General features: G+C 62.5%; 106 protein-coding genes and 5 pseudogenes (1 of these 111 only partly in view). 68 read left to right on the forward strand and 43 right to left on the reverse strand.

The genetic code is table 11. The annotated features are described in order from the left end of the window. From QO034_RS05455 to QO034_RS05470, 4 genes and pseudogenes are all read right to left on the reverse strand, one after another. Nucleotides 1–196: pseudogene (locus QO034_RS05455) on the reverse strand (IS630-like element ISSpo6 family transposase); the annotation flags it as partial. Continuing rightward, complete coding sequence (locus tag QO034_RS05460) at nt 196–552, reverse strand: winged helix-turn-helix domain-containing protein (RefSeq protein WP_284484499.1); 357 nt, start codon at nt 550–552, stop codon at nt 196–198. The pseudogene QO034_RS05455 and the gene QO034_RS05460, both read right to left, overlap by 1 nt. A 142-nt stretch (nt 553–694) precedes the next feature. Next, nucleotides 695–1,147, reverse strand: coding sequence for a hypothetical protein (locus QO034_RS05465; protein WP_284484500.1), 453 nt, complete (start codon nt 1,145–1,147; stop codon nt 695–697). A gap of 174 nt (nt 1,148–1,321) precedes the next feature. Next, nucleotides 1,322–2,005, reverse strand: coding sequence for an LssY C-terminal domain-containing protein (locus tag QO034_RS05470; protein ID WP_284484501.1), 684 nt, complete (start codon nt 2,003–2,005; stop codon nt 1,322–1,324). Nucleotides 2,006–2,223: 218 nt separating this feature from the next. Here QO034_RS05470 and QO034_RS05475 point away from each other — a divergent pair. The 5 genes and pseudogenes from QO034_RS05475 to QO034_RS23330 all read left to right on the forward strand — a co-directional run bounded on the left by QO034_RS05475 (nt 2,224) and on the right by QO034_RS23330 (nt 5,161). Beyond that, nucleotides 2,224–2,869, forward strand: a pseudogene (locus tag QO034_RS05475) (IS6 family transposase). A gap of 208 nt (nt 2,870–3,077) precedes the next feature. Next, entirely contained in the window at nt 3,078–3,674 is a 597-nt protein-coding gene (locus tag QO034_RS05480; RefSeq protein ID WP_284484502.1) for a DUF1326 domain-containing protein, read from the forward strand. Between the two features lie 22 nt (nt 3,675–3,696). Next, nucleotides 3,697–4,434 (forward strand): DUF2182 domain-containing protein, encoded by a 738-nt coding sequence (locus QO034_RS05485; protein ID WP_284484717.1) that lies wholly within the window; start codon nt 3,697–3,699, stop codon nt 4,432–4,434. 68 nt (nt 4,435–4,502) lie between these two features. Continuing rightward, nucleotides 4,503–4,893 (forward strand): annotated as a pseudogene (locus tag QO034_RS05490) (transposase); the annotation flags it as partial. Between the two features lie 25 nt (nt 4,894–4,918). After that, complete coding sequence (locus QO034_RS23330; protein WP_407696726.1) at nt 4,919–5,161, forward strand: formylglycine-generating enzyme family protein; 243 nt, start codon at nt 4,919–4,921, stop codon at nt 5,159–5,161. 197 nt (nt 5,162–5,358) lie between these two features. Here QO034_RS23330 and QO034_RS05495 read toward each other — a convergent pair whose 3' ends face one another. From QO034_RS05495 to QO034_RS05505, 3 genes are all read right to left on the reverse strand, one after another. Continuing rightward, a complete protein-coding gene (locus QO034_RS05495) occupies nt 5,359–5,523 on the reverse strand; it encodes a hypothetical protein (RefSeq protein WP_284484503.1) in 165 nt (54 codons plus the stop codon). A gap of 447 nt (nt 5,524–5,970) precedes the next feature. Beyond that, the gene (locus tag QO034_RS05500; protein WP_284484504.1) at nt 5,971–7,020 is read right to left on the reverse strand and encodes an adenylate/guanylate cyclase domain-containing protein; all 1,050 of its coding nucleotides are present in this window, start codon (nt 7,018–7,020) and stop codon (nt 5,971–5,973) included. Then, the gene (locus QO034_RS05505; protein ID WP_284484505.1) at nt 7,017–7,409 is read right to left on the reverse strand and encodes a group I truncated hemoglobin; all 393 of its coding nucleotides are present in this window, start codon (nt 7,407–7,409) and stop codon (nt 7,017–7,019) included. The genes QO034_RS05500 and QO034_RS05505 overlap by 4 nt, the downstream gene beginning before the upstream one ends. Before the next feature lie 291 nt (nt 7,410–7,700). Here QO034_RS05505 and QO034_RS05510 point away from each other — a divergent pair. From QO034_RS05510 to QO034_RS05580, 15 genes and pseudogenes are all read left to right on the forward strand, one after another. After that, nucleotides 7,701–7,936, forward strand: a pseudogene (locus tag QO034_RS05510) (transposase); the annotation flags it as partial. A gap of 141 nt (nt 7,937–8,077) precedes the next feature. Next, nucleotides 8,078–8,516, forward strand: a pseudogene (locus QO034_RS05515) (hypothetical protein). 208 nt (nt 8,517–8,724) lie between these two features. Further along, a complete protein-coding gene (locus QO034_RS05520; RefSeq protein ID WP_284484506.1) occupies nt 8,725–10,026 on the forward strand; it encodes a helix-turn-helix transcriptional regulator in 1,302 nt (433 codons plus the stop codon). Between the two features lie 125 nt (nt 10,027–10,151). Continuing rightward, the gene (locus QO034_RS05525; RefSeq protein WP_284484507.1) at nt 10,152–11,036 is read left to right on the forward strand and encodes a hypothetical protein; all 885 of its coding nucleotides are present in this window, start codon (nt 10,152–10,154) and stop codon (nt 11,034–11,036) included. A 460-nt stretch (nt 11,037–11,496) separates the two neighbouring features. Then, nucleotides 11,497–11,670, forward strand: coding sequence for a Flp family type IVb pilin (locus QO034_RS05530; protein WP_284484508.1), 174 nt, complete (start codon nt 11,497–11,499; stop codon nt 11,668–11,670). Between the two features lie 134 nt (nt 11,671–11,804). Next, nucleotides 11,805–12,614, forward strand: coding sequence for a Flp pilus assembly protein CpaB (gene cpaB, locus QO034_RS05535; protein WP_284484509.1), 810 nt, complete (start codon nt 11,805–11,807; stop codon nt 12,612–12,614). A 23-nt stretch (nt 12,615–12,637) separates the two neighbouring features. Continuing rightward, nucleotides 12,638–14,278, forward strand: a complete 1,641-nt coding sequence (locus QO034_RS05540; protein ID WP_284484510.1) for a pilus assembly protein TadG-related protein — start codon at nt 12,638–12,640, stop codon at nt 14,276–14,278. A 4-nt stretch (nt 14,279–14,282) separates the two neighbouring features. Further along, a complete protein-coding gene (locus QO034_RS05545) occupies nt 14,283–14,789 on the forward strand; it encodes a TadE/TadG family type IV pilus assembly protein (RefSeq protein ID WP_284484511.1) in 507 nt (168 codons plus the stop codon). After that, the gene (locus tag QO034_RS05550; RefSeq protein ID WP_284484512.1) at nt 14,786–15,481 is read left to right on the forward strand and encodes a TadE/TadG family type IV pilus assembly protein; all 696 of its coding nucleotides are present in this window, start codon (nt 14,786–14,788) and stop codon (nt 15,479–15,481) included. The genes QO034_RS05545 and QO034_RS05550 overlap by 4 nt, the downstream gene beginning before the upstream one ends. 25 nt (nt 15,482–15,506) lie before the next feature. Next, the gene (locus QO034_RS05555) at nt 15,507–16,721 is read left to right on the forward strand and encodes an AAA family ATPase (RefSeq protein ID WP_284484513.1); all 1,215 of its coding nucleotides are present in this window, start codon (nt 15,507–15,509) and stop codon (nt 16,719–16,721) included. A 13-nt stretch (nt 16,722–16,734) separates the two neighbouring features. Beyond that, nucleotides 16,735–18,120 (forward strand): CpaF family protein, encoded by a 1,386-nt coding sequence (locus tag QO034_RS05560; RefSeq protein WP_284484514.1) that lies wholly within the window; start codon nt 16,735–16,737, stop codon nt 18,118–18,120. Nucleotides 18,121–18,123: 3 nt separating this feature from the next. Beyond that, a complete protein-coding gene (locus QO034_RS05565) occupies nt 18,124–19,095 on the forward strand; it encodes a type II secretion system F family protein (protein WP_284484515.1) in 972 nt (323 codons plus the stop codon). A gap of 10 nt (nt 19,096–19,105) precedes the next feature. Further along, nucleotides 19,106–20,107, forward strand: a complete 1,002-nt coding sequence (locus QO034_RS05570; protein ID WP_284484516.1) for a type II secretion system F family protein — start codon at nt 19,106–19,108, stop codon at nt 20,105–20,107. Nucleotides 20,108–20,319: 212 nt separating this feature from the next. Further along, nucleotides 20,320–21,174 (forward strand): helix-turn-helix transcriptional regulator, encoded by an 855-nt coding sequence (locus QO034_RS05575; protein WP_284484517.1) that lies wholly within the window; start codon nt 20,320–20,322, stop codon nt 21,172–21,174. Then, complete coding sequence (locus QO034_RS05580; RefSeq protein ID WP_284484518.1) at nt 21,164–21,652, forward strand: A24 family peptidase; 489 nt, start codon at nt 21,164–21,166, stop codon at nt 21,650–21,652. Before QO034_RS05575 ends, QO034_RS05580 begins: the two co-directional genes overlap by 11 nt. A 207-nt stretch (nt 21,653–21,859) precedes the next feature. Here the strand turns inward: QO034_RS05580 and QO034_RS05585 are convergent, their stop codons facing one another. The 5 genes from QO034_RS05585 to QO034_RS05605 form a co-directional block, all read right to left on the reverse strand. Further along, complete coding sequence (locus QO034_RS05585) at nt 21,860–22,936, reverse strand: 4-oxalomesaconate tautomerase (protein WP_284484519.1); 1,077 nt, start codon at nt 22,934–22,936, stop codon at nt 21,860–21,862. After that, entirely contained in the window at nt 22,933–23,100 is a 168-nt protein-coding gene (locus tag QO034_RS05590) for a hypothetical protein (protein WP_284484520.1), read from the reverse strand. The genes QO034_RS05585 and QO034_RS05590 overlap by 4 nt, the downstream gene beginning before the upstream one ends. After that, nucleotides 23,093–23,764, reverse strand: coding sequence for a 4-carboxy-4-hydroxy-2-oxoadipate aldolase/oxaloacetate decarboxylase (locus QO034_RS05595; RefSeq protein ID WP_284484521.1), 672 nt, complete (start codon nt 23,762–23,764; stop codon nt 23,093–23,095). The genes QO034_RS05590 and QO034_RS05595 overlap by 8 nt, the downstream gene beginning before the upstream one ends. 256 nt (nt 23,765–24,020) lie before the next feature. Further along, nucleotides 24,021–25,001, reverse strand: coding sequence for a VOC family protein (locus QO034_RS05600; RefSeq protein ID WP_284484522.1), 981 nt, complete (start codon nt 24,999–25,001; stop codon nt 24,021–24,023). A 53-nt stretch (nt 25,002–25,054) separates the two neighbouring features. After that, on the reverse strand, nt 25,055–25,786 hold the full coding sequence (locus QO034_RS05605) for a PIG-L deacetylase family protein (RefSeq protein ID WP_284484523.1): 732 nt from the start codon (nt 25,784–25,786) through the stop codon (nt 25,055–25,057). A 276-nt stretch (nt 25,787–26,062) separates the two neighbouring features. Between QO034_RS05605 and QO034_RS05610 the strand changes: the two genes are divergently transcribed. Beyond that, on the forward strand, nt 26,063–27,247 hold the full coding sequence (locus QO034_RS05610; protein WP_284484524.1) for a LysR family transcriptional regulator: 1,185 nt from the start codon (nt 26,063–26,065) through the stop codon (nt 27,245–27,247). 120 nt (nt 27,248–27,367) lie between these two features. Further along, the gene (locus QO034_RS05615; RefSeq protein WP_284484525.1) at nt 27,368–27,535 is read left to right on the forward strand and encodes a hypothetical protein; all 168 of its coding nucleotides are present in this window, start codon (nt 27,368–27,370) and stop codon (nt 27,533–27,535) included. Nucleotides 27,536–27,621: 86 nt separating this feature from the next. Here the strand turns inward: QO034_RS05615 and QO034_RS05620 are convergent, their stop codons facing one another. The 3 genes from QO034_RS05620 to QO034_RS05630 are packed head-to-tail and all read right to left on the reverse strand — an operon-like array spanning nt 27,622 to nt 30,722. Further along, on the reverse strand, nt 27,622–28,689 hold the full coding sequence (locus tag QO034_RS05620) for a TRAP transporter substrate-binding protein (RefSeq protein WP_284484526.1): 1,068 nt from the start codon (nt 28,687–28,689) through the stop codon (nt 27,622–27,624). Between the two features lie 21 nt (nt 28,690–28,710). Further along, nucleotides 28,711–30,231: a TRAP transporter large permease gene (locus tag QO034_RS05625; RefSeq protein ID WP_284484527.1), complete on the reverse strand. Its 1,521-nt coding sequence runs from the start codon at nt 30,229–30,231 to the stop codon at nt 28,711–28,713. Beyond that, nucleotides 30,228–30,722 carry a TRAP transporter small permease subunit gene (locus tag QO034_RS05630; protein WP_284484528.1) on the reverse strand — a complete coding sequence of 165 codons (495 nt, stop codon included), beginning with the start codon at nt 30,720–30,722 and terminating at the stop codon, nt 30,228–30,230. The genes QO034_RS05625 and QO034_RS05630 overlap by 4 nt, the downstream gene beginning before the upstream one ends. Nucleotides 30,723–31,212: 490 nt before the next feature. On the opposite strand from QO034_RS05630, the gene QO034_RS05635 reads away from it, so the two are divergent. The 7 genes from QO034_RS05635 to QO034_RS05665 all read left to right on the forward strand — a co-directional run bounded on the left by QO034_RS05635 (nt 31,213) and on the right by QO034_RS05665 (nt 41,770). Next, nucleotides 31,213–31,941, forward strand: coding sequence for a CPBP family glutamic-type intramembrane protease (locus QO034_RS05635; protein WP_284484529.1), 729 nt, complete (start codon nt 31,213–31,215; stop codon nt 31,939–31,941). Then, on the forward strand, nt 31,934–33,424 hold the full coding sequence (locus tag QO034_RS05640; RefSeq protein WP_284484530.1) for a radical SAM/SPASM domain-containing protein: 1,491 nt from the start codon (nt 31,934–31,936) through the stop codon (nt 33,422–33,424). The genes QO034_RS05635 and QO034_RS05640 overlap by 8 nt, the downstream gene beginning before the upstream one ends. Nucleotides 33,425–33,520: 96 nt before the next feature. After that, entirely contained in the window at nt 33,521–36,325 is a 2,805-nt protein-coding gene (locus tag QO034_RS05645) for a hypothetical protein (protein ID WP_284484531.1), read from the forward strand. 281 nt (nt 36,326–36,606) lie between these two features. Next, the gene (locus QO034_RS05650) at nt 36,607–37,083 is read left to right on the forward strand and encodes a hypothetical protein (protein ID WP_284484532.1); all 477 of its coding nucleotides are present in this window, start codon (nt 36,607–36,609) and stop codon (nt 37,081–37,083) included. 61 nt (nt 37,084–37,144) lie between these two features. Further along, the gene (locus QO034_RS05655) at nt 37,145–38,752 is read left to right on the forward strand and encodes a hypothetical protein (RefSeq protein WP_284484533.1); all 1,608 of its coding nucleotides are present in this window, start codon (nt 37,145–37,147) and stop codon (nt 38,750–38,752) included. A 31-nt stretch (nt 38,753–38,783) separates the two neighbouring features. Then, nucleotides 38,784–40,535, forward strand: a complete 1,752-nt coding sequence (locus tag QO034_RS05660; protein WP_284484534.1) for a cysteine peptidase family C39 domain-containing protein — start codon at nt 38,784–38,786, stop codon at nt 40,533–40,535. Nucleotides 40,536–40,537: 2 nt separating this feature from the next. After that, nucleotides 40,538–41,770 carry a hypothetical protein gene (locus QO034_RS05665; protein ID WP_284484535.1) on the forward strand — a complete coding sequence of 411 codons (1,233 nt, stop codon included), beginning with the start codon at nt 40,538–40,540 and terminating at the stop codon, nt 41,768–41,770. Between the two features lie 54 nt (nt 41,771–41,824). Here the strand turns inward: QO034_RS05665 and QO034_RS05670 are convergent, their stop codons facing one another. Continuing rightward, entirely contained in the window at nt 41,825–42,502 is a 678-nt protein-coding gene (locus QO034_RS05670; protein ID WP_284484536.1) for a TIGR02466 family protein, read from the reverse strand. Nucleotides 42,503–42,597: 95 nt separating this feature from the next. Beyond that, nucleotides 42,598–43,434 (reverse strand): hypothetical protein, encoded by an 837-nt coding sequence (locus QO034_RS05675; RefSeq protein ID WP_284484537.1) that lies wholly within the window; start codon nt 43,432–43,434, stop codon nt 42,598–42,600. Between the two features lie 289 nt (nt 43,435–43,723). Between QO034_RS05675 and QO034_RS05680 the strand changes: the two genes are divergently transcribed. Next, complete coding sequence (locus QO034_RS05680; RefSeq protein WP_284484538.1) at nt 43,724–44,851, forward strand: CaiB/BaiF CoA transferase family protein; 1,128 nt, start codon at nt 43,724–43,726, stop codon at nt 44,849–44,851. A gap of 7 nt (nt 44,852–44,858) precedes the next feature. Here the strand turns inward: QO034_RS05680 and QO034_RS05685 are convergent, their stop codons facing one another. The 8 genes from QO034_RS05685 to QO034_RS05720 form a co-directional block, all read right to left on the reverse strand. Then, the gene (locus tag QO034_RS05685) at nt 44,859–45,683 is read right to left on the reverse strand and encodes a hypothetical protein (protein ID WP_284484539.1); all 825 of its coding nucleotides are present in this window, start codon (nt 45,681–45,683) and stop codon (nt 44,859–44,861) included. A gap of 295 nt (nt 45,684–45,978) precedes the next feature. Then, on the reverse strand, nt 45,979–47,031 hold the full coding sequence (locus tag QO034_RS05690) for a lipocalin-like domain-containing protein (protein ID WP_407696727.1): 1,053 nt from the start codon (nt 47,029–47,031) through the stop codon (nt 45,979–45,981). Then, entirely contained in the window at nt 47,021–49,432 is a 2,412-nt protein-coding gene (locus QO034_RS05695) for an FtsX-like permease family protein (protein ID WP_284484541.1), read from the reverse strand. Before QO034_RS05695 ends, QO034_RS05690 begins: the two co-directional genes overlap by 11 nt. Then, nucleotides 49,429–50,085 carry an ABC transporter ATP-binding protein gene (locus tag QO034_RS05700; RefSeq protein ID WP_284484542.1) on the reverse strand — a complete coding sequence of 219 codons (657 nt, stop codon included), beginning with the start codon at nt 50,083–50,085 and terminating at the stop codon, nt 49,429–49,431. Before QO034_RS05700 ends, QO034_RS05695 begins: the two co-directional genes overlap by 4 nt. 156 nt (nt 50,086–50,241) lie before the next feature. Continuing rightward, the gene (cls, locus tag QO034_RS05705; RefSeq protein WP_284484543.1) at nt 50,242–51,654 is read right to left on the reverse strand and encodes a cardiolipin synthase; all 1,413 of its coding nucleotides are present in this window, start codon (nt 51,652–51,654) and stop codon (nt 50,242–50,244) included. Between the two features lie 78 nt (nt 51,655–51,732). Then, nucleotides 51,733–52,845 carry an acetoin utilization protein AcuC gene (locus QO034_RS05710; RefSeq protein ID WP_284484544.1) on the reverse strand — a complete coding sequence of 371 codons (1,113 nt, stop codon included), beginning with the start codon at nt 52,843–52,845 and terminating at the stop codon, nt 51,733–51,735. A 70-nt stretch (nt 52,846–52,915) separates the two neighbouring features. Beyond that, nucleotides 52,916–53,377, reverse strand: a complete 462-nt coding sequence (locus tag QO034_RS05715; protein WP_284484545.1) for a phage holin family protein — start codon at nt 53,375–53,377, stop codon at nt 52,916–52,918. Between the two features lie 16 nt (nt 53,378–53,393). Continuing rightward, a complete protein-coding gene (locus QO034_RS05720) occupies nt 53,394–53,669 on the reverse strand; it encodes a hypothetical protein (protein ID WP_284484546.1) in 276 nt (91 codons plus the stop codon). Between the two features lie 300 nt (nt 53,670–53,969). Between QO034_RS05720 and QO034_RS05725 the strand changes: the two genes are divergently transcribed. After that, the gene (locus tag QO034_RS05725) at nt 53,970–54,797 is read left to right on the forward strand and encodes a YihY/virulence factor BrkB family protein (protein WP_284484547.1); all 828 of its coding nucleotides are present in this window, start codon (nt 53,970–53,972) and stop codon (nt 54,795–54,797) included. 5 nt (nt 54,798–54,802) lie between these two features. Here QO034_RS05725 and QO034_RS05730 read toward each other — a convergent pair whose 3' ends face one another. Continuing rightward, on the reverse strand, nt 54,803–55,519 hold the full coding sequence (locus tag QO034_RS05730; protein WP_284484548.1) for an RlmE family RNA methyltransferase: 717 nt from the start codon (nt 55,517–55,519) through the stop codon (nt 54,803–54,805). Nucleotides 55,520–55,604: 85 nt separating this feature from the next. Next, entirely contained in the window at nt 55,605–56,717 is a 1,113-nt protein-coding gene (locus tag QO034_RS05735; RefSeq protein ID WP_284484549.1) for a Ppx/GppA phosphatase family protein, read from the reverse strand. 246 nt (nt 56,718–56,963) lie between these two features. Between QO034_RS05735 and QO034_RS05740 the strand changes: the two genes are divergently transcribed. The 13 genes from QO034_RS05740 (at nt 56,964) to QO034_RS05800 (ending at nt 71,040) form a co-directional block, all read left to right on the forward strand. Continuing rightward, nucleotides 56,964–57,266, forward strand: coding sequence for a virulence factor (locus QO034_RS05740; protein WP_284484550.1), 303 nt, complete (start codon nt 56,964–56,966; stop codon nt 57,264–57,266). Between the two features lie 20 nt (nt 57,267–57,286). Further along, nucleotides 57,287–58,216 (forward strand): methylenetetrahydrofolate reductase, encoded by a 930-nt coding sequence (locus QO034_RS05745; RefSeq protein ID WP_284484551.1) that lies wholly within the window; start codon nt 57,287–57,289, stop codon nt 58,214–58,216. Between the two features lie 10 nt (nt 58,217–58,226). After that, nucleotides 58,227–59,288: a methyltetrahydrofolate cobalamin methyltransferase gene (locus tag QO034_RS05750; protein WP_284484552.1), complete on the forward strand. Its 1,062-nt coding sequence runs from the start codon at nt 58,227–58,229 to the stop codon at nt 59,286–59,288. Between the two features lie 125 nt (nt 59,289–59,413). Beyond that, on the forward strand, nt 59,414–60,460 hold the full coding sequence (locus tag QO034_RS05755; protein WP_284484553.1) for a pyridoxal-phosphate dependent enzyme: 1,047 nt from the start codon (nt 59,414–59,416) through the stop codon (nt 60,458–60,460). Then, nucleotides 60,457–61,623, forward strand: coding sequence for a M24 family metallopeptidase (locus QO034_RS05760; RefSeq protein ID WP_284484554.1), 1,167 nt, complete (start codon nt 60,457–60,459; stop codon nt 61,621–61,623). Before QO034_RS05755 ends, QO034_RS05760 begins: the two co-directional genes overlap by 4 nt. A 5-nt stretch (nt 61,624–61,628) precedes the next feature. Beyond that, nucleotides 61,629–62,378, forward strand: a complete 750-nt coding sequence (locus QO034_RS05765; protein ID WP_284484555.1) for a maleate cis-trans isomerase family protein — start codon at nt 61,629–61,631, stop codon at nt 62,376–62,378. A gap of 158 nt (nt 62,379–62,536) precedes the next feature. Next, nucleotides 62,537–62,746 carry a hypothetical protein gene (locus tag QO034_RS05770; protein WP_284484556.1) on the forward strand — a complete coding sequence of 70 codons (210 nt, stop codon included), beginning with the start codon at nt 62,537–62,539 and terminating at the stop codon, nt 62,744–62,746. An 87-nt stretch (nt 62,747–62,833) separates the two neighbouring features. Further along, complete coding sequence (locus tag QO034_RS05775; protein WP_284484557.1) at nt 62,834–63,586, forward strand: SDR family NAD(P)-dependent oxidoreductase; 753 nt, start codon at nt 62,834–62,836, stop codon at nt 63,584–63,586. Between the two features lie 34 nt (nt 63,587–63,620). After that, nucleotides 63,621–64,790 carry a pyridoxal phosphate-dependent aminotransferase gene (locus QO034_RS05780; protein WP_284484558.1) on the forward strand — a complete coding sequence of 390 codons (1,170 nt, stop codon included), beginning with the start codon at nt 63,621–63,623 and terminating at the stop codon, nt 64,788–64,790. A gap of 3 nt (nt 64,791–64,793) precedes the next feature. Then, nucleotides 64,794–65,825, forward strand: a complete 1,032-nt coding sequence (locus QO034_RS05785; RefSeq protein ID WP_284484559.1) for a zinc transporter ZntB — start codon at nt 64,794–64,796, stop codon at nt 65,823–65,825. 329 nt (nt 65,826–66,154) lie between these two features. Continuing rightward, a complete protein-coding gene (locus tag QO034_RS05790; protein ID WP_284484560.1) occupies nt 66,155–67,243 on the forward strand; it encodes a TRAP transporter substrate-binding protein in 1,089 nt (362 codons plus the stop codon). 131 nt (nt 67,244–67,374) lie between these two features. After that, on the forward strand, nt 67,375–68,370 hold the full coding sequence (locus tag QO034_RS05795) for a TRAP transporter small permease subunit (protein WP_284484561.1): 996 nt from the start codon (nt 67,375–67,377) through the stop codon (nt 68,368–68,370). Between the two features lie 9 nt (nt 68,371–68,379). Beyond that, nucleotides 68,380–71,040 carry a TRAP transporter large permease gene (locus tag QO034_RS05800; RefSeq protein ID WP_284484562.1) on the forward strand — a complete coding sequence of 887 codons (2,661 nt, stop codon included), beginning with the start codon at nt 68,380–68,382 and terminating at the stop codon, nt 71,038–71,040. 170 nt (nt 71,041–71,210) lie between these two features. Here QO034_RS05800 and QO034_RS05805 read toward each other — a convergent pair whose 3' ends face one another. After that, nucleotides 71,211–71,780 carry a YcbK family protein gene (locus QO034_RS05805; protein ID WP_284484718.1) on the reverse strand — a complete coding sequence of 190 codons (570 nt, stop codon included), beginning with the start codon at nt 71,778–71,780 and terminating at the stop codon, nt 71,211–71,213. A 337-nt stretch (nt 71,781–72,117) separates the two neighbouring features. Here QO034_RS05805 and QO034_RS05810 point away from each other — a divergent pair, with 337 nt between their 5' ends. The 4 genes from QO034_RS05810 to QO034_RS05825 are packed head-to-tail and all read left to right on the forward strand — an operon-like array spanning nt 72,118 to nt 76,378. Next, nucleotides 72,118–73,734, forward strand: a complete 1,617-nt coding sequence (locus QO034_RS05810; protein ID WP_407696728.1) for a L,D-transpeptidase family protein — start codon at nt 72,118–72,120, stop codon at nt 73,732–73,734. Between the two features lie 32 nt (nt 73,735–73,766). Next, a complete protein-coding gene (locus QO034_RS05815) occupies nt 73,767–74,858 on the forward strand; it encodes a UDP-3-O-(3-hydroxymyristoyl)glucosamine N-acyltransferase (RefSeq protein WP_284484563.1) in 1,092 nt (363 codons plus the stop codon). A 34-nt stretch (nt 74,859–74,892) separates the two neighbouring features. Further along, complete coding sequence (locus QO034_RS05820) at nt 74,893–75,150, forward strand: acyl carrier protein (RefSeq protein WP_284484564.1); 258 nt, start codon at nt 74,893–74,895, stop codon at nt 75,148–75,150. Nucleotides 75,151–75,169: 19 nt separating this feature from the next. Next, complete coding sequence (locus tag QO034_RS05825; RefSeq protein WP_284484565.1) at nt 75,170–76,378, forward strand: beta-ketoacyl-[acyl-carrier-protein] synthase family protein; 1,209 nt, start codon at nt 75,170–75,172, stop codon at nt 76,376–76,378. A gap of 54 nt (nt 76,379–76,432) precedes the next feature. Here the strand turns inward: QO034_RS05825 and QO034_RS05830 are convergent, their stop codons facing one another. Next, nucleotides 76,433–77,086 carry an invasion associated locus B family protein gene (locus tag QO034_RS05830; protein ID WP_284484566.1) on the reverse strand — a complete coding sequence of 218 codons (654 nt, stop codon included), beginning with the start codon at nt 77,084–77,086 and terminating at the stop codon, nt 76,433–76,435. Between the two features lie 478 nt (nt 77,087–77,564). On the opposite strand from QO034_RS05830, the gene QO034_RS05835 reads away from it, so the two are divergent. Further along, nucleotides 77,565–79,106, forward strand: coding sequence for a helicase HerA-like domain-containing protein (locus QO034_RS05835; protein WP_284484567.1), 1,542 nt, complete (start codon nt 77,565–77,567; stop codon nt 79,104–79,106). 101 nt (nt 79,107–79,207) lie between these two features. On the opposite strand, the gene QO034_RS05840 is transcribed toward QO034_RS05835, so the two are convergent. From QO034_RS05840 to QO034_RS05865, 6 genes are all read right to left on the reverse strand, one after another. After that, complete coding sequence (locus QO034_RS05840) at nt 79,208–80,509, reverse strand: branched-chain amino acid ABC transporter permease (protein WP_284484568.1); 1,302 nt, start codon at nt 80,507–80,509, stop codon at nt 79,208–79,210. Then, complete coding sequence (locus QO034_RS05845) at nt 80,506–81,516, reverse strand: branched-chain amino acid ABC transporter permease (RefSeq protein ID WP_284484569.1); 1,011 nt, start codon at nt 81,514–81,516, stop codon at nt 80,506–80,508. The genes QO034_RS05840 and QO034_RS05845 overlap by 4 nt, the downstream gene beginning before the upstream one ends. A gap of 4 nt (nt 81,517–81,520) precedes the next feature. Beyond that, complete coding sequence (locus QO034_RS05850; protein WP_284484570.1) at nt 81,521–82,348, reverse strand: ABC transporter ATP-binding protein; 828 nt, start codon at nt 82,346–82,348, stop codon at nt 81,521–81,523. A gap of 82 nt (nt 82,349–82,430) precedes the next feature. Then, a complete protein-coding gene (locus QO034_RS05855) occupies nt 82,431–83,207 on the reverse strand; it encodes an ABC transporter ATP-binding protein (protein WP_284484571.1) in 777 nt (258 codons plus the stop codon). A 121-nt stretch (nt 83,208–83,328) separates the two neighbouring features. After that, nucleotides 83,329–84,513, reverse strand: coding sequence for an ABC transporter substrate-binding protein (locus QO034_RS05860; RefSeq protein ID WP_284484572.1), 1,185 nt, complete (start codon nt 84,511–84,513; stop codon nt 83,329–83,331). Between the two features lie 149 nt (nt 84,514–84,662). Continuing rightward, on the reverse strand, nt 84,663–85,667 hold the full coding sequence (locus QO034_RS05865; protein WP_284484573.1) for a GlxA family transcriptional regulator: 1,005 nt from the start codon (nt 85,665–85,667) through the stop codon (nt 84,663–84,665). Nucleotides 85,668–85,834: 167 nt separating this feature from the next. Between QO034_RS05865 and QO034_RS05870 the strand changes: the two genes are divergently transcribed. Beyond that, nucleotides 85,835–87,205 (forward strand): class II 3-deoxy-7-phosphoheptulonate synthase, encoded by a 1,371-nt coding sequence (locus QO034_RS05870; RefSeq protein WP_284484574.1) that lies wholly within the window; start codon nt 85,835–85,837, stop codon nt 87,203–87,205. 49 nt (nt 87,206–87,254) lie between these two features. Here QO034_RS05870 and QO034_RS05875 read toward each other — a convergent pair whose 3' ends face one another. Continuing rightward, the gene (locus QO034_RS05875; protein ID WP_321169987.1) at nt 87,255–87,875 is read right to left on the reverse strand and encodes a PAS domain-containing protein; all 621 of its coding nucleotides are present in this window, start codon (nt 87,873–87,875) and stop codon (nt 87,255–87,257) included. 314 nt (nt 87,876–88,189) lie between these two features. Here QO034_RS05875 and QO034_RS05880 point away from each other — a divergent pair, with 314 nt between their 5' ends. The 11 genes from QO034_RS05880 (at nt 88,190) to phoB (ending at nt 98,873) form a co-directional block, all read left to right on the forward strand. Then, on the forward strand, nt 88,190–89,080 hold the full coding sequence (locus tag QO034_RS05880; protein WP_284484576.1) for a YicC/YloC family endoribonuclease: 891 nt from the start codon (nt 88,190–88,192) through the stop codon (nt 89,078–89,080). 19 nt (nt 89,081–89,099) lie between these two features. Next, the gene (gene gmk, locus QO034_RS05885; RefSeq protein WP_284484577.1) at nt 89,100–89,741 is read left to right on the forward strand and encodes a guanylate kinase; all 642 of its coding nucleotides are present in this window, start codon (nt 89,100–89,102) and stop codon (nt 89,739–89,741) included. Next, entirely contained in the window at nt 89,738–90,262 is a 525-nt protein-coding gene (locus QO034_RS05890; protein WP_284484578.1) for a gamma carbonic anhydrase family protein, read from the forward strand. Before gmk ends, QO034_RS05890 begins: the two co-directional genes overlap by 4 nt. Further along, nucleotides 90,262–91,446, forward strand: a complete 1,185-nt coding sequence (locus QO034_RS05895; protein ID WP_284484579.1) for a trans-sulfuration enzyme family protein — start codon at nt 90,262–90,264, stop codon at nt 91,444–91,446. The genes QO034_RS05890 and QO034_RS05895 overlap by 1 nt, the downstream gene beginning before the upstream one ends. A gap of 6 nt (nt 91,447–91,452) precedes the next feature. Then, entirely contained in the window at nt 91,453–92,499 is a 1,047-nt protein-coding gene (locus tag QO034_RS05900) for a sensor histidine kinase (protein WP_284484580.1), read from the forward strand. A gap of 183 nt (nt 92,500–92,682) precedes the next feature. Further along, the gene (locus tag QO034_RS05905) at nt 92,683–93,738 is read left to right on the forward strand and encodes a substrate-binding domain-containing protein (RefSeq protein ID WP_284484581.1); all 1,056 of its coding nucleotides are present in this window, start codon (nt 92,683–92,685) and stop codon (nt 93,736–93,738) included. A 79-nt stretch (nt 93,739–93,817) separates the two neighbouring features. After that, nucleotides 93,818–95,296 (forward strand): phosphate ABC transporter permease subunit PstC, encoded by a 1,479-nt coding sequence (pstC, locus tag QO034_RS05910; protein ID WP_284484582.1) that lies wholly within the window; start codon nt 93,818–93,820, stop codon nt 95,294–95,296. Next, nucleotides 95,293–96,645 carry a phosphate ABC transporter permease PstA gene (pstA, locus tag QO034_RS05915; RefSeq protein WP_284484583.1) on the forward strand — a complete coding sequence of 451 codons (1,353 nt, stop codon included), beginning with the start codon at nt 95,293–95,295 and terminating at the stop codon, nt 96,643–96,645. Before pstC ends, pstA begins: the two co-directional genes overlap by 4 nt. Nucleotides 96,646–96,667: 22 nt before the next feature. Beyond that, a complete protein-coding gene (pstB, locus tag QO034_RS05920) occupies nt 96,668–97,459 on the forward strand; it encodes a phosphate ABC transporter ATP-binding protein PstB (protein WP_407696730.1) in 792 nt (263 codons plus the stop codon). Between the two features lie 9 nt (nt 97,460–97,468). Then, nucleotides 97,469–98,170, forward strand: a complete 702-nt coding sequence (gene phoU / locus QO034_RS05925; RefSeq protein WP_284484585.1) for a phosphate signaling complex protein PhoU — start codon at nt 97,469–97,471, stop codon at nt 98,168–98,170. A 13-nt stretch (nt 98,171–98,183) separates the two neighbouring features. Then, nucleotides 98,184–98,873, forward strand: coding sequence for a phosphate regulon transcriptional regulator PhoB (phoB, locus tag QO034_RS05930; RefSeq protein ID WP_284484720.1), 690 nt, complete (start codon nt 98,184–98,186; stop codon nt 98,871–98,873). A 120-nt stretch (nt 98,874–98,993) separates the two neighbouring features. On the opposite strand, the gene QO034_RS05935 is transcribed toward phoB, so the two are convergent. Continuing rightward, nucleotides 98,994–99,905, reverse strand: a complete 912-nt coding sequence (locus QO034_RS05935; RefSeq protein WP_284484586.1) for a LysR family transcriptional regulator — start codon at nt 99,903–99,905, stop codon at nt 98,994–98,996. A gap of 98 nt (nt 99,906–100,003) precedes the next feature. On the opposite strand from QO034_RS05935, the gene QO034_RS05940 reads away from it, so the two are divergent. The 7 genes from QO034_RS05940 (at nt 100,004) to QO034_RS05970 (ending at nt 108,557) form a co-directional block, all read left to right on the forward strand. Continuing rightward, nucleotides 100,004–101,230 carry an acyl-CoA dehydrogenase gene (locus tag QO034_RS05940; RefSeq protein WP_284484587.1) on the forward strand — a complete coding sequence of 409 codons (1,227 nt, stop codon included), beginning with the start codon at nt 100,004–100,006 and terminating at the stop codon, nt 101,228–101,230. Between the two features lie 193 nt (nt 101,231–101,423). Then, on the forward strand, nt 101,424–101,765 hold the full coding sequence (locus tag QO034_RS05945; RefSeq protein ID WP_284484588.1) for a beta-lactamase hydrolase domain-containing protein: 342 nt from the start codon (nt 101,424–101,426) through the stop codon (nt 101,763–101,765). Between the two features lie 32 nt (nt 101,766–101,797). Continuing rightward, on the forward strand, nt 101,798–103,534 hold the full coding sequence (locus QO034_RS05950; protein WP_284484589.1) for a SulP family inorganic anion transporter: 1,737 nt from the start codon (nt 101,798–101,800) through the stop codon (nt 103,532–103,534). A 265-nt stretch (nt 103,535–103,799) separates the two neighbouring features. Continuing rightward, nucleotides 103,800–105,533: a class I adenylate-forming enzyme family protein gene (locus QO034_RS05955; protein ID WP_284484590.1), complete on the forward strand. Its 1,734-nt coding sequence runs from the start codon at nt 103,800–103,802 to the stop codon at nt 105,531–105,533. A gap of 183 nt (nt 105,534–105,716) precedes the next feature. After that, a complete protein-coding gene (locus tag QO034_RS05960) occupies nt 105,717–107,000 on the forward strand; it encodes an acyl-CoA dehydrogenase family protein (RefSeq protein WP_284484721.1) in 1,284 nt (427 codons plus the stop codon). A 2-nt stretch (nt 107,001–107,002) separates the two neighbouring features. Then, nucleotides 107,003–107,776, forward strand: coding sequence for an SDR family NAD(P)-dependent oxidoreductase (locus QO034_RS05965; RefSeq protein ID WP_284484591.1), 774 nt, complete (start codon nt 107,003–107,005; stop codon nt 107,774–107,776). A 10-nt stretch (nt 107,777–107,786) separates the two neighbouring features. Next, nucleotides 107,787–108,557, forward strand: a complete 771-nt coding sequence (locus tag QO034_RS05970; RefSeq protein ID WP_284484592.1) for an SDR family oxidoreductase — start codon at nt 107,787–107,789, stop codon at nt 108,555–108,557. 54 nt (nt 108,558–108,611) lie between these two features. Here QO034_RS05970 and QO034_RS05975 read toward each other — a convergent pair whose 3' ends face one another. The 6 genes in view from QO034_RS05975 to QO034_RS06000 are tightly spaced (at most 2 nt apart) and all read right to left on the reverse strand, a layout consistent with a single transcriptional unit that may run on beyond the window. Beyond that, on the reverse strand, nt 108,612–109,637 hold the full coding sequence (locus QO034_RS05975; RefSeq protein WP_284484593.1) for an amidohydrolase family protein: 1,026 nt from the start codon (nt 109,635–109,637) through the stop codon (nt 108,612–108,614). Beyond that, nucleotides 109,634–110,506, reverse strand: a complete 873-nt coding sequence (locus tag QO034_RS05980) for an acyl-CoA thioesterase (protein WP_284484594.1) — start codon at nt 110,504–110,506, stop codon at nt 109,634–109,636. The genes QO034_RS05975 and QO034_RS05980 overlap by 4 nt, the downstream gene beginning before the upstream one ends. Continuing rightward, nucleotides 110,499–112,481 carry an acetoacetate--CoA ligase gene (locus QO034_RS05985; protein WP_284484595.1) on the reverse strand — a complete coding sequence of 661 codons (1,983 nt, stop codon included), beginning with the start codon at nt 112,479–112,481 and terminating at the stop codon, nt 110,499–110,501. Before QO034_RS05985 ends, QO034_RS05980 begins: the two co-directional genes overlap by 8 nt. Further along, nucleotides 112,478–113,716, reverse strand: a complete 1,239-nt coding sequence (locus QO034_RS05990) for a serine hydrolase domain-containing protein (protein ID WP_407696731.1) — start codon at nt 113,714–113,716, stop codon at nt 112,478–112,480. The genes QO034_RS05985 and QO034_RS05990 overlap by 4 nt, the downstream gene beginning before the upstream one ends. 2 nt (nt 113,717–113,718) lie before the next feature. Then, complete coding sequence (locus QO034_RS05995; protein WP_284484597.1) at nt 113,719–114,525, reverse strand: enoyl-CoA hydratase; 807 nt, start codon at nt 114,523–114,525, stop codon at nt 113,719–113,721. Further along, on the reverse strand, nt 114,522–114,843 hold the end of the coding sequence (locus tag QO034_RS06000; RefSeq protein ID WP_284484598.1) for an enoyl-CoA hydratase/isomerase family protein. 431 nt of this gene lie beyond the right edge of the window; the window shows 322 of its 753 coding nt (coding positions 432–753); its start codon lies beyond the right edge, outside the window; the stop codon is at nt 114,522–114,524. Before QO034_RS06000 ends, QO034_RS05995 begins: the two co-directional genes overlap by 4 nt.

The raw sequence follows: 114,843 nt of genomic DNA on the forward strand, positions 1-114,843 counted from the left end.
AACTGCCAAACGGGGCGTCCATTTCCAGACGTTCGCCGCGCGGGGCGCGACCGCGCAGCCGGGTCAGGTTGGTTTTGACGGATGTTTCGTCAAGGAACACAACGCGTTCGGGCTTCGCCTGCATCGCCGGGATGCGATGTGCAAACCAGTCCTTGCGCTGCTGCCTTACGTGTGCCCGGCGGCGCTCGGTGGCCATCAGCGACTTTTTTTATACGTGTAGCCCAGCTTCGACAGCAGGTCGGAGATCGAGGAATGGTGCACGGTGACGCCTTCAGCTTCGGCCAGCGCGTCGCGCAGCTCATGGAGCGTGATGTCGGGGTCCTGCGCGACCAGTTCCTCGAAGAAGTCGGCGAACGGCTCCAGCTTGCCGCCGCCTTTCGGGCGGCCCTGTGCCCCGGGATCGGCGTGCCCCTTGGTGCGCACCGACCGCGCCCATCGCGTGCCGGTTGAGGCCGACAGCTTGAGCCGCAACGCCGCCGCGCGCCCGCTTAACCCTTCCTCAATCAACTTCTGAAACCGCGTCCGAAGCGCGCCTGGCAGTGGTGCTGACATGAAACATCCTCCTGAAAAGGATGAATCACAATCGACCCCTCAAGGGAATCCCCAGCGACTCAGGGTTTCCCCGAAATGCTTTAGGGCTATGCCTACAAGCTCATATTCCTTCTTGTGAATGAACGGGGATCGCTTATCCGGGTCACGTTTCTCTTCGCAGTCTGATTTGGAGTTCGAAGGGCGCCACCGCATGCATGTGTTGGATTGGGTGTGGAGAGCCCTGTTTCCCGGCGCGCTTCAAGTTGCGCAGCAAACATTTTCGTCTTCTTCCACAGACCTCGTCCGGATTGGACGATCCCGTCAGGTTTGGTGTTTGGCTATTCAGGCCATGCCGTTTCTCCCACCGTTTCCTGAAGGAATTCCGTGCCACCGATCCACAACCGATGTAGAAGGGCGGCAAGTTTGTGAGCGACAGCAACGACGGCTCGGCGAAGAGAGAGTCATCGGCGTGCTGAAAGAGTATTAAGCCGGGGTAAAGGTCGGCGGCACCTGCCGTCGGCAGGGCGTCAGAACGGTGGCCTTCAACCGGGGGCGGAAGAAGTGCGGCGGCCTGGAAGTCAGCGAACCGCTGCCACCAGAACCGTTTGCGCTTCAAGTGTTTTCTTCCTTAGTACATTCAAACTAGAAAATTCCAGTTCGCGACGGCCCGGTTCTCGGGGAGAAGCTCAAAAGGTTTCCGTGTTTCTCGGCCGATTGGCCCGGCGCTATTCTGATCATCGACAGTAAAATCGGCATCCGGCCCTCGCCGGGTCCTTGATGGCCGCGTGTCCTAGTCTTGGGCTATGATACCGACCCGGAGCGCGCCATCGGTGTACCACGGGTCGCCACCGCCATTGCGCCCCCTCAGAATCGTTTGAAAGCCCGGCACCTCGTAGCTTTCAGAGAGTTCACTGGTCGCCTTGAGGTCCTCGAAGAGACGGTCGCGCTCCTTGTCCACATCCGGGGCGATGTGATGGGTCACCTGGCCGGTGGTATGGCTCAACCCGACCCGTTCGTCGTAAGAGGCAGCCCCGATCCAGATCGTGCGCCCCGAAGATGACGGTTTTTCTGCCTTCCAGAACCGCACATGGTTTCGCTGGCGCGGATTTCCATCGACAGGTTGTTCGAAGGCAAGGTCTTCCGGTCGCCCGAACAGGTAAAGCTTACTGACCGGAGCATCGGGGTCGGGGCGCTTCAGGATGGTTCCCACGGCGATTTTCAGGTCGCTTTTCAGCCCTAGGGCTTCGGCGTCATACCATTTGGCTGCCGCGAAAATCTCTCGGACCTGTTCCTCGCTGCCGATCAGGGCGACGTTCAACGGACCGCCGGGGTGTCCATCTCCCGTTTCGGTCAGGCGAGGGTTGTCCTTCAAAGACGGATGATGGTCCGAAAAGCGGTCCCACAGGAGCGGAGCCATCAGGTAGGCAATGAAAACATAGACTGCCAGAAGGCCCGCGAGACCGACTGCAAGCATCCGCAAGGCGCCTTGGCGACTGCGGGGGGGACCCCCAGATGCAAGATCGTTTGCGTGACGTTTCATTGCGCAGGACCGCCTGACACGAATGCGTGAAAACCTGGACGCGCCTTCCGCTGCCATTCTGACACCAAATGGCGCGTTGTAAAGTTCATCCAATTGGCGATGTCAGAAGAACCTGGCTTGTGACGGGGCAGGGGGTCAAGTAACGCTGGCCGATGACGAAACGCAGCCCGTTCAGATACTTCAAAACGAGCGAAGAGGTCATCCGCCTAACGATCATAATGTACGCTCGCTTCCCGCGTTCGCTCCGGAACGTCATGGGTCTGCTCTACGAGCGGGGCGTCGATATCGGCCATGAAACCGTCCGCTACTGGTGGCACCGGTTCGGGCCGTTGTTGCGGCCGAGATACGAAAGCGTCGCGTGGAGGGGATGCGGTCGAGCCACTGGCGTTGGAATCTCGGCGAGGTGTTCGTGAAGATCAACGGTGAGCGCCACTATCTTTGGCACGCGGGCGATCACGAGGGAGAGGGTCTGGAAAGCTATGTGACGAAGAAGCGCATGCGCTCGTGACCGATTGTCTGCGCTCCTGCGGTGCTGCGATGAAGGAGATCGGAATGGCAGACCGCCAGGAAACTGGCCGCTGGATGAACAATCGGGCTGCGAATTCACACCTGCCGTTTCGACGGCGAGAGCGGGCGATGCAGCGGTTCCGGCGAATGCGACGTCTGCGGATGTTCGCGTCCGTCCATGCCTCGGCCTTCAACCATTTCAATGTGGAGCGCAGCCTTACCTCCAGAGCCAAGTTCAAGAAGAACCGCGCCGCCGCTCTGGCCGAGTGGCGCGGTCTCTGCGCGGCCTAAGAGGCAGTCGTGCTGCCCTTGCGGAGACTGGTTCCAGTTGGTCTGGTAGCACCCCGACGAAGGCCCCCATCGCGCATGTCCCACGTTCCGGGAGTCTCGCGGAGGACAGCTCATATGGAAAACACCTTGCCAGAAGCCCGTCCGGGCAGCATCATTCCTTGACGCTGCATTCGCTTGGGAAAGTTCTGTTCAAAAGGAGGATTTGAAAATGGCTTGGCACGTCAACGGAACCTATATGGAGGCCTGCAATTGCGATACAGTCTGCCCCTGCGTCTTCTTTTCGCCACCGACCGAGGGCGATTGCACCGTGGTGCTGGGGTGGCATATCGACAAGGGCGAGTTTGGCGATACCACGCTGGACGGCCTTAACGTCGCGATGTTGGCCCATTCGCCCGGCAACATGAAGGACGGCAACTGGAAAGTTGCGTTGTATCTGGACGATACTGCGGACGAAGCGCAGTCGCAGGCGCTGGCAGGCATCTTCTCGGGACAGGCGGGCGGCCACCTGGCCAACCTTGGCCCGCTGATCGGCGAGGTTCTGGGAGCACGCCCGGCCACGATACGGTTTGACAGCAAGAGCGCGGACATGAAACTCGCGGTCGAGGGTCTGGGTCAGGCGGAGATCGCAGCCATCGAGGGACAGGGCGGCGGCATCGTCCAGCTTACGGGCCACCCGCTGGCGATTAGCCCCGGCGAGGCTGCCACTGTTGCACGCAGCAAGTCGACCAAGATCAGCGACTATGGCCTGGAATGCAATGTTTCCGGCAAAGCAGGCTTGTTCGCGCCCTACGCCTACAGCGGCTGATCGGGCCACCCAGTTGCTCAAGATGCTCAACCGCGCCGAGCTGGTTGTTGGCTTGGGCTTGGCCATGGCTGCCAGCTGGGCTTTTGTGGCCTGGATGACGACAGACATGTCGCATCCGTTCATCCGGCTGATGATGCCCTTCAGTTCCAGTTGGTCGCTTGCCACGGTGGGCGCGGTGTTCCTGATGTGGTCGGCCATGATGGTGGCGATGATGCTTCCGTCGGCTGCACCGATGATTCTGACTTTCGACGCCGCCGAACGGCGCCGTGCCGGTCTGGATGGCCTCACGGGGCGAACGCTGGTCTTTCTGGCAGCCTACCTGACGATCTGGGTGGTCTTCTCGGCGCTTGCCACCGCGGCCCAATGGGGCCTGCAGACAGCGAACCTTTTGACCCCGATGATTGTCAGCAAATCCGATTGGCTCACGGCCGGTTTGCTTGTTCTGGCAGGACTCTATCAGTGGTCGCCGCTGAAGCAGGCGTGCCTGCGCAGTTGCCGCACGCCAATGGGCTTCATGATGACCGAATGGCGAGAGGGGCTGGGCGGCGCCTGGCGCATGGGCCTCAAGCATGGGCTCTATTGCACGGGTTGCTGCTGGGCGCTGATGCTGCTGTTGTTCGTCGCGGGCGCCATGAATCCCGGGTGGATCGTGTTTCTGACGGTGTTGGTCGCTTTGGAAAAATGGCCGCGCGTTCCTTTATGGTCCAGCTATGCTCTCGGTTCCGTCTTGATTGTCGGGGGACTGGTTCAGGCCCTGTAGACCCGGGAGAAGCCCAGAAGCCCGCCGCCGGCTGAACGGCGCGGGCTGGTCTGGAAACGACGGCGGCCTTGAGCGATCTTTTCTGGCTGACCGACGCGCAGATGGCCCGTCTGGAACCGTTCTTTCCGAAGTCGCACGGGAAGCCCCGGGTTGGCGACAAGCGGGTACTGAGCGGAATGATCTTCATCAACCACAATGGCTTGCGATGGCGTGACGCTCCCGCCGCCTGTGGCCCGCACAAGACGCTCTGCAGCCGGTGGAAGCGCTGGAGCGAGAAAGGCATCTTCGCGCGGATGATGGCTGGGCTCGCTGCGAAACACGGCAAGCGGCATGGCCGCGAAAAAAGGGGGGGGCTTCCTGATCGGTCGCACCAAGGGCGGCATGAACAGCAAGCTGCATGCCATCTGCGACGGCCAAGGGCGCCCCTTGAACCTGTTCGTCACCGCCGGGCAGGTATCCTGCGAATGCATTCGACCTACAGGACATGATCGGCAATGTCTGGGAATGGTGCGAGGATGTCTATGAATCCGACTGTTCGAAGTTGCCGGACGACGGCAGAGTGAAACCTTCCCTGCCGATTCCCAAGGGAGCCCGTCGGGTGAACCGTGGCGGTTCCGGGCTCAACTCCCCCGAGAGCCTCCGACCGATCGACCGCGACGGGGACCAGCCCAGGTTCCGGAGCTACAGGCTCGGGTTTCGCCCCGCGAGGACGCTCTTTACCCGTTGAGGCAGTCTCAGAGGGAGTCTGGTTGAGCCGGGCAGGGTGGTCGCGTGGCGTCTCGCCATGACGAAAGCCCCAGCCGCGAGCTTGATGAATGCTGCGTAGATGTAAAACCCAGTACGTCCATTGAAACAGGTCTCCGAGGATATTGCCCTATGAACTGTCCTGCCGTCAGTTAGATTCCGACGGGAAATTTGTCGCATTCACGGTATCAGTTTGCCTTGCAAGCAGAAATTTGGCAACGTTTCGCCGTTGTTTCCGGAGGCTTTGAAACCGTCCACCGGGTGGGCGGCCTGACCTGACGAAGAGAGCGCGTCATGCAGCATTTCAGGCGCATGCGAAGTTTGCAGATGCTCGCCTTTGTCCATCCCCCTGTCTAAAACCACTCACGTGGGGACAGGTTGGTCAAGAGAGTTCGTCTTATACATTCAAATGGCATGGTCCTCCAATTACGGGATCCAGGTTTCAGCCATGTTTGGCGATGCGGGTCTTCGCTGACCCGGTCAAACTCACGTCCGGTCGCCGGTCGTGCCGGCTGCACCACCGATACCACGAGAGCCTGGGGAACCTGACGCTCGCCGATGTCTACCATGAAAGGGGCGCAACAATCCTGAAGATTGGAGAGAAGATCAGGAAACAGACAATCCGGCAACGCCGTTTTCAGCACAATCCGCTGCCGCCGGAACTGAAACCGAAATCGAACCAGAGCCTCCACTGCGAAACGGCCCGCGCATTCCGGATAACCCCGACGACGGACAGGATTCCGCAGGGCGCGCCACAACGCCTGAGAGGTGGGCCAGCCGGCCCCGCGCGGGTCAGTTCGCGAGGGTCAGGTTGCCCTCGACATTGACCAGTTCGACCTGGCCCAGGCCCTTGATGTCGTAGCTGCCGATCTCGGTGACGCGGAACGCGTCGATGAGGTCGAATTTCATATCCACCGGCGCCACGATCTTCATCGGCTGGGCAAAGACCTGCAGCCGCGCCGCCATGTTCACCGCGGGACCGAACACGTCATAGACGTATTTCTGCACGCCTACCACCGACCCCACGGCCGTCCCCGTGGCGAGCCCGATCCGCGCCTGCCATTTGTGCTGATGGCTCTGATTGCGCCGCTCGAGATACCGGATAAAGCGCACCGCGCAGTTCGCGACGGCGCTGGCATGATCCGGCGCCGGTTCGGGCATCCCGGAAACTGCCAGATAGGCGTCGCCGATCGTCTTGATCCTTTCGCAACCGAACTGTTCGCTGATCCGGTCGAAGGCGGTGAACATGTCGTTGAGCTCTCCCAGCGTCACGGTCGGATCGGTATTTTCTGCGAAACTGGTGAAGCCCACGAAATCCAGCATCAGGACCGAGACGTTGCGGTAGAGCTGTGGGGTAACCACGCCGAAGGTCTTGAATTCCTCGTAGACCGAACGCGGCATGAGATTGAGCAGCAGTTTCTCCACACGCTCCTTCTCGCGCTCCAGCTCACGCGTGTTGCGCTCCACCATGTTGGAGTAGCTTTCGATCATCTGCTCGAGCTCGCGCATCCGCGTGATGTTCTGGCATTCCACGACGACGACGCTTTCGCCCTCGAACTCCGCGAGGTTGGCCGTCAGGGCGATGACCAGCGTCCGGCGTTTGGGCTTGACCTGCACCTCGGTGGTGAAGCGGCCGGTATCCTGCAGCGCGGTACGCGCATCCTCGCGCAGCCTGTCGACAATTTCGGTCACCACGTCGCTCGAGGCCGGATCGCCGAACCACTCGGCAAAGGCCTTGTTGTGGTAATAGAAGTGCAGGTCGGAAAACCGCACGATCGCGATGCCGACCCCGATCGACTTCAGTAGCTGCTCATTGATCGTGGAGAGCGTCGTGATGCTCATGCGACGGCACGCTTGACGATGAGCGACCGCTTGGCGTCGATGGCCCGGGCCAGAGCGTCGATGTCGTCCGCGTCCATCCGATGCTCTTCGAGCGCCATACCCAGCAAGCTGACGATCTCGTCGAACTCCGCATCGGTGATGTCGAAATGCGCATGGACGGCGCGAAGCCGTTCGTCCGATATCGAAGCCGGCCCGCCCATGAGCGATGAGATGAACTTCGTCTGGTGGTCGATGAGGCGTGGCATGTCGACATGGTCGAAGTGATGGCCGACGATGTCGCTGTCCAGCACCATCTCATAGAAGGTCATGACGACCTTGCTGACGATCCCGAAGCCGCCATATTTCTCGAAGGTCGTGCCAGCCATACCGTCATACCCGAGATGTGCCATGAGATGTTATGTCCGCGCGTCGCTCAAATCAAGAACTTAGCCGGCGGATCCTGCAATTCCCGCAAGGTTTCCGAACTTGGCAACAAGGAAATCGGTTCTGGGTGACCTCGCCATTCAAGAGACCAAAGCTCACGAAGCAACGCGCTTTTTGGCAAGACAGAGCTGGCTGAGGAAAACGGAACAGGTGGGATAAGTGGATTCTCCGCGCCACTGCGGCATTTTTCCGCAAGCGAGGAGAAGCCTATGGGGAGACGACCGCGCCGGAATTACAGCCCGGCATTTTAGGCAAAAGTGGCAGTTGCTGCGATCAAGGGCGGAAATATTCTGATCGAGCTGGCGCAGGATTTCGACGTTCACCCGAACCAGATCAAGCAGTGGCGCGATCAGCTTCTTGAGGGCGCGACGAGGGTGTTCGGGGAAACCCCGAGGGCCGAGCCGGAGCCGACCATCGATGTGAAAACCCTGAATGCGAAGATCGGAGGGCCGACGCTGGAGAACGATTTTTTGTCCGGCGCGCTCGGCAAGGCGGATCTGTTGTCCCGCTGCCCGGCAGGCGATTTGGCATTGCCAAATCTGCCGAGAGGGAGCGCAAAAAAATGATCGATCCAACGGGCCTTGTCAGAACGATTCCTGCTGAGGCGGGGCAGGGCAGCCTCGTCGCATCGGCCATGACCGAAGGTGATCTTTTCAAGGGCTTTCAGAGCAGTCCCGAAATTATCCGCCCGGCGGTGATGCTCTGCGTTCGGTTCCCCTGTCGCTCTGCAACGTGGAGGATCTGCTGCACGGGCGGGGGATCGAGATCAGCCATGAAACCGTCCGGTTCCGGTGGCAGCGTTTTGGCCCGATGTTCGCCTCGGAGATCCGGAAACGCCGGATCGAAAGGCTGCAATCCAGCCGATGGAGGCGGCACCTCGACGAGATGTTCGTCAAGATCAATGGCGGGCGATGCGGCGGTTCCGGGGCATGCGAAGTCTGCAGAAATTCGTCTCCGTCCATGCCTTGGTCCACTACCATTTCAACCAGGAACGCCACCTCTGCTCACGCCGGAACTTCAAGCTCAACCGCGCCGCCGCTCTCGCCGGTTGGCGCGACCTTGGCGCGGCATAAAGGGCAGGGCTACTGTCCGGCCTGAGACCGGTTCGATTCCGCCTGACACCTCCCGGTCGGAATTGTGGGCATGCGCGGTGAAATAAGTTCCCCAGTCGGAAGCGGCCTCGACGGCAGCACGGATCTTGTCCGCGGCGTGATCCGCTCGGCCAGGTCTTGCCCACGCATCCGGAAGCCGGCCGCGGGGCGCAGCTGAATTGGCACCATTTTGGCACCGGAGGCCCGGGCCATCGACATATCGGCCGACGTCACCGCTATCTCTTCGCAGGAGATGGATGCGACAGGAACGCATCGCAAAAAAAGTCGTTGTGGCGGGCAATCTGCCGTGATCTCCTTCTGCCGAAGGAAAATTGCTTTGGTCGAAGAACTGCGAAAAACGATTCTCGATATCTACGACGCGGCCTCGGACCCGAGCTTGTGGCCCGAAGCCCTTCAAGCTCTGGCGGATAGCGTCGATGCGGTCGGCTGCATTGTATTCGAATGGCGCCAACACGATCCGGGGCAAAAGATCGTCGCGCAGCTGGCTTCTTCCTACTATGATCCGGCGGTTATCGAAGGCTATATCCATCGCTGCCATGCGTCCGAAGCCGAAGACCAGGCGATCTTCGAAGCGCATTCGATGCGATCCGACGGCATCGACCTGATTGAAGACGATGTCATCGCGCCATCGATCGACGCGTTGACGGCGCGTTCAAACGTAGTGGCGTTGCAGCGTTTCGGAATCCTGCATCGCGCGGCAGGGCTGTTGGACAAGGACAACGTCACTCAGGCGCGTTTCTCACTCCAGCTTGGCGCCGGTCGTGGCCGTCTCACCGTGCCGGAGCGTGACAGGCTGGCCGAACTGCTGCCGCATGTCGCCAAGGCAATGAATCTGGGGCGCGCCGCGCGCGAACTGAGCCGTGTATTCGGCGGCGTCTTGTCTGCAATAGACCGTCTTGGGATCGGAATCTGTCTGCTCGATCGGGAGGGTCGCGTCGTCCATGTCAACGAGGAGTTCTTACGGCAGATCGACCGGTTCCGGCTCTTTTCCAGGACACCCACCGGCCATCTTCGCTTTGCCCGGCCCGAGGATCAGCGACAATTCTCCGCTCTGCTGGACGATGCGCTGAATCACGGCCGGTTCGGCGCGCGCCCCCGCAAGGAAGCCATTGCCGTGCATCGGGACAGCTTTCTTTGTATTGAGGTTGTGCCGCTGCATACCTCGGCCGAGATCGGCACACGCCCCTTTGACGGGGTTGTCCTTTACAGCACAGATACGAGCCGGCCATGGTCTTGCGACGTTGAACCGATGGCCGCGGTTTACGGATTGACCGAAGCGGAGGCCGAAATCCTGTCCTTCGTGGCAGCCGGGTTGACGAACGCGCAGATCAGTGAAGCGCGGGGGCGGTCGATCGCTACGATCAACACGCAGGTAAAGTCGGTCCTGTCCAAGACCGGCTGTCAGACACGGACGCAACTGGTCCGGTTGATGTTGAATTTCGGGACAACCTATCTCTCCCCTCCGACCTGAAACCGTTGTCGATTTCGTGGCTCTCACCCTTTCGGGCGATGACACACCGCCGCACCTTGCAGAGACTGGATGCACCAGGGCGGCATCGCCGGCCCTTTCGGTTCATTCAAGAAGGGAAGTGCAACATGACGTGTTCAAACTCTCCAGTACTCGGCATTTCTTTGACCTTCGCCGTCCTGTTCGCAGTGCCGGTCAGCGCGGCGACGGTCAATCTCTCTACCGATGCCTATACGCAGCGTGCGGGGCAGAGCGGTGCCGAGGCCGATCTCTACTACCGAAGCACCAGAAACACCGAACTCGATACGCGTGACTTTGCCTTTGATTCACTTCTGTCCAATTCGAACCAGTCGACCAGTCTCGACCCGCTGAGTTCCAGGGCCTTCGCCTACGCCAACGGAGATATCGGAGCGCTGCGTATCCGGACCGGAACGGAATCGACCGACGAAGGCTACGCTTCCGCCTCGGCGTCCGCAACCATCACCGAGACCTTCCGGCTCACCGGTGCCGGCCGATTGACGGCCTTGCTGAAACTGGACGGCTGGTGGGACCTGCAGGCTGCTGGCGGAGCGGGATACAGCATTCAGTCCTCAGTGTGCATCGCCTGTTTTTCCGGGAACCCGATCCGTGACAGTTTCAGTGCCTCGCCGGCGATCAACGGTTACAGCGAGACCATAGAAGAACAAATTCTCCGGGTCAGCGTATGGTTTGACGCGGGGCAGACGCCGATAGAAACTTCGGTTCGATGGACATTGTCGGCTCTCCAGAATACACCCGGAGGCATCAACTTCTCAAATACCGGGCGGCTTCTCGTGACAGTCGAGGATGGCCTTGTCGCCACACCGCTCGACCCCGGTTTCCTGTCCGCGCCGATCTATTCCGACACCGCCGACCCGTCTGCGGTGCCCTTGCCCGCGTCGTGGATGATGTCGCTGGTTTCGGTTTCTGTCTTCCTGGCTCTTGCAAGGCGGTGTCGGTCCGCCCCGACCGGGTATCCGGGCACGGCAACCTGACGAACTGCGCAGCACCGGAATGCGTCGCCACTCTCGCCGGGTGGCGCCGCATTGGCGTGGGACAGATGCCGGCTGTCCCGTCACCTCCGGGACGCGTTGAAAACCATCCGGCACCCCCTGACGGCACGATCTCGACGCAGCGCGAGGGGCGGAGCGGAGGTTCTGGCGCAGGCCGGTGCAATCGCTCTGACATCAGGGCCACATGCCGCTGAGAAGCCGGCCTTCCGATCCGGTCGCGTCGGGATTTCTCTTTTGTCTGAAAGGGCTATACCGGATGCCCGGTTCGGGTCGACAAACCGTCCGATTGTGAAGTCTTTCAACCCCGGCGGGAAATTTCAACAGGTTTGGACGATGCGCCGCCGTCTTTGGCGGGCGTAGTCTGATTGCAAGCTCTCATGACGAGGGGGCTTGCTTTGCTGCGGATTGACTGCGGCTGGACCCACTGAACAGGAGTATCGAAATGTGGAAATTCGTTGAAATCATGAACCGTCTGCGCCGTGACGAGCGTGGTGCCACCATCGTGGAATATGGCGTGGCGCTGACGATTGTTGCCGCTCTTGGCACGGGGGTGCTGACTACGTTGGGCGCTGACGTGCTCGGCCAATTCAACACTGCCGAAGGCCTGATTCCCTAACAGGTGGCAGCTCGCCAATTTCCGAGAGCAGATCCGGGGTGCGGCGGTTCCAGCCGCCGCGCCCTATCTCGGAGGTTTGGCGGCTACACCGCCTTTGAACCGACACCGTCGCAAGACAGCGAAAGGAGACCGACATGAGATTTTCCGCCTTGATCACCGCACTTACGGGGCTCGCCGTGGCCGGGGGGTCGGTCTATGTGGCGCGCGATTATATCCGGATCGACAAGGGTCCGGCGCAGGCCACGGCCGAAAGCGAGACCGTCGGCGTCATCGTCGCCTCCCGCGATATCGTCTTTGGCGAAGCCATCGAGCCGAACATGCTGACCACGATCGACTGGCCGCGCGCATCGCTGCCGGCCGGCGTCTACACCGGCTACAAGACCCTGCTGGGCGATGGCAACCAGCCGCCCCGCCGTGCCCGCCGGGCGATTTCGCAAGGCGAACTGATCCTGCACGCCAAGGTCTCTGACTTTGGCGAAAAAGTCACCATCGTGCAGACCATTGGCGCGAAAAACCGCGCGATGGCCATCGAAGTGGATGCCGAAACCGCCGTGGGCGGCTTCGTGACGCCCGGCGACCGGGTCGACATCGTTCTGACCCAGGGCAGGAGCGAGGGTTTGAGCGCCATCACCATCCTTCAGAACATCCGCGTGATCGGCGTCGATCAGGAAGCCGACGAACAGACCGACCAGCCCAGCGTGGCCCGCACCGTGACCGTGGAGGTCACGCCGGACGAAGGTCAGCGCCTGGCGCTGGCGCAGCGGGCAGGGCGGCTCAGTCTGACGCTGCGGTCCATCGAGGACACCGAGAACCGGAGCCTCGAGATGACCCGGCTCAACGACCTGCTGCGCGAACCCGAACCGGAGGTCGCGGAGGAAGCGCCGCGCAAGTCGGTGATCCGCGTCCGCCGCGGCACCGACCTGACCGAAACCGTGATCAACTGAACCGGGAAGAGGAGGGACCGCCGTTGAAACCCGCTTGTGCCATAGGCCGATTTGGCCGGTCCGAGGACGGCGCGATCCTGGTTTTCGTCGCGGTCAGCCTGGCGGCGATGCTTGGAATGGCCGCGCTGGCGTTCGATTTCGGGCGCGTCACCGTCACGCAAAGCGAATTGCAAAGCTATGCCGACAACGTGGCGCTGGCCGCTGCCGGAGAGCTCGACGGTCACGCGGATGCGATCACCCGCGCCACCGGCGCCGCGGCGAACATGATCAGCGACCGGCAGACATTCGGGATCCGCAACAAGGACCAGATGCTGTCGGGAAACACCGACTACCAGCTGTTCTTCTATGCGGCGCCGGCCAATCCCGATATCGAACCGGCCCAGGCGGGTCAGTTGCTCGACCCGTCCGATCCGGCCAGCGCGTTGCAGGCGGCCTTTGTGCGGGTGGTGGTGGCGACCCACGAAATCGATACGCCGCTGGCGGCGGCGGTGGCATCGCTGATCGGCGATTCCTACCGCTTTACCTCGGTCGATGCGGAGGCGGTGGCCGGGTTCACCCTGACCGCCTGCGACATCACCCCGATGTTCTTCTGCCTTCCGCAGCCGGGTCTGAACGTGACCGAGGGCCAGATGATCAAGATGGTCAGCCAAGGCGGCGGCAGCCAGCAATGGGGCGCCGGGAATTTCGGTTTTCTTCAGGCCAATGACGTGTTGGGGATCGACGAGGGCGGCGCCTGCGCTTCCGCCCCCGCGGGGCAGGAAGATTCCTGCGCCCTGGCGGCTTCCCGATCGGTGTCGCAGTGTTTCAGCCAGAGGGGCGTCGAGACGAAACCGGGGCTGAGCGTCGGCAACATGATCGCCGGGTTCAACACCCGCTTTGACCAGTATGATGCGACATCCAAGCAGTTCCGGAACGCGGCAAAGTATGACGTGGACAATTTCGCCGCCGCACCGAACGTTCTGGACGGCTGGATCACGCAGGCCAACGGGAACAATTGCACCGTGACCGAGGCCCCGCCTTACGAGGTCGCAGGCGTCATCAACCCCGCCGCGACCATCGGGCTGCCGCTGGACGATTGCTTTGCCGGCGGGGGCGCTTGCCCGGTCTATCAGACGGATGGCCAGGGGGCGATCCTGACCGACGCGGACGGAAACCCGGTGGCGGCTGTCGACGGCAATGGCGACCCGGTCACCACGCGGATCGGCGACGGCGATTTCAGCACCGGCCTGCAAGACTACCTGACGGTGAATTACGGCGGCGCCGCTCCCGCGTGGTTCCCGGCCAGCGGCACCCGCTATGACATCTACAAGGCCGAGGTGGCGAACCAGTCCGCACTCCAGTCCCTGCTGGCCGCCGCAGGCAAGGCCGAGAGCAACCTGCCGGGGTGCCAGCCCGCCTCGTCGTCTGCGGCCGCGAACCCCTACCGCCGGGTGGTCGTTGCCGCCGGGATCGACTGCAATACCTATCAGGGCGAACTCAATGGCGGCTCCGGCACCATTCCGGTGTCGAAATTTGTCGAGATTTTCCTGATCCGCCCGTCCGAGTCGGACGGCACCGGCGCCAGGGCCGTGATCTACGGAGAGGTCATCCGGACCATCGAAAGCGGCGTGGGCGGCGGCAGCGCCGGCGGCATCCTCCACGATGTCGTGCAACTGTACAGGTAGGGCGATGATCCGTTTCCTTCACAATAGAACCGACAGGTTTCGCCGCTTTCTGGGCGCCGAAGACGGGGCCGCTCTGGTCGAATTCGCGCTGTTGCTACCGCTGATGCTGGTGCTTTTCGCCCTGATTGCCGAAGGCGGGCGGCTGTTCTGGTCCTATCAGAACGCGATCACCGGGGTGCGCGACACGGCGCGCCACCTGGGCCGTATGGCCCCGGCGGACATGTGCGCCGCCACGCCGAGCGCCGCGATCGGCGACTACACCGGGTTCGTGACCAGCACGCTCACGAACCTGTCCAGCGGCACGATCGAAGTCGGGCTTGACCGGCTTGGCCTGGAATGCGTCGGCGCGGCGGGCGACTACCGAGTGTCACCGGCGCCGGTGGCGGTGGTCACGGCGACCCTCACGATCACCGATCTTCCCTTTGCGCCGCTCTTTCAACTGGTCGGCGGAGCGTCTGCGACGCGGATCGAGACCACCATCACCGATCGCAGCCGGGTGTTCGGACCATGACGCAACGCATCCGAATGACCCGCCGCGACCTGAACCGGCTTGCACGCAACGAAGATGGCGCGACCCTGGTCGAGATCGCCTTCGTGCTGCCGCTGTTCCTGCTGATCTTCCTCGGCCTCATCGACTTCGGCCGGCTCGCCTTTCACTTCGCGGCGGCCGAAAAGGCGGTGCAGGTGGCCGCCCGCATCGCCGCCGTGCAGCCTGCGGTATGCAGCGGATTGCCGGCCACCAATGGGCGCGGCAGCTATTCGGACGCGACCGGGCCGCGCTATGGCACCAACTGCGCCCATGCCCAGGGTGTCTGCCTCGATCCACAGATCGCTCCCTGTTCGGCAAGCGCCACCGCCGGCGCCGACGCCCAGGGCACCGCCGACCGGATCTGGACCATGCTGCAATTCGCGGTCCCGAACGACCCGACGGCCGATTTCGACCGGAGCAACATCACCTTCGACTATGAATTCGAACCCGCGATGAACTTTCTCGGGGGGCCGTTCGTCCCGATGGTCACGGTCACGATCGAGGAATTGCCGTTTCGCTTCGTTTCGCCGCTGGGGGCACTCGCCGCCCTGGCGATCGGGGGCGCAACGTCTGAAACCGACGCACTGACCGCCGTGACCACCAGTTTCAAGATCTTCTCGGATTTCAGCGCCAGCATGCCCGGTGAGGATCTGTCCCGAGGAACCAGTGGCTGAGCGAAAAGGAACAAGGAGTACACCCATGACCGATCCGATATCCATAATCCTGCTGTCCGACAGCGATGCGATGAACGAAGCCGTCGGCACGGCGGTCGCGCAGCTTGACGGTCACACGCTGAAGCTCTGCGACGGAAACCTTGCGTCGGTCAACGGTTCGGCGGTCCAGTTCCTCAACGCGCATGATCTGCTGATCTTCCGGGTGTCCGATACGCAGGACGCCGAAGTGGTGCGCAAGCTGCGCGGGCAGGTCGGCGGTTCGGGCATGCTGATGGCGCTCTGCGACCAGGACATCCCGCTGTCCGAGGCGCGCGCCTTGAAGCAGGCCGGTGTCGATGAAATCCTGCCCTTTCCGGTCGCGCGCGACGAACTTGCCGAGCAGATCCAGCGCCTGGCCACACCCAGATCCATGCTGCCCACGATCTACACGCGGCCGGCCGGGCAACCGCTGGGCCAGATCATCGGCATCTGCCCGGTGCGCGGCGGAATCGGCGCCTCGACCCTGGCCGTCAATCTCGCCGACCAGTTGCAGGATCGCACCGGATTCTTCCGCAAGCGCACCCGCAACCGCGTCGCGGTCGTCGATCTGGACCTGCAATTCGGCAGCATCGCCACCGAACTGGATCTGCCCCCCTCCGCGGGCCTCTACAAGATGGGCCGGGACAAGGTGAAGCCGGACCGCACCTTTCTGGAACAATGCCTCATCCGCCATGACTCGGGGCTCGAGGTTTTGACCGCGCCGGACGAATTCATGCCGCTCGATGTGTTCAGCGGCAATCAGATGACCGCGCTGATCGACACCCTGCGTCAGGAATTCGATTTCGTGGTTGTCGATCTGCCGCGCAGCCTGGTGGATTGGCTCGACGCGATCGTGTCGGCCTGCGACCGGATGCTGCTGGTAACCGACAGCACGGTGCCATCGATCCGCCAGGCTTATCGGCTGATCGACTTCTTCGCGCAGACGCGGCTCGAACCGCCGGTGGAGATCGTCGTCGGCCACGAGAAGAAACCGTTGTTCAAGGCCGGACATCACGGCGAGGCGGAAAAGGTCCTGGGACGCGCACTGCGCTATTGGTTGCCCCATGACCCCCGTCATGCCCGGATCGCGCTCGACCGCGGCCAGCTGCTTTCTCAGGCCGCGAGTGGCTGTGCGCTGTCCAAGGCAATTCGCGCCATGAGCCGGGAAATCCTGCACGAAACGCAAGCCCACACCGACGAACGCACCCGCGACGCCGCCTAACCGGAGATACCAGATGTTCAAGAATTTCAAGCGCACCGGCACCGATGACGACGCCAATGTCATTCGTCTTGCCGACGCCAAGGCCACTGTCACAAACACCGATCCCCGGCCCGAGATCGAGGATCCGGTTTTAGCCGAATGGCTCGACCTGAAAAGCACTCTGCACGAGGCGCTGCTGGACCGGCTGAACCTTTCGGTGATCGAAAAGGTCGAACGCGAGGCGTTGCGCCGCGAGGTGGCGGGGGTTGTCAGCCAATCCCTGGCGGATGCGGGAAAACCGCTGAACGGCGAGGATTTCAACCGGATCGTGGACGAGTTGCTGCACGAGATCCTGGGCTACGGGCCTCTTGAGCCGCTGCTTGCGGATCCGACCGTCAACGACATCCTCGTCAACGGCTACCGGACCGTTTACGTCGAACGTTTCGGCAAGCTGGAACGCGCCCGCGTCCGCTTCCGCGACGAGAAACACCTGCTTCGCGTCATCGACAAGATCGTCAGCAAGATCGGCCGCCGCATCGATGAAAGCCAACCCTGGGTCGATGCGCGGCTGGAGGACGGAAGCCGGGTCAACGCCATCATCCGGCCCTGCGCAATCGACGGCCCATCGGTGTCGATCCGGAAATTTTCGGCCTCGCCCCTGACGATGCAGACGCTGGTGGACAACGGCGCCCTCAGCGGCGCCGCAGCGGAATTCCTGCGCGCGCTGGTGTCGGCGCGGCTCAATATCCTGATCGCGGGGGGCACCGGATCGGGAAAGACCACCATGCTGAACGCCATGTCGTCCTTCATCGACCATCGCGAACGCGTCGTCACCATCGAGGATGCCGCCGAACTGCAACTCCAGCAGGAACATGTGGTGCGTCTTGAAACCCGCCCGCCATCGCCTTCGGGTACCGGCGCGGTGGTGCAATGCGATCTGGTCCGGAACGCGCTGCGGATGCGGCCGGACCGGATCATCGTCGGCGAGGTGCGCGGCGCCGAAACCTTCGACATGCTGCAGGCCATGAACACCGGGCACGACGGGTCGATGACCACCGTCCACGCCAATTCGGCGCGCGACGCGCTCGGGCGCATCGAACAAATGGTCACGATGACCGGTATCGATTTCCCGATCTCGGCAATCCGCGCCCAGATCGGTTCGGGGTTGCATTTCGTCGTTCATCTCTCGCGGCTGGCGGACGGAACGCGCCGCGTGACGAGCATTTCCGAGATCACCGGAATGGAGGGGCAGGTCATCACCATGCAGGACATCTTCGTCTTCCAGAAGCAGGGCCGCTCGGAAGACGGGACCGTGCTGGGGCGGTTTACGCCAACCGGCATCCGTCCGAAATGCGCCGCCCTGCTGACTGCGGCAGGGATCGATCTCGACCCGGCCACCTTCCGGCCGGCGGAGAACTGAGCCATGGACAACCTGCTTTCCGCCGAGTTCCTGAACTATGCCATGCTCGCCGGCATGTTCGTCGGGATCCTGCTGCTGATCACGGGTCTTGGCCAGCTGTTTCAGCGCGGCGAGGGCCGCAAGGAAGCGCGCAACCGCCGGCTTCGGATGATCCGGGCGGGGGTCTCGAACGAAGAGATCCTGGCGCTGCTGCGGCCCGACACCCGCCGTGGCTTTCTTGGCCGGCTGCCGCTGATCGGCGACCTGCCCAAGATGCTGTCCCAGGCCGGCATGACCATCGCGCCGCGCAGCTTCCTGATGTTTTCCGCGCTCGGTGTCGTCGGGATCGCCGGTGGGGCTTCATTGCTGGTGCCGCTCTGGCAGGCGTTGCCGATTGCCCTTTCGCTGGGTCTGCTGGTTCCGGTCCTGATCGTACGGTTGCGGCGGGACAAGCGCCGCAAGGAGTTGACCGCGCAATTGCCCGATGCCCTGGAACTGATGGCACGTAGCCTCAAGGTCGGACATCCGCTGAACGCGGCGATCGGCGCCGTGGCCGACGAGATGCAGGACCCGATCGGAACCGAGTTCGGCCTGATCTTCGACCAGATCAGCTTCGGTGACGAACTGCCCGACGCGGTGCAGGATTTCGCCGACAGATCGGGAGTGGAGGACGCGCAGTATCTGGCGGCGAGCATTGCGATCCAGCACGGCACCGGCGGCGATCTTGGTCGGATCGTGCTGGTTCTGGCCAAGGTCATTCGCAACCGGATCTCGCTGCGCAACCGGATCCGGGCGATCTCGTCCGAAGGTCGGCTTTCCGGCCTGCTTCTGTCTATCATCCCGCTGGTCATCATCGGCATGATGTCGTTCAACGCGCCCGGCTACTACATGGACGTCAGCGACGATCCGGCCTTCATCAAGATGGCGGCTCTGGTCGTTGTCCTGATGGTCACGAACGTCGTCGTGCTTCACAGAATTGTCAACTTTCGAGTCTGAGGCTGAATTCATGGAACGTAATCTGGAAATTGTCGCCGACCGCTTCGGCATTCCGGTCGAAACGCTGCTCCTGACCGGGCTGGGTCTTGGCGTCGTGCTGCTTTTCGTATCGGTCGCATCGGCCTTGTCGCAGCGCAACCCGGCCGCGGCGCGGATTGCCGGATTGCGCGCCCGGCAGCCGGAATCCCGCCAAGACCGCGGATTGCTGCTCAAGACCGTCCGGACACCGACCGGGCTGTTCAAGGCGGCGCTGCCAAGCAAGGATTCGGAACGGCTGAAGATCGAGGAAAAGCTGCTCCAGGCGGGGCTGACAGGACGGAACGCCCTGCGCAATTACACGCTGACACGTGTCTGGTTCGGCCTCTTCCTGCCGATCGCGGTGGCTGCGCTGATCCTCGGATCAAAGGTTCCGGGCACGCCTGTTCCCGACGTCCTGGCCGATGTCTTCGCGCCGATGAACCAGTCCAACGCGGTGCAACTGGTCGGTGTCCTGGCGGGTCTGGGCTATCTGCTTCCGGCTGCCTGGCTGAACCACCGTCAGCGGACCCGCCAGCGCAAGCTCGCCGAGGCCTTTCCCAACGCGCTCGACCTTCTTCAGGTCTCGGTCGAGGCCGGGCTCGGTTTCGATGCCGCCATGACCCGCGTCGGCAACGAATTGGCGCATGTGTCGCCCGACATCGCCTTCGAGTTTCTCAGCACCCAGCACCAGATACAGGCCGGGCGGCCGCGCGAACAGGCGCTGTCGGATATGGCGCGGCGCACCGGGTTGGGCATGGTCCAGTCGTTCGCTTCGGTCGTGCAGCAATCGATGCGGTTCGGCACCAGCATGTCGGACGCGCTTACCACCTACGCCTCGGAAATGCGTGAGTATCGCGAGACCAAGGCGCAGGAGATGGCGAACAAACTGCCGGTGAAGATGTCGGCGGTGCTTGCCGCGCTGATGCTGCCGACGCTGATGATCGTGACGGCCGGTCCTTCGATCCTGCGCTATTTCCGGGGGTTCGGCGGCTGACAGCCGGTTGCGGCCCCGTCGTCCGGACGGGGTTTCCCATGCCACATGCATCGGCGGCGCCCGGCGATGTGCATTCACCCAAGTTAACTAAAACTTTCTTCTTTCTTTGACCGTGGTCGCCGGAGCCGATAGAAGCTTAACAAAGGTTTAACGCGATGGGTGGGGGCACCTGTCCGAGGACTCTGATCCGCCAGGGATCAGTGATTGTGTTCATGAGTGCTGCCAACCCGAGCCCCAATTCCTACCGTGCCGCCCCGAAATCGGTTTCCGGTCTTTTTGAGATCGTCGCCATCATGTGTCAGCTCTCCCAGGGCAACATCGCCCCGGCCGAGGCGTTGCGGCGCATGACCGGCCTGCTCGGGACCGAGGCGACCGCCATCTGCCGTGTCGATCTCAGGAGCGCGCGCGATGCGACCACCGTGATCAGCCACGAAGCAAGGCGCTATCATTCCGAGGATGTCGGCCGGCTCGATATGTCGTTCGCGCGGGGCATCTGCAAGGACAATATCGGAACGGCAATCACTGGCTCGGTCTGGAGCGGGACGGCGGAGGATTTCGGAGACCGGGACCCATTGGCCCTTGTCTTCCGGCATCGCCGGCTGGCGGAAACGGTCGTGATCCCGCTTGCCCGCCAGGGAAGCAGCGGCGACTTTCTCGAACTGCATTTCGGGGACCCGGTTTCAGCCGGGCTTCTGTCGCACCTGGAATTCCTCGGGCCGGTTCTGGCCGATTGCTGGAAAGCCCGTACACTTGGCCTGTTTTCGGACATGCTGCTCTCCCGGCGCCGGGTCCGGTCACATCCCACGGCAAGGGCGGCGATCCTGGCAATGGAAAACCCCTGTCGGCTCAGCCGGGCGGAATATCGCGTCTGCCTGCTGCTGAGCCGCGGGCTGAACAATCAGTCAGTCCTGTCCGCGCTGTCCATTACGATGGCCACCCTGCGCACCCACCTTCGCAACATCTACGCCAAGACCGGCACCGCGTCGCAGCCCGAATTGATCCACCTGCTGCTGAACCCGGCGCCGCGGCGCGGGACAAGAGACGAGGACGATGCCGATGTCGCCTGAGATTGGGGAATTCATTCCGCTTGTCCTGTCTGCGCCGCTCCTGGCGGCCATGGCCATTGGTGACCTGCGGCGGCTCCGGATCTCCAACCGGCTGGTCCTTGCCATGCTCGCGATCTTCGTGCTGTCGGCGCCCTTTCTGTTGCCGCCCTCCGAGATCGGAGCGCGCGTCATCGTTGCTCTGTCGGTCTTCGTTCTGGGAACCGCGGGCTTCGCGCTCGGACTCTGGGGCGGCGGCGACGTCAAGGCCTTAGCGGCGCTGATGCTGTTCCTGCCGAGCGCGGCGTTGCCGATCTACGCCTACATCTTCGCGTTTTCGATGCTCGCTGGGATCGCCCTGGTCCTGACCTTCCGGGCGGCTTTCGGAACTCCGGAAACCGCGTGGCACGCGTTCCGGCCACAGACCGAGTTTCCGATGGGCCTGTCCATCGCGCTGTCCGGAATGCTCCTGCCGCTTGTCCTGTTGGTTCCGGCGCTCTGACCCTCGCGCGATCTGGTCAACGCCAACAGGAAAGCGGTAGCGACCGTCAACAATCACCGTGGCATCGCCCGGAGGCATTGCAGGGCCATACCCTGGATCTGCGAACGCGTTGGATGGGCACCGGAGAACAGCGGCCGCGGCGGCTGTCGGTTCCTGACCAAGACAATGACACGCAGGTTCCGCTACGACGAAATTCCGTGACGGGTCTCACTCAGTCCCGGCCAGTCGCGGAAACACCCGCCCGTCGAACAGTTTGCGCGCGGTGCGAAGGGTTCCGGCACGAAGGACGCGGCCCGCTTCGTCGCGTTCGACCAACACTTCGGTGGCGCCGGACGGATGTTCGATCACGAATATCCGGTCGTCGGGCAGGGCGGCGGTCTCGGCGGCGGGGCCGGATTCCAGAACGCAAGCCGTCGCGACGCTGACCGCGGCGAAGACTCCGATCGTGGCGTGGCATCGATGCGGGATGAAGGACCGGGTGGCGATGACGCCCCCGGCATTCGGCGGGGCGACGAGCGTCATCTTCGGCACGCTCTTTTCGGTCACGTCGCCGAGGTTCATCAAAGGTCCCGCTTTCAGCCGGATCTTCTCAAGCCTCGCCTTCAAGCCATCGTCGGCGTCGAGCGTTTCGCGATCCTCCCGGCCGGTGACGCCGAGATCGGTGGCGCGCAGGATCACGCAGGGCATGCCGTTGTCGATCAGCGTGCAGGCGACTCCATCGATGACATCGACCGGATTTCCGGTGGGCAGCAGCGCACCGCACATGGAACCGGCGAGGTTTTCGAACATCAGGGGTATCGGGGCATGGGTCCCCGGAACCCCGTCGATCCGCGCGGAACCGTCGTAACGCACCCGCCCGTCCGGCGTCGAGATGCGCGCGGATGCCACTTCGCCCGTGTTGCGCATGTGGATGCGCACCACCGTTTCCCGGTCGGTGACGCAAACGAGGCCCCGTTCGATCGCTGCCGGTCCGACACCTGCGAGAATGTTGCCGCAACCCTGCGCATCCGATACGCGCGCCTGTTCGACGAAGACCTGAAGGAACAGGTAGTCCACGTCGGCATCGTCTCGACTGGGGGGCGACAGGATCGCCACTTTCGAGGTCAGAGGGTCCGCTCCGCCGATACCGTCGATCTGGCGCGGATCCGGAGAACCCATGACGCGCAGGAGAAGGTCATCGATGGCCGCGCGCTCCGGCGGCAGATCGGAGGCAAGGAAATACGCCCCCTTGGAGGTTCCGCCCCGCATCCACAGGCAGGGAATGCCGTCAGTGTCATGGGTCATTCGATCGATATCCCGATGGTCGTCGGAACGCCGGGGCTGGCCGGTCGGCCGGTTCCGGCGGGCGTGTCAAAGCGGCCCCGCGCGCCGAACCCGGCGCGATCCGGGGCGTCCGCTTTCGGAGCGTTTCCGGCCAACCGGACTCCTCCGGAAAGGAGGTCAGACATATTTCAATCCCTTCTCCGCGAGGCGTGGCCGCATATCGTAGATATCGAGGCCCAGTTCACCGGCGGCGAACCGTTCACGCTTGGCGTCTTCTGCCGCCATCCGCGCCTTCGCCGCCGCAAGAACGGTCTCCGCCGCATCGCGTCGCACGACGCAGACCCCGTCGTCGTCGGCCACGATCACGTCGCCGGCATCGATGGCCTGACCGGCGCAAACGATCGGGACGTTGACCGACCCGATGGATTCCTTGACGGTGCCCTGTGCACTGATCGCCCTTGTCCAGACCGGAAATCCCATTGCGGTCAGGTCCCGCACGTCCCGCACACCGGCATCGGTCACCAGTCCCTTGCAGCCCCGCGCCACGGCAGATGTGGCCAGCAGATCCCCGAAGTAACCGTTGTCACAGGGCGAGGTCGGGGACAGAACCAGAATGTCGCCGTCCTGAAGCTGTTCGATCGCGACGTGCAGCATCCAGTTGTCGCCCGGTGGCGCGCTGATCGTGACGGCTGAACCCGCGATCTGCGCGCCGGACCAGATCGGACGGATGCAGGAGGCGAGACATCCCTTGCGGCCCTGCGCTTCGTGCACGGCTGCGACACCGGCGCGAGCCAGACCCTCGATGATCCCGGGAGCGGCTCTGGTGATATTCTGTCGGACGATTCCCATGTCGGTTTCCTTTCGGTTTTCAGTGCGCCGGAAGGACCGGCGCCGGCAAGTCCCTCAGGACGGTGTTGGTGACGTCTCCGAGCGGGTTTTCGCGGAACGTGGAATGCTCGCAGGCAGATCCGGTTCGCGTTCGCGGCACCCGGCAAAGACCGTCTTCGCGACGCAGACCCCACGGGGCTCCCGCAGGATCGCCCCGCTATCCATTCCTTGCCGGGACAGATCCTGCCGCAGCCTTTCGATCGTCATCCTTTCCGCCTCAGGCCGTGCCGTCGGTCTGCGCCGCCCTGACTGGCGGCGTTCCGTGGGTGTGAAAGCTTTCGATGGTCTTGAGACCCCAGGCCTGGCCTTTCTTGCGGTCGGTCTCGGTCCATTTCACCGGTTCCCAATCCGGGGCCAGGATCAGCCGCGCCCCGGCATTGGCCAGTTCCACGCGGTTCCCCGCCGGTTCCCAGACATAGAGGAAGAATGTGCCCTGGATCGCATGCTTGTGCGGGCCGGTTTCGATATGGACGCCGTTCTGAAGGAAGATATCGGCGGCGCGCAGGATATCCTCGCGCTGGTCGGTGGCATAGGTGACGTGATGCAGGCGGCCGTTGCCGCCGCCGTGTTCTTCGGTGCAGGCCAGATCGTAGCTCTTATTGTTCACGGTGAACCAGCACCCGCCGATCCGTCCGTTGTCGAGTTCGATAAATTCGGTCACGCGGCTGCCAAGGCAGGTTTCCATGAAACGGCCGAATTCGCTCACATTCTCACTGAGCAGGTTAAGATGATCGATCCGGCGCGGCGCGGCTCCGGTAAAGGCGGAGGCGGTGTTTTTCAGCGCCGCTACGTCGCTGCCTTCTGCCTTGTACCGGTTCGTGTCATAGTAGATCTCGAAAACATGTCCGAACGGGTCTTCGAACCGGAAGGCGCGGCCATGGCCCAGGTCGCCTTCGGTCCAGCCGTGGGTCTTGTAACCCGACGCCTCGATCGCCATCACACGACGTTCCAGCGCCTCGGGCGAAGCCGCGCGGTATCCGATATGGCCGACGCCGGTGGTGTCCGCGCGGGTGAGTTTCAGTGAATGGAATTCATAGTCGTCCCAGGCGCGCAGATAGGCGCTGGTCGCGTCGCGGCCCGACAGCGAGAGTCCGTAGACTCGCGTGAAGAAGTCCAGGCTTTCATCGAATTTGTCGGTCAGCATTTCGACATGCCCGAGATGCGCCAGATCGAAGCTGGGGTTTGTGGGCTGGGTCATCGGGTCTCCTCCGTGTTTGGTTGCGCGAGGACCGGCCGTGTCCGGTGCCAGGGTCAGAGTTCATCGACCGTGCGCGGAAAGATCGACTGGAATCCTTCGGCAAATTTGCAGTCGCGCCCGCCGGACTGGCCACCGGAATTGCGCTTGAAATGGTTGGCGCGCTGCTGGGCAACGCGGGTATAGTAATCCCAGAGATGGACCTGGCCGTTCATGTGCTCCATCGCCGCCCGCTTCCTGTCCCAGACCGGCGTGATGTCGAGGAAGGTGTCGGGCTTCCAGCCCATCTGTTCGGTCTGGTGCGGCTCGAAGAGATAGAGCTGCGGCGCACCGAGAACCTTTTCGCCGGGGTTGTGGCCCCAGGCCTGCGCCACCATGCGGCATTCCAGCGCCACCTGCGTCATGTACATATGGTCGGTGTTGTAGGGGTCCCATTGCGAGTGGCTCATCATGAAGGCCGGCTGCACCTTTCGGATGAGATCCACAAGGCGGAACTTGTCCTCCCGGTCCAGGTGCAGGGGATAGTCGCCGAGATCGAAGCATTCCAGATGATGGACGCCGAGCGCTTGCGCTGCCGCCTCCGCCTCTTCGCGGCGGATCGTCTTGACCTCGTCGAGCGACTTGCCTTCCTTCCAGAGCCGGGCGCTTTCGCCGCGTTCGCCGAAGGACAGGCAGGCGACCGTCACCTGGTATCCCTTTTCCGCATGCAGCGCGATCGCGCCGCCGCAGCGCCAGACAAAGTCGGCGGCGTGCGCGGAAATGACAAGAGCGGTCTTTCGTGTGGACATGGGCCGAGCCTCCGGGCCTTCGTGTTGCTCCATGTGTGTCACGCCGCTGGCGGTTCAGACAATTCGGAAGAACGTGCAGCAGGATAAGAATTTGCTATGATGGGCCGGCGGCCGATCCGCGTTTCGCGGTCCGGTCCGGGATGGATTTCGGATGAAAGGACCGGGAATGCGGAGGGCAGGGCGATGCACCGTCGCCGGTTGCCGAACGGCGGCGGCGGATCCCAGGCGGCGCGGCCGCGGCCATGCCGGCTGCCCCGACCGGGCGATTGCCTCGCCATGATCACGCGCAACCTCCGGCACTTTCGCGTTTTTCTGGCGGTTGCCGAACTGGGCACACCGACGGCGGCCGCCCGTCGTTGCCGGGTCTCGCAACCGGCCGTCACGCAGGCGCTGTCGAAACTGGAACGCGAGGCCGGTGGCAGTCTGTTCGACCGCACGCGCCGGGGATTCTTCCTGACGGAGCGCGGCGCGGCGCTCGATGCGCGGCTGAGGCGCGCGATGCACCGGCTCGACTCGGCGCTTGCCGATGTCGCGCCGCGTCTGACGGTCACTGCGACAACCCCGCAGCTACAGGCTTTGATCGCCGTGGCGGAGGCGCAGAATGTCACGTTGGCGGCCCGCAACCTCGGGCTTGCCCAGCCGACCGTGCACCGGGCGATAGCCCGAATGGAACAGGAGGCGGCGGAGGCGTTGTTCGAGCGGACCTCCTTCGGCATGGTCGCCACGCGCGCTTGCCGGCAGATTGCCCAGGCGGCGCGGCTGGCTTTTTCGGAGTTCGAGCAGGCCGAAGCCGATCTTGCCGAATTCGATGGGCGTGAGGTCGGCCGGATCGTGGTCGGATCGCTGCCGCTGTCCCGCTCGGTGGTGCTGCCGGAGGCGCTGGCGCGGTTCCGCATGGAACGGCCGACGCAACGGGTCGTCGTGCTGGACGGTCCCTATGACGACCTTTTGCGCGGGCTCCGGCGCGGCGACATCGACGTCATGTTCGGTGCATTGCGCGATCCATTGCCAATCGATGACGTGGTGCAAGAGCCGTTGTTTCAGGATCGTCTGGCGGTATTGGCGCGACCGGGGCATCCTCTGGCCGGAGCGGGCTTGCTGTCGGTCGAATTGCTGTACCGCCAGTCATGGGTCGTGCCCAGGGTTGGCACGCAGGCCCGCGCACAGTTCGATGCGCTCTTCAAGAAACACGGCTTGCCGCCCCCCGAGAGCATCATCGAATGCGGTTCGATCCTGTTGATGCGCGAGATTCTCGCGCGCACAGATCTGCTTGGATGCATTTCGGGTATGCAGGCCGATGCAGTGATCGAAAATGCCCGGCTCGTTCGTTTGAACACCGGTATCGACTGGCCCGGCCGGCCCATCGGGCTGACGCTTCGGGCCGGCTGGCTGCCGACGCGCGGGCAGGACCTATTGTTGCGAAAGATACGGGACGCAGCGCGGTCGGCAGCTGGCCTGTAGCGCAATCTTATCCGTTTTCGGCGGCGTCGGGTCGGCGCCACTCTGCCGCGATCTGCGACAGATCGCCCGGTCCTTTCGTCGCGAACGCACTCACAAACCCCATTCAAGGGAGGAGACGCCTTGCGTCTGACCAGCTCGATCGCCGCCGCCGCCATCGGCCCGTCCGCCGCCTGGGCCATCGCGGAAGACCTCAGCTTTGCCAATTTCATGCCTCCGGGCCGCCTCCATGTCGAAGACGCGTTCCATCCCTTCGCCGACAAGGTTGCCGAGAAGACCGGGGCGAAGTGACCGTGCGCCTCTGCAACGGCAGCGAACCGGGACCGTTTCCGCTTGGCGGGCCGCCGCGAGACGGCCCGCCAGGGTGTTGCCTGCGATCAGCCCCGTCCGGACAGCATCGGCAGGGTCATGGCCATTGCATAGGACCGGGCGGAGGCCAGGGAGGCGTCATAGCTTTCGCGCACGCGGGCCACGTCGGCGTTCGCCGCTGTCAGTTCGTCCTGAACCGCGCCCCAGGCCGTGCGCGCAGCCGCGGTCACGTCATCCGGGAAGGCCTTGAACTGCACGCCGTCTGCGGCCAGGGAAACCATCGCCTGCGCGTTGAAATAGTCGAACTGGGCATGGTTCTCCAGCGCGCAGGCATAGGCGGCGTTTTCGCAGATCGCCTGAAGATCGGCCGGCAATTCGTCCCAGGCATCCTTGTTGAACACGATGGCCAGCCCGGCGCCGGGTTCGGTCATCGCCGGCATGTAGCATAGCTTGGTGATCTTTTGCAGTCCGAACGCCTGGTCGAGCATCGGGCCGACCCATTCCGCCGCGTCGATCGCGCCCGATTGCAGCGCCTGGAAGATTTCCGGCGGCGGCATCAGGACCGCATTGACGCCGAGTTTGCGGAAGACTTCGCCGCCAAGACCGGCGATGCGCATGTTCAGGCCCTGGAGATCGGCGACGCTGTTGATTTCGGTCTTGAACCAGCCTGCGGACTGGGTGCCGGAGTTGCCGGAATAAAACGGCTTCAGGCCGCGTTGCGCATAGATGTCATCCCAGATTTCCTGACCGCCGCCCCATTTCAGCCAGGCGAACTGTTCGCCTGCCGTCATGCCGAAGGGCACCGCGGTGAACCAGTGCAGGGCAGGGTTCTTGCCTGCGGCATAGTAGGTCGGCCCGTGCCCGACAGGGGCATTCCCGGCCTGCACCGCGTCTTCAACGGCAAAGGGCGGAACCAGTTCGCCGCCGCCGTAGACCGTGAACGACAGGCGGCCGTCGGACATGGCCGCGACCTTATCGGCAAAGGCGGTCACGTTGGTGCCGACGCCCGGCGCGTTCTTGGGAAAGGCCGTGGGCAGGTTCCACTGGATATTTCCCTGCGCGATGGCCGGACTCGCCAGAGGCGCCGCCGCGGCGGTCAGACCGGCGGCGCCGGCGATGAAGGTTCTGCGTTTCATGGGGTCGAATCTCCCTTTGGTTCAACGAAAAATCAGATGGGGCAGCCATGTGGCCAGTCCGGGCACCGCAATCAGGATGCCAAGCGCCGCGAGTTGCAGGATAACGAAGGGAACCACCCCGAGATAGATGTCGGTCGTGGATATATCGCGCGGGGCCGCCGAGCGGAAGTAGAACAGGGCGAAGCCGAAAGGCGGCGTCAGGAAAGAGGTCTGAAGGTTCATGGCAAGAAGCACGCCAAACCAGACCGGAGACAGTTCGGTGCCAAGGATCGGCGGACCCAGCAGCGGAACGACGATGTAGATGATCTCCACCGCTTCGAGCATGAACCCCAGAAGGAAAACCAGCCCCATGACCAGCGCCAGCGCGCCCCAAGTGCCCCCCGGCATCCCGGACATCATCTCCGCGACGATATGATCTCCGCCGAACCCCCGGAACACCAGCGCCAGCAGGGACGCCGCGATGATGATGCCGAACACCATGCCGGAAATGCGAAGGGTTTCCGCCGTGGCCGGACGCAGCACATTGGCCGACCAGAGATGCCAGCCGGCGGTGACGGTGCCCAGTCCGATCAGCACGGCGGCGACGAGCGAGGCCAACCAGACTCCTGCTCCGCCGATCATCGACAGGATAACCAGCGCAAGCGCTGCCGCTCCCCCCGCCAGTATGACGTGATGGGTCCAGCCGCCGCTGTTGCGGTACCCGGCCAGCAGCAAGGCTCCGACCGCGCCCAGGCCGGCGGCTTCGGTGGTTGTCGCAATCCCGGCCAGAATGGAACCGAGCACCGCCAGGATCAGCAGGAGGGGCGGCAGAAAACTGGCGATCACTTCCTTCGCCGTGACATCGGATGGTGTCCGGGGCGGGCGAATGGCAGGCGGTCGCAGGGCGATCAGGATGAACAGCGCGTAGAGCGACACGAGCAGCAGGCCCGGCAGAAGGGCTCCGGCGAAAAGGTCGCCCACGGACACCGGGTCGGGTGCGAAATTCCCGGCCTTTTGCTGGGCTTCGAGATAGGCGTTGCCGATCTGGTCGCCCAGCAGCACCAGCAGGATTGACGGCGGTATGATCTGACCGAGGGTTCCCGATGCGCAGATGATCCCGCTGGCCAGGCGTTTTGACACGCCGGCCGCCCGCATCGCGGGCAGGCTGATCAGGACTAGCATGACCACGGTCGCCCCGATGATGCCGGTCGAGGCGGCGATGATCGTGGAAAACGCCAGGACCGACAGGGCCATGCCGCGCGGCGACCCGCCGAGCATGCGGGCCAGCACCGTCAGCATGTCCTCGGCCAGTCGGGATTTTTCCAGCAGGACGCCCATGAATACGAAAAGCGGCACCGCCATCAGAAGCGGGTTCGACATGACGCCGAACACCCGCGCGGAGAAAAACTTGAGAAAGCCAAGGTCGAAGGCGCCAACCAGGCTGCCGATGACCGCGACGACCAGCGGAACCCCGGCAATGGCCAGCATGGCGGGAATCCCGCTGAGGATGCCCATGAACAGGCTGACGAGCATCAGGAAAAGAAACAGTTCCTGAACGATCATGACTCCAGGGTCCGATCGCGCAGCGCCGCCGCGATGCCTTGCAGGGTCGTCAGGACCGCCGCGACGGGCAGCATGGTCTTGACCAGGTAGACCCCGCCGAGTCCGCCGGTTTCGACAGCGCCTTCGCGGATCGACCAGCTATAGGCGAGATCGGGAAGAAAGGCCCAGGCCAGCAAGCCGAATACCGGGATCAGGAAAAGCAGCAGCGCAACCAGGTCCGCGCGATGCCGGTAACCGGGAGAAAGCCGTTCGGACAGGACTTCGACCCGCACATGCCCGTCGCGGGCGAGCGTATAGGGCACCGCCATGACAAGCAGGACGGCAAAGGCATAGCCGGCCAGATTCTGCAATTCGATCCGCCCGGCATCGAACCCGAGGCGCGCGACGACGGTGCCCAGAACGGACAGGATCAGAATTCCGCAAGCCAGGCCGCAGACGAACGCTGTCAGGCGATCCAGCCGCGCGCAAAAGCCGAGATAGAGGGTCCTCATCCAAAGTCCTTTCCCTGGAAGCCGGACAATGCCAAATCCCCATGTCCACCGCCAGAGGAACCGCCATACCGCGCCCGCGTCAAGTCGTCCCCTGCGAGGATTTCCCCGATGCGCTGGTCTGCCGGTTCGGACTCGGTGCGCCAGCCCGATCATCGGGAGGGAACCTTCGCGTCCTCGCGGGATCCCCGGCGATTGGCCAGGAAAACCGGAGTCAAAGCGCCGGGACAACCCGCTGAACCGGAAGGGTTAACAAAAATGTGGCCGGGTCGCTCCGGCGGGCCTGCAGTGCGGGGGGCATTCCGCTGTATCCGGGATAATCGCATGTTGTCAGCGCCCTAGCGAGCTTCGCCACGGCAGCGAGAAGCTGGGATAGGGGCGGCGGCAACAGGCCGGCGCTGACGCTAGGTCAATTAATCCTTTACGAATCATGACCCCGGACGGCATCTTTTATCTATATTTTTTCAAGTATCCTGTTTTTTAGGGGAATATTTTGCAGGTCGCGCTCGCCATAACGTTCTTTGCGCTGGTCGCATTTTCCGAGACGTTGAGGCACGGAGTATTCGGGCTTTCTCCTTCCGACATGTCCAGAGCGATCTATGGCGCCCTCGGGCTGGGCGCGGTTCTGATTTTGCGCGGCGACCTCGTTTCCTGTCTTTTTCGGTCCGGCTCCGCGCTCTACGGCCGGGAACAATACAGCTGGTCATGGTCGCGGACGGCCCTGGGTCTTTTTCTCAGCCCGCTACTGTGGGTGATACCCGTCGTCTACGGGTTCGCCTGGACGCAGATCAATGTCGATAGCGGGCTGACGATGTCGGTTCTGGAGGCGGCGTTGATCCAGACGCTGCTGGTCGGGCTCGCCGAGGGGCTGTTCTTTCGCGAGGCGGTCATCAAGGCCTTCGGTGAAAGCCGTGGCCAGGTCTATGTGATCTCGGCATTGTCGGTGTTCGTTTTTTCGCTGCCGGCTGGCGTGCCCTTTGCCATGATGGCGACCGGTGCGGCGCTGTATTTCCTGACGTTGCGCCTGATCGGTACCAATATCGCAGTCGTCGCGATCATTCACGGGGCGACGATCGTCATGTTCTCCCGGATCCTGTCGCTGGCGCTGACGGATGGCGAGATCTGGTCATATGCGGCTTATTTCCTGGCGGCATCCGCAGCGCTGTCCGGGCTGATCCATTACCTGTTCGCAACCCGACGGAGGGAACCGGCCTATGCCTGACGGACGATTTCAGAACGAATATTTTCAGGGGTCGACGACCTGGATCAAGCCGTCACGCTACACGATCCTGATTCCGCTGAACGGGAACCGCCATCTGGCCTACAACACCATGTCGCAGTCTTTTTCGATCTGGGACGCAGAGGATTTCGCCCTGTGGCAAGACCTCGGCGCGGCCGGGTCGATGCCGTTCGCGGCCCGGTATCGGGGCTTCGTGCAGGGCGGATACGTTCTGAACGCGGATGCCGATGAACTGGATGTTCTGCGCAGCCGGTATGACGGCCTGCGCAACAACGACAGCCACATGATGCTGACCATCGCGCCGACCCTGTCCTGCAACTTTGGCTGCCATTACTGTTTTCAGGGTCTGGACAAGCCGCTGACCAAGATGACTCCCAAGGTGCGCGCCCGGACCAAGGCCTTCGTTCTGGACCGGCTCAAGGGCAAAAAGAGCTTTCATTTGACCTGGTATGGCGGCGAACCTCTGATGGATCAGGACGCGATCTGGGACATTTCGGCCGAGGCGATCGCCTATTGCGACGCTCATGGCATCAAATACACCTCGATGATGATCTCGAACGGCTACAAGATGACGGTTCCGGTGGCCGAAAAGCTGGCCAAGGCGCGGGTGGCGCGGGTGCAGATCACAATCGATGGCGACCAGACGGCGCATGACGGGCGCCGCCATCTGACCAGCGGACGCGGTACGTTCCAGAAAATTATGGACAACATCAAGGCGGTGACGGCCCGCAAGCTGCTGAAGGTTTCGGTGCGCGTCAACATCGACGGGCAGAACGAATCCGAAGCCCGCGCGCTGCTGGATATCCTGCAGGCGAACGGGCTCGGGATCAGGACCGGCGTATCAGTCTATTTCGCACCGGTGGAAAGCGTCGCCGAAAACGCCGGCGGTTGTGGCAACTGCCTGTCCAAAACGGATTATGGCGAAGTCGAAAGCCGGCTTCAGGAACTGGCGTTTGAAAAGGGGCTGATGGCGCTGCCAAAAGTGCCCCGCTTCCTGGGGCTGTGCACGGCGGTCAAGCCCAACAGCTATGTTGTGGTCCCCAATGGCGACCTTCACAAATGCTGGGACACGGTAATGGATTCCAGCCTACGCGTCGGCAGCGTTATGGGTAATACTCGCAGGAAAGATGCTGGAACCGAAGCGATGTGGAACGATTGGTCCCCCTTTGAGAACGACGTCTGCGGCAGCTGCCAGTTGCTGCCCGCCTGCGGTGGGGCCTGCGCATTCAAATTTGTACATAACGACTACGCCTCGGGAGAGTCAGGCAAGCTGCCTTGCCCGAGTTTGAAATTTAACATGGCCGAGCAACTGTTTCTCCGCGCGAAAGCGCGGGGGTTCGTCACGGATGACGACTGGGATCAGAAAAACAGTCCAACGGTCAACGAGGGTGGAATGCTGACAGGGAACCGGCACACGCTGGATTCCGTGGGGGCCGTCCACCACGCGCTGCGGGAGAACGCCTGAAGCGCTCATTAAAAAACAAGCGCTGGACCAATTTCGGTCTGGTCGACAGGGAACGACCGTTTGGTTGTTTCGTTTATTGATATTGGAGAATACGCCATGACACTTCTTTCCATCCTGCGTTCGACAGTTTTGGCCCAGAGCGGCTCGGACTCTCTCGAAACCGAAATCCAGGAACTGACACCAGCAGAGGCCGCCGCGATCATTGGCGGCATGCCGACCCCGGACCCCGAACAAAGCGAAAACTCGGGTGACGAGGGCGACGAAGCCAACGAAGGCAACGAAGACGACGAAGGCGACGAAGGCGACGAAGCCGACGAAAACGACGAAGGCGACGAAGGCAACGAAAACGACGAAGGCGACGAGAACGACGAAGGCGACGAAGGCGACGAGATCAACGAGGGCAACGAGGACGACGAAGGCAACGAAGACGACGAGGGCAACGAAAACAACGAAGGCAACGAAGGCGTCGAGGGCGACGAAGGCAACGAGAATGACGAGGGCAACGAGAACAACGAAGGCGACGAGGGCGACGAGAACGACGAAGGCAACGAAGGTGACGAGGGCATAAACCTCGGCATCGAAGGCGATGAAGGCGACGAGGGCGACGAGGGCGACGAGAACAACGAAGGCGACGAAGGCAACGAGGACGACGAAGGCGACGAGTTCGACGAAGGCAACGAAGGCGACGAGAACAACGAAAACGACGAAGGCGACGAAAACAACGAAGGCAACGAAGGCAACGAAGTCGGCGACGAGGGCGACGAAAATAACGAAGGCGATGAAGGCAACGAGAACGACGAGGGCGACGAAAACAACGAAGGCAACGAGGGCGTCGAAGGTGACGAAGGCGACGAGAACAACGAGGGCAACGAGAATAACGAGGGGGATGAAGGCGACGAAACCACCTCGGAAGACCCGGACCTCGTGGGTGCCAACGAAGGCGACGAGGGCAACGAAAACGACGAGGGCAACGAAAACGACGAGGGCGACGAGGGCGACGAGAACGATGAAGGCAACGAAGGCAATGAGGGCATAAACCTCGGCATCGAGGGCGACGAAGGAGACGAGAGCGACGAAGGCGACGAAGGCAACGAAAACGACGAAGGCAACGAAAACAACGAAGGCGACGAAGGCAACGAAAACAACGAATGGAACGAAGGCAACGAGTCGGGCGACGAGTTCGACGAGGGCAACGAGGACAACGAAAATAACGAAAACGACGAAGGCGACGAAGGTAACGAAAACGACGAAAACAACGAGGACGACGAAGGCGACGAAGGCGACGAAGGCAACGAAGGCGACGAGCTTGACGACGGTAACGAAGGCAACGAAGGCGACGAGAACAACGAAGGCGATGAAGGCAACGAGGACAACGAAGGCGACGAAAACAACGAAGGCGACGAAGGCAACGAAGGCAACGAAACCTTCCCCAATTTCGGGATAGAGGGCGACGAAGGTAACGAGGACAACGAAGGCGACGAAGGCAACGAAAACGACGAAGGCAACGAAAACGACGAAGGCGACGAAGGCAACGAAGGCGACGAAGGCGGCAACGAAAACGACGAGGGCGACGAAGGCAACGAAGGCGACGAGAACAACGAAGACAATGAGAACAACGAAGGCGATGAAGGCGACGAGAACGACGAGTTCAATGAAGGAAACGAAGACAACGAAGGCGACGAAGCCGACGAAGGCGACGAAGGCAACGAAGGCGACGAAGGCGTAGAGGGCGACGAAGGCAACGAGAACAACGAAGGCGACGAAGGCAACGAGTTCGACGAAGGCGACGAAGGCGACGAAACCAACGAGGAAGATGTCAACAACGAAGGCGACGAAGGCAACGAAGGCGACGAGAACGACGAAGGCAACGAAAGCGACGAGGGCGACGAAGGCGACGAAGGTGATGAAGCCAACGAAAACGACGAAGGCGACGAAGGTGACGAAGGCGACGAAGCCGACGAGAACAACGAAGGCGACGAAGGCGACGAGGACGATTCGCCCAATGACGAGGGCGACGAGGGCAATGAAGGCGACGAGCCTGGCCTGGATGAAGGCGACGAAGGCAACGAGGTCACGCCCGACGACGAGGGCAACGAAAACAACGAAGGCAACGAAGGCGACGAAGGTAACGAAACCGGCGTCGATGAAGGCAACGAGGGCGACGAAGGCAACGAGGGCGACGAAGGTGATGAAGCCGGGCTCGACGAAGGTAACGAAGGCAACGAAGGCAACGAAGGCGACGAAGGTAACGAAGCCGGGCTCGACGAAGGTAACGAAGGCAACGAAGGCAACGAAGGCGACGAAGGCAACGAAGCCGGTCTCGACGAAGGCAACGAAGGCAACGAAGACGGCAACCCGGACGACGAAGGCAACGAAGGCAACGAAGGCAACGAAGGCGACGAAGGAATCGGGCGCGGAGAGGACGAAGGCAACGAAGGCAACGAGGGCGACGAGGGCGATGAAGGCGACGAAGCCGGCCTCGACGAAGGCAACGAAGGCAACGAAGGCAACGAGGGCGACGAGGGCGATGAAGCCGGCCTCGACGAAGGCAACGAAGGCAACGAGGGCAACGAAGGCAATGAAGGTGATGAAGCCGGCCTCGACGAAGGCAACGAAGGCAACGAAAACACGCCGAACGACGAAGGCGACGAAGGCAACGAAGGCGATGAGCCGGGCCTTGACGAAGGCGACGAAGGTAACGAGGGCAACGAACTCGTGGCGCCTGCGGGGGCCGGGTTTGCCTGCGGCGCGGATGGCGGTGCCGACGAATACGGTGCCGACGATGCCTGCGGTGCGGATGCCTGCGCGATCGATGCGGGCGGCGCCGGCGGAGGCGACGATGTCGACGATGTCCTGGGTGCCGATCTTGCCGGCGGCCTCGATATCGATCCGGGCGTCTGATCGACCGGAATAGGAAGGTGCGCGGGACCATGACAATCACGATGTCAGCCATGGTCCCGCGCTGCGCGACCCAAGCAGGATCCGCTTTCCAGGGTTGGACGAACCCGGACGGGCGGACGTGGCCGAACCTGCCTGAACGGCAATCCCGGCCCGCGATGCAGGACCGTTCCCGGCCCTGCATTTTTCTTTTTTCCGGGAACAGCCCGCGGCCCGATCACGCAATGCCAGCCGCGCGCGGACCCCGCCTTTGAACCGGGACGACAGACAGGACACCCACCGGAATGCAATTCATCGACCAATCCCCGGCCTATGCGGTCAAATCGATGTCTTTGGACAAGGCGATCGGATCCGGCAGGGCCCGGACGTCGGTCGCTCCGGGCGGGGCGCGGGCATTGTCCTGCTTTCGACCGGAGTTGAAGGCCGCGACTGCGTTCGACAGGGAAATCAACGACCGGCTGGATTTCAACGCCTTGCCGACACCCGAAAAGCTGGACCTGCTGATCGACGATCTTCTGCCCCGGTTCTTTCAGGCGGACAAACTGGCGCAGTCCGGGCGGGACAGATGGCTCGTTTCCTTCCTGATCGACGGTCGATACGAACGTAATCTGCTCATCGACGCCGGCGGCGTGCATCGCGTGACGGACCCGGACATGCCGGCGGATATCTCGCTGGAAACGGACATCATGACCCTCATGGCCATCCTGAGGTCGGTAATCGCCGATGTGCATCTGAAGAAACTTGATCCGGGCAAGCTGTGATGCGGTATACTCGCCGTCTGAATGCCTTGTCCCGCGAACCAGAGACGCAAGGGAGAACGCGATGAAACTGTTTTCCGTCTCGGTCGGCCTGTTGCTGGCCGCGCTGGCGATCTTCTATGTGCCCGTGTCCTTTTCGGTGGACGGGTTCGGGCTCGTGGTCAATCCCGGCGGCGTGCGCACGATCCGGGCGGCGGATGCGGGCGTCGTGCAGCATTTCCCGTCCGAAGGGGGACGGTTCCGGCCCGGTCAGATCGTCACCACGGTGACGGACAGAAGTGCCGTCGCCGAGAACGCGTCGCTTCTGGGAACCATGCAGCGAGAACTGGCCAAGATCGAAAGCGATCATCTGGAAAGCACGTCGAAATTGCATGTGGACCTGGAACGGGACCGGGCAAAGCGCATGGCCACCGCCGAACGGCTGGCGGCACGCACGCGCCTGCAACAGGAAACCGCGGACGTCCTGGCCGCCTTGCAGGATTTCAACGCCGACAGTGAATCCGATATCGTTGCCTTGAATGCCGAACGCCTGTCCCAACTGGCCCGGCTGGAAGAACTGGTGAAACGGTCCGGCGAAGTCTCGGCCCTTCCGGCGCAGAAACTGGCCACCACGCTGGAGGATATCCAGGACCAGCGCCTGTCCGTGATCACCAGCCGCAGCACGCGGTTTTCGTCGGACAAGATGGTTCTGGACATGGTCAAGACGCTGAATGATCTGACTTATGACAACTCCATCGATACGGCCGAAGTCGACATCCTGACCGAGCGGCTCGATAATCTGACGATGCAGATGCGCGAACTGGAAGTGTTGCGCCAGACCACCCGGGACGAGGCCGAGGCGCGCTATCTGGCCAAGACGGTCCTGCCGCAGGTCGCCGTCTCCGACGGGTTTTCCGTCGACATGCGCACGATGCAGGCCAGCCGGGCCGATGTCGCAAAGGACGATGCCCTGCGCCTGTTGGCCAGCGGCAAACCCATGGCCGGCCTGTCGATCCTGATCTACGGCGCGGTGGAAACCGGTTCGGTGGTCCTGCGCAGTGCAGGGGAAGACGTCACGCTGGCGCTGCCACCGGACCCGGATGCGCTGCGGTCGGCCTTGTCCGCGCAGGGACTGGAGATCGGAGAGATCCATATCGACGAACAGATGGCGGGATCGATGGATATCGTTTCCGTCTTCGTGGAATTCCTGTCGCCACCGCAAGACCGCCTCATCGTGCTCTCGACCAGCGCCCGTAGCCCGGAAGACCTGCCGGTGCTCGTGACCGCCGGGCTCGCCCTGGCCAGCGGGCAACCGGTCGCGGAACCTGAACCGGAAACCCACGAGATCGTCGGATTTCTCGAAAACCGCCACGCGGTCGTCCTGAGACCGGGACAGGCGGTGCGCGGGTCGATCAGCGACACCCGGACCGGATCCGAGATCGTTTTCGACGCGCAGTTGCTCGACCGCGATTTTTCCACCGTGGATACGAAGGAACTGGGTATCCGGCTCGGCAACGCTTCCCTGGCCGACAAGATCATCAAGCGCGGAGTGCTGTCGCAAGTGGTCGTCGGTGTCAGCCCGTCCTCGGCCGACCGGATCGAACACCTGCCCGGTGCCGTGGTGCACCTGACATTCCCGCTGGCACGCCAATCCCTGTTCAGCTTCCTGTTGGCCCGAAATGATTCGATCTAGTCTCTTCTGGCTCGCGTCCCTCTGGACGCTGTTGACGAGGTCGCGCCGGTTCGTGATGCAGACCTCGCGGACGGATTGCGGCGTGGCCAGCGCCCTGACGGTCCTGAACCTGATGTCGCGCCCCGCCAACCCGGTCGATGCGGTGGACTGGCTGGACCCGGACCGCACCGGAACCAGCCTTGACAGGCTGCGCCGATATTTCGAGGAAGAGCAGGGGCTTGCGGCGCGATCCTTGTCCGTTCCCGCCAGTCGGGTGACAGAGATCTCCGGCCAGGTCATCCTGCACATGGCGCAGCAACATTATGTCGTGCTGCTTCAGGCCGGCGATGGCGGCGTCCTGGTGTTCGATCCCTCCGTCGGGCCGGTGTTTTACCCGGCCGCGGATTTCGCGAGCCTCTATTCCGGCTACCTGCTTCAGATCGAACCGGCGCGGGTGGCTCGGTCCCGCGCCATTGCCGTGCCCGGTCCGCCGGGCGGGACAGATGCAATGGGGCCGGAGACGGCGTCGCTGTTCATCATCGGTTTCGCCACCCGGCTCCTGGAATGCGCCATCCTGCTGTGCCTTGTGGCCGTTCTCTACCTGGTTCTCAACCATTCCAGCTTTCCGTCGCTGCTGTTGGCGTTCGGATTGATCGTCCTGTGCGGCGGCCTGATCCTGGTCGCGCATCAGGTTCGGTTCGACGGCGAAGACGCGTGGATCAGGCGCCGGCAATCCCGTTTGTGGCGCGGCTTTCTGCGCACCTTGATGCGCGGCCGCGACATCAGCGGGTTCCGTGGCGGAAACGAGCTCAACGTGTCGGGGTCGGTGCGCAAGGGACTCAGCTTTTCTATCCCGCGACGGTCGCAAGTTCCTGCCGCCCTCGGAGCGGTTTTTGCGGTTCCGGCGCTCCTGACGTTCCTCAGCCCGGTCGTCGCGCTGATCCATCTGGTGCTGTATGCGGTCGTCCTGATGGTCGTGCAACTGGATGCGGTTCAGGTCTGTCGCCGGTCCGTGCGCCCCGGCATCGGGCGCTACAGCAAGCTGACCCTGGGCCACGACCTGCTGAACGCGGTGTCGGCGCCCGACCTTGTCGGAGAACTGGCAAAATGGGCGGTCATCGGCTTTGCGGGGTTCAGCGTTCTGTTCGGCGCCCTGCCTCCGGTGGCGCTGATGTTCTGGATTCTGGCCGCAATGCAGATCATTCCGACCGATTTCCGGCGAGTGATGACCCTGGCGCCGGGGCTGGCGGCGCGGCAGGCGGTGTCGGAACTGACCGCCAGCGAGGTGCCGTTGCGGCCACAGCGCGTGATCGGACCCGTCGATCTGACGGTGCGCCACGAACGGGGCCTGACCCTGATCGACGGGATCGCCCCGCTGACGCAGTCGCTGCAGCAATCGGACCTGACGGTGCGCGAACAGCGGCTGATCATGGCGGATGTGGTGCGCCACACCCTGAAGAACCTGCCGGCCCAGGACCAGGTTCCGGAGATCGGTCCGATCCGGATCTTCGGTCCGGGCCAGAATGCGTCACGGGCCGATTTTGAGCACTTGATGATCGCGCGGGAAACCGCTTCGGGCCAAACCCTGCCGGTCCGGTCCGACATCCGCGCGGTCCTGGATCGCAGTGCCGAGGATCTCGTCCTGCGCGACCTGCACAGTTGCGAGGCCGGCGATTTTCCGGTGTTCTGGGATTTCCGGGAACGGCTGGCCGTCAAGGATCTTCAGGATCGCCTGCAGGATCTTGGCATGGCGCGGGCCGGTCATCTGACCATGAAACGTCTCATCGTCGTGGAGGCCGCCTGATCATGCCCTTCGCCTATCCGATCCTTGGGGACATCTGGCCCTTCGCCGAAGCCGCGGCGCCGCCGGAACTGGCGTCCCAGCCGGTGGATGTGTTCTTCGGCAATCCCGGCAACAGCAGCGTCACGGCGGCGCAATGGACACTCGTAACCGATCCGGCGTCGGCGCCGCGGGCGGGCTATACGTTGCGGCTGACGCGCAGCGACGGGCAGGGCGCGCTGGCGCGCTGGAATGCCGCATCCGGCACCTGGGAAACCACCAGCCGGTTTCCCGTACCCGATCAGGACCGGGCCTGTTCCATCATCGAATTGAAAGGCATCCTGCTGGGCAACGTGTCCTCCACCGCCGCACTGTCTGATCGGCTCGCCGGATTGTTGCACGAAGACCGCCGCCAGATGAAGATGTACCGGCTCCTGGCAAAGGTCTTTTCCGTTCTGTCGATCATCGTGCTTTTCTTTTCGGTCCGCTCGGGCGTGGAAACCAAGGCCGTGGAACCCTTCGCGCTGATCTTTGCGATTGCCTTCGGGATCGGGCTGGTCGCCGTCGGGCTCCGGACCCGGTGCAAGACGCTGAGCGAGGAAGGAATGATCCGGGTGCGCGAACAGTTCCAGTTCGAATACCGCGCGGCGGATCACGCGCCGCTGACCGTCAACAATCTGGTGGGCATCCTCAAGGAGGACGACCGCAACCGCGAGGAAGAAGCCGTGATCTTCGGCTTTCTTCTGCTCCTGTGTTTCGTGTATTTCATCTCGCCCCTGGTGGTGGTCGGGGTGATCGTGGCCCTGGTCATCGTCACGCTGATGATGGGCGATCGGGGCATGCTCCGGGTCCTGGGAGTTGCGTTCGACCGTTCCGAAACCCGCCTGGAACAGTCGTTCCTGTCGTTCCGGGCGTCGAATGACGCGCTTGCGCCGCCCGCATTGCGAATGGCCAAGAAGGAAGTGCTGCGCGACAGGATTCGCCGCTATGGAGACCTGCAGGCAAAGGTGCGTGAAACCCAATCCAGGTTCCGACTGACGCAGGACATCGGCATGGGCGTCGCCTTCATGATCATATTCTCGTCCTACGCCTTTCCGATCGCCGCCGGCTTCCAGAAACTGTCGATCAGCGTATCGGATTCGCTTGTCTCGACATCGCTATTCTCGGTGGCGCCGGTGGTGGTTCTTCTCAGTATCTCGAAATCCACCGTCGCATTGGCCCAGATCGCGAACCGGAGACTCGCCGCGCTGTCGCGGTGAGGCGCAAAGGCCGCGTTGCCCGCGCGCAAAGGACATGGGCAGCGCATCGGTCGTTCAGGTGGGTTTTTTCCACTGGCTGATGTTGAAGCTGATGATGATCCGTTCGGCTTCGTTTCCGTCGCCTTCGGCTAGGTTCGGTTCGACGCTGTGGTAGAGCCAGCTTGGGAAGAACAGCATCTTGCCGGCAATCGGCTTGACCTTGACCTTGGTCCAGCATTCGGTCTTGCGCCGCTTGTTGGGAATGAAGGACGCACCGTTCATGATGGTCACGACACGCGGGTCGGTGAATTCGATCGCTCCGGCCCCTTCGGGCGCCTGGACATAGTAGACGCCGCTCCAGAGAGCGCCGGGATGGATATGGGCGCGGTTCGAACTGAGCGGCGGATTGGTGATCGACCACATGGTGGACACGCGCAGATGCTTTGACGGATCGTAACCGAGGTTCTCGTTCACGCTGGCCAGCATCTTGTGGATACGGTTGGTCAACCGGCTGAACTTCTTGTCCTTGTGAAGGTTGTTGTGGCTGTGCCAGCCACCAAGCGAACGGAAGTTGGAACGCTCGATCCCTTTGGAATCCTTTTCGCGTTCAGCGTAGATCGCGGCCAGGATTTCCTTGTTCATGTCTTCGGCGTCATGAAGCCTGGTCGAATAGACCAGCGTCGGAAAATAGTCGTCCCGGCGAAGTTCATCCTGCCCTCCGTCTGTTTCGATCTGTGAAATGGTGCGTGTCATACTGTTCTCCTGGTCTTGAAATTTTCGGTCCGGCCATGGCTGTCGTGTCTTGGTGTTACCGGTATTCTATGAATTGAAAGCAAATCGTCCTGGAATTACAGGCAGCCCTCCGGAACAGGGGGCGGTTCCGGAACGTCCGGCGCGCGGTCCAGAATGTTCTCGATGACACCGATCCGGGCCGGAACCGTTCTCAGGATGTCCAGACTGTCCACGGGCGGAATGCGTCCGGGATGCCTGAGCAGCGCATAAGCGAACAGCGCCGTATCGGCGAGGTCTTCGCGCTCCGGTCGCGAGGCGGCGTATCGGGTCAGGAACCGACCATCCGATTCCTGCGCCGCAATCCATTCCGGAGACAGCCGGTATTCGTTGTCGAGCGTCGCATGCACCGATTCATGCAGGAGCGACTCTTCGAGGCGGTTCTGTTCGATACGGCGTTCGGACATCTCGCTGTAGACGAATATCTTGCCGCTGCCGGCGTGAAATCCCTCGTCGCCCTTGTGAACCCCGAGCTGACGGATGCCGTGGCGGAACACCAGCGGCAACTGGCCGAGCCGGTAGCCATATCTTTCCGCCTCGGCGCGGGCCAGTTCAGGGGTTTCGAATTCGGGATTGAGCAGGATTTCGATCGGCGGCATGTCGGTGAAATGGGCCGAGAACAGGAACGCGTCGAGATCGAATTCATCGTCCAGGCGCTTGTCCCACATCTGGCGCAGGACGCGCCCTTCGTAATGCAGGCAAACGAAGGTGGACGGATCTGTCTCGCGGATCACGTCGAACACGGTATCGGCCATCGACGTGAAGGGCGGATCGTTTGCGGCGTGGCTCGGCTGCGCGGTCAAGGCAATCGCACCGATCACGCCGGCGCGCGCCAGCTTTGACAGGCGGAACGCCCGCAGATTTCCAAACCCTCGCCAAGTTCCTTGAGCGATCATTCCATCTCTTTCCGAATTGGTTGAGATATGCGTCTCATCCAGCGGTAAAATCATTTTTTAACAGCGCCTTGCCACAAACAAACGCCGGGTCGTCACGTTGGTGAAAAAAGTCTAGCGAAGCGTGCGGAACCGCGCAATGCTGGTATTTCTGACCTTTCCGGGCCTCGCTCGGGCGGGACCTGCCGGGGCGGGAACTGGCCGCCGCCCACCGGGGTATGATAAACGGCCTGTAAATCGCGCCTGGCTGCCGCCAGAATGGCGCGGAAGCCCAAAGTGGAATGGATAGCACATGCTGAATGGAACCCGAATAGTCGAGGTCGAAGGGCTCGGTCCGGCGCCTTTTGCCGGCATGATGCTTGCCGACCTCGGGGCGGATGTCATCGTCGTTCAAAGGCCAGGGACCGACCTGGCGCCGGGTCAGCCCGAGAAATCCATTCTGAACCGGGGAAAACGGTCCATCGTGCTCGATCTGAAGTCCGAGGGCGATCGCGCCGCGTTGCTGTCGCTGGCGCGGTCCTCGGATGCCCTGATCGAAGGGTTTCGTCCGGGCGTGATGGAACGGCTTGGTCTCGGCCCCTCTGACATCCACGGATTCAACCCGGCGCTCGTCTATGGGCGGATGACCGGCTGGGGACAGGATGGCCCCTGGGCGAACGCTGCGGGGCACGACATGAACTACATAGGTTTGTCGGGCGCCCTGTGGCATGCCTCGCCGCCGGGACAGCCGCCGGTGGTGCCTCCGACCCTCGTCGGGGACATCGGCGGCGGGGCTCTCTACCTTGTGATCGGAATCCTGGCCGGGCTGCTGAAGGCACGGACGTCAGGGCAGGGGACCGTGGTGGACGCGGCCATCTATGACGGTTCAGCCAACATGATGAACCTACTGATGGCGCTGGCCCAGACCGGCGGGTTCGTGTCCCGGCGCGGGCATAGCCTGCTGGACGGTCCGCATTGGAGCCGCACCTATTTCACCGCGGATGGCGGCGTGATGAGCGTTCAGTGTCTGGAGCCGAAGTTCTACGCCCTGTTCCTGCGAAAGCTTGGACTCCAGGACGACCCCGATTTCGCGCGGCAGTTCGACGCGGCGCTTTGGCCGGTTCTGTCCGCCCGACTCGAGGCGCTTTTCGCTACCCGTGACCGGAAGGCCTGGGAAGATCTGTTCCAGGGCTCGGACGCATGCGTCGCCCCGGTGCTGACACCGGAAGAGTCGGAAACCCATCCGGTCAACCTGGCCCGGCGGGCCTGGCGCCGGGACGGCGGTCAGCTGCAGGCGGCGCCTGCGCCGAGGTTCGCGAATGCGCCAGACTGGACTCCTCCGCCGATCGCAGGCCGCGGCGAACATACCGCCGAAATCCTGGCGGAACTTTCGACGCCCCGGCCGGCGTCCGCCACCAGCGAAAGACAGGGCCAGGACTGAGGATGGCCTAATGATTGGTCTGCGGCTGCAAAAGCACGACGTAAAAGGCGATGTCGTGATGCAGGGTCGCGCTGATCGTCGCTTCGTAGCAGCCGATCTGCGTGTGTTTGATATGGCGGCACCGGCTTGTCTGGACGATTCCGTGTTCAAGGATTTGCGCCGGGCTTTCCTTGATCTGAAGGTCGAGCGCCGCATAGTCGAATACGGACCGGTTCCAGGGGCCATGCGATCCGCCATCGAATGCCTGGCAGGCCTGTTTGTTCGCATAGCACACGATATGATCCGTATCGACGATCAGGACCGGAACCGGCAATATCTCTAGCCCCGCCCGCAGTTCGTTCTCCGGTGTGTTCAGGACCAGTATCCGCACGACCTCGCCATCGTCGGACGTGACGGGAACGATCAGTCGCCGCCATGTCGAGACAAAGACCCGGTTGGGTGGACGATGAACGGTCAGAACGCGCCGTTTTTGCTTGATGACGGCCTGATAGATGACGCTGAAGAAATTCCCGATATAGCCGGGGAAATCCTGCGTCGACCGCCCGGCCATGTCCTGTCCATAAACGCGCGCGATGCCGCGTCCGTAGTGATCGTAGTAAAAGTTTTCGCCGTCCGGCAGTCTGGACAGGAGGATCATCCAGTCTTTCATGCCGCCGAAAGCGTTGAGATCGAGAGCACCCGCGGGTATCGCTATGTCACCCTGGCTCAGCCGGTCGCAGGTATCGGCGAACCGGCGGAAGATTCCGTTTTCCATCAGGTCGAGATCAGGCGACCACAGCACCAAGGGCGCAGGTGCCCCCACCTCTGTGAATTCCGACCGCACCTTTTTCATTCTGGCATCCAGCGACGCCGAGGTTCGCCTTGCCGCAGTTCTGCCTTTTGGTGCCTTCCCGTTCAACATCGCGGTGAATCCCCAGGAAAATCGGCGGCTTTACCTTAGGTTAAGAATATCGAGGGAAACCTTTCAAAATGGTTAACGCGTCGCACGGTTCCCGCATTGTGTTCGGCCGGACCATGCGAATGCAAGCCAGAGGCCCCGCTGCAAACGAGCCCGAGACCGCAATCGACAACCGGCCATGTCGGTTCGAATCGATGCCGACAGGTTCCGAGGCAGGACAATGCCGGGATCAGTCGTATCCGGTCATTTCAAGGTATCCCTGCCCGGAATGACTTCCGGATATCGTGACCGGGCCTTCCCAGTAAGGAAAGGACGTGTCCATCCAACTGTTCAGATTCAGTGCTGCGACCTCGACATCAAGCCCCTGATCGGGCAACGAAACGCGCCACCGCATAGGAATATCCCGTCCGGAAACCCGCTCGGTCTTCAGGGGCCGGACGTCAAGCGCGCCATCGGAAAACGATTGGCTCTGCCCGTCGGGACCGATCCAAGTGGCGGACGTGTAGCCCGCCCCCGAGTCCCGCAGCTGGAACCCCATCATCCGCGCGCCGCTGTCAAAGCTGAGCGAAAACCAGTCCCAACCGGTCTGGTCCGGCGACAGGGGCTGTGTCGACCATTCACGGTCGAGCCATCCTTGTCCAGTGACCTCGACCGGACCATCCGGCAGGAAAAGCGTGCCAGACACGTCATAGGCCGGTTGCGAATAGTAATAGCTGGCCTGACCGTCGGCGGATTTGACCGAGTAACCTTGGTCGCCATGCAGGACAAGCGGGCCTTTGGCCGACAGCGCCAGTTCATAGCGGAAGGTTTCGCCACGCGCGGACAGGGTCAGTTCGGAAATACCCGTGTCCGGGTGCGCCTTCATTTCCCAATCGTCGATCCAGGCGGCAAACGGCGACGCGGTCACGCCGGCCTGTCCTATGCCGCCCCGCGCCAGTCTTTCCGCGACGTGGTGCTGGTCCCGCGTGGTGACGGCCGCATGACCCATCCAGAGTTGCGGGGTCTGCCAGCCCGTGCCGTCATCAGGTCGCAATGCCGATCGGAACAGGGTCCACTGCACCCCATAGGGGTCTCCGTCATCGCCTTTCAGGGTCGCGGTCAGATACCACCATTCGATCCGGTAATCCGGGTGCGCGCCGTGGTCCGCCGGAAATTCCAGCACGGCGCCGGGGTGCGGGATGGCGAAACCGTCGGCATCCGCACCCAGACCGGCGAACCCCTGCGCCGCCAGGGGCGTGGTTTGCAGCAGCATCCAAAACCCGATCCAGACCCTAGCGTTCATCGGCGAAGACCTTCAACAGGGCCGATGGCGGCATGCGGTTCAACCGGCGCGCGGGCAGCGCCGCGGCGATTGCTCCGGCGCAGAGGGCCAGAAGCCAAAGACGAAGCCAGTCCAGCGGGAAGAGATGCATCGGCAGCCTCCAGCCGAAGGATTCGACATTGATCACGGCCAGAAGAACCCAGGCCAGCGCCAGTCCCAGGGGCAGGGCCAGCAACCCGGTGACGCCGGCGAGAACGACGCTGCGCAAGAGCTCCAGCCGGGCCAGCTTCCTGCGGGTCAACCCCAGCGCCCAGAGCGGTGCAAGCTGCGGCAGGCGCATGGTCCAGAGGGTCAGAAGGCTGGTGAGGATTGCGAAACTGGCGACGCCCAGCGTCAGCACGTTCAGGGCCCCGGTCACGACGAAAGTCTTCTCGAAGACGGCGATCGACCTGTCCTTGATTTCGGCCTGATTGGCGATGGCCGAGGCAGGAAGGTCGAAGTTCCGCAATAGCGCGTCCTTCAGCATCGGGGCGCGGTCGGGCGATATCCGGACACCGAACTGGCGGGCGGGAACGCCATCGAAACGGGACAGCAGCAGGGGCAGGCTGACGATGGCCTGCCCGTCGGGGTTGCCGTAATCGGAATAGACCCCGGCAATCGTCATCGTCCAGCCGGCGGCCGGTGTCACGGAGTCTCCGGGCCACAGGTCGCCGCGCCGCGCCAGTTGTTCGTTGATCAGGATGCCGGTCCCGTCGGCGACCCGGTCCCAGACCGAAGGCAGCGATGCGATCAGCGGCCAGTTGTCGCGATAGGTGGCGTGATCGACAATGCCGTAGATGCGGGCGGGCTGGTTCACGATCCAGGTTTCGGCATGGCGGATCGGCAGGACCGCGTCCGCCTGTCCGTCCGACAGCCAGGACTCGATGCGCCGGCCTTCCTCGTTACTGCGGGCGGTGATGTAAAGTTCCGACGCAAGGCGTTGATCGAGCCACCCGCCGAAGGTGAGCCGGAAACTGGACACCATCGTGCCCACGCCGATATTGGTCGCCAGGGCCAGAAGCAAGGCCATCAGGGCCAGCGACAGACCCGGCAACTGGCTGCGCAAATCGGCCCAGAACCATTCCGCCAGCGCCCCTTGCGCGCGGTTTTCGATCAGGGACAGCACCCGCGATAGGGCAAGGGGCAGCATCAGGGCGGCGCCAAGCATCAGCCCTGCAAGCAGGACAAAGCCCGACACCAGCCCGCCCAGAAGCCACGGGCACGACAGGCCGAACAGCATCATGGCGACGCCGGCCTGCGCCTGACGGCGAAAGGCGGTTTCCGATGCCAGCCCCGAGCTGTGCTGACCCGGTGCGGTCAGGATCGGCAGACGGCGCACCTGCCAGAGCGCGTGCGTTCCCGCGGCGAGAGCTCCGGCAAGGGACATGCCTATGCCGCTCGCGAACCACTCCGGCTGCAACCGGAGACTGCCGGAAACCGGTGCGCCATAGAGGCCGCGCAGGGTGGCGGCGACATCCGGCAAAAGCGCGGCGGCGACGACATAGCCAAGAACCAGACCCAAGCCGCCCGCGACCAGCGCCAGAATGCCGAGTTCGACCATGAGCAGACGCATCACCAGCCCGAGCGGAACGCCAAGCGCGCGCAGGGTGCGCACCATCCCGCGGCGTTGTTCGAAGGCCAGACCGGCGGTGCCGTGCACGATGAACAAGCCGACCGCGAAGGACAGCAACCCGAAAGCGGTCAGGTTGAGGTGAAAACTGTCGGTGAGGCGGGACAGGTCATCGCCCGCCCGCGGCGCGGTCAATTTGAGCGTCGGAACGATGTCCGACAGCGGCGGCAGGTCGCGTGGCTGGCTGGCGAGAACCAGCATCCGGCTGATCTGCCCCGGCCGGTCGAGCAGGCGTTCCGCGGTGCCGATATCGGTCATGACGATCCCGCGGGGAACCCGGTCGCTCGTCACCAGGGGGACGGGCAAGGCGGCCTGTTCCGTGTTCCGGATGGTGTCGGGATGTGCGAAGAGACGGCCGGGCGCGGTAAGAACGTCGGCCGGCGAGACATCGGCCTCATCCGCCTGCGGGGCGATTTCCATCGGATAGGTCAGGACGTCGACGCCCAGAAGCGTGAACGACCTGCCGGCCAGACCGATCCGGCCTTCGAGAACAGGGCTGACCTGCCAGCCTGCGCGCCGGATCCGGACATAGGTGTCGACCGCGATCGGACCGGACGGCGAGGACAGCGTCGCAAACCTGTTGATCCCGAGACGTTCGGCAGCTTCCGCGTAGTTTTCGCGCGCCTGGGTGTTGATCGCCTGAACCGCCGACCAAAGCCCCGTGGCCAGCGCCAGACCCAGGACCAGCGTCGCCAGTTGCATGGGTTGCCGCCTCCAATGCGACAGAAGCGCCAGGAAGGTGCTGCGCGTCATGTGATGCGGCCGTTCTTCAGGACCAGGTGCCGGTCCATGCGGGCCGCGATCCGAGGTGAATGGGTGACGAGGAAAAGCGCCGTTCCCGCGCCGCGCACAAGGTCGAGCATCAGGTCGAGCACCGCGTCGCTGGTCGTCTCGTCAAGATTTCCCGTCGGTTCGTCCGCCAGCAACAGACGCGGGCGCAAGGCGATGGCGCGTCCGATCGCGACCCGCTGCTGCTGTCCGCCGGACAGCTGTTCCGGATAGCGGTTCTCAAGGCCCGCCAGCCCCAGCCTGTCGACGAGTCCGGCGATCTGGCGAGGATCCTCACGGCCGCCGAGGCGGGCGTGAAAGGCGAGATTCTGAAGGACGGTCAGGGACGGTATCAGGTTCAACTGCTGAAACACCAAAGCGACGGGTCCGCGCCGCAGCGCGGCTTTCTGCACGTCCGAAAGTGGCGACATGGCCATGCCGTCCAGCAGGATCTCGCCGCTGTCAAAACCGTCCAGGGCGCTGACGAGATGCAGCAGCGTGCTCTTGCCGCTGCCGCTTTCCCCGGTCAGGGCCAGGGTTTCGCCGGCGCCCAGGGTCAGGCATGCACCGTCCAGAACCGGGCGGGTGCTATCGGCGACGGGATATGTCTTCGTCACGTTCTGAACGTCCAGCAACATGATGCGGGCCTTCCGGTCGGCTTGGAACTGGTCAGTGGCCAAGATGGCGGGTTATGTGCCGGAGTCCACCGTCTTTCGCCCCCGTCGCGAAGATGCCGCGATCAGGATCGGCGATGCAGGCGCGATTCAAATTCAGTCCACGCGGCTCACCACGGATCAGAGCAACGGCGCGAACAACCTGGCCACCGGTGCTCCGAAACGCACGAAAGGCGGCTGTTCCGCAAGCGTTCGTTCCATTTCGTAGCTGCGTTCCATATCCCGGCGCAGCATCATGTCGACCTTCAGCGCGAATTCCTTGTCGAAGAACAACGCCATCGCCTCGAAATTCAGCCGGAAGGAACGGTTGTCCAGGTTGGTCGTCCCGACCGCGGCCAGGGCGTTGTCCACGACGAAGACCTTCTGATGCATGAAACCTTCGGTGTAGCGAAAGATGCGGACACCGGCCTCGCGAATGTCATCAAGATAGGCAAGGGCCGCCAGTCCGACCAAATGGTGATCGGCCTTGTCCGGCATCAGGATCCGCACGTCGATCCCGCGCAGCGCGGCATGACGCAAAGCCGTGACGATATCCTGGTCCGGCACGAAATAGGGCGATGCGATCCAGATCCGCTCCTGCGCCGCGCAGATCGCGGAAAAGAACATGAGGCTGCCGGTTTCGGTCAGGTCTCCGGGGCCGGTCGCGACGATCAATCCGACGGCATCCTCGTCCTGTGCCGGCGCTTCCCAGGTCAGTTCGTCGATCAACAGGCTGTTGGTCTGCCAGTGCCAGTCTTCGGCGAAGATCAGCTGCAATTGCGACACCATCGGACCCCGCAATTCCAGATGCGTGTCGCGCCAGGCAGAGAATTGGCTGTTTTTTCCCACATATTGGTCACCCACGTTCAGGCCGCCGATGAAACCGCAGGTGCCGTCCACGACCACCGTCTTGCGATGATTGCGGAAGTTGAGTTTGAAGCGCGACCACCTGCCGGTCTTGCCGGGATGGTCGGCGACGATGATGCCTTCGGCCCGGAGCGCGTCGAGATAGGCCTGGGGAAGACCTATGCTTGCGACCGGGTCGGTCATTATCCGGATCGTCACCCCGCGCCTGGCCGCCGCGACCAGATGATCCCTCAGCTTGCGTCCTATGGAATCATCCTGAATGAGGTAGAATTGCACGAGCACATAGCGCGCGGCCTTGTCGATGGCCGCAAAGATCGCTGCGAAGGTCTGCTGACCGTCGATCAGCAATCGGGCCGCGTTGCCCCGCGCCGCGGGCAGGTTCGCGCAATATTCGAACGGTGCGGGCGGGATTGCGGTGCTGCCGGGGGCAGGGGCCGTCTTGTCGCCGAAATCCTGGATGTTTTTCATCACCCGCGCGCTTTCACGGCGGGCAATGTAATAGCCGTGATAGCGATGCTGGCCCAGCAGCAGATAAGCGGGAACCGCGACAACGGGCACCGTCAGCAGAAAGACGACCCATCCGACTGCGCCCTGGGCGGTTCGGGCGGTTTGCGTTGCCCGCAAGGCGCAATAGCCGCCGGCAAGATAAAATCCGATCAGCGCCGCCACGCCTGCAAACGTCCACATCTTTCACCTCGCGTCCGTTTCAGTGGCAAGTAATACAGGCGATTTCCCGGCGCGCCAGCCTTTGCGCCCCGTCGCGAGTCATGGCCCGGCGGCGAACCGCCTGCGCAGATGCGCGACCCGGTCGCGAACGACGCCGCGAATCGGGCCATGGCGCCAGGGGTCTTTCAGTGTCGTGATCCAGTGTTCCGGTGCCTGCCGGCCTCGACTGCGCGCCCATGTCAGCGTCGCCAGCACGGGTCGGGCCGGCGTCGGCAGTGCGTCCGGAATGTCGTGATCGCAGAGTGTGGCCCAGACCCCGGCCCACAACCGTGCGACGGACCAGGGATTGTATCCGCCGCCGCCAAGCACCAGATAGCGCGGCGCAAGCGGGCGCAGGGCGGCCACGGTTTTCCAATGGCTGCCATTGGACAGGGCGAGACGGGACAGCGGGTCTTCCAGAACCGCGTCCGCGCCACATTGGAGGATGATCGCGTCGGGCTTGTAATCGGCCACTGCCGGCAGGATGAAACGATCCAGGATCAGGCCGTATTCCGTATCGTTGAGCCCGCGCGGCACCGGCAGGTTGAAGGCGGCTCCGCCGCCCGTGTCATCCAGTTTTCCGGTGAATGGCCAACGGTTTTCCTCGTGAACGGAAATCATCCGCACGCCGCCCAAAGCGGGCAGGGCGTGTTCGACTCCGTCGCAGTGATGCGCGTCGATATCGACATAGGCGATCCGCCCAATCCCCATGCGTTGCAGCGACTGGATGGCCAGAACCGGATCGTTGACATAGCAAAAACCGTTCGCCCTGTCCGGCATGCCGTGATGGGTGCCGCCGCCGGGAACATAGACGGTTCCGCCTTTCGCGATCAGACCGGTTGCCAGAAGCACGCCGCCGACGGATGTGGCGGGGCGGCTGAACATCAGCGGATAGACCGGGTTCGACAGCGTTCCGATACCGTGACGCCGGCGCACCCGGTCGGAGACCGCCTGTTCGCGTTCCGCGCGTTGCAGCGCCTCGATATAGTTCGGTGTGTGAAACGTGGTCAAGGCGACCGCCTTGGCGCGCGGGCTGCTGCGATAGGCCTCGCCCGGAAGCCATCCCATGGCCCGGCACAGGTCCGTCACCGTTGGAACCCGCGGGATCGCCAGCGGATGATGCGATCCGTAGCCGGAGTCCCGGTAAATCCGCGCACCCACGAAGAGGGGCATCGCCGGTTCGCGGCGAACCGCATCCGGTGGTCGGGGCATCCCTTTCAGAACCGACGCGATGGCAGACGACCTATTTCTTGTCCCCCCTGGTCAACAAGCCAAGCAGCGGACCGATCAGGGCGGGCAGCATGCTGCCCAATGGATCGCTGGCGATCCGGCGCACGTTGCCGGTCAGTTCGCGGGCTTCGACGATCGCGTCCTGCGCCTCCTGCTCCAGTTCGGCCAGCGCCAGGTCGCGCAGTTCCGCGACCGGCTTCAATTCCTCTTCCACGTTCATGCGAGAGGCGACGGCGAGGAGAATCCCCGCCAGGGCGAAATTGGCCAGCGCGATGACAAGGGCCGAGACCTGCGGCGTGAACCGTGATTGCAGCGCATGATACGCCGCCACGTTCAACATGATCAGACCCAATCCGGCGATCAGCCCCGCAAAGGCCAGCATCCCCGTCTGGCTGCGCAGCACAGCAAGCCGGCGGCGCGCGATCATTCGCTCGGTCCGGAACAGGATGGTCAGGTTTCGACTGATGCGGCTCATGTGCTCACTCCTTGCGTCACGTCTTTGACAACCGGCCGAGCACGAATCCCAGCCCGAACGCGCCGATCGCCGCCATCAGGGTCTTGTTCTGGGTCAGCGGGCCGAGTTCATCGGACAGTTTCGTCCAGAGTTGCGAAATCTCCTCGGACCCTATGCCATGTCTGGACAGCATTTCGGCGAATGCTTCCGGGGCATCGGTCCGGGCTGCCGCCTCGACGGTCTCGGAAACCTTCTGTTCCATCTTCTGTCGCAACTCCGCCAGTTCGGCTTCCAGCTCTGCCTTTGTCGCCATCGAATTTCCCCCGTGATGGTATGGATCGTCCTTCGTGCCGCGGTCCGTCAACAGCCCATTGCGGCGGGCCGCCGGCCCTTCAGACGAAGATACGGCCATCGGCCATTCGGTCAAGTGAGCGCGGCTGCAACAGGCGGCGTCGGAGTTTTCCGTTTGATCGTCAGACGTTGAAACCGGCCGCCGGTTCATGCAACCTTGCGCTGAAATGGATCGGTTTTTCACAGTGTCCAGGGCAGCCAGATTCTCGACAATCCCGTTCCGATGCGTTGACCGGCAATGACAGGACGCGGCAGGCGATTGATGAGCGACGTATTCCGGGCCTTTACGGACGCAATCGGAAAATTCGGCCGCAACCGGGGCTGGATGATGAGCAGCCATCTGGCCATGTCCATGATGCTGGCCCTGTTTCCATTCGTGCTGTTCATCGTCGCCCTCGCGGCCACCCTGTCCCAGGATGTCGATATCGACAACCTGATCGAACTCGTCTTCGGGTCCTGGCCGGACGAAATCGCCGAGCCGATCACTTCGCAGGTCCGTCAGGTCGTGGATGCGACGGATTCCCGGCTGCTGACCGTGGGCGGGCTGCTGGCCATCTATTTCGCGTCAAACGGAATCGACGCGGTCCGGCTCGCCATGACCAGCGCCTATAATGAAACCGACACGCGGCCTTTCTGGCGGTCGCGGCTGCTGTCTTTGCTGTTCGTCGTGCTCGGCGGGGCAGGTGTGCTGGTCGCGACCACGCTGGGTCTGGCCCTGCCGCTTTTCATCCGTTTCTTCGGGCAAGCCGTTCCGATCGAATGGATAGACTGGCTGGCAAGCGATACCGTCAACACGCTCATTCCGCTGACGCTGATGGCTCTCGGCGTGCTTGCCTGCCATGTCTGGCTGCCGGGCCATCAACATTCCGTGCGGCAGGTCCTGCCGGGCGTCGTGCTGACCATGGTGCTCTGGGCTGTCGCGGGCACCGGGTTTTCCTACTACATCTCCAGCTTCGCGAGCTATTCCGCCACCTATGCCGGCCTGGCCGGGGTCATGGCCGCGCTGATCTTCCTCTACCTGATGTCGGCGATCCTGATCCTGGGGGCGGAATTCAACGCGGCATTGGCAAGGCGCCGCAACACCGCCTGACCGGGTCAGCCTCTGAACCCGGTGGCGATCACGAATTTCTCGGAACTGTCGGACCGCGAGGCCGGCGGCTTCACATTCGCCACCTTGGCGAATTTCTGCTTCAGAAGCTTCTGCAGCTCGCCTTCCGCCCCTCCGGCAAGAACCTTCGCGACGAAGGTGCCGCCGTCTTCCAGCACATCGAAGGCGAAATGGGCCGCGGTTTCGCACAGCGCGATGATCCGCAAATGGTCTGTCTGCTTGTGTCCCGAAGAGGCGGCGGCCATGTCTGACATCACCACATCGGCCTTGCCGCCCAGCCACTCCTTCACCCGGTCGTCGGCGCCGTCCGCCATGAAATCGAGGGTATGGATTTCGGCTCCCGCCACCGGTTCCACCTCCTGAAGGTCGATCCCCAGCAGCCGGCCCCGCGCCTTGCCCTGCTTTTCACCCAGCGCGTTGATCCGTTTCACCGCCACCTGGAGCCACCCGCCCGGCGCGCAGCCCAGGTCGACAACGCGGGCGCCCGGCACGAGGAAACGGAACCGGTCGTCGAGTTCCAGGATCTTGTAGGCGGCACGTCCGCGATAGCCTTCGGCCTGTGCGCGCTTCACATAGGGATCGTTCAGTTGCCGCTGCAACCAGCGGGTGGAACTCAGCTTCCGCCCGCGGGCCGACTTGACCTTGATCTTCAGGTCGCGCTGACCGCGCCCGGATGTGTTCTTGCCGCTCGGCGTCTTGCCCATGCCATTTCACCTCTCGCTCGGCTGTCCTTCCTCTTGCCGGATACACTCCGGGGGAGTCCGCGTCAGCGGACGGGGGCGGCGCCCCCTAGAACGGACCGTCTTCCAAAACCCCGTCAGCGCTCATCTGGGCGTAAAGCAACCCCTCGCGCAAACCCCGGTCCGCAACCGACAGCCGGTCCGTGGGCCAGCAGCGCAGCAGGGCTTGCAGGATCGCCGATCCGGACATGATCAGCGCCTGACGGTCCTCGCCGATCCGCGGATCGCGGCGGCGGCCGGCGGGGCCGAGATCAAGGTATCCCCGGATAACCCGGTCGATCTGGTCCGAGGTCATCCGCAGCCCATCGACCTTGGTGCGATCATACCGCTTCAGTCCCAAGTGGCTCGCCGCGACCGTGGTCACCGTGCCCGACGTGCCGACGATCTGAAACCGTTCACGCGCCTGCTGGTCCTTGTAAGGGGCGAATTCGGCGAGGTTTTCCTCGAAGAACCAGCTCATCAGCGCGAACCGGGCGGAATCGTCCTCCACATCGTTGAACTGGTCTCGCAGCGTCGCCACGCCAAGCGGCACGCTGATCCAGTCCACGACCTTGGCCGCCGGAAACGGGCTTTCCGGCGGATGAAATCCTGCGTGCAGACGCATGATCGCCTGCGGACGATCGCGCCGGGGCACCGAACTGATGTCGATCCAGACAAGTTCCGTCGATCCGCCGCCGATGTCGACCACCAGCAGCTGTTCGGTCTTGGTGCTGACCAGCGGCGCGCAGGAAATAACCGCCAGCCGCGCCTCTTCCTCGGGCTGGATGACTTCAATGTTCAACCCGGTTTCGCGCTGCACCTGGCGGATGAATTCCACCGAATTGGACGCGCGCCGGCAGGCTTCGGTGGTGACCAGCCGCATCCGCTTGACGTTGTTGCGTTTCAGTTTCTGCTGGCAGATCCGCAGGGCCTGCACGGTGCGGGCCATGGACGACCGGGACAGCCGCCCGGTTCTTTCCAATCCGGCGCCAAGCTGCACGGATTTGGAAAAACTGTCGACCACGTGAAAACCGCTGCCCTTGGGCTGGGCAATCAGCATACGGCAACTGTTGGTGCCCAGATCCAGCGCGGCATAAAGCTCTGCCGGATCGGGCGGTTTCGGCGCGGGGCTCTCGACCGCTTTCGGGAATGCGCCCGCACCATTGGGACGCTTGGGCGCCATTTGACACGCCCTCCGATTTCAAGTTGGGATCAGGATATCGACGGTTCCTTCGGACCGCAAGGCTTTGCAAATCGATCCGGCCAGGGGCGGAACGGCGAATCCGCGCTCCCAAGCACTGTGCTTTGCCGGCAACCCCGCAACCGGACCGAGTCCGACAGGTCGCTGCGCAGACGTGTTCCGTCGAAAACAGGCGCAGCAAGGTGCTTACGGTGCAGTAGACAGGCGCGAACAACAGAGGAATCAGACATGCCCGAGGTGACGATCGTTTACTGGCGCGATATCCCGGCACAGGTGATCGTCGGCAAGGGCCGCAAAGGGTCCAAAAGGCAACTGGCCGAACGGTTCGAACAGGCCATCGACCGGGCCGCGATGAAGGTGAACGCCAGGGACACGGACGCCTATCTGGCGGAATGGCGCAAAGCGGCGCCCTATGTCGTCGAGGGCGAACCGGATGCCGTGGCCGAGGCGGAAGCGGCGCGTCTGGAAGAGCAATACGACAGGGACCGCATCAAGGCCCTGATTGACAACGACGGGTGGGCATCAGCCTGACAATCATGTGGGAGGCCGCCATGGCTTTGCTGAACTTCAAGAAACGTGAAACCGCGGTTTCCGCACCCGTGAACGAGAACGTCGAGGCGTTCCTTCAGGGCTATTCGATCGAGGTCATGCCGCGCACGGCTGAAAAGGTCGAAAACTTCCGGGACCTGCTTCCGGAAGGCACGCGGGTCTACATCGCCCATATCGAAGGCACGCCGATCGAAGACATGGTCGCGACGGCCCGGCGCTTGGCGCGCGACGGATACCCGGTGATGCCGCATTTCCCGGCCCGCATCATCCGGGACCAGGCGACGCTTGCGGACTGGATCGACCGCTACCAGGGAGAAGCCGGGGTCACGCAGGGCCTGTTGCTGGCCGGTGGCGTTGCCCGACCTGTCGGGGATTTCGACAGCTCCATGCAGCTGATGGAAACCGGGTTGTTCGACAAGGCCGGGTTCAAGCGGCTGCACGTGGCGGGCCATCCGGAGGGAAATCGCGATATCGACCCCGACGGAAGCATGAAGAACGTCATGGAAGCCCTGGCGTGGAAACAGAAGTTTTCCGAAAGAACCGATGCGAAAATGGCCCTGGCGACCCAGTTCGCTTTCGAAGCGAAGCCGATCATCGCCTGGGCGGATGCCCTGCGCAACGCCGGTGTCAACCTGCCGATCCATATCGGGATCGCGGGTCCGGCGAAACTGCAGACGCTGATCAAGTTCGCCATTGCCTGCGGCGTCGGTCCCTCGCTGAAGGTCTTGCAGAAACGCGCGATGGACGTGAGCAAGCTGCTTCTGCCTTATGAGCCGACCGATGTCCTGACTGAACTGGCGGATCACAAGGCCGCGAATCCGGACTTCAACATCACCAACGTGCATTTCTTTCCTCTGGGCGGTATCAAGACCAATGCCACCTGGGCGATCACCCATGGCGGGGATTCGGCCCGCCCCGCAAATCAGTTCTGAAAGGACGTTCATGACCCGCACCATCGTCGAAAGCAAATCCAGGACCGCCATCATCGGATTTGACCAGCCATTCTGCGTCATCGGGGAGCGGATCAATCCGACGGGCCGCAAGAAACTCGCGGCCGAGCTGGAAGCGGGCGACTTTTCGACCGTGGAAAAGGATGCCTTGGCGCAGGTCGCGGCGGGCGCGACCGTCCTGGATATCAATGCGGGCGTGGTCTACAATTCCAACCCCAACCCGAACGAAACCGAACCGCCGCTGATGACGAAAATCGTCGAACTCGTTCAGGGGCTGGTGGACGTTCCGCTGTGCATCGACAGTTCGGTTCCCGCCGCTCTGGAAGCCGGGCTTGCGGTCTGTGAGGGCCGGCCTCTCTTGAATTCGGTCACGGGCGAAGAAGACCGGATGGAACAGATCCTGCCGCTGGTCAAGAAATACAACGTTCCGGTCGTCGCGATCAGCAATGACGATACCGGGATTTCCGAAGATCCGGACGTGCGTTTCGAGGTGGCGAGGAAAATCGTGCAGCGTGCTGCCGATTACGGCATACCGGCACATGACATCGTCGTCGATCCGCTGGTGATGCCGGTCGGTGCGATGGGAACGGCTGGTCTACAGGTGTTCACGCTGGTGCGGCGGCTGCGGGAAGAGCTCGGCGTCAACACCACCTGCGGTGCGTCCAATATCAGCTTCGGCCTTCCGAACCGCCACGGCATCAACAACGCTTTCCTGCCGATGGCGATGGGCGCGGGGATGACCAGCGCGATCATGAACCCGGTCGCCCTGCCGGTCACGCAAAGCAAGATCGCCGAAAAGAAGGCCGAAGTCGCCGAGGCCGGGATCGTTCTGCCCGAGGATATCGACGACGAGACATTCGTGACCCTGTTCGGCATGGGGTCGACCCTGTCGCGGGCCGGCTCGGAAATGGAAGCCATCCGCGCCGCGAACTTCCTGACCAATAACGATCCGCATGGCGCGGAATGGATCCGCACCAACAAGCAGCCGGCCAGGGCCGGCGACGAAGGGCGCGGGCGGGCGGGCCGCTCTGGCGGCCGCCGGCGCAGGGCCTGAACGGCGGATCGTCCCATTCCGAATGGCTTCGGCTGGCTACCTTTGGGCGGCCGGCCGGCCGTCGCGGAAACGGTGCCCGGTCTCGGGGCTTGACCCCAGCGCCTTGAATCGGGTCCGATCGGAACATGGAAATTGTTGCAAGCCCGTTTCGCGGCGCGTCAAGGCAGATCGTGCTTCCCGAAGACGTGCCTTTTCCCAGCACCGATGCAGCCCGGCCGCTGGATCTGATCAGGCGCTGTCCGAAAGCGGGGAAAACGCCGCTGACCGGACTGCCGAATCTCGCGAAAAGCCTCCGCCTGGCCGAGATACTGGTCAAGGACGAGCGGGACCGGATGGGTCTTGGCAGTTTCAAGGCGCTCGGCGCGGCTTATGTGATCGCACAGGATGCGCAGGAGGGGCGCGCGCGGGGCACGACCTATGTCACAGCAAGTGCCGGAAACCACGGCCTGTCCGTCGCGGCGGGTGCCCAGGCGTTCAAGGCCAACGCCGTCGTCTACATTGCCGAGACGGTGCCCGAAACCTTTGCCGGACGGCTGCGCGACCTGGGGGCAAAAGTCGTTCGGGAAGGCCGCAGTTACGAGTTCAGCATGGCCGCGGCCCAGCAGGCGGCGCGCGACAATGGCTGGACATTGCTGTCGGACAGTTCCTGGCCCGGTTATGTCGACCCGCCGTATCTGGTCATGGAAGGGTATCTTGTTCTCATGGCCGAAGTATTCGGCCAGATCGCAGAGCCGCCGACGCATGTTTTCCTGCAGGCCGGCGTCGGGGGACTGGCAGCCGCATCGGCCGCCCTCGCACGTGACCGCTGGGGCGACGATCCGATCATCGTCGTCGTGGAACCGGAATTCGCGCTAGCCCTGACAGAGTCGATCCGGGCGGAATCGCCGATCGTGTCCCGGGGTCCGGTCTCTGCGATGGGGCGGCTGGATTGCAAGGAGCCGTCGCTCATCGCTTTGAAAGGCCTGGCGCGGGATGCGGATCTGTTCGCCACGATTTCCGAAGAGGAAGGCGAAAAGGGCGCGGCGGTCGCACGACAGGTCGGGCTTCATTCGACGCCGTCCGGCGCTGCGGGGCTTGCCGCGCTGCTGGCGGCAGAGCCGCATCGCGCCGAATTGGGCCTCACCGGGGATTCGCGCGTATTGATCATCCTGAGCGAAGGCGCAGAAAGATGATCGAACCCGAGCGGGGCTTTCCGGAAGTGGAATACCGAAGCCGGGTTGAAAATGCGCAATCGCTGATGGCGCGCGAGGGCCTCGACGCCCTGCTGCTGAATACGGAGCCGGATGTGCGCTATTTCTCCGGTTTCCTGACCCGGTTCTGGGAAAGCCCGACCCGGCCCTGGTTTCTGGTGCTGCCCCAGTCGGGACTCCCGATCGCCGTCATCCCGAAAATCGGCGCCGCGCTGATGGCCAAGACATGGATCGCCGACATCCGGAGCTGGCAAGCGCCGGACCCGGTCGATGACGGGGTGACTCTGTTGGCCGAAACTCTGTCCGAAACCCTTGGCGGGGCGGGGCGTGTGGGCGTGCCGATGGGGCAGGGGACCTGTCTGCGGATGCCGCTTCGCGACTGGCATGCCTTGAAAGCGCGCCTGCCTCGGATCCGGTTCGATGACGACAGTGACATCGTGAAGCGCCTGCGGATGGTCAAATCCGAGCGCGAGATCGCCAAGATCCGGAACGCCTGCGCGATTGCGGACCGGGCATTCGCCAGGGTGCCCGACTTCGCCTGTTCCGGGACGCCGCTGGATCGGGTCTTTCGCCGGTTTCAGGCCGTATGCCTGGAAGAAGGCGCGGATTGGGTTCCCTATCTTGCGGGCGGCGCCGGTCAGGGCGGCTATGACGACGTGATTTCGCCTGCGACCTCGGCGCCTTTGAAAGCCGGAGACGTTCTGATGCTCGACACCGGGTTGGTGCATGACGGATATTTCTGCGATTTCGACCGGAATTTCTCTGTTGGCCGGCCGGATGACGGAACGCGCGCGGCCCACGAACGGCTGGTGGATGCCGTGGCCGCGGCATCGGAGATCGCGCGCCCCGGAACCATCGCCGCGGACCTGTTTCACGCGATGGACCGGGTCCTGTCCGGGGGGGCAGGCGGGGCGGACGCGGGACGGCTCGGCCACGGGCTTGGCATGCAGCTTACCGAGGGCCTTTCGCTGATACCCGAAGACGACACCGTTCTGGAAACCGGCATGGTTCTGACGCTGGAACCGGGGCTGGACCGTCCGGGCGGGCGGATCATGGTGCACGAGGAAAACATCGCCATTCGGGATGGCGCGCCGGCGTTCCTGTCCCGCCGGGCGAGCCGGGACATCACGGTTCTGGACGGGTGAGCAAAATGCGGATTGCGTATGAGTTGAAAAACGACACACGACCGAACATCGGTCTGATTGTGCTTCAGGCGGATCATCGGATCGAACAGGATTTCCGCCGCCTGATCCCGCTGTCGAGCAATCTTCATGTCTCGCGGGTGCCAAGCGGCGCGGAAGTCACGCCCGAAACCCTGAGCCGCATGGAAAACGATCTGCCCCGCGCCGCCGCATTGTTGCCGCCTTCGGTCCCGTTCGATGCCATCGGATATGCCTGCACTTCCGGCGCGGCACAGATCGGCCCCGCCCGGGTGGCCGACCTGGTGCGCAGCCAGGCCCGTGTCAAGGCGGTGAGCGATCCCGTCAGCGCGTTGATCGCGGCTTGTGCGGCGCTGGGGCTGAAGCGGCTGGGGCTGCTGTCTCCCTATGTCGAATCCGTGTCCGAACGGTTGCGGCAAGTCCTGGCGGGACAGGGGATATCCACCCCGGTCTTTGGCAGTTTCGATCAGGCCGACGAAGCCACGGTCGCGCGCATATCTGCGACTTCGCTCCTGAACGGCGTGAACCGTCTCGCGCGAAAGGGCGGGATCGACGGGGTTTTCCTGTCCTGCACGAATCTCGATACGCTGGACATCATCGCCACGCTGGAAACCGAAACCGGGTTGCCGGTGCTGTCCAGCAACCTGGTGCTCGCCTGGCATCTGAATCGGCTGTCCGGCGGGCGCCATTTCCCGCGCCAGCCCGGACGCTTGCTTGCGGGCCGCCCCGAAACCTCCTGATCGCGCGGGCGAGTTCCGGCCCGCGCCGACCGCAGAAGGGCAGGCAGGGTGGTCTTGTGTCTTGGTTTGGGGCGACCGCGTGGCTAAGATGAAAACATTCGAACGAACCGCCGCAGGGCAACGGGCCGTATTCGGCCGCAAAGGCAAGGAAACTGAACATGACGGACAAGGCTGCGCAACTGGCAGAGATCATCAAGGAAATCGAGGAAGTGGACACCTGCATTGCGGATCTCGAAGCCGACGCGAGGCGGGACCCCAAGACCAACGCGGCCCGGCACAACAAGTTCGCCTGCAAGACCATGCGCCGCTACCGGGTCCGGCTCGTGGATGAACGCGATCAGTTGCTCAGCGGCCTGTCCGAGGCTTGAGCTCCCCGGTTGCGTGTCCCTGGGAAGCGCGTCACAGTGACCTTGACAGACGGCCGGCGGCACCCGGTCTTGCAGGAGAATAACCACATGACGCGGACGGCAGACTTCCGGGACAGAATCGCGGTGGTGACAGGCGGCGCGCAGGGCATCGGTCTGGCGGTGGTCCGAACCCTGATCGCCAGAGGCGCGCGGGTGGCCATCTGGGACATGAACCCGGCGCGGGCCCTGTCCGAGATGGAGGGCGTCAACGATGGCGATTTTCAGGTCATCGACTGCAACGTCGCCGACTGGGACAGCGTGAAGGCGGCGGCGGAACGGACCCTGCAAGGTTTTGGCCGCATCGATGCGCTGGTGAACAGCGCGGGCGTGGCAGGACCCAACAGGACCGTGCAGGACTATGATAACGGGGACTGGGCCGATATCGTCCAGATCAACCTGACCGGAACGTACTTCGTCAACAAGGCGGTCATCGGTGCGATGAAGGACCGGAACTACGGGAGGATCGTCAATATCGCGTCGATCGCCGGCAAGGAAGGCAATCCGAATGCCTGCGCCTATTCCGCGTCCAAGGCGGGGGTGATCGGCTTCACGAAGACCCTGGGCAAGGAACTGGCGGAATTCGACATCGCGGTGAACTGTGTGACTCCGGCGGCGGCCCGAACGCCGATCTTTGATCAGATGAGCCAGCAGCACATCGACTACATGCTGTCGAAAATTCCCAGAAACCGGTTTCTCGAAGTGGACGAGGCCGCCAACATGATCGCCTGGCTGGCGAGCGCGGAAAATTCTTTCTCCACAGGCGCCGTCTTCGACCTGTCGGGCGGTCGCGCAACATACTGATCTGTCTGTCACAGCTCTGATTGCAGGAAAAACCATGAAAACGATTGCCGGATTTGACCGAATTGGCGAAGAAAACGCCTTTGCCGTTCTGGCGCGGGCCGGGGCGCTGGCAGCGCAGGGCATGGATGTGATCAACCTGGGCATCGGGCAACCGGATTTCCGCACACCCGATCATATTGTCGAGGCCGCGATCAAGGCTTTGCGCGACGGGCATCACGGCTACACGCCCGCGACCGGAATCCCGCCCCTGCGCGAAGCCGTATCTGCCGACCTGCACCGGCGTTTTGACGTCGAGGTCAATCCCGACAACGTGCTGATCGTGCCGGGCGGCAAGATCACCATGTTCGCGGCCATCCTGATGTTCGGCGAACCGGGTGCCGAGATTCTCTATCCCGATCCCGGCTTTCCGATCTACCGCTCGATGATCGAATTCACCGGTGCGAACCCGGTGCCGGTCCCGATTCGCGAAGACAGGGGCTTTGCCTTTTCGGCAGAGGAACTGCTGTCCCTGATCACGCCGAAGACCCGTTTGATCATCCTGAACTCTCCGGCCAATCCCTGCGGCGGCGTGACTCCGAAATCCGAAGTCGATGCGCTGGTCGCGGGCCTCGCCAATCACCCGGAGGTGGCGGTGATGTCGGACGAGATTTACGACCAGATGCTTTACGATGGCGAGGAACATGTCAGCCTGTTGAGCTACCCGGAGATCCGCGACCGCCTGATCCTGCTGAACGGATGGTCCAAGACATATGCGATGACCGGCTGGCGGCTGGGCTATTCCGTCTGGCCCGACGGGATTTATGACAAGGCCCGCAAGCTGGCGGTGAACGCATGGTCCTGCGTCAATGCACCGGCGCAATACGCGGCACTCGAAGCGTTGACGGGGCCGCAGGATGCGGTGGCCGAGATGCTGCGGGAATTCGATGCGCGTCGAAAGCTGGTCGTCGAGCTTCTGAACGGCCTGCCCGGCGTCAGTTGCGTGGTGCCCAAGGGGGCCTTCTACGCATTTCCGAACATTTCCGGCACGGGATATCGCGCCAAGGCTCTGGCGTCCGACCTTCTGGAACAGACCGGGGTGGCAACCATCGGCGGGCCGGATTTCGGCACGCTTGGCGAAGGCTACATTCGCCTCAGCTACGCGAACTCCCGCGAGAACATCGCCCGGGCGATCGAGCGCATGCGCACGTTCCTGTCGAAAGGCTGAACCATGGCCGGCGCCGATGACCCGGTTGGACCGAATTCCGCGCAGCTTTCGGAAGACCGCGCGCTGCCGGATGTCGTCACCTTCGCTTTTGACGGGCGGGGCGCCGGGCATGCCATAGAGGCGACGGAATTCGTCGCTCTAGATGCGAAGAGCGGCCCCGACGAATTTCGATGGCAGCTTCTTCGGCTTGACGCGGCCGGAACCCAGGAACTGCTGTCCGCCTGTGATCTCGATCAGTTCGTCGTCGATGCCCTGCTGGCCGACGAAACCCGGCCCCGCTGCACGGTCCATGGCGACGGGGTCGTCCTCAACCTGCGCGGCGTCAACCTGAACCCCGGCGCCGATCCCGAAGACATGGTATCCCTGCGACTCTGGATCGACGCGGGCCGGGTGCTTGGCGTCTGGCGGCGGCCCCTGATGGCCGTCCGCGATCAGATTGCCGCTATCGAACGCAGCCACTTCCCGATGTCTCCGGGGGACCTTGTGGTCAAGCTCGCCCTGCGCCTCGCGGACCGGGCCGAACCGACGGTCGAGGCCCTGGGCGGCCGGATCGACGAGTTGGAAGAACAGATGCTCGACCCCGATGCGGAGGTGGCGCGGGGCGGGCTGGCGGATGTGCGGCGCAGGTCGATCATCCTGCGGCGATATTTTGTGCCCCAGCGAGACGCCCTGGCCAGCCTAGAGATCGAGGAACTGAGCTGGCTGAAGGACCGCGACCGTAGCCGTCTTCGGGAAGCGGCGGAACGGGTCTACCGGCTGGGCGAGGAACTCGATGCAATCCGGGATCGCGCGCAGGTCGTGCATGACCAGATCATGGACCGGCGTGCGGAGCGGATGAATAGGCAGATGCTGCTGCTGTCGGTTGTCGCCGCCATCTTCCTTCCGCTTGGGCTGATCACGGGGCTTCTGGGGATCAACGTCGGCGGCATTCCGGGGGCGGGGAATCCAGGCGCTTTCTGGATCGTTTGCGGGATCCTGCTGGTTCTGGCGACAGTTTTTCTGCTGTGGTTTCGGCGTATTGGACTGTTTCGTTGACGTAAAGCGGCAGCACGTCAAGGCGAAGGATGCTGCGCCGCCGCAGACAGAATGCCGTCCGCACCGGAGCAACCGCCGGCGGTCAAAACCCCGATCAGAAAAACCTATGGGCGTGTTGCGGGAAGCGGCTCGCGCAATGGATGCGAATTCTTGAATAAGGCTGGCCAGATCGGACTGCCAATGTCGCTTTCTCCGAGAAAAGCCATTGCAATTGCGGTTGTTCTGAATAGGCTGGCGCGGCATCGCAGGGGGAGCGCGCATGATGCGTCGTGCCGGGCCTTCTCAATAAGCAAAAACACTAAAGATACCAACTGGAGGAACTACAGAATATGGAACGTCGTAAGTTTTTGAAGGGTGCGGCGATCGCCGGCACGGGGGCTGCTCTGGCGGCCCCGTCGATCGTCAACGCACAGGGCGCGAAAACGATCACCATCGTGTCGACATGGCCTCGGGATTTTCCCGGACTCGGTTTGTCGGCGCAACGTCTGGCCGAACGGATTCCTGTCGTGTCGGGCGGCGCCCTGCGCACGGAATATTTCGCGGCCGGCGAACGGGTCGGCGCGTTTGACGTTTTCGACGAAGTGGCGTCCGGCAACAGCCAGGCCTATATCGGCGCAGAATATTATTTCACCGGCAAGCATCCCGGTTTCGCCTACTTCACCTCCGTGCCCTTTGGCATGACCACGCCGGAATGGAACGCCTGGATCAAGTTCAAGGACGGACAGGCGCTGTGGGACGAACTGACCGACGGATTCGGCCTCAAGACGATCACCTGCGGTGGCACCGGCGCTCAGGCCGGCGGCTGGTTCAACAAGGAAATCAACAGCCCCGAGGACCTTCAGGGGCTGAAGATGCGTATTCCGGGCCTGGGTGGCACCGTGATGTCCAAGCTGGGTGTTTCGACCGTTTCGCTGCCGGGCGGCCAGATCTATGAAAACCTGGTTTCCGGCGCGGTGGAAGCGACCGAATGGGTCGGCCCCTACAACGACTACTTCATGAAATTCTACGAAGCCGCCAAATACTACTACACCGGCGGCATGCACGAGCCGGGCGGCGGTCTCGGCTTTGCCATGAACAAGTCGTGGTACTCGACCTTGTCGGACTACGAGATTGCCGTGATCGAGGCCTGCTGCAACGAGGAAATGGCCGCCCAGCCCGAAGAGGCTGCGGCCAAGAACGGTGAATACCTCACGCGTCTCATCAATGAACATGGCGTCGAGGCACGTCAGTTCAGCGAAGACGTCTGGGATGCGTTCGGTGACGCCGCCGCCGAAGTGTTCGAAGAAACCCGCGCGCATTCCCCGCTCGCCGCCAAGATCAACGATTCCTATCAGGCGGCATTGCGCGAGATTGGCGCCTGGCGCGCCCAGGCCGAGATCGAATTCTCGAACCAGCGAAACCGCGTCCTGGGTATATAAGTCACTGGTGTTACGACAGGGCAGGGGCCGGCGGATACCGTCGGCTCCTGTTTTCGGCTTTTCGCGTGCAATAAATTGCATGCAGAAGGCCGGCGAACACCGGAGACCGTTTGCAAGTTGGGGAAATTGCAATGAACACGACTACCGAGGCAGAGATACTATCGCCGCGCGGGGCGCCTGCGCCGTTCGTGCGATATTTCGGATGGGCGATGCTTTTCGTCCTGCTGGCCTTTCTGATCAACAACGTTCTGGTCGTTTGGTTCGACTATCCGAGTCTGCAGGCCCTGTTCACGGGCGGTGACAGCTCGGTCTGGGTCGGTGTGGCGATCTATGCGGCAGCTCTGGTCGCGGCCTGGCTGGTCGTGGCGCGCACGCCAAACCGCGCCTTGCGCTATGACGCGCGCCGGATCAGCGATTTCAACGCCTATTTCATTCGGGGGTGCTACTTTGCCGTCCTGTTCGTCGGCATCGCCGATTTCACCATTGCTTTCCTGCGCGTAGAGGGGCTTCTTCAAGCGGTGTTTTCCGATGATATCGCCCGGGAAATGATCCGGGCGCATTTCGTCGGTCCCATCGTGCATATGCCGCTCGTTCTCCTGGGGTTCGTCTGCGCGATCTTTTCCAGGTCACTCGGATTCATCTGGCTTACATTGCTGATCGTGATCGCGGAATTGCTGATCGTGGTGTCGCGCTTCGTTTTTTCCTATGAACAGGCGATGATGGGCGATCTGGTCCGCTACTGGTATGCCGCGCTCTTCCTGTTTGCGTCCGCCTATACGCTTCTGCACGAAGGCCATGTGCGCGTCGACGTGCTTTACGCCGGTTTCAGCAGCCGCCGGAAGGGCAGGGTCAATTCCATCGGGTCCATCCTGCTCGGCATGGTCACGGTCTGGGCCATCATCATCATCGGGCTTGGGTCAAAGCAGTCGATCATCAACTCGCCGATGGCCAATTTCGAGATTTCGCAGACGGGCACGGCCGGCATGTTCATCAAGTATCAGATGGCCGCCTTTCTTGCGGTCTTTGCTGCATCCATGCTGATACAGTTTGTCAGTTACCTGTTCGAAGCCGTCGCGGATGCGCGGGACGAACCCGGTCGGCGCGAAATCGCCGCAATCGCGCACTGAGGTCGCACAATGGAACTCTTCTTTCTGATCGTTCTGATCGTGATCATGGCGACAGCGCTCGGCTCCGGCTTTCCGGTGGCCTTCGCTCTGCCGGGGTCGGCCATCATCACCATCGTTCTGGCCGCGGTGAGCGGTTACTTCTTCGCTGGCAATCCGGACGCCTATTTCCATTCCGGCGGCCCGTCCCAATGGCTGACGGCGGGGGTCACGAACCTTCGAGGGGTCTATTGGGAGGTCGAACGGGACACGCTGATCGCCATTCCGCTGTTCATCTTCATGGGGATCATGCTGCAACGCTCCAAGATCGCCGAAGACCTTCTGGTGACGATGGCGCGTCTGTTCGGCCCCGTGCCCGGCGGCCTGGGCATCTCGGTCGTGTTCGTCGGCGCGCTGCTTGCGGCAACCACCGGCATTGTCGGGGCGACCGTCGTCGCGATGGGGCTGATCTCGCTGCCGGCCATGCTGCGCAACAACTATTCGCAATCGCTGGCCACGGGCACCATTGCGGCGTCCGGCACCTTGGGGCAGATCATTCCGCCGTCCATCGTGCTGATCATTCTTGCGGACCAACTGGCCTCGGCCTCCGATCAGGCGAGCACGACGCGCAAGGCGCTCTACACCGAAGCCACGGGCGAGCTCAGCATGCCCAGCGTTTATGACGTCGCTTCGACCAGTGCCGGCGAGATGTTCCTCGGGGCCTTCGTTCCGGGGATCGTCCTGGTTCTGATCTACATGCTCTACATCCTGGTGTTCGCGATCCTGCGGCCGAAATCTGCCCCGGCTGTGCCCTATGAAGGCACGCGGGACGCGGCGTTCTGGGGCAATGTGCTGTTGACCCTGGTGCCGCCCCTGACGCTGATCTTTCTCGTTCTGGGGTCGATCCTGACCGGCATCGCGACGGTCAACCAGGCCGGGGCGATCGGCGCGGCCGGCGCCATACTGATGGCGGGATACCGGATCACGGAAAGATCCCGGACCACCTACTATCCGGCGCTTCTGGCCTTTGTCGCCCTGGGGCTGATCATGTTCGCCCTGTCCACCTACAACATGAACATCAAGGCGATCATGGTGAACGGAGGAGACAGCACAGGCCTCTGGCTCGGGGCTTTTGCCTCGATCCTTCTCGTGATCTCCCTGATCTGGAGCGGGATCCGCGTGCTCAGGACCGAAAACACCCTGCATGAGGTGATGATCGAAACGGCGAAAACCACGTCGCTCGTGTTCATCATCCTGCTTGGCGCGGCGATGCTGACCGCGGCCTTCCGCGCCTTTGGCGGCGAAGAACTGGTCCGGGATTTCCTCAATTCGCTGCCCGGCGGGTTCTGGACGCAGTTCATCATCGTGATGGCCGTGATCTTCATCCTCGGATTCTTTCTCGATTTCATCGAGATCGCGGTGGTTGTCGTGCCGATCGTGGCGCCGATCCTCCTTGCCGACCCGGAAGCGAACATCACCGCCGTCTGGCTGGGGGTCATGATCGGCCTGAACATCCAGACCTCGTTCCTGACCCCGCCCTTTGGCTTTGCACTGTTCTACTTGCGGGGCGTGGCTCCGGCCATCGTCAAGACATTGCAGATCTACAAGGGCGTCATCGCCTTTATCACGCTGCAACTGATCGCGCTTGCGATCGTCGGCTACTATCCGAAACTGGTGAACTACCTGCCCAACCGGATGAGCTTCCTGTCCGACACCGCGCCGCCACCGCGGAATCCCAAATTGCAGCAATGTCTCGAAGAATATGTCCGGGCCGAAGTCGCCGAGAACGGAGCCGCGATATCGCAGGCGATCGCCAACGCGCAGGCGCTGGATCTGTCGGTCTTGCCGTCGCAGCTGTCCTCTGACCTGTCGGACGCGTTCGAGGACGGCGGCAAGGCGCTGGCGATGCTGGATGACATCACCACGACCGAAGCCGCGGTCAACGCCGCAGCAGGCGAGTATCGCCCGTTGCAGCGCGTGGTCCGCGATCTTCAGAAAGATATGCGCAAGCTCGACGCTGAAATGGAGAGGCTGCGCAAGTCCGGTCAGTTCCTGAACAGCGAAGAGGACGCGGAGCGTATCGCCTCTATCGAGGCCCGCAGATCTGTCCTGCAAGCGGAGAAGGACGAAATCGCGTCGCAGATTCCGGACAGATGGGAAGAGGTTCACACGACCTTCGCCATGCTGACCAAGGCCGAAGAAACGGCGCGGAACACCTATCGCCGGACGGCGGACGGTGCGGTGGAACCGGTAGCCGAGTTTCTGACGGTTCTGGACGCCAACGCCGAGTTCGCGGCCCTGAAGCCGGAATTGGACAAGCTTGGCGACCTGATCGCGAACGCGGAGCCGGAACAGGCGGAAGCGGCGGTCGACGAGGTCGGCAAGCTATTCAGTTCCGTCGCCGGCGCGAGAGACGTCGCCTCCGCCCTTTCGAGTGCGAAGCGTTCCCTGCGCGGCAACCGGCTGGACCGGGAAAAAGCGGCAGCAGACTACGCCGAGGCCGTCGAGGCCTACGAGTCGCAGGTCGCGTGGCGTGGCGTTGCCGCCGACAATCTAAAGGGCGGCGTTCAAGCCTATATGGAAGCGGTCTCCGAGACGATCGGTGCGCGTCAGCGATCGTCTCTCAGCCGGACCCAGGCGCTCTTCCTCGCGAATTGCAACGCGGTTCATCGCGATCTGTCGCTGAACTTCTAGGGGTCTGACATCTTGAATTGGAATGGGCGGTCGGCTTGCCGGCCGCCCATTTTCTTGCGGCAACGCAAACCGGCATGAGTGCGGAATGTCATCCGGAGGCCGCTGAAACAAAAAAACCGCTGCCTGGGCAGCGGTTCGATCTTTTTCGGGCAGGTCCGGGGTTCGGCCTGTTATCCGCCCCAGGTGCGGACCACACCGCAATCCATGTGGACGAAGTTTGACCGGGAATAGCGCCCGACGCCGCCGGCGTGGCAGGCCGACGCGGCCTTGGCCATCTGATTGACCGAGCGTGACGCAAGCCGAAGATCGGCCGCTTGGCCCGACATATGCAGCGAATTTTTCGCAACGCCGCGCGACCGGCTTCTGAGCATCGCATTGGTTTGCGGGCTGCGATATCCGGAAAGAAGCATGTAGGGTTCGTTCACATCCATCAGGTTGTGCGCCGCAGCCATGATGTCCACCGTCCGCAGGTCGATGGGTTTCATCTGGTCCGTTCGCCAATCCCGCATGAAGTGGTTCACTTCCTTCACAGCGTCCTTGATGTATTCGCCGTCGATCCAGTAGATCATGTCGATCCGTTCGCCGGTGCGACCGGAATACATGCGGATCCGCCTGATATCGCCGCCGCCGCGGAGAAATCCTGCTGCATTTCCAAATGTAGGGGCTGCGGTGACTGCTGTCGCTGCGAAGACAGCCAAGAGGGATCGACGGGTTAGACCCGTTGAGGAAATCACTGTCATGTTTCTGCGCCGTCCTGTACGCTTTCGTTCCTGCCGGCACGCGATGTTACGCGTGCATTTTATAGTTCCATCCCCAGATGTGTAGACTCTATGCCACAGGCGGCCGCTTCCGCCAAGTCTGGAATTGTGCAAGTTTTAGATACAATCGATTTTCGGCGAATTATCGCGCAATGTCTTTTTGTTGCCACAATCCATCGGTGCCCAGCGGCGAAGTTGCATCACAAGCAAATTCAGTTGGCGGGTATTCAAAATGTGAATAGACATCCATAAGTCATTTTTTAGAGTTTGTGTTCAAGACTAACGACTTGAACATACAGACGTTTCCAGGGATTCATGCATGATCGTCAAGAATGAACGCCAATCCATCACAACGGCCTTCGTGCTGCGGGTCGCCATGGCGCTGTGCTTTGTCGTGATGGGCGGCGCGGCGCTCGCACAGGTCACAGTCTTCAAGCAGACTGTCGCCGAAGCGGCGACCGATGATGCCGATCTGGCGGCCTACTACAGATCATCCGCCTATGAACCCATCTGGACGGAGGACTCGGAAAGCCACTGGCAGCGCCGGGCGGAACTGCTGAGGGCCTTGTCGCAGGCACATCTGCACGGTCTGCCGCCGTCACGCTACGATGCCGCCGGTCTGGAGCGGGCCATGCAGGACGTTCGGACATCGCGCGATCTCGGGCTGATCGAAGTCAGGCTAAGCAAGACGTTCCTGAGATACGCGCGCGACGTTCAGACCGGCGTCCTGATTCCGTCACGGGTCGATGGCGGGATCGTTCGCGAAATTCCCTACCGGGACCGTCTGTCCTTGATCGAAGGGTTCGTGAACGCCTCTCCGCGGCAGTATCTGAATGGCCTGCCGCCCTCCAGCGCACAGTATCGGAACCTGATGAAGGAAAAACTCCGGCTCGAAAGTCTTCTGGCGCGCGGCGCCTGGGGGCCGACGGTGCCGGCCGACAGCCTCAAGCCGGGACAGAACGGCCCCGCCGTCATAGCGTTGCGCAACCGGCTCGTTGCGATGGGATTGATGCCGGTCAGCGCGAGCCCGGATTATGACGTCGCGCTCCAGAAGGCGGTGCGGGATTTTCAGTTGACACACGGTCTTGAGGCGGATGGCGTTGCAGGTGCCGTGACGCTGCAAGAGGTGAACGCATCGGTGCAGTCCCGCCTTAAATCGGTCATCGTCGCGATGGAACGCGAACGCTGGACCAACATGGATTTGGGGGATCGGCATATCGTGGTCAACCAGACGGATTTCAGCGCCAAGATCGTCGATCATGGGCGGGTCACCTTTGAAACCCGATCCGTCATCGGCAAGAACACCGGCGACCGGCGCAGTCCCGAATTCTCTGACCAGATGGAACATATGATCGTCAATCCAAGCTGGTATGTGCCGCGGTCGATCGTGACCAAGGAATACCTGCCCCAGTTGAAGAACAACCCCCATGCCGTCGGACATATCGAGATTACCGACAGTCGCGGCCGCCGCGTGGACCGATCCAGCATGGATTTCAGCCAGTTCAGCGCCCGCAGCTTTCCTTTTTCCATGCGGCAGCCGCCCAGCAAGAGCAACGCGCTCGGTCTGGTGAAGTTCATGTTTCCGAACAAGTACAACATCTATCTGCACGACACCCCGTCAAAGAACCTGTTCGAACGGGAAACCCGCGCGTTTTCACATGGCTGTATCCGGCTCGCCGACCCGTTCGACTTTGCCTACACGTTGCTTGCGGCGCAGACCGACGACCCGCAGGGGGTGTTCCAGACGGCGCTGAAGTCCGGGCGCGAAACCAAGATCGACCTGGTGACACCGGTTCCGGTTCATATCATCTACCGCACGGCGATCATGACCGAGAAAGGCAAGCCCGAATACCGCCGGGATGTCTACGGACGGGATGCCCGGATCTGGCAGGCGCTTGAAAACGCGGGGGTGGCCCTTGAAGGGTTTCAGGGGTAAATCAGACCCTGAAACGACAGATGGGCCGGAGCATGACTTTCACGATCCTTGAAATCGCAAACGCCATCGGAGCAGAATCAGCCGGGGACACGGGGTTGAGGGTGCAGCGGGCAGCCGAGCCCGCGCAGGCCGGACCGGACGATCTGGCCCTGGCCATGTCCGCGACCTATGGAGAGCAGCTTTCGCAGGGCAGGGCCCGAGCCGCCGTGGTCTGGCCGGAGGCGGACTGGCAGGCGATGGGACTTTCGGCCGCGATCTTCGCGCCGCGCCCGCGCATGGCCATGTCCGGTCTCACGTCGATGTTCGATCCGGGGCAGGGCTACGGGAGCGGAATTCACCCCTCTGCGGTCATCGATCCGTCCGCGGACCTGGCTGCGGATGTGTCTGTCGGCCCGCTCTGCGCCATCGGGGCGGGGGCGAGGATCGGCGCCGGGTCCGTCATTGGACCTCACTGCGTCATTGGCAAGGATGCGAGCCTCGGTGAGAACGCGTATCTGCGTGAAATGGTCAGCATCGGTGCGCGGGTCCAGATCGGAAACCGGTTCATTGCGCAACCCGGCGCAAGGATCGGCTCGGACGGGTTTTCATTCGTCACCCCCGAGATTTCGACGGCCGAAACCGTCCGCAAGACGATGAAGGACGGGGGGGACGCAAAGCCGCAAAGCTGGATCCGCATCCATTCGCTCGGGGCCGTGACGATCGGCGACGACGTCGAAGTCGGGGCCAACTGCACCATCGACAATGGCACGATCCGGAACACCGAGATCGGCAGCGGCACCAAGTTGGACAACCTGGTTCATGTCGGCCACAATGTCACCACCGGGACCGATTGCCTGCTGTGCGGTCTGACCGGGGTCTCCGGATCGGTCCGGATCGGCAACAACGTGATTCTGGCCGGGCAGTGCGGCGTCGTGGACAATATCTTCATTGGCGACAACGTCGTTGCGACCGGGGGCACGAAGATCCTGTCCAATGTCCCGGCAGGGCGCGTCCTGATGGGCTATCCCGCGGTCAAGATGGAAACCCAGACGGAAATCTACAAGGCGCTGCGCCGGCTGCCGCGCCTGGCCCGTGATTTTGCGTCCTTGCAAAAGATGGTTTCCAAACCGGGATCAAGCGACTAGATCAGCGCCAAGACAGCAGATCAAGAGGTCCTCCATGAGTATCCGCGACAGGGTCATTGCGATCATTGCCGAACAGGCGATGCTGGAACCGTCCGATGTCACGATGTCCAGCACCCTGGAAGATCTGGGAATCGATAGCCTTGGTCTGGTGGAAAGCATCTTCGCGATCGAGGAGGAATTCGACATCTCGATCCCGTTCAATGCGAACGATCCCGCCGAGAGCGATTTCGACATATCCGATGTCTCGACCATCGTTGAGGGCATCGAGAAACTGATCGAAGACAGGCCGTGATCCGGGCTGGCCGTTCAAGATGAAACGGGTCGTCATCACCGGCGCGGGAACCATCAATGCACTTGGGCATTCGGTTCCGGAAACCCTGCGGGCCATGCAGGACGGAAAATGCGGTATCGGAGAACTGGACTTTCGCGATGTGGACCGGCTGGCGATCCGCATCGGCGGACAGGTCCGTGGCTTTGAACCCGAAAGCCGATTCAATCGGCAGCAACTGTCGCTCTACGACCGGTTCACGCAGTTCACCCTGATCGCCGCGAAAGAAGCGATTGCCCAATCGGGGCTGGAATTCAGCGGCGCTCTGGCCGCCACTTCCGGCGTGGTGCTCGGCACCGCGGGCGGCGGGGTCAGCACCTGGGACGACAACTATCGCTCGGTCTACGAGGACGGCAAGAACAGGGTGCATCCCTTTGTCGTGCCCAAGTTGATGAACAACGCCGCCGCAAGCCATGTCAGCATGGAATACAATCTCAAGGGTCCGTCGTTCACCGTGTCCACGGCCTGCGCGTCCTCCAATCACGCGATGGCCCAGGCTTTCGCCATGGTGCGCAGCGGAATGGCCAAGGCGATGGTCACGGGCGGTTCCGAATCGATGCTGTGCTTTGGCGGGGTCAAGGCATGGGAAGGGTTGCGGGTGATGTCCAAGGACGCCTGCCGGCCTTTCAGCCTTGGGCGCAGTGGCATGGTACAGGGCGAAGGTGCCGGAGTGTTCGTGTTCGAAGACTACGACCACGCCCGCGCCCGCGGCGCGGAGATCCTTTGCGAAGTGATCGGGTTCGCCATGTCGTCGGATGCGTCCGATATCGTCATGCCGTCCAAGCAGGGCGCCGCGCGCGCCATGGCCAACGCGCTGTCGGACGCAAGGGTCAATCCCGAAGACGTGGGTTATATCAATGCGCATGGCACCGGAACGGCCGCGAACGACAAGACCGAATGCGCCGCGGTCGCTGATGTATTCGGCCGTCATGCGGACCGGCTGATGATCAGTTCGACCAAGTCGATGCATGGTCATCTGATCGGCGGCACCGGCGCTGTCGAACTCCTGGCCTGCATCATGGCGGTGCGCGATGGCGTCATCGCGCCGACCATAGGATATGAGGAACCGGATCCGGAATGCGCGCTGGACGTGGTCCCGAACACCGCCCGCGAGGCGAATGTCTCGGTCGCGGTGTCCAACGCATTTGCGTTCGGCGGTATGAACGCGGTTCTGGTGCTGCGCAAGGCATGAACGATTGCGCCGGACCATGGGCCCGGCGCAAAGTTCCGACGAAATGGCGGAAGCCTACTGTTTCAGGACGTCCACCGCGTCGAACCCGGCGGTGAATCCGGACAGGGACATGGTCAGCGCCACAACCTGATCCGGCGCCGGCGCCGGCACGATCGAAACGGTCGCCTTGCTGCCGCGCTTGAACGCGTCGACGTCTTCCTGCGTCAACCCGATCTGAGCAGCGCAGCCAAGGGGATTGCAGAAGGCGAAGTTGTAGCGCTTGCCCGGCCCGTCATCCACCGCGATGGTCAGCTGCGCGGTCAGAAGCGTTTCCAGCGGTACCAGAACGGTGGCACCCGCTACGGCCTGTCCGCCATTGTCGATCCTGAACAGCGAAACTTCCGCCACCGGATTTTCGGAATCGTCCCGCAGAATCTGCAGAAGCGAGCAGGGATCGGTTTCCCCCTCTGTCTTGATACAGGCAAGGGTCCAGTCGCCAAAGGTTTCCTTGGCGTATCTTTCACCCTGCTTTGGTCCTTCGGACACGGATTGGCCCAGATCGAGCTGGTTTGGCGTTTCCGGCGCGGTTGCCTCTGCCGCGGGAGCTTCGGCAGGCGCCTCTGCCGCGGGAGCTTCTGCAGGCGCGTCGGTCGTGGCGTCCTGCGCGAACGCGGGGGCCATCAGGGCGCACAACGCGATTGCAGCGGCGGATGTCGGAAGTCTGTACATTTGACTGTCTCTTTGTTTGTGAACTGCTGTCGCGCCCGTCTATCATGCTGCGGAAGGGGAGTCAGGCGGATAATGGCGGGCAATGGCCACTACACGCGATTTTCAAGTCAGGGATTCGGCAGGGGCTGAACGTGCCGGCGACACCGCCTGGTCGCCGAAAAAAAGGAGACCGAAAGGCCCCCTTTTTCAATCTTTTTCTCCCCGTCGGACTGGCCGACTTAGTCATTGCCTGCACGTTACGAGACGTGCGGGCGGCGGTCAACTAGAAACAGGAAAAAGATATGAGACGCGGCAGTTATCCGAAGGAATGTCCCCACGTGGCGAAAAAAGGGCCGCACCCGAGGGCGCGGCCAGTCTGACAGGGAGGAAGTGCCCGCAAGACACGGAGGCCACTGCTGCGGACACAAATATATATGGCAGGCAGAGGTTAACTTTGTATGGTCAGGGCGACACGGACACAGGGCGGGGAAACGAGCATATGAATGGCAAGGTATTCATCGGAGGCGGCGGCGTCGAATATGGCGAACCTCAGGGGCTGTCACTGAAGTATGCCAACCGCCATGGATTGGTCGCCGGGGCAACGGGAACAGGCAAAACGGTGACGTTGCAGATCCTCGCGGAAGGGTTCAGCGATGCTGGTGTTCCCGTGTTCCTGTCCGACGTCAAAGGCGATCTTTCGGGGCTGGCGGAACCGGGCTCTGCCGATCACAAGCTGAACAAGCCGTTTATGGAACGTGCGGCCAGGATCGGTTTCACCGACTACGCCTACCGCGCCTATCCGGTGACGTTCTGGGATCTGTTCGGCGAACAGGGCCATCCGGTCCGCACCACGGTCGCGGAAATGGGTCCGCTGCTGCTCGCCCGTCTGCTGGAACTGAGCGAGGCGCAGGAAGGCATCCTGAACATCGCGTTTCGCCTGTCGGACGAAGAAGGACTGCCGCTTCTGGATCTGAAGGACCTGCAATCGCTTCTGGTCTGGATCGGAGAGAACAGGGACGAACTGTCTCTGAGATACGGCAACGTCTCGACGGCTTCGATCGGCGCGATCCAGCGCCGTCTGCTGGTTCTGGAAAATCAGGGCGGCAGCCGCCTGTTCGGTGAACCGGCCCTCGCCCTGAGCGACCTGATGCGCCAGGACGGAAACGGACGCGGGCGCATCAACATCCTTGCCTCCGACAAGCTGATGGGGTCCCCGACGCTTTATGCCACGTTCCTCTTGTGGCTGCTCAGCGAACTTTTCGAGAACCTGCCCGAAGTCGGGGATCCGGACAAACCCAAGCTGGTGTTCTTTTTCGACGAGGCACATCTGTTGTTTGACGACGCTCCCAAGGCGCTGGTCGACAAGGTCGAACAGGTGGCCCGCCTGATCCGTTCAAAAGGGGTCGGGATCTATTTCATCACCCAGAACCCGGCCGACGTTCCCGAAGACATCCTCGGGCAACTGGGCAACCGTATCCAGCACGCCCTGCGGGCTTTTACCGCAAAGGACCGCAAGAACCTGGCGCTTGCCGCACAGACCTACCGCGACAATCCCCGTTTTTCGACCGAAGAGACGATCCGCGAAGTCGGCGTCGGCGAAGCCGTGACCTCCATGCTGCTGGACAAGGGTATACCCGGTATCGTCGAACGGACCCTGATCCGGCCGCCTTCGTCACAGGTCGGGCCGATCACAGCGGACAGGCGGCGCGCTCTTCTGGCGGCATCGGACATGGCCGGCAAATACGACGCGGCTCTGGATCGGGAATCCGCGTTCGAGATCCTTGCGAAACGGGCGGACGTCGCCGCCGCCGAAGCCGCCGCCGCCGAGGAAAAGGCCGAAGACCTCGCCCCGATGTTCCAGGAATTCAATGCGGCCCGCCGCTATTCGGGTAGCCGGGTGCCCCGTTCCACGTCGCGCCCCGCTAGGCAGACCGAAAATTTTGGCGAAGCGATCGCCCGGAACGTGATGAAGGAACTCTCGGGCACCACCGGACGCCGTATCGTGCGCGGTATCCTCGGAGGCCTCTTCAAAGGACGTTGAGCACTGACCGGGGAAGGCCGGTTTGCAATGCAAGAACACACGATTGCCCGAATGCCCTGGATTCGGCGCATCGATCACTTCGGACGTTTCGCCGAATTTCTCTAGCGTTCCGGTATCAACCCACGCGGACTGAACCGCAGAACCAGCAGCAGGACCACCCCCATCGTCAGGAGCCGCATATGCGCGGCACTATCCAGAAGGTGCGATTTCAACGCGCCGTCAGACATGCCGGATGTAATGACTTCCAGCACGAAAATTCCGATCGGTTCGACCTGAACCCACAGGAACCAGATCAGCATTGCGCCGAGCACCGCGCCGAAATTGTTGCCCGACCCGCCGACGATCACCATCACCCAGATCAGGAAGGTGAACCGCAGCGGCTGGTAGGTGCCGGGGGTAAGCTGGCCGTCCAGGGTTGTCATCATCGCCCCGGCGATGCCGCAGATCGCGCTTCCCAGCACGAAGACCTGCAAATGCCGGGCGGTGACGTCCTTTCCCATCGCCTCGGCGGCGGTTTCATTGTCGCGTATGGCGCGCATCATGCGGCCCCAAGGGCTCTTCAGGGCCATTTGCGCCATCCACAGCAGCATCAGGAGCACGGCCAGGAACAGCGCCGCATACTCCAGCTTCACATAGATTGTGGACGCGGTGACAGGATCCATCCCGATCCCGGTGGCGCGTTCGACGAAGGCGGGATCGTTCTGAAGGTCGATCTCGTAGGGAACCGGACGCGGAATGCCGACGACATTCTTGACGCCGCGCGTCAGCCAGTCCTCGTTCTTGAGAACCGCGATGATGATCTCGGCGATGCCCAGCGTCGCGATCGCGAGGTAGTCCGACCGCAACCCGAGGGCCGTCTTGCCGATCAGCCATGCGGCGCCGGCCGCCAAGGCGCCACCGATGGGCCAGGCCAGTATTACCGGCAGGCCGAGACCGCCAAGATAGCCTGTTGCCGCCGGGCTGACCTTTTCGATTTGCTCCACCGCCGGGTCGAGGATCGCGCGATAGACGAAAAAGCCGATCACGATCACGGCCAGAACGGCAAGACCGCGCAGCTTGCCCGGTTTCATGCGTTTCATCAGGAGCACCGCGGCCACGATCGTCGCCGCACCCAAGGCCATGGCGGTCAGAATGCCCGCCCCACCGACGGCCCAGGCTTCGGTGGTGGGCGGCATGGACACCAGAACCGCAGCCAGCCCGCCAAGCGCCACGAACCCCATCACGCCGATGTTGAACAGGCCAGCAAACCCCCATTGCAGGTTCACGCCCAGGGCCATGATCGCCGAAACCAGACCCATGTTCAGGATCAGCAAGGCTGAGTTCCAGCTTTGCAGAAACCCGGTCAGCACGATCAGAAGCCCGACGGTCGCGAACAGGGCGGTGTTTCTCACGGTCTCGCTCATAGCGCCTTCCCCTTGAAAATGCCGGTCGGGCGGAACAGCAATACGATGATCAGAATGACGAAGGAGACGGCCAGCTTGTAATCCGTGCCCAGCAGCTGCACGAGACTGTCGGGCTCGAACCTTTCAGGGACGACGTAGGTGATGACCTTTTTCCAGGCATAGGTGATCGTCACTTCCGAAAAGGCGATTATGAAGCCCCCGGCGATTGCCCCCAGGGGACTGCCGAGGCCGCCGACGATGGCGCTGGCAAAGATCGGCAGGAGAAGCTGAAAATAGGTAAAGGGCTTGAACGACTTGTCCAGGCCGTAAAGCACGCCGGCCACCGTTGCCAGAGTCGCTACGATCAGCCAGGTGTAAACGACCACGCGTTCCGGATTGATGCCCGACAGCAGCGCCAGGTCCTCGTTGTCCGAATAGGCCCGCATCGATTTGCCGGTGCGTGTGCGGTTCAGGAACCAGAACAGCAGCATAACCACCACGAACGCCGTGACCACCGTGATGCCTTGCGTGGTCTTGATCGCGAGACCCTCGTCCAGCCCGGTCATTTCCTTGAAATCCCGCGCGGATACGATGAACCGGGTTCCGTCGGCGAAATTCTGATCGTCCGGCCCGATGATGAATCGGACGAGCCCGTTCATGATGAACATGACGCCCATCGACACGATCACCAGGATGACGGGCTTGGCCTTTTGTTCACGGTAGAACCGATACACCATCCTGTCGGTCAAAAGCACCAATGCGATACAGCCGAGGATTCCGAAGGGCAGGGCGAGAAGCGCTGTTGGAAGCGGTCCGAACCCGATTCCCACCGACTGCATCCACCAGGTGACGAGAATCGTGACCATGGCGCCAAAGGCCATTGTGTCGCCATGGGCAAAGTTGGAAAACCGCAGGATGCCGTAGATCAGTGTCACGCCGAGCGCCCCGAGCGCCAGCTGGCTGCCGTAGGAAATCGCGGGGACGAGAACGAAGTTGGACAGCGCCACGATGGCGTTCAGAAGTTCCATCGGATCATCCCCCCAGAAAACTCTTGCGCACTTCCGGATCGGCGAGCAGTTCCTTGCCGGTTCCGGTATAGGCGTTGGCCCCCTGGACCAGAACATATCCCTTGTCCGCGATCTCGAGCGCCTGCCGGGCGTTCTGTTCCACCATCAGGATCGGAATGCCGGTCCGCGCCACCTCGATGATGCGGTCGAAAAGTTCATCCATCACGATCGGGCTGACCCCCGCGGTCGGCTCGTCCAGCATCAGCACCTTGGGCCGGGTCATCAGCGCCCGCCCGACGGCGACCTGCTGGCGTTGTCCGCCGCTCAGTTCCCCGGCCGCCTGGGTTCTTTTCTCCTTCAGGATCGGGAACAGGTCATAGACCTGCGCCATCGTGCCGGAAAAATCGTCGGTGCGGATGAACGCCCCCATCTCCAGGTTCTCTTCGACGGTCATCGAGGTGAAGATATTGTTGGTCTGCGGAACGAACCCCATGCCCTTGACCACGCGCGCTTGCGGCGACAGCGACGTGATGTCTTCGCCGTCCAGACGCACATGGCCCGACCGCACGTCGAGCATCCCGAACACCGCCTTCATCGCCGTGGACTTGCCGGCCCCGTTGGGTCCGACGATGACGGCAATCTCGCCCTGGTCCACGGAAATGGTGCAGCTGTGCAGAATGTCTGGCCCCTTGCCATAGCCGCCGGTCATGTTTTCGCCGATCAGGAACGGGCCGCCGGGCGCCGGGGTCGCCATCCCCCTGCGGCGTGCGCCTTCGGCTGTTCCCGAACCCTTGGGATTGGCGATCGAACGGTCCTTGTTGCCGCGATCGTCCTGGTAGGGATTGCCGCTCATCCTGCTTCCTCTTGCGAAAAATACTCCGGGGGAACTGCCCGTTCCGGGCGACAGGGTGCAAGTCCCTGGCGATCCCGACGGATCATGCCGGCACCTTGTTCTTCAGGCCGGTGCCGAGATAGGCTTCGATCACCTGTTCATTGGCCTTGATGTCGGCCAGCGTGCCTTCCGCCAGCACCCGGCCTTCGGCCATGCAGATGACCGGATCACAAAGCCGCCCGATGAAATCCATGTCATGTTCGATCACCACGAAGGTGTATCCGCGTTCCTGGTTCAGCCGCAGGATCGCGTCGCCGATTGTGTTCAACAGCGTGCGGTTCACCCCGGCGCCCACTTCGTCCAGAAACACGATCCGCGCGTCCACCATCATCGTGCGGCCAAGCTCCAGAAGTTTCTTCTGTCCGCCCGAAACCTGTCCTGCCTTGTGATCCGCCAGGTGTTCGATGGTCAGGAACTCCAGCACCTCGTCGGCCTTGGCCCGCAGTGCGCGTTCCTCATCCGCGATGCGCCTGCGCCCGAACCAGGTGTTCCAAAGCGTTTCCCCGGATTGCCCGCCCGGAACCACCATCAGGTTCTCCCGGCAGGTCATGGACGAAAATTCGTGCGCGATCTGAAAGGTGCGCAGCAGCCCCTTGTGGAACAGGTCATGCGGCGGCAGGCCGGTGATGTCTTCTCCCGCCATTGTCACACGCCCCGAAGTCGGTTGAAGAACGCCGGCAATTACGTTGAAAAGAGTGGTTTTTCCCGCGCCGTTCGGCCCGATCAGGCCGGTGATCGACCCTTCGGCGATTTTCAGCGATGCGCCATCGACGGCATGAAATCCGCCGAAATGTTTGTGCATGTCTTCGACGACGATCATGGCACTCCCCCGCCGCCTGTTCGCGGCCTTTCTTGCCCTGTGCGCCCCGCAACCGCAGGGGCCGGGAATTGCAGGCAGCCCGAACAGCTTGGTTCGGGCCGCCGCATGGTTTGCAATCGGATCAGCGGTAGCCGACCGTGACCATCTTGCCGTCCTTGAACTCGATCTCGCGATAGTTGCCGGCGCTTTCGCCGGGTCCGATCAGTTCGACTGCGGATGCGCCCACGAAATCGACATCACCGCCATCCTTCAGGATCTGCAGGGCCTTGGCCAGTTCTCCGGGCAGGATCTGTTCGCCGGGCGCGTTGGCGACGTCCATCACCTTGTCCTTGTAGACCTGCGGGTCGGTCGAACCCGCCGCCTGCATCGCCAGAAGGATCAGAGCCGCTGCATCATAGCTTTCCGGCGAAAAGGCGTTGGTCGGATTGAACCCGGCTGCTTCGCCCAGTTCGTTGAACCGCGCACCGCCGTCACTGTCGTTGCCGGGATGCTGGCCGAAGGATCCTTCGACCAGATTGCCGAAGTTGGTTTCCAGGGTTTCCGAGACCATGCCGTCCGGGAACATGAACGTGTCGAATGCGCCGGTGTCGAGCGAACCGTTGATGATCGCCGCGCCGCCCTGATCGACATATCCCGCCACGACGAGGATCTCTCCGCCTGCCGAGGCAAGTGCGCCGACTTCGGCGGAGTAGTCGGCCTTGCCGTCTTCATGCGCGGTGTTGATGGTGACGCTGCCGCCGGCCGCTTCGAAGGCCGCCTGGAAGCTGTCGGCGAGACCCTTGCCATAGTCGTTGTTGGTATAGGTCACGGCGACTTCCTTGATGCCGCGATCATTCAGGATGTCCGCCATCACCTGGCCCTGGCGGGCATCGGACGGCGAGGTGCGGAAGAACAGGCCGTTGTCCTCGATGGTGGACAGGGCCGGCGACGTGGCCGACGGGCTGATCATGACCATGCCGTTGGGAATGGCGGCGTTCTGAAGGCTGGCGGTGGTTTCGCCGGAACACATGCCGCCGACGATGCCATTGACCTTGTCCGACGTGATCAGGCGTTCCGCGGATGCGACCGCGAGGCTCGCATCGATGCAGCCGGTGTCGCCATTGACGCCCTCGATCGACGCGCCGTCCAGGAACAGGCCGGACTCGTTGACTTCGGCGATCGCCAGCTTGGCGCCTTCGGCCATGTCGGGAGCCAGCGATTCCAGCGGACCGGTGAAGCCCAGCAGGATGCCGATCTTGACATCCTGAGCCTGGGCCGCGCCCGCGATCAGGGCGGTGGCCGCTGACGCCATAAGCAGTTTCTTCATGAGTTTTCTCCCCTATTGGAACAAAATGTTCGCGCATGACCCTAGGCAAGCCAAAGGCAAAAGAAAAGTCCTTTCAGACGGCGGTTTGCGTTGCGTCATCACACTGTTTTAAACGGCGATCCGGGCAATCGGAACGCGGATTTGCGGCGTCATATGGACAGCCGCGCCGCGTGGCTTCCGCGCTCGCGATAGGGGGTGGTATCGTAATGCGCGCGATAACATTTTGAAAAATGCGACGGGCTGGCGAAACCGCAGGCCAACGCCACGTTGATCACGCTCATGTCGGTCTGCATCAGCAGATTACGCGCCTTTTGCAGGCGCAGTTCCATGTAATAGCGTTTAGGCGACCGGTTCAGGTAGCGCCGGAACAGGCGTTCCAGTTGCCGGGTCGACATCCCGACATCCCGTGCCAGGATCGACGGGCTGATCGGTTCTTCGATATTGGTTTCCATCATCTGGATGACCTGGCTCAGCTTGGGGTGCCGCACGCCGATCCGGGTCGGGACCGACAGGCGTTGCGTGTCCTGGTCCGTGCGGATGCTGGAATAGATCAGCTGGTCCGCCACCGCGTTGGCAAGGTCTTCGCCATGGGAATTGGCGATGATCTTCAGCATCAGGTCGATGGAAGAGGTTCCGCCCGCCGTCGTCATCCGGTTTCCGTCGATCACGAAAACCGATTTCGTCAGGATGACATCCTCGAACTCCTCGGCGAAGCTGTCCGCGTTCTCCCAGTGGATCGTGGCCTTGCGTCCGTCCAGCAGTCCGGCCTTGGCCAGCGAAAACGCGGCCGTGCACAAGCCGCCGATCATCAGCCCCTTGCGGGATTCACGGCGTATCCAGCCCAGGAGACGTTTGGTCGTGGCGGACTGGACGTCGATTCCACCGCAGATCAGAACCGTATCATCGCGATTCAGTTCGTCCAAATCGGCGTCCAGCTTGAACTGGGTGCCGGCCGAACAGGTGACGGTGTCGCCGCCTTCGCCAACCAGACGCCAGGAATACAGTTCCCGCCCGGCCATCCGGTTCGCGATCCGCAGGCTTTCCAGCGCGGACGCGAAGCTGAGCATGGTGAAATTGTCCAGCAGGACGAAAACGAACCGTTGCGGCTTGGCGGACTTGCTTTCCACGTCGACAACTTTGCGTTGTTCTTGCATGGTAGGATGATCCTTCGGGTCGGGCGCGGCCGCAAGCGGCCCCGCATGCGCAGGTACAACCTTGCTCAGAGCTTATCTGCGGCGTCAAGGGTCGCAAATCGGATATGGCAACCTGCGTCCGGCTTTTGTATACAGTCGGCCTGACACGCCCAACGGAGAACGATGCGATGAGTGAGTGGCAAAAAACGGACTGGCGCGAGAAGCCGCGGGTTCAGATGCCCGATTACACGGATCAAGACGCTCTGCACGCGGTAGAGGCGCAGTTGTCCAAGTATCCGCCGCTCGTCTTTGCCGGTGAAGCCCGGCGTTTGAAGAAGCATCTCGCGGCAGCCGCGCAGGGCGAAGCCTTTCTGTTGCAGGGCGGCGATTGCGCCGAAAGTTTCGAACAGTTCAGCGCCGACAGCATCCGTGACACCTTCAAGGTCATGTTGCAGATGGCGATGGTTCTGACCCATGGCGCCAAGGTGCCGGTGATCAAGGTCGGCCGCATGGCCGGACAATTCGCCAAGCCGCGCAGCGCCCCGACCGAGGTGATCGACGGGGTGGAACTGCCAAGCTACCGCGGCGACATCATCAACGAACTGGAATTCACGCCGCAGGCGCGGATTCCCGATCCGGCGAAGATGCTGCAAGCCTACACCCAGGCCGCGGCGACGCTGAACCTGTTGCGCGCGTTTTCGACAGGCGGCTACGCGGACGTCAACCAGGTGCACGCCTGGACGCTCGGGTTCACCGAAAGCAAGAAGGCCGAAGCCTACCGCGAAGTTGCCAACCGCATCAGCGACACGCTCGACTTCATGAAGGCGGCGGGCGTCACCCAGGACACGGCGCACACGCTGCAATCGGTCGAATTCTACACCAGCCACGAAAGCCTGCTGCTGGAATACGAAGAAGCCCTGACACGGCGCGATTCGACCTCGGGCAACTGGCTTGCCGGGTCCGGGCACCTGATCTGGATCGGCGACCGCACCCGTCAGCCGGACGGGGCGCATGTAGAGTTCTGCCGTGGCGTTCTCAATCCGATCGGCCTCAAGTGCGGCCCGAGCATGACCAGCGACGACCTGAAACTGCTGATGGCCAGGCTGAACCCCAAGAACGAGGCCGGCAGGCTCACGCTGATCGCGCGTTTCGGCGCGGGAAAGGTGGCCGAGAACCTGCCGCGCCTGATCAAGACGGTGCGTGAAGAGGGCGCGAACGTGGTCTGGGTCTGCGACCCGATGCACGGCAACACGATCAAGTCGTCGACCGGCTACAAGACCCGGCCGTTTGACTCGGTCCTGCGCGAGGTACGCGAGTTCTTCGGGGTCCATGCCAGCGAAGGCACGGTGCCCGGTGGCGTGCATTTCGAGATGACGGGTCAGGATGTGACCGAATGCATCGGTGGCGTTCAGGCGGTGAGTGAAGAGGACCTGTCAGACCGTTACCACACGGCCTGCGATCCGCGCTTGAACGCCAGCCAGTCGCTGGAACTGGCGTTCCTGGTCGCGGAAGAACTGTCGAACCTGCGTGCGGCGCGCGTGAACCGCGCCGCAGGATAGCACGCATTTGCGATCAGGCCGATGAGAGCTGGCCTGATCGCACTTCTGTTTATCGTTCGTCGGTCTTGACCAGACGCAGATAGGGCGCTTTTCCGCTGAGCGCGGTCTGGGCCTCGGCAAAGCCTTCGGCTGCATGGGCCACGATCTGCGGTCTAGGCGACGCGGTGTTCAGGTTGCACAGGGAGGTTCTGGTCACGTCAAAGCGGCGGGGCTGCCGGCCGAAATCACCGTCCGCGACCAGAACGCCCAGGATGCGCGTCGTGGCGCCCGTATCGCTTTTCAGCGGCAACAGGATCATGCGGGCCTCGCAGGAACCGCGCAGGTTTTGCCGTTCGCCTGCCAGCGTCACTTCGGCGATGGCGGGCGTGTCGAAAACATGTTCCAGCGTCGCGCTGATCTGGTTTCGGGCAGAGGCCGTGAACATTGCCGTCAGCGGCATGCCGCGCACTTCCATGCCCGCCAACGCGCAAAGATGCTGTCCGGCCAGCCGGAAGCGGGCGATACCGGGCGCAACCCGTTCCAGAATGAATGCGTATTCCAGAACCTTGTCCAGCCCGCGCGGGTCGATCTGAGACCGGAACGGGATGTCGGTGCCGGATCTCAGCGCCATCCAGTATGCTTCCGCCTGCTGGATCGGAGAAAGCCCCGCGCCGCTGCGAAATCTGTCCATCGCTACAACCTTTCCGGAATCGAACGGACGTAGAATACTGATCATGTTGCTGTCTCTCACAATGCGCCCACCACATTCGCAAGTGTTTTGCCACCTGGCAAAATCACTCATTAGGGCTTGCTTCATAATGGTTACCTTAATGTTAACTTGGCACATTTTTCGACATTTTGAAGCGTTAGTTTAGCAGTTGGTTAATGTTTGCTGGCGTTTTGAGCGGATGGGCGGGCAATGGCCGGGGCTTGCCCTGCGCCGGTCAATGGCATTAGGTGCGACGCAGAAAAACGCGAAACGAACGGACCGGACAGGACCCGCCCATGATCACATCCATGACCGGCATCGCTTCGGCCAAGGGCGATGCCGCCCGTTATTCCTGGACCTGGGATCTTCGGAGCGTCAACGGCAAGGGGCTGGACCTGCGCATCCGCGTCCCGGACTGGCTCGACGGGCTGGAGGCGTATCTGCGGGCGGACCTGTCCAAGGCGATCGCGCGCGGCAACGTCACCTTGTCGCTCAGGATGACAAGGGGCGAGGATGCAGGCGGTCTGGTTCTCAACGCCGCCGCACTGAACACGGTCCTGGACGCATTGGCGCAGGTAGAAGCGGATGCGATGGACCGTGGCCTGACCTTGGGGCCGTCCAGGGCGAGCGACCTGCTTTCGGTGCGTGGCGTGCTGGAAACCGGCGGTGCCGAGGAAGACACCGCGCCGCTGGTCAATCAGCTTCGGGCCGAGTTCAACGATCTGAAGAAATCTTTTGTCGCGATGCGCCTGTCGGAAGGACAGGCGCTGTCCGCCGTGCTGTCCGAACAGCTCGACCGGATCGAAACCCTGACTGCGCAGGCCGCGGACCTGGCCGAGGCGCGCAAGGACGCCGTGGCGGAAACGCTGAAGGCCAATCTCGCACGGGTGCTTGACAACGCGGAAGGCGCCGATCCGGCGCGGGTTGCGCAGGAACTGGCCATGCTGGCCGTCAAGTCGGATGTGACAGAGGAGATCGACCGGCTGGTCGTCCATGTCGCCGCCGCCCGCGACCTGATCGCCAAGGGTGGCACGGTCGGACGCAAGCTGGATTTCCTGATGCAGGAGTTCAACCGCGAGGCCAACACGCTCTGTTCGAAATCGCAGTCGGCGGGATTGACCGCCGTCGGGCTCGACCTGAAAGCCGTGATCGACCAGATGCGCGAGCAGGTCCAGAACGTCGAATGATCCGGAAAGGAACAGAACGATGACGCAGCGCCGCGGACTCCTGATCATCCTGTCCTCTCCGTCGGGCGCGGGGAAATCCACCCTGGCGCGGCGGCTGCGCGACTGGGACCCGTCGATCGTTTTCTCGGTCAGCGCAACGACCCGTTCGCCCCGGCCCGGCGAAACCGACGGGGTGGACTATATCTTTACGTCCGAATCCGACTTCAAGGCGCAGGTGGCGGCGGGCGACATGCTGGAACACGCCCATGTCTTTGGCAATTTCTACGGGTCTCCGCGCGGCCCGGTGCAGGACGCGATAGACGCCGGCAAGGACGTGCTTTTTGACATCGACTGGCAGGGCGCGCAGCAGATCCGCAACTCCGCGCTCGGTCAGAATACGCTGTCGATCTTCCTGTTGCCGCCGTCGATCGCCGAACTGCGCCGCCGCCTGGAAGGCCGCAGGCAGGACGACGCCGCCACCATCGCGCGCCGGATGCAGAAAAGCTGGGACGAGATCAGCCACTGGGACGGTTACGATTTCGTTCTCGTCAACGACGATCTTGACGCCACCGAAGAGCGGCTGAAAACCATCGTCACCGCCACCCGTCTGCGCCGCAGCCAGCAACCCGGTCTGACCGGACATGTCCGCAGCCTTCAGGCCGAATTCGAGGAAAGAAAATGACCGTCTATATGCTCGGAGATGCGTCTCCTGACCTGCACCCCGACACATGGATTGCCCCCGATGCCAACCTGATCGGCAAGGTAGTTCTGGAAGAAGGCGCCAGCATCTGGTTCGGGTCCACCCTGCGCGGGGACAACGAGGAAATCCGGATCGGGGCGGGCAGCAACGTGCAGGAAAACTGCGTGATGCATACGGACATGGGCTTTCCGTTGACCGTGGGAACCAATTGCACCATCGGGCACAAGGTCATGCTGCATGGCTGCACCGTCGGCGACAATTCGCTGATCGGCATGGGTGCCACGATTCTGAACGGGGCGCGCATCGGCCGAAACTGCCTGATCGGGGCGGGGGCGCTGATCACCGAAGGCAAGGTCATCCCGGACGGCAGTCTTGTCATGGGCGCGCCGGGCAAGGTCGTGCGCATTCTGGACGATACCGCGATCAAGGGGATGACCGCCGCGGCATTACATTATCAGGACAACATGCGCAGGTTTCGCGAACAACTGAAAAAGGTTCAATGATGCGAAATTCGAAAGGGTCCCTGATCCGTCCGACGTCGCTGCCCGAAAGCGCGAGCCGTCCGGTCGTGACGCCGCTGTCTCCTTCGGTCGTCTACGCCAGCGAAACGCCGGATGCGCTGGATGCCCAGTATGAAGGCCGCGTTCACGGTTACACCTATTCCCGCGAGGGCCATCCGAACGCCGATGTGGTCGCGGCCCGTCTGGATGCGATGGAGGGCATGCCGGGCGGTGTTGTCACCGCGTCGGGCATGGCGGCGGTGTCCGCTGTTCTGCTCGGGCTGCTCAAGACCGGAGACCATGTGATCGGCGGCAAGCAGCTTTACGGGCGGTCGCTGCGCCTGATGGCCGAAGACCTGCCGCGGCTCGGCATCAGGACCTCTCTGGCCGATCCCGGAAACGTGGACGCGGTGCGCGCGGAGATCCGCCCCGACACCCGCCTGCTGCTTGTCGAAGCCGTGTCCAACCCGACGCTGAACGTCGCGGATATCCACGGGCTGGCGGCGCTGTGCAAGGAACACGGGCTCTTGCTGGCGGTGGACAACACCTTTACCACCCCGCGCGGGTTCAGACCGTTCGACCACGGCGCAGATATCGTCATTCATTCGATCACCAAGCTGCTCGCCGGCCATTCCGACGTGATGCTCGGCTATGTGGTCGCCAGGGATCCCGCGCTGAACGAAAGACTGCGCGTTTTCAACGTCACAACCGGACTGACGCCAAGCCCGTTCGACTGCTGGCTGGCCGAACGCGGGATGTTGTCGTTTGAATTGCGTTTTGACAGGGCACAGCAGACGGCGGCGGCGCTCGCGGATCATCTCGCGGCCCTGCCGGGGGTGGCGCGGGTCATCTATCCGATGCGAACGGACCATCCCGACCACGACCGCGCGGTGGCGCTGCTTGGGGCGCGGGGCTGCAACATGGTCAGTTTCGAACTGAACGGCGGCAGGGCGGCGGCAAACGCTTTCACGCGCGCCGCCGACGGCCTTAGCTTTGCGCCGACGCTGGGCGATGTCGGCACGACGCTGTCGCATCCCGCTTCGTCCTCGCACCGCGCCCTCACGCCGGAAAACCGGGAAGCCCTGGGCCTGCGCGAAGGGTTCTTTCGCGTTTCCGTGGGGCTGGAGGACGCGGATACGCTGAAGCGGGTATTCTCCGACGCCGTCGCCGCCGCGATGGCGGGGTAGGCCGGAATGCCCTCCGTCGTGGTCCACAGTGTGCTGGAAGCCGTTCCGTTGCCCGCGCTGATGGTCGATCAGGAGGAATGGATCATCGCCGCCAATGCTGAAGCAAAACGCCTGCTCGGCGATGCCATCGTCGGCAGGCACTATGCCAACGTGCTGCGGCAGCCGCTCATGATCGAAGCGATCGAATCGACCTTGCGGGACAGGCAGGAGCACCTGGCCCGCCACATGATCAAGGAGGGTGCGCAAACGGCGCCCCTTGACGTGACCTGCCGCTATATCGACGGCGTCACGAACGACGGCAAGGGTGCGGCCATGATCAGCTTTCAGGACCGGGCGGACATGGAACAGGCCGGCCAGATGCGGCGCGATTTCGTGGCCAATGTCAGCCACGAACTGCGCACCCCGCTGACAGCGCTGATCGGATTCATCGAAACGCTGCGCGGCGCGGCGCGGGACGATGCTGCCGCGCGGGACCGGTTTCTCGGCATCATGGAGCGGGAGGCCGGGCGGATGAACCGGCTGGTCGGGGATCTGCTGTCGCTCAGCCGCGTCGAATCGGCAGAGCGCGTTCGCCCGACCAAGAAGGTCGACATCGCTGGCATCCTGAAATCCACCATGTCCTCCCTGACGCCGCTGGCGGACACGAATGGCGCCGTTCTGGAACTGGATGCGCCGAGCGGACCGCTGCCGATCTCGGGCGATGACGACCAGTTGCGCCAGGTTTTCACCAACCTGATCGAGAACGCGATCAAATACGGGGGCGAAAACAACCGGACGACGATCGAACTGCGCGTGGTTGAGCGCGATTCGGAATTGCGCGTTCCGGCGGTTCAGGTGCAGGTGATCGACCGGGGATCGGGAATCGACCCGGTCCATCTGCCGCGCCTGACGGAACGATTCTACCGGGTGGACAATCACCGAAGCCGCCAACTCGGTGGAACCGGCCTGGGGTTGGCCATCGTCAAGCACATCGTGAATCGCCACCGGGGACGGTTCCGGGTCGACAGCGTATTGGGCAAAGGCACAACCTGCACGGTGGTTTTGCCGCAGTAGCAGACCTTTGCGAGCCGGGATCGGCCCGGCGCGGATTGCGCGCGGTTTCGATGCGATCCATTTTATCGCGCTTTGTCATGAAACTGTTACCGGGGTGTCACAAAAGGCATACGCAGACCACCTAGGTGGGGCGCGAGGTCATCATGGGGGTGGCCGCTCGTTCATGTCCTTTAGGAGACATTCATGTCCATCTTGAAACTGACTGCTTCCACTCTGGCCGTCGCGTCTTTCTGTGCAACCACCGCTGCCGCCCGCGATCAGGTCCAGGTGGCCGGGTCTTCGACGGTGCTGCCATATGCGTCGATCGTTGCCGAAGCCTTTGGCGAGAACTTCGACTTCCCGACGCCGGTCGTGGAATCGGGCGGGTCGTCCGCCGGCCTGAAACGCTTCTGCGAAGGTCTCGGCGAAAACACCATCGATATCGCCAATGCCTCGCGTCAGATCCGCGACAAGGAAATCCAGGTCTGCGCAGAGAACGGCGTGACGGATATCATCGAAGTCCGCATCGGCTATGACGGCATCGTCTTTGCCAGCGACATCAACGGCAATTCCTTCGAATTCACCCCGGTCCAGTGGTATCGCGCGATTTCCCGCCAGGTGGTCGTCGACGGCGCTTTGGTCGACAACCCGTATACCATGTGGAATGAAGTCGATCCGGCCCTGCCGGCCCAGGCGATCCAGACCTATGTGCCGGGAACCAAGCACGGCACCCGCGAAGTCTTCGAGGAAAAGGTGATCCTTGCGGGGTGCGAAGAATCCGGCGACTTCGAAGCCTATCTGGCGGCTGCCAAGGGCGAAGACGACAAGTCCAGAAAGGGCGCGGCCGAGAAAGCCTGCATCGAACTGCGCACCGACGGGAAGTCCGTGGACATCGATGGCGATTACACCGAAACCCTGGCCCGCATCGACAGCAACAAGGACGGCATCGGCGTCTTCGGCCTGGCCTTCTATGAGAACAACACCGACAAGCTTCAGGTTGCGGCCATGTCCGGCGTGATGCCGAGCACGGACTCGATCTCTTCCGGCGAATACCCGGTGTCCCGCCCCTTGTTCTTCTACGTCAAGAAGGCGCATATCGGCGTCATTCCCGGTCTGAAGGAATTCGCCGAATTCTTCGTGGCGGATGAGATCGCGGGTCCCGACGGTCCGCTTTCCGAATACGGTCTGGTTTCGGATCCGGAACTGAGCGACACGCAAGCCATCGTTGCCGACGAAAAGACGCTCGGCGGAAGCTCCTGACCGTCCCCGTTCGATCATGGACGGAGCATCGCGGTGCTCCGTCCGTTTCTTTACCCACCAAACATATCGGTAACGCCCCATGCCATTTCACTGGCTCATTCTCATCCTGATCGCCCTCGGGGCGGCGGGCTACCTTGCGGGCCGGAAGCGGGCGCTCGCCTCAGCTGACGGAGACGTGCGCCAATTGCATTCGTTGCCGGCCTACTATGGCTGGAATGTGGTGATTTCGACGCTGGTTCCCGCTCTGGGCGCTCTGGTGCTTTGGCTGGTCCTGCAACCGCTTCTGATCGAGAACCGCGTGTCCAACCTGCTGCCGCAGGAACTGATCCCCGAAGGATCGAGCGCCGGCCTCGTCATGAGCGACGTTCGCCGCCTGGCCACCGGGCTGGACAAGGCTGTGGCCGAAAATGTCCTGACGGCGCAACAGGCCAACAGCATGCGGCCCGAACTGTCCGATATCCGCGCCCGTCTCGGGGAGGTCGGCGTCGCGCTGGGGTCGGACGTGCGCCCGGAAGTCATGCGCGCCGCACAAGCCTACCGGCGGGCCACTGCCTCCGGAACGCGCCTGATGGGTTTTTGCGTCCTCGGGCTTGCAATCATCGGACTGGTCCTGTCCGTCAGCCGGACGTCGCGGGACTTCTGGGCCCGCAATGCGGTCGAACGCGCGGTCATGGCCTTGCTGATCGCGGCAGCCTCGATCGCGATCCTGACCACGCTGGGCATCGTCCTGTCGATGCTGTTTGAAACGCGCAACTTCTTTTCGTTGCATTCCTGGACCGACTTTTTCTTTGGCACCACATGGGCGCCGAACTTCCGGGGCGACAGCGAACTGTCGATCCTGCCCTTGCTTTGGGGCACCCTCTATATCTCTTTCATTGCTCTCGCGGTGGCGGTGCCGATCGGGCTTTTCGCTGCGATCTACCTGTCGGAATATGCCGGAAAGGCCACGCGATCCTTCGCCAAGCCGCTTCTGGAAATTCTCGCGGGCATCCCGACCATCGTCTACGGCCTGTTCGCCTTGTTGACAGTCGGACCGATGCTGGTGAATTTCTTCGGCCGTGGCAGCGACGGGGTTCTTGGCGTGGACTGGATGGCGGGCGCCACATCTGTGCTGACCGCCGGAGTCGTGATGGGCATCATGCTCATCCCCTTCGTGTCTTCCCTGAGCGACGATATCATCTCCGCGGTGCCGCAATCCCTGCGCGACGGGTCTTTCGGTCTGGGCGCGACCCGGTCCGAAACCATCCGCCAGGTGGTCCTGCCCGCGGCCTTGCCGGGGATCGTCGGCGCCATTCTTCTCGCCGCCAGCCGCGCCATCGGTGAAACGATGATCGTCGTCATGGGGGCAGGGGCCATCGCCAAGTTTTCCCTCAACCCGCTGGAATCGATGACGACCATTACAACCCGGATCGTCAGCCAACTGACCGGGGACACGGATTTCGCCAGTCCGGAAACGCTGGTGGCCTTCGCGCTTGGACTGACGCTGTTCGTCCTGACACTGGGGCTGAACATTCTGGCGCTGTATATCGTGCGCAGATACCGGGAGCAGTACGAATGACCCACGCAACCGATCCGGCCTTGCCCGTATCCACAGAAAACGGGTCGCTGCTTCGGCAGGACGCCCGCACGCGCCGCCGCAATGCCGCCGAAACCCGGTTCAAGCTTTATGGCGTGATCGCGATCTCGATCGGATTGCTGATGCTGGTCACACTGGTCACCACGATCGTGAGCAACGGGTCCGGCGCGTTTCGGCAAAGCTTCGTGACGCTGGATGTCGAACTTCTCGAAAGCAAGCTCGACAAGACCGGCGATCGGGACCTTGAGCAGATCAAGAAAGTGTCGACCTTCGGTTACGCTCCGCTGATCAACGGGGCCTTCGAGACACTGGCGGCCGAACAGGGCGTGGAGACAGCGCTTTCGGCGAAGGAGATGGGCGAAATCCTGTCCAAGGATGCCGCCGCCCAGCTTCGCGACTATGTTCTGGCCAATCCGGACAGGATCGGAACCACCGCGGAGTTCACCTTTCTGGCCAATAGCCGCGTGGATGGCTACATGAAGGGCCGGGTCAGCCGCGACAGCATCCAGAACGACAAGAACATTTCCGTGGAGCAGCTCGATTTCGTCGACCAGTTGGTGAACCTCGGCCTGATCGAAAAGAAATTCAACCCGGCGTTCATTCTGGGCGCGGATGCGTCGGACCAGCGGCCCGAGGCGGCCGGGTTCGGGGTCTCGATGATCGGGTCGCTGTTCATGATGCTGGTTGTTCTGGTGCTGTCGCTGCCGATCGGAGTCGCCGCCAGCATCTATCTGGAGGAATTCGCCCCGAAGACTTGGTGGACGGATGTCATCGAAGTCAACATCAGCAATCTCGCGGCCGTCCCGTCCATCGTTTTCGGTATTCTCGGGTTGGCGGTGTTCATCAACACGATGCATCTCCCGATGTCGGCGCCGCTGGTGGGCGGAATGGTCCTGACGCTCATGACCCTGCCGACGATCATCATCTCTACCCGGGCGGCGCTGAAGGCGGTGCCGCCGTCGATCCGCGATGCCGCCCTTGGCATCGGCGCATCCAGGATGCAGTCCGTCTTTCATCATGTCCTGCCTTTGGCGGCGCCCGGAATCCTGACCGGCACCATCATCGGCCTGGCGCAGGCGCTGGGAGAAACCGCGCCGCTGCTGTTGATCGGCATGGTCGGCTTTGTTGCATCCAATGCGCCTGATGGTATCGTGGCGGGGCTGCTGGACCCCAACTCCGCGATGCCGGCACAGATCTACGAATGGGCAAAACGCGCCGATCCCGCTTTCTATGAACGCGCCTGGGGAGGCATCATCATCCTGTTGGTCTTTCTCGTCGCCATGAACACGATCGCCGTGATCTTGCGCCGCCGCTTTGAACGCCGTTGGTAAGGAAATGGAAGAAATGAACGATATGTCCCGGCTTGCCGGCTCTGCCATCGATGTGGAGACGCCCAAGATCTTGGCCCGCAACGTGAACGTGTTTTATGGCGACACCCATGCCATCCGGGATGTGAACGTCGATATCGCCAACAACACGGTTACGGCGTTCATCGGCCCATCCGGCTGCGGGAAATCGACTTTCCTGCGCTGTCTCAACCGGATGAACGACACCATCGACAGCTGTCGTGTCACCGGCTCCATGCGGCTGGACGGCGAAGACATCTACGACAAGCGCGTCGATCCGGTGCAATTGCGCGCGAAGGTCGGAATGGTGTTCCAGAAGCCCAACCCCTTTCCGAAGTCGATCTTTGACAATGTCGCCTATGGCCCCAAGATCCACGGTCTGGCCCGCTCGAAGTCCGACCTCGAAGAGATCGTGGAACGGGCATTGCGGCGGGGCGCACTCTGGGACGAGGTGAAGGACCGCCTTCATGCGCCCGGCACTGGGCTGTCCGGCGGGCAGCAACAGCGGCTCTGTATCGCGCGCGCCGTGGCCACGGAACCCGAAGTCCTGCTGATGGACGAACCTTGCAGCGCGCTCGACCCGATCGCGACGGCGCAGGTCGAGGAACTGATCGATGAGCTGAGACGGAATTTTTCGGTCGTCATCGTGACTCATTCCATGCAGCAGGCGGCCCGGGTCAGCCAGAACACCGCCTTCTTCCACCTTGGCCAACTGGTGGAATTCGGCGAGACGGGACAAATCTTCACCAATCCGGAAGACCCGCGCACGGAAAGTTACATCACTGGACGGATCGGTTAGGGGAAAGCCATGCAGGAACAGCACATTGCCTCGGCGTTCGACCGGGACCTGGAAACGATGCAGGCCCATATCATGAAGATGGGCGGGCTGGTCGAGGCCGCGATCATGAAGGCCGCCCGGTCGCTGGAAACGCGTGACCAGGAAATGGCCGAGCAGGTCCGCAACAACGACAAGGCCATAGACGCGCTCGAAGATCTGATCAACGAAGAGACCGCGCGTGTCATCGCCAGGCGGTCGCCCGCGGCGACGGATCTGCGGCTCGTGCTGTCGGTCATCAAGATCAGCGGCAATCTCGAACGGATCGGGGATTACGCCAAGAACCTGGCAAAGCGCACGACGGTTCTTTCGCAGATTCCGCCGGTCGACGACAGTTCCTCGGCCCTGCGCCGGATGGCGCAGGAAGTCGAGCGCATGCTCAAGGACGCGCTCGACGCCTATGTCCAGCGCGATGTCGAACTGGCTGAAAATGTCATCGCGCGCGATCTGGATGTCGATCAGATGTACAATGCCCTGTTCCGGGAACTCCTGACCTTCATGATGGAAGATGCCCGCAACATCACACCCTGCATGCATCTGCATTTCATCGCCAAGAATATCGAGCGCATGGGCGACCACGTGACATCCATTGCCGAACAGGTCGTGTACCTCGTGACCGGCGACCGTCCCGACGAATTCCGGCCCAAGGCGGACACGACCTCTCTGGAACTGTAGGAGAATGACCAGCATGACCGCCGATCAGCCTACGGTTCTCATTGTCGAAGACGAACCTTCGCAACGGGAAGTGTTGAGTTACAATCTGGAAGCGGAGGGCTTTCGCGTTTGCCAGGCCGAGAACGGCGAAGTCGCGATGCTGCTCGTGGACGAAGAAACGCCGGATGTCATCGTGCTGGACTGGATGATGCCCAAACTGAGCGGTATCGAAGTCTGCCGCCGGCTCAAGACACGTCCGGCCACGCGCGCCATTCCGGTCATCATGTTGTCCGCCCGGTCCGAGGAAGTCGACAAGGTGCGCGGCCTGGAAACCGGCGCGGACGACTATGTCATCAAACCCTATTCGGTCGTCGAACTGATGGCGCGTGTGCGGGCGCAGCTGCGGCGTGCGCGCCCGTCCACCGTGGGTGTCCAGCTCGAATTTGAAGACATTGTCCTGGACAGCGAGACGCACAAGGTGACGCGCGCGGGACAAAGCGTCCGGCTCGGGCCGACAGAGTTCCGGCTCCTACGCAATTTGATGGAGAAACCGGGACGGGTCTGGAGCCGCGAACAGCTTCTGGATCGGGTCTGGGGGCGCGACATATATGTCGATACGCGTACGGTGGATGTGCATGTGGGACGTCTGCGCAAGGCCCTGATGCGCAACGGCGGCGACGACCCGGTGCGCACGGTTCGGGGATCGGGCTACGCTCTCGGCTGATCCGTGCGGCGGGGAGTTCGGGCAACTGAGGTATATGTTGCGGAACGATCGTTTCTGCCTGCGCCGGCTTCGCAGATCGGGTCTTGAGGTTTCTTCAAGCGGTTCCCAGCAAGAACAGGTTCAGCGGGGCAGGGGGTCTTCGGACTGCGCCTGCGTTGCCAGCCAGTCGCGAAAGAACTGCAAGGCGGAATCGCGCGTCTTTTCCTGCGGCCAGATCAGGTAGTAGGCGCCTTTCGCTTCCGTCGGCGCGTCCTGCAACGCGACCAGCCGGCCCAGGGCGATATCCTGCTCGACCAAGTAGTCGGGCATCAGGGCGACGCCAAGACCATGCAAGGCGGCTTGTGTGATGGTTGAAAACTGATCGTACATCGTGCCCGGCAACGAACCGGATTGCGGCAGGCCATTTGCATTGAACCAGTCTTGCCACGCGCGCGGACGGGTCTGGATATGCAAAAGGGGCATGGACAGAACGTCGTCAGGTTCAACCCGATCCTTGCCGCGCAGCAAGGCGGGCGCGCACACCGGCAGCAGGTTTTCGTGGCGCAGGAAAAGGCTTTCGGTTCCCGGCCAGTTCGTATCGCCGAAATGAAGTGCAGCGTCAAAGGGTTCCGAGGCAAAGCTGAACGGGTGCAGTCGCGTCGACATGTTTACGGTCACGTTCGGATGCAGGCGCGCGAATTCCGGCAAGCGCGGCACCAGCCAGCGCATTCCGAAGGTCGGCAGAATGGCAAGATTGAGGGTTCCGCCCAACGGGGCCACCTGGACGCGCAACGACGCCTGGGCGATCTGGTTGAGCGCCTGACGGATGTCCGCCGCGTATTTCTGCGCCGCCGGGCTGAGGATCAGACGGTTGCGTTCCCGGTGGATCAACCCGGTTCCGATCTGTTGTTCAAGTGTTTGCAGCTGACGGCTGATGGCGCTTTGGGTCAGGTCCAGTTCGGCGGCGACCGCGGACGCGCTGCCGAGCCGGTCCAGGGCTTCGAGCGCGCGCAGGGACGCGATGGACGGAAGGAGGCGGCGCGGCGCGATCATGTATGATATTTGCTCATATATTCATGTGAAAGTCTCGCTGTTTTTGGCAGGGCATCCGTCGTAAAGTCCCGTAAACCCACCCTGGTCAGGAGTTCGTCATGAATGTCGCCGCCAAACCCGCCCTGAAAGCCAAAGACTCCCCTGATCTCGGGTCATTCGACTGGGCAGATCCCTTTCGGCTCGAGGATCAGTTGTCTGAAGACGAACGCATGATTGCCGCCAGCGCACGGGCCTATGCGCAGGAAAAACTGCAACCGCGCGTGACTGCGGCCTATGCCTCCGAAGATACCGATCCGTCGATTTTCCGGGAAATGGGAGAGATGGGTCTGCTGGGCGTGACCGTTCCCGAAGAATACGGCGGGCTTGGGTCGGGTTATGTCAGCTATGGGCTTGTGGCCCGCGAAGTGGAACGCGTGGACAGCGGATACAGGTCGATGATGTCGGTCCAGAGTTCCCTTGTCATGTATCCGATCTATGCATACGGCAGCGCGGAGCAGCGCCGGAAGTATCTGCCGAAACTCGCCAGCGGTGAATTCATCGGTTGCTTCGGCCTGACGGAGCCCGATGCGGGCAGCGACCCCGCCGGGATGAAAACCCGCGCGACAAAGACCGCCAATGGCTATCGACTGAACGGATCCAAGATGTGGATCTCGAACGCGCCGATCGCCGACGTTTTCGTCGTCTGGGCCAAGTCCGAAGAACATGGCGGCAAGATCCGGGGATTTGTCCTCGAAAAGGGCATGAAAGGGCTGAGCGCGCCGAAGGTTCAGAACAAGATGAGCCTGCGCGCCAGCATCACCGGCGAGATCGTTCTGGACAATGTCGATGTCGGCGAAGACGCGCTGCTGCCGAATGTCCAGGGACTGAAGGGGCCGTTCGGCTGCCTGAACCGGGCGCGCTACGGCATCAGCTGGGGGGCGATGGGGGCTGCAGAAACCTGCTGGCACGCGGCGCGGCAATACGGTCTGGACCGCCATCAGTTCAACCGCCCGCTGGCCCAGACGCAGTTGTTTCAAAGGAAGCTGGCCGACATGCAGACGGAAATCGCGCTCGGTCTGCAAGCCAGCCTTCGGGTCGGCCGGCTGATGGACGACGCCAATGCCGCGCCGGAAATGATCTCGATCGTCAAGCGCAACAATTGCGGCAAGGCGCTCGATATCGCCCGCATGGCCAGAGACATGCATGGCGGCAACGGTATCAGCCTGGAATTTCAAGTCATAAGGCACATGATGAACCTGGAAACGGTCAATACCTACGAGGGAACGCATGACGTGCATGCGCTCATCCTCGGGCGGGCGCAAACCGGGCTTCAGGCGTTCTTCTGATCCGTTTCGACCCGACGCTGCCAAGGCATCCGCCACCGCGGTTGCCTTTCGTGGCCGGTATTCGGTCGGGAAAAGATGACAAGACAGGCATTCGCGGACAATCGTTCCGTTCCGCCGCCACAACGGTCTTCACATCCACGGCACAAGTCATATATAAAATTTCATATATGAAGATCGATATGGAGATCAGGCCGTGGACCTTTCGAAATTAACGCAAGACATATCCGTCACGGGGCAGTTGACTCCAAAAGACATGGCCCTGGTCAAGTCCCTGGGGTTCGCAAGCGTCATCTGCAACCGGCCGGACGGTGAATCCGCCGATCAGCCCCTTTTTGAGTCCATTTCTTCAGCGGGTGCCTTGTTGGACCTGGAAACGCATTATCTCCCGATTTCTTCGGGATCGCAGGTTCCGGAGCAGGTCCACGCGCTCAAGGAATTGTGGCCTGAATTACCAAAACCCGTTCTCTTTTACTGCCGGTCCGGCGCTCGCAGCGCGGCGCTTGTCGACGCGGCATTGACCACTGGCCTGGTCTGACTTTTCGAAAACCGGAACGAGGAAAAATCGCGATGCCATGGCGAAGCTTTCTGCCGATCCTGGACTGGGGCAGGGCCTACGACCGCTCCCAATTGTCAGGGGACATGACGGCCGCGGTGATCGTGACGATCATGCTGATTCCGCAGTCTCTCGCCTATGCCTTGCTGGCGGGATTGCCGGCTGAAACCGGGCTTTATGCATCGATCCTGCCGCTGGTCGCCTACGCCCTGTTTGGAACCAGCCGCGTTCTGGCGGTCGGCCCGGTGGCGGTCGTGTCGCTGATGACGGCGTCGGCGCTGGCGCCGCTGGGGCTGGATACCCTGACGGATTACGTGGCGGCGGCTGCGGTGCTCGCCCTGTTGTCCGGTCTCATCCTGTTGCTCATGGGGGCGCTGCGGCTGGGAATAGTGGCGAATTTTCTGAGCCACCCGGTGATCGCCGGTTTCATCACCGCGTCGGGCCTGCTCATCGCGGTGAGCCAGGTGAAGCATATTCTGGGCGTTTCCGCGCAGGGGCACAGCCTTCCGGAACTGCTTCGGTCGCTGTGGCAGGCGCTACCGGCCGCCAATATCCCGACGACCCTGATCGGAATCACGGTTCTTGGTTTCCTCCTGTGGGTTCGCAAGGGCATGGCGCGCGCATTGGTGGCTCTGGGCGTAGGTCCCGGCCTTGCAGGGACATTGGTGCGGGCAGGGCCGGTTCTGGCCGTCATCGGAACGACTCTCGCCACTTGGGGGTTGGCCTTGCCAGGGGCAGGGGTGGCGGTCGTGGGAGAGGTGCCGATGGGCTTCCCGCCGCTGGGCATGCCGGATCTCGACATGGCGCTCATCACCGCCTTGCTGGGACCGGCCGTCCTGATTTCCATCATCGGCTACGTGGAAAGTGTGTCTGTCGCGCAAACTCTTGCAGCAAAGCAGAAACAGCGCATCGAGCCGAACCAGGAACTGATCGCTCTTGGCGTTTCCAACATCTCATCGGGATTGTCAGGCGGCTACCCGGTGACGGGCGGATTTGCCCGGTCCGTGGTCAATTTCGACGCCGGGGCGCGCACGCCGGCGGCAGGCGCCTTCACGGCGATCGGGCTTTTGATCGCCGCCATGTTCCTGACGCCGCTGCTGTATTTTCTGCCGATCGCAACCCTGGCGGCCACGATCATCGTGGCGGTCCTGTCGCTGGTCGATCTGTCCATTTTACAGCGGAGCTGGTCTTATTCCAAAGCCGATTTCGCTGCCGTTCTGGGCACAATCGGACTGACCCTGGTCGCGGGCGTTGAGATCGGCGTTGCCAGCGGAGTGGCGATCTCCCTGGTTCTGTTCGTCTGGAAAACCTCTCGGCCACATGTCGCCGAAGTCGGCCGCGTCCCCGGAAGCCAGCATTTCCGCAACATTCACCGCCATGACGTCATCACCGATCCGCGGGTGCTGACTCTACGGATCGACGAGAGCCTCTATTTTGCGAATGCCCGCCGGATGGAGGACGTCATTCTCGCGCGCGTTCACGGCGATCCGAACCTGAAGCACGTGATCCTGATGTTCTCTGCGGTGAACGAAGTCGACCTCAGCGCGCTCGAGTCGCTGGAAGCGATCAACCGCCGGCTTGGGGATATGGGGCTAACGCTGCACTTGTCGGAAGTCAAAGGGCCGGTGATGGACCGGCTGCTTTGCAGTCACTTTCTGGAGGAACTGACCGGACAGGTGTTTCTGTCACAATACGAAGCATTTGATCGGCTGGCCGAGGAAGACACAACCCGGACGTCCGCAGCGTCGTAGCCTGATACGTGCGGATACCCAGAGCATATGTCGTGGAATCGCATAATCGGTATTATGTAAAATGATACCCATTGGAGTACCGGTTTTCGGATCGAGACAGTATCGCATTGCGAAACATAGTTCCGACAAGCGGTATTGGCACTCCTGAAATTCCAGTCTAACATTTCGCGGAGGAAGAGTCGCGGCAAGCCTCGGACCAACCGGGTTCGGTGCAATCGCGGATCAAGGGAGGTATTGGAATGCGCATTCTGCGCCAGATACGGGCATGGTCGATATGGTGACGGCCGTGCCCCCGATGACGCCCGAAGCCGCCGTTCAACACGTGACTACAACGAACCCTTTGTTCGAACTGACAACCGCGACCATTCGCGGAACGCAATTCAGGGTCTTCAAGAACATTCCACCGCATGCGCGCGCCCTGCTGCACGCCAGCCGTGCGGCCCAGGCTGACGGCGCCGCCGATTACCTGGTGTTTCAGGACGACAGATGGACCTTCGATGAATTCACCAATGAAGTGCACCGCATGGCGCATGTTCTGGAACGCGACTTCGCTGTCACCAAAGGCATTCCTGTCGCAATCGCGATGCGCAACTATCCGGAACTGCTGATCCTTGTCTTGGCGATTGCATCAATCGGAGCCGTCACGGTGTTCGTGAATGCATGGTGGACGACCGAAGAGCTCGATTATGCGCTGCGGGACAGCGACGCAAGACTGGTCTTTGCGGACAAGGACCGAGTGGAACGGATCCAACCTTTGGTCGCGGATCTCGGGCTGACGCTCGTCGGCGTTCGGGATGGCGAAGGATTGGCGGGGAAATCCTATTCCGACCTTCTCGCCGCTTGCGCCGACACGACGGCTCCCGATGTCGAAATCGACACCGATGACGATTTCGCCGTGATGTATTCGTCGGGAACCACCGGTCATCCCAAAGGGGTCGTGCAAACCCATCGCGGCGCGATGAATGCCGTATTCACATGGTTGATGCAGGCCGTGATGGCGCCCCTGGTCAATCCGCCGGAGGACGACGCGCCCCCGGCCCCGCGCCCGTCCGTGCTGATCGTGACGCCGTTGTTCCATGTGACCGCAACGCATCCGATGTTTCTTCTGAGCATGCCCGCCGGTGCCAAGCTGGCCCTGATGTACAAATGGGATGCGACTGAGGCCGTGCGGATCGTGGAAAAGGAAAAAATCACCCGGTTTCTTGGAGTTCCGACACAATCCGCTGAACTGTTGCAGGCATCTGAGGCGTTGGGTTTCTCGTTGGAGACGCTGGATTATATCGGATCCGGCGGCGCCAAGAGACCGGCGGCACAAGTTGAGGATCTCGCACGGAAATTTCCCAATGCCGACATTGCGACCGGCTGGGGAATGACCGAAACCAACGCTGTCGGGATCGGCATGGCGGGGCCTGACTACGTCGCGCGCCCCGGCAGTGCCGGGCGTCTGCATCCCCCGGTGCAGGATCTAAAGTTTCTGGATGAGAATGGCCACGAAGTCCCGACCGGCGAGATCGGCGAAATCACTGTAAAAAGCCCCTGCAACATGCGGTGCTATTTGAATAAACCCGAAGCAACGGCCGAGGTCCTGCGGGATGGTTGGCTGCGGACCGGCGACATGGGATTCATCGATTCCGACGGCTATGTGACCATTTCGGATCGCAAGAAGAACATCATCATTCGCGGTGGCGAAAACATTTCCTGCCTTGACGTGGAAGGCGCCTTGCATCGCCATCCTGCGGTCGCCGAGGCCTGCGCCTTTTCGCTTCCACATGATCGCCTGGGTGAAACGGTCGGGGCCTGCGTTCAAACGCGCCCGGGGCAGTCGACATCGCAGGAGGAACTGAACGCGTTTCTCGCGGATCACATTGCGCGGTTCAAGATTCCCGAACGCATCTGGATCCAGGCGTCTCCCCTGCCCCGCGGCGCGACGGACAAGACCGATCGACGTGCGCTGCGCGCACAGTGCCTTGAATCCATCGCTGAGACGGGCGCGGTATGATCGCACCGGCACGGTTTTCAGGCTTGGCCCCCCCCGGACCGGCGGAGCCCGAGGGAAAACAGGCGCGAGGCCGGAGCGCGGACAAGCGACACCCCGGAAAACTCCATAACATCAACTTAGACAGACAAGCCATTGCAAAGGCGGAAGGAAGATCATATGTCCATCGCAAATCACCCCCCGGAAATGAACAATCTGACGATGTCCGATGGCGCTCGGCCGCTTCTGGACGCGGTCATCAAGCATATCGCCGAGAATGTCGATCCGATCACTGAAGAGTTCTACCGCCTGGGCGAAGGCCGCGCCGACCGCTGGTCCTATGCGCCGGGCCAACTTGAACTTCTGGAAACCGCGAAGAAAAAAGCGCGGGCCAATGGACTCTGGAACTTTTTCCTGCCGAACGCGGAAACTGGCGAAGGTCTGTCCAACCTCGATTACGCCTATATCGCCGCCGAGCTTGGCAAGAATCCCCTAGCCTCCGAAACGCTCAACTGTTCTGCGCCGGACACGGGTAACATGGAAGTTCTGGAACGGGTCGGCACCCCGGAACAGAAAGAAAAATGGCTGAAACCTCTGCTTGCCGGCGAAATCCGGTCCGCCTATGCGATGACGGAACCCAACGTCGCCAGTTCCGATGCCAAGAACATCTCGACCAGCGCTGTGCTGGATGGTGACGAATGGGTCATCAACGGCGAAAAATTCTATATCTCCGGCGCCGGCGACCCCCGTTGCAAGATTATGATTACAATGGTGAAAACCTCTCCAGAGGCGGAAACCTTCAAGCAGCAGTCGCAGATACTGGTGCCGATCGATACCCCCGGCGTCACCATCGTGGGGCCGATGCATGTCTTCGGCCATGACGACGCCCCCCACGGCCACATGCACATCAAGTTCGAAAACGTCCGGGTGCCAAAGGAAAACATCCTGATGGGCGAAGGCCGCGGGTTCGAGATCAGCCAGTTGCGGCTGGGGCCCGGCCGCATCCATCACTGCATGCGTTCCATCGGCGCTGCGGACCGGGCACTGGACATGATGCTGGACCGGGCGATCAACCGTCAGGCGTTCGGCAAGCGCATCGTCGATCTCGGCAAGAACATGGAAACCATTTCCCGCGCCCGTATCGACATCGAGGCGATGCGGATGATGGTGCTGAAAGCCGCGCGGGCAATGGATGTGCTGGGCAACAAGGAGGCGCGGATCTGGGTCTCCGCCGTCAAGGCGATGGTGCCGGAACGGGTGTGTCAGATCATCGATCAATCCATGCAGGTGCATGGTGCCGCGGGGATCTCGCAGTGGTTCCCGCTCGCTGAAATGTATACCGGTCAGCGGACCTTGCGGTTTGCGGACGGTCCGGACGAAGTGCATCACCATGTCGTCGCCCGCGCCGAAGTGCAGAGTTTCCAAAACTCCAATGACCGCCGGTCGTCCCATGGCGGCGTCGCGCGCGGCAAGATGTTCGAGGGGCCGTAAACATGGACAAGCTGTTTGATCTGACAGGCAGGGTCGCGGTTCTGACCGGGGCCTCCAAGGGCATGGGGCTGCACATGGCCAAGGCCCTGGCCGCCCATGGCGCGACGGTCGTGATATCCGCACGGAAGCAGGATCAGCTCGATGTCGCGGCCGCGGAAATCAACGCCGCGACCGGGGCGGAACGGGCGATTCCGGTGGCCTGCAATGTCGGTTACAAGGACCAGTTGCAGGCTTTGGTGGAGACGGCGCGCGACCGGGCCGGCCCGATCGACATCGTCGTCGGAAATGCCGGCGTGAATCCTTACTATGGACCGACATCGGAGATCCCGGACGACGCCTATGAAAAAACCATGGCGGCGAACGTGCAATCCAACCTCTGGCTGGCGCGCATGGTCGTGCCGGACATGGTGGCCAAGGGAAACGGGTCGATGATGTTCACCAGTTCCATCGGCGCGTTCAAGCCGTCGGTCATGCTGGGCACTTACGGCATGTCCAAGCTGGCCCTGATCGGACTGGTGCGCAACCTGGCCGCCGAATTCGGCCCCGACGGCGTGCGGTTCAATGCGATCTGTCCGGGTCTCGTCAGGACCGATTTCGCACGGGAACTCTGGGACGACCCGAAGGTCGAAGACAGGATCAGGACCGAAATCCCGTTGCGACGGCTGGGTGAACCGGAGGATTTCGAAGGACTCGCGGTGTTCCTGGCCTCGGACGCAAGCCGCTACATGACCGGGCAGGCGTTGACCGTCTGCGGCGGTTCCAACATGTGGACCTGAGGAGACGGCAATGGAACTGAAGGACAAGATCATCGTCGTGACAGGGGCTGCGAGCGGTATCGGCCGGGCCATGGCGCTGCGTTTTGCGCAGGAAGGTACAAGGAAAATCGTTTGCGCCGATCTCAACCTGGCCGGGGCCGAAGACACGGCCCGTCAGATCGACGGGCTGGCCGTCTCCGTGAACGTAGGCACGGAAGAGGACATCAAGTCTCTGATCGAGCGGGTGGAAACGGAGATCGGCCCGATCGACCTGTTCTGTTCGAACGCCGGGATTTCGGTCGCCGGCGGCGTTGAGGTCGGCAACGACGACTGGCAGCGAATCTGGGACATCAACGTGATGTCCCATGTCTGGGCGGCCCGCCACCTGATCCCCAGGATGACAGCGCGGGGCGGTGGCTACCTGCTGAATACCGCCTCGGCGGCCGGGCTGCTGAACCAGGTGGGGTCGGCCCCCTATGGCGTGACGAAACACGCGGCCGTGGGTCTGGCGGAATGGCTGGCGATGACCCATGGGGACGACGGGATCAAGGTTTCGGTCCTGTGCCCGCAAGCCGTTCGGACCGAAATGACACGCGGACACGAAGACCATGTTGCCGCGATCGACGGAATGATGGAACCGGAACCGGTAGCCGAGGCGTGCGTGCAGACCATCAGGGACGAAACCTTTCTCGTCCTGCCACACCCCGAAGTCCTTGGCTACATGCGCAAGAAAACCGAAAATTACGACCGCTGGATCGGTGGGATGCGCAAGCTGAACCGGCGGTTCGGCGGTTTTGACTGAAGCGCCGCAAAGCGCCCTTTCGGCCCGGATACCGGGGCCGGACGGGCGCGGCGCTCAGATGCGGTAGGTCTGCCGCGCCGTTTCCGAAAACATCCGGGTCTGATCCTCGGGGCTGTATCTGGCGGCCATCTTCTTGAACGCGTTCCAGAGAACCGGGTAGCTGATCGACACCCGGTCCACCGGAAAGTTGCTTTCAAACATGCAGCGCGCCGGACCGAAACACTCGATCATGTGGTGATACCAGTCGCCCTGGCATTCAACCATTTCGTCCGACGACGGTGGCCGATCCCGCGAGTCCCAGTTCCATCCGTTGTCCGGCATCGACAACCCGCCGAGCTTGGCAACCACATTGGAACATCCGGACAGGCTTGCCATGTCGTCCCGCCATGTCCGAAAGATCTCGTCCCGTCTGCCCTTGAAACGGCCGACACCCAACGGCGTTCCGAAGTGATCCAGGACCAGTGTCGTTTCCGGCACCGCCCGCGCCAGCGCCAGGAAATCCTCGGCCTGATGGTGATAGTGCCAGGTGTCGTAGGTCAGCCCCCGTGCGCCCAGCATGGCCACGCCACGGCGAAACGCCGGGTCGGCGTAAAGCCCGGCGTCCCCGCGGCCCGGAATCATCAGCGCATCGGGATCGCTGTCGCGCGCGCCCGCGTGACGGATCCCGACCAGCCGCCCCTGCCCTGCCTCTTCGTGCGCATCGAGCGTTTCGCCGAGGTCGGCGCGCCGCAGGTCGGCGAAGGCGACGATGCCCGCAATCTGGGCGGATCCGGACGGAACCGTCGCGGCCATTTCCGCCACCCGCCGCGTTTCTCCCACCGGTTTCAGGTGTTCCGGCGCATCCTGATCGTAGTAGGACCGGCATTCGATATAGATGGTCTGCACCACGTTGTGCCCCGAACCGGTATCCTTCGCCAGCACGTCCAGTTCGTAGACCGCGTCGCCGTGCCGCCAGAGATGGTGGTGTGGATCGACGATTTCGCGGTCAGGGTCGATGATCTCTTCGCTCACCGATGCCAACCAGTCTTCGCGCAATTCTATGCCCGGTCGCCAGCGCGGATACCGTCCGGCGCCGCTCATACGGGATCCTTGCGAATGGGCCGCACCAGACCTTCCTGCGCGACGCTGGCCACCAGCGTTCCGTCCTCGCTGTAGATGGCCCCGCGATTGAAACCGCGCCCGCCGCCGGTAAACGGCGCATCCATCGTGTAAAGGTGCCAGTTCTCGAACCGGATCGGAGCATGAAACCACATGGCATGATCCAGGCTCGCGCTCATCACTTCCCTCTTGAACCATGTCAGCCCATGCGGGCGCAGGGAAGAACCGAGCAGGTTCATATCGGATGCATAGGCCAACAGGATATGCTGCAACTGCGGGCTGGCGCCGGTGGCATCGGGCATGCGGAACCAGAGATGATTGACGTCGTCGGCCGGCTTCGGGTCTAGAAGATCCCTCGGATCGACCTCGCGGATTTCGATCGGGCGCGGGCGCAGGAAATCCGACCGGTGGGATTCGGGTATCTTGTCCGCGTACAAATCCCTCTGTTCCGCACGGCTCATCAGCCCCGCCGGGCCGTCGACCTTCGGCATCGGATGCTGATAGTCCCATCCCTCTTCTTTCACATGGAACGAGGCCGACAGGTTGAGAATCTGTTTGCCGTGCTGAATGGCGACCACGCGGCGGGTCGTGAAACTGCCGCCGTCGCGGGCACGATCCACGCTGTAGATGACGGGGATATTCGGATCGCCGGGCCGGATGAAATAGGCGTGAAGCGAATGGCAAAGCCGGTCGGGAACCGTCTTGTAGGCCGCCGCAAGTGCCTGCGCGATGACATGTCCTCCGAAAATCCGGGTGGTCGTTTCGCCGCCCGAACCGGTCCCGCGAAACAGATCCACTTCGAGCTGCTCGATGTCCAGCAAGTCGAGCAATTCCTTTGCGACGTCATTCATCTGGCAAACTTTCCGATTGTTCGGAGCGGGTATCCGCGTAGCGGATCAAGTCGTCAAGGCTTTCCGGATTCGCCATCGAATCCCGGTTGACGATCCGTGCGGGATCTCCGCCCAGAAGCAGTTTCTTGACCGGGACCTCCAGTTTTTTTCCGGACAATGTGCGTGGCACCTGTGCAATCGCGATGATCTCGTTGGGCACGAAACGCGCGGAGACGCTTTGACGGATCGCCTCGGCGATCCTATGGCGCAGGGCGTCGTCCAGCGAATGACCCTCGGCCAGAACCACGAACAGGGGCATGAAGCTTTCCCGCCCAAGGAATTCCAGATCCACGACCAGAGAATCCTGGATTTCCGGCAGGCTTTCCACCGCTTGGTAGATTTCCGCGCTGCCCATGCGCAGCCCCTTGCGGTTGATCGTGGCGTCGGAGCGCCCGTAAATTACCGCTCCGCCTTCGGGCGTGATTTCGATCCAGTCGCCGTGCCGCCAGATGCCGGGGTAGGTGTCGAAATAGCTGTCGTGAAGCCGGCTGCCGTCGGTGTCGCCCCAGAAGAACAGCGGCATCGATGGCAGAGGTTCCGTGCACACCAGTTCGCCGACCTTGCCGACCAGTTCATTTCCAAGGTCGTCAAAGGCGCGCACCGCGTTCCCCAGGAACCGGCACTGCATTTCGCCGGCCCGGACCGGCAGCATCGGGTTTCCCCCGACAAAAGCGCCGCAGAAATCGGTTCCTCCCGAGAACGGCGCCAGCCAGACATCGGATTTGACGGCATCGTAGACCCAGTCATACCCATCCGACGTGAGCGGCGATCCCGTCGCCCCGATAGACCGCAAGGCCGTCAGATCGACCGCGTCGCGCGGGCGGATCCCGGCCTTCAGGCAGGCCGAGAAAAAAGCCGCTCCGGCGCCGAAGAAGGTGATCCGGTGTTTCGCAACGAAGCGCCAGATCTCCATCATGTCCGGATGGTTCGCGGCTCCGTCAAACATCGCGACCGTCGCCCCCTGCCCCAGCGCGGCCAGTTGCGCGTTCCACATGATCCAGCCGGAAGACGTGATCCAGCAGAACCTGTCGTCGCTGGACAGATCCTGATGCAGCGACTGTTTAGCGCCTTCGACGAGGACGCCGCCATGCCCGTGCACGATCGGCTTCGGATTGCCGGTGGTGCCCGACGAATAGACGATCCAGAGCGGATGATCGAAGGGAACCTGGGCGAAATCCAGGGCCGCGTCGCCCTTGATCAGCTCCGACCAGCGGATGCTGCCCGCGGGCGGATCTCCGGCAACAGGCACCGCCACATAATGGTCAAGAGACGGCAGCCCGGCCACGATCGTGTCCAATACGGCGCGGCGGTCGATCATCTTGCCCGCATGCACATAGCCATCCTGCGCGATCAGCACCTTGGGTTCGATCTGACGGAACCGGTCCAGAATCGCCACATGCCCCATGTCTGGCGCGCAGAGCGACCAGATCGCCCCGATGCTCAGCGTGGCGAGACAGGCGATCAGCGCCGTATCGGTATTCGGCAGAACAGCCACCACACGGTCGCCCTGACCGACGCCGAGACGTCTGAGCTGTGCCGCCGCATTGGCCACCCGGTCCGACAACTCGGCCCATGTCAGCTCCGTCGATCCGAATGTTTCCGACTGGACGATGATGGCCGTGCGGTCCGGGGTCGCCTCGGCCTGGCGCAACATCTGCTGGGCGAAATTCAGACGGGCGCCAGGAAACCAGGTGGCGCCCGGCATGGTCCTGTTCTTCAGGACGCATTCACGGGGCGCACTGGCCTTCAGATCGAAGAAGTCCCAGATCGCGGACCAGAATCCTTCCAGGTCCGAAATGCTCCATCGCCAGAGGGCATTGTAATCTTCGAATTCGAGACCGCGTTCGGATTTCAGCCAGCGCCGGAAAGCCGCCAGCCTTGTGGCGTCGGCCCGCTCACGGGTCGGGTTCCAGAGGATGGGTCTGCCGTCGGTCATTCGGCGATTGCTCCGTGAACCAGGGTCTTGAGTTCGGCGCGGCTCGGGTAGGAACTGGACGGCGACAGTTGGGTGAAAAAGACGACGGACATATCCAGAACGGGGTCGATCCAGAAGAAGGTCGATGCCATGCCGCCCCAACTGAAATCCCCGACATTGCCGAGCGTTCCCGCGCGCGCAGGATCAAGAACCACCGACCCGCCGAGCCCGAAACCGACGCCGTTCATCGGTTGTTCGGCAAAGCTTTGCGGCCCCATGGAGGCGATATCTCCCGGCAGATGGTTCATGCGCATGAAATCCACCATCTTCCGGCTCAGGACGCGACCATTCGGAGAACTGCCGCCACGGCGCAGCATTTCGGCGAAGGACAGGTAATCGTCGATCGTGCCGACCAACCCGCCACCGCCGGAAAAAAGCGTCGCGTTCTCGAACGGGGACGCGCCCGCGCTGTCAGTCAATCTCAGCGTCTCGCCGCCACCGTCTCTTGATGCGTTCAACGCCATCGCGTTGCCTGCCAGCGGCGTGTAGAGCGATGCGAACCTGTCTCCGGTGCCTTCGGGCACGGAGAACGCGGTTTCGGTCATGCCCAGGGGATCGAATATGTGCTCCTTGAAGAACTGATCGAGCGTCTGCCCTGAGACCACTTCGACCACCCGGCCAAGGATGTCTATGGCCACGGAATATTCCCAGCGGGAGCCGGGAACGAAGGCCAGCGGCAACTCCGCGACCTGATCCGCCATACCGGCGAGAAGGCCTTGCTTCGGGCCGAAGATGATCTTCCGTTCGTCCATTGCGCGGGACAGCAGGCCGGGATTGAACGGGTAGCTCAGCCCGCTGGTGTGCGTCAGCAGGTGATGAAGCGTCGGGGTAGCGCAGGGTTCGACCTGATCCATGCGCTCTGCTCCGGGGACCAGGGCGGTCATGGACTTGAAGGCAGGCAGGAAGTCCGACACCGGCGCGTCCAGATGGAACAGTCCCAGTTCGGCCAGCATCATCACCGCAACCGAAGTCACCGGTTTGGTCATCGAATAGATCCGGGCGACGGTATCGCGTTCGAACGCAAGGCCGGTTTCGACATTCCGCAGACCGGTGGCGTTGAAATAGACTTCTTCGCCGCCGCGCGCGATGACGACCGACGATCCGGGATATTTGCGATCCTCGACATACCGGTTCATCCAGGCTCCGATCCGGTCAAGCCGGTCCGGGTCAAATCCGTGATCCTGCGGGCGGGCCATTTTCATGCGATTTTGTCCTTTCCTGCGATTTTCCGGCCCCGTGCGATGACGCGCGCGCGGTTCCGCGCCACGTCGCCGGCGGAAACCCGTGCGATATGCCTGTCGAACACGTCCGTTTCCTGGGCCATGCCTTCCGTTAACCCGTGCTCGGCGCTCAGCGCGAGAAGCTGGCGGATCTCGCGCATTGTCGTCACGTCGGTTTCCGCAATCTGTCCCGCCAGTTCGCGCGCCCTGTCCATCAGGGCATGATCGGGCAGCACTTCGTTCACCAGCCCCCAGGCCAACGCGGTGCCGGCATCTATGAAGGCGCCGGTCAGGCTCATCTGGCGCGCGCGGTTCACTCCGATCAGGCGCGGGAGAACTTGGGTCATGCCCCAGGACGGCGTGATGCCGACACGGCTGTGGGTGTCCCCGAATTGCGCGGTCTCGGCGGCGATCAGGAAATCCCCGAGCAGCGCCAGTTCCAATCCGCCAGTGATTGCAAAGCCGTTGACGGCGGAAATGATCGGGTGCGGACAGGCTTTCGCGACGGCAAACAGGCTGTCCGGACCATGCCATTGAAAACCGGATATCCCATCCGGACCGGCAATTTCACCAAGATCCAGCCCGCCGCAGAACGCGCGGCCGCGCCCGGTCAGGATGATGGCCCTGATGTCGTCATCTCTGGAACTTTGCGCCAGAACATCCGTCAACGCGCGGACCATCTGCCGCGACAGCGCATTCATCTTGTCGGGACGGTTTAGGGTGACTTCCAGGATCGGCCCCGCGCGGCGGCAGAGCACGACGGACGCCGCGGTGCCTTCTGTCATCCGATCATCCGTTTCATGGCCGGAACGGTTTCGTCGTTGAACCAGCCGCCCTCCGGCGCGTTGGCCCCGTTGTCGATCGCCGTTTGTATCCGCCGGATCGTTTCGCCGCGGATCTGGGCCTTGACGCTGGCATAGGTCCGGGGCGGCAATTGCGCCAGATCCTTGGCGGCCGCCATGGTGCGCGACCACAACGCGTCCTTCGGAACGATTTCGTCGATCAGGCCCAGCGTTTCGGCTTTTGCACTGTCCACGGGAAGACCTGTCAGCATCAACAGGCGCAACGCATTGGGTCCAAGCATGGACCGCGCGATCTCCAGC

This window comes from Sedimentitalea xiamensis, assembly GCF_030164465.1.
GTDB lineage: Bacteria > Pseudomonadota > Alphaproteobacteria > Rhodobacterales > Rhodobacteraceae > Sedimentitalea > Sedimentitalea xiamensis.

Coding starts and splice junctions, on each gene's coding strand:
- QO034_RS05580 (WP_284484518.1), top strand. CDS start 21,164: ATGTCGCCTGAGATTGGGGAATTCATTCCGCTTGTCCTGTCTGCGCCG.
- QO034_RS05870 (WP_284484574.1), top strand. CDS start 85,835: ATGAGTGAGTGGCAAAAAACGGACTGGCGCGAGAAGCCGCGGGTTCAG.
- QO034_RS05970 (WP_284484592.1), top strand. CDS start 107,787: ATGGAACTGAAGGACAAGATCATCGTCGTGACAGGGGCTGCGAGCGGT.
- QO034_RS05530 (WP_284484508.1), top strand. CDS start 11,497: ATGTGGAAATTCGTTGAAATCATGAACCGTCTGCGCCGTGACGAGCGT.
- QO034_RS05605 (WP_284484523.1), bottom strand. CDS start 25,786: ATGTCCACACGAAAGACCGCTCTTGTCATTTCCGCGCACGCCGCCGAC.
- QO034_RS05845 (WP_284484569.1), bottom strand. CDS start 81,516: ATGGAACTTCTGAACGCCATCGTGGCGCTGTCCAACTTCGTTCTCGTC.
- QO034_RS05820 (WP_284484564.1), top strand. CDS start 74,893: ATGAGTATCCGCGACAGGGTCATTGCGATCATTGCCGAACAGGCGATG.
- QO034_RS05600 (WP_284484522.1), bottom strand. CDS start 25,001: ATGACCCAGCCCACAAACCCCAGCTTCGATCTGGCGCATCTCGGGCAT.
- QO034_RS05995 (WP_284484597.1), bottom strand. CDS start 114,525: ATGACAGAAGGCACCGCGGCGTCCGTCGTGCTCTGCCGCCGCGCGGGG.
- QO034_RS05905 (WP_284484581.1), top strand. CDS start 92,683: ATGTCCATCTTGAAACTGACTGCTTCCACTCTGGCCGTCGCGTCTTTC.
- QO034_RS05745 (WP_284484551.1), top strand. CDS start 57,287: ATGGCTTTGCTGAACTTCAAGAAACGTGAAACCGCGGTTTCCGCACCC.
- QO034_RS05880 (WP_284484576.1), top strand. CDS start 88,190: ATGATCACATCCATGACCGGCATCGCTTCGGCCAAGGGCGATGCCGCC.
- QO034_RS05825 (WP_284484565.1), top strand. CDS start 75,170: ATGAAACGGGTCGTCATCACCGGCGCGGGAACCATCAATGCACTTGGG.
- QO034_RS05835 (WP_284484567.1), top strand. CDS start 77,565: ATGAATGGCAAGGTATTCATCGGAGGCGGCGGCGTCGAATATGGCGAA.
- QO034_RS05805 (WP_284484718.1), bottom strand. CDS start 71,780: ATGACAGTGATTTCCTCAACGGGTCTAACCCGTCGATCCCTCTTGGCT.
- QO034_RS05695 (WP_284484541.1), bottom strand. CDS start 49,432: ATGACGCGCAGCACCTTCCTGGCGCTTCTGTCGCATTGGAGGCGGCAA.
- QO034_RS05785 (WP_284484559.1), top strand. CDS start 64,794: ATGGCCGGCGCCGATGACCCGGTTGGACCGAATTCCGCGCAGCTTTCG.
- QO034_RS05675 (WP_284484537.1), bottom strand. CDS start 43,434: ATGATCGCTCAAGGAACTTGGCGAGGGTTTGGAAATCTGCGGGCGTTC.
- QO034_RS05860 (WP_284484572.1), bottom strand. CDS start 84,513: ATGAAGAAACTGCTTATGGCGTCAGCGGCCACCGCCCTGATCGCGGGC.
- QO034_RS05590 (WP_284484520.1), bottom strand. CDS start 23,100: ATGTCTGACCTCCTTTCCGGAGGAGTCCGGTTGGCCGGAAACGCTCCG.
- QO034_RS05585 (WP_284484519.1), bottom strand. CDS start 22,936: ATGACCCATGACACTGACGGCATTCCCTGCCTGTGGATGCGGGGCGGA.
- QO034_RS05770 (WP_284484556.1), top strand. CDS start 62,537: ATGACGGACAAGGCTGCGCAACTGGCAGAGATCATCAAGGAAATCGAG.
- QO034_RS05670 (WP_284484536.1), bottom strand. CDS start 42,502: ATGACACGCACCATTTCACAGATCGAAACAGACGGAGGGCAGGATGAA.
- QO034_RS05700 (WP_284484542.1), bottom strand. CDS start 50,085: ATGTTGCTGGACGTTCAGAACGTGACGAAGACATATCCCGTCGCCGAT.
- QO034_RS05625 (WP_284484527.1), bottom strand. CDS start 30,231: ATGATCGTTCAGGAACTGTTTCTTTTCCTGATGCTCGTCAGCCTGTTC.
- QO034_RS05505 (WP_284484505.1), bottom strand. CDS start 7,409: ATGGCACATCTCGGGTATGACGGTATGGCTGGCACGACCTTCGAGAAA.
- QO034_RS05760 (WP_284484554.1), top strand. CDS start 60,457: ATGATCGAACCCGAGCGGGGCTTTCCGGAAGTGGAATACCGAAGCCGG.
- QO034_RS05950 (WP_284484589.1), top strand. CDS start 101,798: ATGCCATGGCGAAGCTTTCTGCCGATCCTGGACTGGGGCAGGGCCTAC.
- QO034_RS05840 (WP_284484568.1), bottom strand. CDS start 80,509: ATGAGCGAGACCGTGAGAAACACCGCCCTGTTCGCGACCGTCGGGCTT.
- cpaB (WP_284484509.1), top strand. CDS start 11,805: ATGAGATTTTCCGCCTTGATCACCGCACTTACGGGGCTCGCCGTGGCC.
- cls (WP_284484543.1), bottom strand. CDS start 51,654: ATGTGGACGTTTGCAGGCGTGGCGGCGCTGATCGGATTTTATCTTGCC.
- QO034_RS05610 (WP_284484524.1), top strand. CDS start 26,063: ATGATCACGCGCAACCTCCGGCACTTTCGCGTTTTTCTGGCGGTTGCC.
- QO034_RS05980 (WP_284484594.1), bottom strand. CDS start 110,506: ATGAATGACGTCGCAAAGGAATTGCTCGACTTGCTGGACATCGAGCAG.
- QO034_RS05895 (WP_284484579.1), top strand. CDS start 90,262: ATGCGAAATTCGAAAGGGTCCCTGATCCGTCCGACGTCGCTGCCCGAA.
- QO034_RS05750 (WP_284484552.1), top strand. CDS start 58,227: ATGACCCGCACCATCGTCGAAAGCAAATCCAGGACCGCCATCATCGGA.
- QO034_RS05815 (WP_284484563.1), top strand. CDS start 73,767: ATGACTTTCACGATCCTTGAAATCGCAAACGCCATCGGAGCAGAATCA.
- QO034_RS05720 (WP_284484546.1), bottom strand. CDS start 53,669: ATGGCGACAAAGGCAGAGCTGGAAGCCGAACTGGCGGAGTTGCGACAG.
- QO034_RS05935 (WP_284484586.1), bottom strand. CDS start 99,905: ATGATCGCGCCGCGCCGCCTCCTTCCGTCCATCGCGTCCCTGCGCGCG.
- phoU (WP_284484585.1), top strand. CDS start 97,469: ATGCAGGAACAGCACATTGCCTCGGCGTTCGACCGGGACCTGGAAACG.
- QO034_RS05570 (WP_284484516.1), top strand. CDS start 19,106: ATGGAACGTAATCTGGAAATTGTCGCCGACCGCTTCGGCATTCCGGTC.
- QO034_RS05500 (WP_284484504.1), bottom strand. CDS start 7,020: ATGAGCATCACGACGCTCTCCACGATCAATGAGCAGCTACTGAAGTCG.
- QO034_RS05470 (WP_284484501.1), bottom strand. CDS start 2,005: ATGCTTGCAGTCGGTCTCGCGGGCCTTCTGGCAGTCTATGTTTTCATT.
- QO034_RS05965 (WP_284484591.1), top strand. CDS start 107,003: ATGGACAAGCTGTTTGATCTGACAGGCAGGGTCGCGGTTCTGACCGGG.
- QO034_RS05940 (WP_284484587.1), top strand. CDS start 100,004: ATGAATGTCGCCGCCAAACCCGCCCTGAAAGCCAAAGACTCCCCTGAT.
- QO034_RS05725 (WP_284484547.1), top strand. CDS start 53,970: ATGAGCGACGTATTCCGGGCCTTTACGGACGCAATCGGAAAATTCGGC.
- QO034_RS05735 (WP_284484549.1), bottom strand. CDS start 56,717: ATGGCGCCCAAGCGTCCCAATGGTGCGGGCGCATTCCCGAAAGCGGTC.
- QO034_RS05855 (WP_284484571.1), bottom strand. CDS start 83,207: ATGATCGTCGTCGAAGACATGCACAAACATTTCGGCGGATTTCATGCC.
- QO034_RS05875 (WP_321169987.1), bottom strand. CDS start 87,875: ATGGACAGATTTCGCAGCGGCGCGGGGCTTTCTCCGATCCAGCAGGCG.
- pstB (WP_407696730.1), top strand. CDS start 96,668: ATGTCCCGGCTTGCCGGCTCTGCCATCGATGTGGAGACGCCCAAGATC.
- QO034_RS05850 (WP_284484570.1), bottom strand. CDS start 82,348: ATGAGCGGCAATCCCTACCAGGACGATCGCGGCAACAAGGACCGTTCG.
- QO034_RS05645 (WP_284484531.1), top strand. CDS start 33,521: ATGACACTTCTTTCCATCCTGCGTTCGACAGTTTTGGCCCAGAGCGGC.
- QO034_RS05790 (WP_284484560.1), top strand. CDS start 66,155: ATGGAACGTCGTAAGTTTTTGAAGGGTGCGGCGATCGCCGGCACGGGG.
- QO034_RS05800 (WP_284484562.1), top strand. CDS start 68,380: ATGGAACTCTTCTTTCTGATCGTTCTGATCGTGATCATGGCGACAGCG.
- QO034_RS05690 (WP_407696727.1), bottom strand. CDS start 47,031: ATGAACGCTAGGGTCTGGATCGGGTTTTGGATGCTGCTGCAAACCACG.
- QO034_RS05960 (WP_284484721.1), top strand. CDS start 105,717: ATGAACAATCTGACGATGTCCGATGGCGCTCGGCCGCTTCTGGACGCG.
- QO034_RS05655 (WP_284484533.1), top strand. CDS start 37,145: ATGAAACTGTTTTCCGTCTCGGTCGGCCTGTTGCTGGCCGCGCTGGCG.
- QO034_RS05555 (WP_284484513.1), top strand. CDS start 15,507: ATGACCGATCCGATATCCATAATCCTGCTGTCCGACAGCGATGCGATG.
- QO034_RS05710 (WP_284484544.1), bottom strand. CDS start 52,845: ATGCCCCTCTTCGTGGGTGCGCGGATTTACCGGGACTCCGGCTACGGA.
- pstA (WP_284484583.1), top strand. CDS start 95,293: ATGACCCACGCAACCGATCCGGCCTTGCCCGTATCCACAGAAAACGGG.
- QO034_RS05730 (WP_284484548.1), bottom strand. CDS start 55,519: ATGGGCAAGACGCCGAGCGGCAAGAACACATCCGGGCGCGGTCAGCGC.
- QO034_RS05685 (WP_284484539.1), bottom strand. CDS start 45,683: ATGAAAAAGGTGCGGTCGGAATTCACAGAGGTGGGGGCACCTGCGCCC.
- QO034_RS05495 (WP_284484503.1), bottom strand. CDS start 5,523: ATGGACAAAGGCGAGCATCTGCAAACTTCGCATGCGCCTGAAATGCTG.
- gmk (WP_284484577.1), top strand. CDS start 89,100: ATGACGCAGCGCCGCGGACTCCTGATCATCCTGTCCTCTCCGTCGGGC.
- QO034_RS05810 (WP_407696728.1), top strand. CDS start 72,118: ATGATCGTCAAGAATGAACGCCAATCCATCACAACGGCCTTCGTGCTG.
- QO034_RS05755 (WP_284484553.1), top strand. CDS start 59,414: ATGGAAATTGTTGCAAGCCCGTTTCGCGGCGCGTCAAGGCAGATCGTG.
- QO034_RS05575 (WP_284484517.1), top strand. CDS start 20,320: ATGAGTGCTGCCAACCCGAGCCCCAATTCCTACCGTGCCGCCCCGAAA.
- QO034_RS05795 (WP_284484561.1), top strand. CDS start 67,375: ATGAACACGACTACCGAGGCAGAGATACTATCGCCGCGCGGGGCGCCT.
- QO034_RS05985 (WP_284484595.1), bottom strand. CDS start 112,481: ATGACCGACGGCAGACCCATCCTCTGGAACCCGACCCGTGAGCGGGCC.
- QO034_RS05595 (WP_284484521.1), bottom strand. CDS start 23,764: ATGGGAATCGTCCGACAGAATATCACCAGAGCCGCTCCCGGGATCATC.
- QO034_RS05780 (WP_284484558.1), top strand. CDS start 63,621: ATGAAAACGATTGCCGGATTTGACCGAATTGGCGAAGAAAACGCCTTT.
- phoB (WP_284484720.1), top strand. CDS start 98,184: ATGACCGCCGATCAGCCTACGGTTCTCATTGTCGAAGACGAACCTTCG.
- QO034_RS05665 (WP_284484535.1), top strand. CDS start 40,538: ATGCCCTTCGCCTATCCGATCCTTGGGGACATCTGGCCCTTCGCCGAA.
- QO034_RS05680 (WP_284484538.1), top strand. CDS start 43,724: ATGCTGAATGGAACCCGAATAGTCGAGGTCGAAGGGCTCGGTCCGGCG.
- QO034_RS05525 (WP_284484507.1), top strand. CDS start 10,152: ATGACGTGTTCAAACTCTCCAGTACTCGGCATTTCTTTGACCTTCGCC.
- QO034_RS05640 (WP_284484530.1), top strand. CDS start 31,934: ATGCCTGACGGACGATTTCAGAACGAATATTTTCAGGGGTCGACGACC.
- QO034_RS05550 (WP_284484512.1), top strand. CDS start 14,786: ATGACGCAACGCATCCGAATGACCCGCCGCGACCTGAACCGGCTTGCA.
- QO034_RS05830 (WP_284484566.1), bottom strand. CDS start 77,086: ATGTACAGACTTCCGACATCCGCCGCTGCAATCGCGTTGTGCGCCCTG.
- QO034_RS05460 (WP_284484499.1), bottom strand. CDS start 552: ATGTCAGCACCACTGCCAGGCGCGCTTCGGACGCGGTTTCAGAAGTTG.
- QO034_RS05565 (WP_284484515.1), top strand. CDS start 18,124: ATGGACAACCTGCTTTCCGCCGAGTTCCTGAACTATGCCATGCTCGCC.
- QO034_RS05890 (WP_284484578.1), top strand. CDS start 89,738: ATGACCGTCTATATGCTCGGAGATGCGTCTCCTGACCTGCACCCCGAC.
- QO034_RS05990 (WP_407696731.1), bottom strand. CDS start 113,716: ATGGCCCGCCCGCAGGATCACGGATTTGACCCGGACCGGCTTGACCGG.
- QO034_RS05560 (WP_284484514.1), top strand. CDS start 16,735: ATGTTCAAGAATTTCAAGCGCACCGGCACCGATGACGACGCCAATGTC.
- QO034_RS05480 (WP_284484502.1), top strand. CDS start 3,078: ATGGCTTGGCACGTCAACGGAACCTATATGGAGGCCTGCAATTGCGAT.
- QO034_RS05715 (WP_284484545.1), bottom strand. CDS start 53,377: ATGAGCCGCATCAGTCGAAACCTGACCATCCTGTTCCGGACCGAGCGA.
- QO034_RS05620 (WP_284484526.1), bottom strand. CDS start 28,689: ATGAAACGCAGAACCTTCATCGCCGGCGCCGCCGGTCTGACCGCCGCG.
- QO034_RS05775 (WP_284484557.1), top strand. CDS start 62,834: ATGACGCGGACGGCAGACTTCCGGGACAGAATCGCGGTGGTGACAGGC.
- QO034_RS05765 (WP_284484555.1), top strand. CDS start 61,629: ATGCGGATTGCGTATGAGTTGAAAAACGACACACGACCGAACATCGGT.
- QO034_RS05650 (WP_284484532.1), top strand. CDS start 36,607: ATGCAATTCATCGACCAATCCCCGGCCTATGCGGTCAAATCGATGTCT.
- QO034_RS05740 (WP_284484550.1), top strand. CDS start 56,964: ATGCCCGAGGTGACGATCGTTTACTGGCGCGATATCCCGGCACAGGTG.
- QO034_RS05955 (WP_284484590.1), top strand. CDS start 103,800: ATGGTCGATATGGTGACGGCCGTGCCCCCGATGACGCCCGAAGCCGCC.
- pstC (WP_284484582.1), top strand. CDS start 93,818: ATGCCATTTCACTGGCTCATTCTCATCCTGATCGCCCTCGGGGCGGCG.
- QO034_RS05900 (WP_284484580.1), top strand. CDS start 91,453: ATGCCCTCCGTCGTGGTCCACAGTGTGCTGGAAGCCGTTCCGTTGCCC.
- QO034_RS05630 (WP_284484528.1), bottom strand. CDS start 30,722: ATGAGGACCCTCTATCTCGGCTTTTGCGCGCGGCTGGATCGCCTGACA.
- QO034_RS23330 (WP_407696726.1), top strand. CDS start 4,919: ATGATCGGCAATGTCTGGGAATGGTGCGAGGATGTCTATGAATCCGAC.
- QO034_RS05485 (WP_284484717.1), top strand. CDS start 3,697: ATGCTCAACCGCGCCGAGCTGGTTGTTGGCTTGGGCTTGGCCATGGCT.
- QO034_RS05865 (WP_284484573.1), bottom strand. CDS start 85,667: ATGCAAGAACAACGCAAAGTTGTCGACGTGGAAAGCAAGTCCGCCAAG.
- QO034_RS05545 (WP_284484511.1), top strand. CDS start 14,283: ATGATCCGTTTCCTTCACAATAGAACCGACAGGTTTCGCCGCTTTCTG.
- QO034_RS05975 (WP_284484593.1), bottom strand. CDS start 109,637: ATGAGCGGCGCCGGACGGTATCCGCGCTGGCGACCGGGCATAGAATTG.